This is a genomic window from Acinetobacter sp. 12966 (assembly GCF_031196995.1).
In the GTDB taxonomy this organism is placed as follows: Bacteria; Pseudomonadota; Gammaproteobacteria; order Pseudomonadales; family Moraxellaceae; genus Acinetobacter; species Acinetobacter geminorum.
The window spans coordinates 1-115,343 of sequence record NZ_JAVIMC010000135.1 but is presented as its reverse complement, the minus strand read 5'-3'; the positions used below and the strand labels follow the sequence as shown (position 1 = coordinate 115,343).

Genomic DNA, 115,343 nt, shown 5'->3' with positions numbered 1-115,343 from the left:
TCGTAGCTTGACTTAGATTGATTTTCAGCAGGGGTATCCTGCCATTGCCACTGACCATTATGACGTAATTGCCAACCACCTAAATTCAACCCAGCAGTCACTCCCATAAACGCATTTGATGTTTCGCGTATATCGCCAGATTGATTAAAAGTCTTATAAGCACTACCGTTATAAGATAAAAATCCAGCATTAATACCACGATCCCATACACTTGGGTCGACATAGCCTTGCGCATTTTTTTGCAAAGCAACTTGCGGAATAGAAATATCTACACGTAAACGAGAGGTATCAAACTCATAAAATGCATTTTCAACCCACTCTTCAATTTTATAACAACTATTATTTTCTTTTTGAAGGGTAGTGTGTTTAGACAAAACATCTTGTTTAACGCCGTACTCAAGCAGGTTTGTTCCTGTGAAACAGGTTACAGCATTTTTATTTGGATCTAATGCTTTAAAGAACATACGACGTTTGCCAAACCATTGGCCATTTACATAAACGTCAACATTATATTCACCTGGTAAAACAGGATTACCATATTTAAAACGTGAAATATCAACTTTTTGAGCATCACCAATTAAAAAAGCAGAATCAAATTCAGCTTCCACTGGTGCACTCGCGGTTGTTTCTTCAGCATGCACGAATACGGGCATTGTCATTGTGACAACACCAGAAGCCAAGTAGTAACAAATATGGCGTTTTAATAATTTATAAGATTCTTGCCTTTTTTTTGGCATAACTAAGTCCGCCTACTCACATAATAGGTGCTTAAATTTATTAAAAAGATAAATCTGATTACTGAAGTTTTATTTGGTGTTCGACTCGACCACCATAGTCATTGACATTCATAAAACTCATATCTTGAAGATTGCCATTCTTAAGCTGAACAGACTCTTCAGAAAAAGGTTTAATCATTAAACCTTGAGGTAATAAATCAACTTTTTTATCACCTGCCTTTTGGTAAACAGAAGTCATCGTAATGTGGAAAGGAGTTGGATTTTTTACCGTTAAATTCTGACCAGATTTAACCCATTGAAGCTTATCTGCTGCTAAATTCGCATCTTCTTTAATTGAAGCCGGACGATAGAAGAATTTGATCCGGGAACGAATTGCAAGTTGTAAGAAGTTATCAGGTGTCGTATCTGCATTTTTTGAGGTAGGTCTTGGTGGAATATCCAAAACGTTTAACCACAAAACAGTTTCTTGCTTCTGGTTAAATTGAGAAGCATTTGGAAGGGCAGTAATACGAAGCGTCTGACTTTTTGTCGCTTCAACACGAGAAATTGGAGGAGCAATCATAAAAGGAACTTTTGATTGATCCGGAGTACTTTTTGGATCACCTTCATCAATCCAAGCTTGGACAAGTGCTGGTTTTGAACCGTTATTGCTAACTTGTAGCGTAACTTCTCTAGCATCCGACGGATAAATTACACGGGTGCCATGAATTACAATTTCTGCTTGAGCGGCAGGAGCAGCAACAGATGAAGCAAACGCCAAACCTAACAAAAAATTATAACTGTTCAATTTCATTTTTCGAGTTCTCAACCAAGAAAGATTCAGGAAAGTGCTACACAAAACAGGGTTTCCATGCGGACATAGAAACCCCGCTATCAATTAATTATTGATAGATAATTGTGTATTGAACAGAAGTAGTTACTTTACCAGCAGTAGAAGCACCAGTTGCATAGTATTCAGCATAGTAGTTAAGGTCAGCACTTGCACCTTCAGCTACGTCAACCCATTGAGAGTTAGCTTGAGCACCGTTTGCACCAGCAGCAAGTACTGGGATGAAGTTGTTGTTGCTACCTAAAAGTTGAACGTTAACGTTTTTAGCACCAGTAGCGTCTGTGTTAAGTAAACGACCAGTATTAAAGTCAACGTTAGCACCTGGTTCGAAGTAAGTAGCTACTTTACCTTCAGAACAGTTAGCTAATTTAATTTGGAAAGGAGTACGACCAGCAACATCCCCAGCAACAGCTAAAGTTTGTTTAGAAACAGTTGGAAGAGTAACTGTCAAGTCTTTACCACCGTTATTAACGATGTCACAAGTTTTGTCTGTAACTAAACCATTAATTGTAATTGTACCATCAGCAGCTTGAGCATTCGCAATCCCTACAACCGAAAGAGCAGCGATCAAAGCAAGTTTTTTCATAGTGTTTTCTCAAAGGTCTGGATAAAAGTTTAATTCCTTACTTTTCCAGTGTTTGACATCTTGAAAAGTAATGCCGCAATATTAACACTTCTTAAACAAAATGCAAACTACATCACATTATTTTTTCATATTTTTAATTTTAACACACAATTTATTTGGAATGTAGAGCTAGTATTTACAACTTATGCAGCTGTTTATAAAAGTTTTTTTGTTTTCTGAAAGAAAGATGCTATGTAAAAAAGTAAGTTACATAAGAACACTATGAAAATTGAAAAGAATTAAACAATTTATGTGAAAAATAAGCTTAAACTCTTAGAATACAATTATATAGAATAAACTGTGTATATGTATACAAAAAAATAGACAAATAGTCATTTTTGATGAAAAAGAGCTAACAAATCATCAATTCATAAAAATGTGCGATGAATTCGACAAATCACTCTTTTATCCAAGCTTACTAATGAAATAAGCTCAAATATTCTAGTTATAAGTTAGTGATAATTGATAAGTACAACCTTGTGATTAGAACCTATACTTTCAATACTAGTGTCCATTTTCTCAGTGTGTTGAGCTAATTTAAAAAGACTATCTTTATTTAAATATTCATTATCAAGTTTAATATTTAAATTATTTACATCAACACATTCTATCTCACTATGTTCTCTTGAACACGTATCTTCAACAATATTTCCTCTTATCATTATTGTGTTATTTGCATAACAAAATAGTGGGGAAGCGGAAAGCACCATCAAAACAAGAAGTTTAAATATATTATTTTTCATTTTATATACCTATTTATAAAATAGCTTATATATAGTTGATACATTATTTTTAATTTAAAAACAATCATTAAGCTTAAAATAATAAAAATTATTAATTTTCACGTGATATAAATCACATTAACCATTTTAAATAATGTAATAGTTAAAATTCTTAAACCATATTAATCCATGTAATTAGTTAAAAATTAAATAATTAATATAAATTATTGATATTTAATTAATTTTTAAAAAATAGATTAATAAATCAACTAAATGATATATGATTAAACATATAATTTACTTATTTGATTTATAATTTATGTTTCAAAATTATTACCGAGAAATAAAATATGGATTTTAATAAAAATGTGACCAAATATACATTATCGAAGCAATGTGTAATTAAATTTGCTTTATATTGTAGATCCTGAGTATATAAGATCTAATGAATTAGAATTTAGCATACACTTTAAATATTTTAGGAAAATGAACTAACGAAATATAATTCGTAGATTCCTTTGGATTTAGGTAGGAGAAAAGTTCAATAAAAATCAAACAAGCGATTATTAGCCGAACCTAATCATAATTTCTATTTAATTAGATTTATGAATACTATTTATTATGCATCAATAGCAACTTCAGAAGATGCTAGTGCTGAATTTAATTAGAATAAAGATTCATTCCACATAGCTAAAACGTACCACAATAGCTAGAAAGAGAAATAAGTACTACAAACAAATGAAGGATAGCTACCAAGCTATGGGTCAATATTGAATTATATGACTGTTCGTATAATGTATATTATGTTAAATAGGATATCTAAAGACTGTAGCCTACACAACACTGTTTGTAGCTACAGCTCAGCAACGTGAATTTCTACGATCATAATTCACGTTGCTGAGTATCCTAAGTAACATAATATAAGTTATGCAGAAATCAGACCGCTACTCGACTTGCGTATCAGTCGAGCTTACGCAAGTCTGCGTGGCTATGACTTCAATGTCTGGGTACATGAGGAAAATATCACCTATCGCTTCCCGCATAATTTCATCATCTAAAGCAAAAAATAAGCTGATTGGGAAACCTCCAGCAGCTTATTTTTTAAGATCGAAATGAAATTATATTAGCCTTTAGATATTCCTCCCCCTAAAGCTTTATAGAGTTCAATCAGGTTATTTAGTTTCATTTGCTCAAGTGCAAGTAAACCCTGCTGTGCTGCATAAGCAGAACGTTGGGCATCTAAAACCGTAAAATAACTATCAACGCCCGCTCTGTAATGTGCCATCGATAGTTTATATGTTGCAGATGTGGCTGAAACTAAACGACGTTGAGCACCTAATCGTTCACCAATATGTGCATGTGTAGCAAGCGCATCATTAACTTCACGGAAAGCTGATTGAATGGCTTTTTCATATTTAGCTAAAGCAATTTTCTGGTCAGTTTCTGCAATTTTAATATTCGTTTTTCTTGTTCCCAAATCAAAAATTGGTAGATCGATACTAGGTCCAATTGACCATGCAAAATTACCAGTTTTAAATAAATCTTTAAGTTCAGTCGATGCATAGCCTGTAGAACCAGTAAGGCTTATGGTCGGAAACATACGTGCTTTCGCAGCCCCAATACTGGCCCCAGCTGCACGCAACTCATATTCGGCAACTTTAAGATCTGGTCGATGATTTAATAAATCACTTGGCAAACCTGCTGCAAAGTTTTTCTCAATGGTAATATTTTGAATAGAATGATCCGGAAGTAAATTCTGCGGAATAGAATAACCTGCTAACAAATCCAGTAAATTTTTTGCCTGTTGGATTTGAGTTTTATAAGTTGCAACATCATTTCGAGCAGTCTCTACCGAAATTTGCGCTTGTTTTAATGGAACTTCACTATCAATACCGACATCAAAGCGCTTTTTATTAAGATGATAAGAATCAAGTTGAGCTTTTAAAGTCTGCTCTGCAAGGTTTAAATTAGCTTGAGCAAAGGCATAATTTAACCAAACTTGTGTGATATTGCTGATTAAACTAATTTGAACTGCTTCGCTCGCACTTTGTGTTGCCAGATAATTATTTAATGCCACATCTTTTAAATTTTTTACACGGCCCCAAAAGTCTAATTCATATGCAGTCATTCCTAAACCCACCTGAAATGTTGAAGCTGGGTTATTAGGATTAATAGATGGATTCACTTGCCGTACTGCACTCCCCATTACACCGATAGTAGGTAACTGGTTATTTTTAGTGATTTGGTATTCTTGCTGTACACGTTCAATATTGAGCGTAGCAGTACGCAAATCACGATTATTATTTAAACTGATTTCAATCACCTGTAATAATTTCGGATCAGAAATAAACTCTTTATAACTTTTTTCTGCAATCGTTTTTCCAGAATGATTTTGACTAAAATTTTGAGGAATATGAGATGTGATTGCAGGCTGTGGCGCTTGCATATTGACACATGCAACTAAAGTGACTGAGAGTGTAGAAAGAATGAGTCCACGAGATACGATTGCCGATTTAGACATAGTATTCTCCAAATAAAGTAAATTTTGTGCATATGAAGCATCAGAGGAAATTAAGTATTCCCCTGATGCATTGAACTTAGGATGAGATTTTTTTCTTAGAGGAAAATAGCTTTTCTACTGCACCCAAAATGAAGATAAAAAACACGGGAACAAAGAAAATAGCCAGTATGGTTGCTGAAATCATGCCACCAAAAACCCCTGTACCTAAAGCATGTTGAGTTTCTGAACTTGCACCTGTTGCAATAACCAAAGGAATTACACCACACGTAAATGCAAGAGAAGTCATTAGAATTGGCCGTAAGCGAAGTTTGGCTGCGGCAACAGTGGCTTCAATCAAACTCATGCCTTCCTCTTTTAGCATTTTCGCAAATTCAACAATCAAAATTGCATTCTTTGCCGATAGACCAATAATGGTAATTAGCCCGATTTTGAAGAACACATCATTCATTAAACCTCTAGACATAATGGCAATGATTGCTCCAAAAATACCGAGTGGCACAACCAACATCACAGAAAGTGGAATTGCCCAGCTTTCATAGAGTGCAGCCAATACGAGGAAAACAACGAGCATTGATAAACCAAGTAAAAAGGCCATTTGTGATTCAGACTGTTTTTCCTGTAAGGAAATACCAGTCCACTCGTAGCCAATACCTTTCGGTAATTTAGCAATCAGTTGTTCCATTTCACGCATTGCTTCACCTGATGACGTATCGAAGTTAGGAATACCAGCAATACTCAAAGATGGTCGTCCGTTGTAACGATTATATTGTTGTGGTGCTTTATTCCATTGAGGTGTTACTACTTCTGATAACGAAACTAATTGACCACTCGAACCCATCACTTTTAAGTTCAAGATATCTTTGAGTTGCATACGTGATTTAGCCTCAACTTGTACAATCACTTGTTGCATACGCCCTTGATTAGGGAAGTCATTGATATACATTGAACCCATCGATGTAGAAATGATGTCTGAAACATCAGAAAACTTAACACCGAGCGCACTAAGCTTTTCGCGGTCAATTTTTAAAGAAATATTGTCACCTTGTGGTAGCCCTTCATTCCAAACCATATAGAACTTCTTATTTTTGGCTGCCATTGCCATAAGTTCATCTTGAGCAGCCAGTAAAGCAGGCATACCTAAGTTAGCACGGTCTTGTAAACGTAAACTGAAGCCTGAAAAAGTACCCAACTCATCAATAGAAGGTGGTAATACGGCCATAGTTTCACCTTCCGTACTGTTTGCCATTGAGGTATTAACGGCGCTTGTCATCTTAGATGCAGAGCTAGTCCGCTCTTTGAAGTCTTTAAGTGTCGTAAAAGCCACAGCTACGTTTTGTCCTGCGCCACTAAAACCCCATCCCAAAATGGTGGTATTACTTTTTACATCGGGATTATCTTTCAAATTATTTTCAAATTGATTGACTACATTCCGAGTACGCTCTGCGGTTGCATCTGAAGGTAGCTGGAACGAAGTCATGAACCAACCTTGATCTTCCTCTGGCATAAATGCTGTTGGCCAATATTTCATTCCGGCAAAGGTAATACCGGTAATTACTAAAAAGATCACCATCATTGGAACTGTATGTTTGATGATTTTAAGCAGCATCAATTCATACTTTTTAGTGACTTTATCGAAACTACGGTCAAACCATGCAAAGAAGCCCTTCTTCTGATGATGCCCATCGATTGGCTTTAAAATCGTGGCACAAAGTGCCGGTGTTAAAATAAGTGCCAATAACGCTGAAAATAAAATAGATACCGACATGGTCAAGGTAAACTGTTTATAGATTACCCCTACAGAACCACTCGCAAATGCCATAGGTAAAAATACTGCAGCCAAGACCAGCGTAATACCAATAATCGGGCTGGTAATCTCTTTCATTGCTTTAGAGGTTGCATCTTTAGGACTTAATCCTTCAGTCGCCATAATCCTTTCTACGTTTTCAACAACGACAATCGCATCGTCGACAATAATCCCGATGGCAAGCACCATACCGAACATGGTGAGTACGTTAATTGAAAAGCCGGCAAGCAACATCACGGTAAAAGTACCGAGTAAGGCAATAGGCGCCACAATTGCTGGAATAAGCGTATAGCGGACATTGTGTAAAAATAGATACATCACAATGAAAACCAGAACCATGGCTTCAAGTAATGTATGAATTACCTTTTCAATTGAAATTTTGACAAACGGCGCGGTGTCGTAAGGAATACTAAACTCCATGCCTTCCGGTAAATTTAGCTTCAATTCTTCAATTTTTGCTCGAACACCTTCGGCAGTTTTCACGGCGTTAGCTCCCGGGCTTAATTGAATTGCAGCCGCGGTAGCAGGCTTACCATTTTCCAAAATGGCAAAGTTATATGCTTGTGAACCTATTTCTACATTGGCAACATCAGATAATTTAATTACGCTACCGTTAGTTTTACTTTTTAAGCTGATATTTTTAAATTGCTCAAGACTAGACAATTGCCCTTGAGCCGACAACGGAATAGTAATGAGCTGGCCTTTTTCAGCTGGTAAATCACCAAGTCTGCCGGGTGCAATTTCGACATTATTTTCACGAATGGCATTATTCACATCACTAATCGATAAACCGTAAGAAACAAGCTTATTCGGGTCGACCCAAATACGCATAGCTTTCTCGGCACCGAAAGATTGAACCTTCCCTACACCTTCGACACGTTTTAGCTCTTCTATAACATTTCGAACCAAATAATCACTCAAATCAACTTCGGAATATTGATTATTTGGAGAGTTAATCCCGACCAGCATTAAAAATCCGGACGATGAAGCCTCAACCTGTAAACCTTGCTGACGTACAACTTGCGGTAAGCGAGCTTCTACAGCCTTGATTTTATTTTGAACGTCAACCTGAGCCATTTCCACATCTGTGCCTGGTTTAAACGTAGCCGTAATCTCTGCTGTACCGGAGGTATCTGTTGTCGCACTATAGTAGAGTAGATTTTTTACACCCGATAATTCGCGCTCAATTAAGGTTACAACGCTATCGTTAATGGTTTTAGCTGTAGCACCAGGATAAGTCGCACTAATATTCACCTGTGGCGGGGCCACACTTGGAAAACGTGCAATTGGCAGTTTAGGAATACTCAGCAATCCAAATATAATAATAAAGATCGCGATAACCCAAGCAAAAACGGGGCGACGAATAAAAAATTGTGACATCATGGTTGCGCCCCCTCAGTTATAGAAGCTTTCTTTTCTATACTTGAAGCATGACTGACCACTGCTGAAGCTTTCCATGCTGCCAATGCCAATTTTTGATTTGGCTTAATACGATCAATACCCTCAACAACGACTTTGTCACCCACCTTCAAGCCTTTATTGGCAATATAGTACTGTTCATACTGCTGTCCGATTTCAATAGGACGAACATCAGCTGACCCTTTAGCGTTGATGACATATACCTGAGGCTCACCATTAATATTGCGTTGAATGGCTTGAGCTGGAACTAATAAAGCTTGTGGGATAGAAGCTCGATCAATATTAACTCGTACATACATACCCGGGAGTAGTTTTCTCTCGGTATTGTTTACTTCAATACGGAACGTGACATCACCTGTTTCCGGGTCAACATTAATATCTTCAAACAACATTTTTGCTGTGACGTTATAAGGTTGCCCGTGACTATTGGTAATACGAACGGTTTTGTCACTATTTGCTGATAATTCTCCGCTTTGTAGCGCAGCTTGTAAGCGCTCATACTCACTAACTGATTGCTTTACATCGACATAGACTTTATCAATCTGTTGGATTGTGGCCATGGTATTGGTATCGCCTTGACCAACCAATGCACCTTCAGTGACAAAAGACTGCCCAATACGCCCTGAGATTGGTGCCCGAACAGTTGCATATTGCAAATTCAAATTTTGTCTAGCAAGCAATGCTTTCATTTGAGCAACATCAGCTTGGGCCTGACGATATTGAGCTTGAGCATTACTTACTTCCTGCTTGCTAATCGCATTACTTGGTAAAAGCTGCTCATAACGCTCTAATTGCACTTTTAATCGTGTCACCTCAGCTTCAGCTTTATTGAGTGAGGCTCTATTGCTATTTACATCTGCCTCAAAAGTTTCTGAGTTAATTTTATATAGAGCTTGCCCTGCTCTAACTTCACTACCTTGCTTAAATAGAACTCTTTCAATAATCCCTCCGACTTGCGGACGTATTTCAGCCGTACGGAACGCCTGTACCCGTGCAGGAAGATTTTCACTGAAATTAACCGATTGCGGTTGAATACTTAATACACTGACTTTAGCTGGTGGTGGTTCAGCTTGAGCCGCTTCTTTTGAACCACACCCCTGTAATACCAGCCCAATAGATAAAAATAAAGGAAGTAAAAGATGCTTTTGCATACTGTCCAAACCTAGTGAGTTTTTGATGCTGACATTATTTTTGATGAGTGTGTAGGGATAATCACTAAAGTGTGGAGTAAGTGTGGAGAAATACCGATAATTTAGCGTATGATGAGTTGAAGCACTTTGTATAGCCAGATTTTCTATGTTTGATCATTCTTTTTCTTTTGATTACCAACATAAAGTTATCCTCGTTGTGGAAGATGACTACGACATTGGCGACATTATTGAAAATTATTTAAAACGTGAAGGAATGACGGTTATTCGTGCCATGAATGGAAAGCAAGCAATTGAATTGCACGCTAGCCAACCTATCGATTTAATCTTACTTGATATTAAATTACCCGAGCTCAACGGCTGGGACGTGTTAAATAAAATACGTCAGAAAGCTCAAACTCCCGTGATTATGCTGACGGCGCTAGATCAAGATATTGATAAGGTTATGGCATTACGCATAGGTGCAGATGACTTTGTGGTTAAGCCTTTTAACCCAAATGAAGTCGTTGCTAGAGTTCAGGCAGTGCTAAGAAGAACTCAATTTGCAAACAAAACATCCACTAAAAATAAAATCTACAAAAACATTGAAATTGATACAGACACTCATAGTGTTTATCTTCACTCCGAAAATAAAAAAATATTGCTTAATCTGACGCTGACTGAATATAAAATTATTTCCTTCATGATTGACCAGCCCCACAAGGTATTTACACGTGGTGAGCTCATGAATCATTGTATGAATGATAGTGATGCATTAGAACGAACCGTAGATAGCCATGTGAGTAAGCTGAGAAAAAAACTAGAAGAACAAGGCATATTTCAAATGTTAGTTAATGTGCGTGGCGTGGGATATAGGCTAGATAATCCCCTAGCTATAAAAGATGATGCCTAAATAATATTAAAAATAGCTAGGGAATATTTTATGAAAAGTAAGTTAGGAATTAGTAAGCAACTTTTTATTGCCTTAACTATTGTAAATTTAAGCGTTACGCTATTTTCTGTAGTACTGGGTTATGTCATTTATAACTATGCGATTGAAAAAGGCTGGATTTCTTTAAGCTCACTTCAAGAAGATTGGACCACTTTTCATTTTGTAGATTGGATTTGGTTGGCTACTGTTATTTTCAGTGGCTGTATGATTTCATTAGTGATCGGCATGCACCTCGCAAAGCGTTTTATTGTGCCAATTAACTTCTTAGCCGAAGCAGCAAAAAAAATTAGTCAAGGCGACCTCTCTGCTAGAGCTTACGATAACCGAATTCACTCGGCTGAAATGTCGGAGCTTTTATATAATTTTAATGATATGGCTCAAAAGCTAGAGGTTTCTGTTCAAAATGCACAAGTATGGAATGCTGCCATCGCTCATGAGTTAAGAACTCCAATCACAATTTTACAAGGCCGCCTGCAAGGCATAATTGATGGCGTTTTTAAACCTGATGAAGCTCTATTTAAAAGCCTTCTAAGTCAGGTTGAAGGCTTATCTCATTTGGTTGAGGACTTACGAACATTAAGTTTAGTAGAGAACCAGCAACTCAGATTAAATTATGAGTTATTTGACTCTAAGCCCGTAGTTGAAAAGGTTCTTAAAGCATTTGAAGATCGCTTGGAACAAGCTAACCTCGTACCAGAACTTAATCTTACTACGACTCCTGTTTTGAGTGACCGCCGTCGTATTAAGCAAGTTTTGATTGCTTTAATTGATAATGCTATTCGTTATTCAAATGCGGGCAAACTTAAAATTTCATCGGAATTGGTATCACAAAACTGGATATTAAAAATTGAGGACGAAGGTCCCGGCATTGCAACCGAGTTTCAAGATGATTTATTTAAACCCTTTTTTAGATTAGAAGAATCAAGAAATAAAGAATTTGGTGGCACAGGTTTAGGACTTGCTGTTGTACATGCAATTATTGTGGCACTGAAAGGTACTATTCAATATAGCAATCAAGGCTCAAGAAGTATTTTCACCATAAAAATTCCAATGGAGAATTAAGAATAATTTTACTTTTGAAATTTTTCTTCCTCCTCTTTTATCCTTCTACGAATTTCTTCTCGCCATTTTGTGGCATTTTCTTGTTGTTTATTTAATAGGACACCTAACATATAAGCTGTAACCGCTGCGCCAATTAAAGCAATACCCGTTTCATAAATAATATCTATAACAAACTCTAGCATTCCCTCCGACAAGAAATCTAATGAGCCTGAAAATTTAAGGAATAATGCATTAGCTACTATAGATTGATCATTGAAGCGAATAAGAATGTGAACAATGAGCCTGCTTTAAAAAACTCTTTGTTTAATAATTCCTATGTTAAGTTAGAAACAGCACGGAGCCTTTTAAATGAAGAATATCCAGACTGGATTCAAGGCTTAGATAAAAACGGTTATGACTATGGTGACCTCAATACAATATGTTGGATGACCGTATTTATGGAAAACTACGTAAATAAAGTTGAAGGTCAATACAAAAGCCAACTTAAGGATGAAACCGTAAATGATGTTCATAGCCTGTACGGTGAAAAACAAAAAATTATTAAGTTACGCGACAGTAAAGATAAAACTGCTCGAAACTTTGTAGAAGTATGTGAATAGATCATTGTTATAAAAGCCCTGAATGTTCAGGGCTTTTTTAATTTTTTTACGTAAAAAGAAATATCTACTTTGTACCTCAACCCATCCCACTAAAAAATACCTCCAAAACCATCTCATCAACTTCACCCGAGCTTATGGGCCACATTCTATATTTCACGGTAGTTGTATATGCATTTGGATAGTTATTTCTAATTTTAAACAAGCTTTTTATAATAAATCGCCGTGCCGTCATAGTTCCCGTTTGAACTTAATGCAAAGCCTGAGACCGTCTCCAATCGGGTGCATTCAATTTAGACACAAACAATTAAGCTAATAATATATTGATTTCCAATTTCAATAGTTAGAGAATCACGCTTAATTATAAGTTACTACAATAGAGTTCTATATGCTCGTTAAGAAGAATAAGGCTTTGTTTTACATCTTCCCTTTGGTTTTAGTTATCGGTTTCTATGTCCTTTTTCGTGTATCTATTCTTCCTTATATTTATACCAAGCAAGCACAGCATCAACTTTTAACAACAAACAATCAAACAACTGAAATTTATTGGAAAGAGCCAGACCTCTTAGCTAATAAAAAGTATCCAGCAATTATCTTTTTACATGGCATTCAAAAAGATAAACAAGGTGCAAAAGCCTTTGTACGCTCTGGCTTGTTAAATGAATATAGTAAAAAGAACATTTTCAGTGTTGCTGTATCTATGAGTGGATATGGTGAGTCCTCTGGGAAATCAGATTTTTGTGGTAAAGCCTCACAATATAATCTTGTAAAAGCCATTAATTTTGCTCGTTCACAACCTCATGTTGACCCAAATAAAGTTGCGGTGATTGGTATTAGTTGTGGTGCGTCTATAGCAAATGTTGTAGCTAACTCTGGAAAGATAAATGCTTTGGTTCTGGTATCTGGGTTTTATGATTTTAAAGGTATGTATACTCAGTGGAGTTCTAACACTAGAACGCTACCGTCAAATGTAATGGAAGAAATAAATGAATCTATTGCTGCATCAAAAAATATAGAAAATGCGTCGGCATCTAGATCATCGCTACCAATTTCGTCTCACTATCCATCTACTCTTATATTAGTTGGTACTAAAGACCCAATTGTTGACCCGAAGCAAAGTACTCAGCTACATCAATTACTTGATAGTAAAGGTATTCCGAATACCTTAGCACTGATTCAAGATGCTAAGCATCCTGTGCCTGCTAATGTGTGGAAAACTAAAAGTGATTCATTTTTAGAAAATACTTTGAATATAAAAAATTAAGAGATAAATGGGCTGCTCTGTAGATACCTTATATCAACCCTATGGCGGTACTGTTCGACCAAACCCACCTCATACTAAATTTTCTTTTACCTTAAATTCAGCAGCAAGACGTAAATCATGAATAGAAAATTTATCAGCACTATTGTTCTCATTTCTGTGTTTGGAGTTGCTGCTTGTGGTAAAGCTTAAAATGAACAGATGGATACTTCAAAAAACAGTTCTAAAAACGTAAAAACTGAACTATCAGCAAGTGATAAAGCGATTTTAGATAGATATGACTCTATCACAAATGAAGTTGTGACCTCAGGTGAAAATGAAAAGATAAAGCAAACTTTAGAGCCTTTAATTCCTGAAATAAAGAAAGTTACTGCTAAGAAACAAAGAGAAATGGCATTAATGAATATTTATATGTTGTCAGGAATGTACAAAAAAGCTTATGAGCTAAATGAGCAACAGATCAAAGATAAACCCTTGCCTCAACGGATAATGTTTAGATGTACATTGCTTAAAAAACTAAATGAGGCCAAAGTAAAAATTCAACAGTGTCACGAAGCTTCAGCGCAACTCATACAAACCGAATTAAGTAAATCATCTAACAAAAATGATCCTCATTACAGAGACGCCGAATTTGTATATTTAACTGAAATGTATAAAGCTGGTCACACTGAATATAAAGCTAAAATACAGAAATTTATTGATGAGACTAAAGATGTCGCATCAAAAGATAGATATAAGTCTTTGTATGATGTAGATATTGAGTCATTTTATGGTACTGATTCACCAAATTATGTACCAGAATCATTAAAGTAAAACTTAAATAAAAAGCCCTGAATACTCAGGGCTTTTTAAATTGCTTTACACAGATCGAGATATTCACATTCGTATTGAACGTATATGCTGTACATCCTGATAAATAAAACTATACAGCACTGTCTACCCCTCTTTGCTATCATTCCGGCACTTCATGAAAATAAGAAGGAAGAGTTTTGGCGACACCATATATAACTATAGGCTGCCCAACTTCAGGTGGTGGTCAAGTAATTTCTGGGAACAGTATGTTTCTAGTTGACGGTATTCCCGTTGCCTGTGTCGGTGATAAAGCAACCTGCCCAACTCATAAAGTTGTTGCGACAATTGTCTCAGGTGATCCATACATGCAAATTTTTGGTAAATCAGCTGCGCGTGTGAATGATTCACTTTCATGCGGTTGCAAATTATTGCCTCAACAAAATTTAGTTGTGCAGGATAATGGCGGTGGTTCGTCTCAAAGTGCCACTACTACTAATACAGCTGCTCAAGATAGCTTTGTAGAAGATAAGTCAAAAGAATATGGAATTCAGTTCCAGTTAAAGGATGAGAAGACACAAAAGATCTTTAGTGAAATTCCTTATTCAATTATTTATAAGAAGGATGGAAAGGTGGAAACCGGTTGGACCGATAAAGAAGGTAAAACGCATGTTATCAATGCTGCCACACCTGATGAGGTGGAGTTTCAGACGATTGATGCTTCTAAACCGCTACCACCGCTTTAAGGATTGAAAATGGCACAAGATAAAGTATTTTCTCCGACACTCATTCCATCTTTGGATAACGAGGTAAAAGTCTGTCATGCAGATGAGTTACTGGACCCTCTCTTATGTAATAGCATTGTTAAAATCCTAAACTACCATACAACAGTACCCTACACTTTCATGATGAATCAGGCACAATGGGATTGGGTAAAACAGCATTATCCATTTGAGCATGATCTAGCAATCCGTTTTGGTCTTGAATTTGATTTACGTCAATTTTCAGATGAAGTGTTAGAACGCTATTCATTCCATACGATGATGTATTTGAAGTTCACCCTTTATGCTCAAAAACACTCTAGGAATAAAGGCGCCGAGATGATTACAGAGCTTGCAAAAGATACTTTTAAAGCTCGTATGGCAATTGCAAAACAAAACTTTGGTGAAATAATAGATTTGGCATTATCTAATGCGAGTAAGCCTGTTCTTGCAGCTAATGCATTAGCTACGTATACCAACAATGGACCATATGGTATTAACGAATATATGTATAAAAACGTCTTTGGTCGTACTTACGATCAAGCCACTGTTTCATTATATATTCAGAAATACCACTACACTCCACCTAATAACCGCTTCTCACTATGAAAATTACATTAATATCAATATTGATACTTTCCAGCTTATTCCTAACTTCTTGTAAGGCTTCGACAGATAAAGAAGACATTGATAACTATGTGAAAGTAGATCTGAAAAATTATGCTACTGACAATTATAGATTGATCATTGAAGCAAATAAGAATGTGAACAATGAGCCTGCTTTAAAAAACTCGTTGTTTAATAATTCCTATGTTAAGTTAGAAACAGCACGGAGCCTTTTAAATGATGAATATCCAGACTGGATTCAAGGCTTAGATAAAAACGGTTATGACTATGGTGACCTCAACACAATATGTTGGATGACGGTATTCATGGAAAACTACGTAAATAAAGTTGAAGATCCATACAAAAGCCAACTTAAGGATGAAACCTTAAATGATGTTCACAGCCTATACGGTGAAAGACAAAAAATTATTAAGTTACGCGACAGTAAAGATAAAACTGCTCGAAACTTTGTAGAAGTATGTGAATAGATCATTGTTATAAAAGCCCTGAATGTTCAGGGCTTTTTAAATTGCTTTAACATAAATAGAAGCATCTCACTTAAACACTCTAAGTTGGCTATATATTTCGTTAGTAAACCATGACCTTCAGCAACATCACTGGCATCGTAGACTTGATTTTTCCCAAACCCTTGTACCATACTGTTCACTGTTAGTACTCCTTGTGTTAGCAATCCAAAGCCCTTTGATTCCGCCAAGAACTGAGAGGGCTTTTTTATTGCCTAAATTATGCATTGTTGTTTCCTAGAAGCTTTGAAAGCTTGGTTAATCCCTTTGGTGTTACTCTCACCTGCTCTGTGATTTTGATCGTTCCATCAGGCAACTGGATATCCGTTACTTTATGTTCTAAATATCCCGCTTTAATTTTCTCTTGATAGGCAACCCAATGTTTGCTGCCATTACGTTTATAAATCCAGTCATTCATGTGAAGCCACTTATTAAATTTTTGCGGCTCTTGTTGTAGAGCTTTAGCAGCATCAGTTAGGCACATACTTCCCTCGGCTGTGGCAATACGGTCAAATGCTTCCATTGTAGGTTGCATAACTTCAACTTTGTGCTCTAGCTCAATCACTTTTTCTGAATAAGTCAGTAAAGCATTACGTAAAAGATTTGGATCTGCTAGTAATTGCATTGGATCGGTCAGTTGAATTTGCCCTGTTGCTACCGCGTCATCAGAAAAGTAATTTATTAATGAATCATTTTTTAAAACTGTAATACTCATAAAAAAGCCTCATCATGGGGATGAGGCTAGTATGATTTCAGTTTTTGAAACTTTAAAACAGCTACTACGTTGTAGTGAAAAATACGGCGCACTTTGTACAAAATGCGGCGCACTTGTAAAATTATTTTTTCTTTTTTGCTGCTTTTGAGACCAAATCATATATTTTTCTATAATTTTCTTCTTCTATTAGTTGATTACGATGAATTTCATTTGCACACTCCGTATAACTTTTCCAATTTGATCCGTCCCATATTTTTTTAACTTCTTGTAAATTTTTATTATCTTTTTTCCTTTTTTCAGCATGTCTCTTATTTGCTAGATCTATCATTTTATCCTTTAGCTCTTGCTTGCCAGTCATTTTATCTGCATGACTAGCAACTAATAAACCTCTAAAATAATTTGCCTCATTTAAAAAATATAAATAACCCATATCATAAGGCTTATCACAATAATGAAGATAGGCATCACATGCATATTTACAGATAATTTCAATAACATGCATTAAGCAAAAATCTAAAGTTTCTTGCGTATTTTCATTCTGTCCTAATGCATCGTGGAAAAACTGCTCTCTCTTTTGATCACCAAGATATTCATCTCCTAATAAATGTGAATGTACACTGTCCCAAAAGAGTTTAATTAAAAGCTTTTTTATTTCATCTTCATTAATTTTCTTTTCTTTGTTCTCCATATAAAGTTGAAAATAAAAAATTTCTACAAACTTTTCCCAAGCCCCCCACAAAGATTGAAAAACTGATAGTTCTACAGTTATGTTTTCAGAATTAATTTTGTAACTTTCATAATCTTCATCGAAAGCAATTTCGTAAAAATCCATCATTTATCTTAGCTACTACTTAATTTTACACATATACAAAATATACCCCAACATGTGGCATCGTTGTATATAAAAGAAGAAAATCAATCTGTAACTATTACAAAGTAGATTTATAGACTCTAAAAACCAATTTAGAGAAAAAGAAATGGCTTTAATCAACTGTAAAGAATGGGAAAAAAAATTATGTTTATTATTAAAGAAATTTGTTACCCATACACTAATAAGACTTGTTATCGACACTATAATACCAACAAAAAATGGTACATATTTATCATTAAAATCAATTGTAATATTGAATTTGATCAAACATAAGATTATTAAAGTTGTAATCAATATGCCTATAATAATTTTTGATCTACTCAACTTCATTTTTCTTTCCAACTATTACTCCACTCGTAAACTATACCCCATTTTGATGCAGATATAGGGTATCTTTTCTATTATATATTCCTGTATTATTTGGCCACTTAAGTAGGACTTGATAATCAGAGAAATTAATCTATCTACTGTTTTAAGTTTTATACAGTGTTTTATCAAAAATATCTAAAACTGCTCTACAGCATAAATCTTAATTACCTAAATACCCTCACCCCATCCCCCTCAAAAACACCTCAACCACTCTCTCATCAACCTCACCTAAACTTAAACGCTGAATAATGGCACCTTCGATTAGATATAAAAACAGTTTGGCATCAGTAAAAGAAACATCGGCGTTAAGTGCTCTAAGCAAGCTATATATTTCGTTGGTGAGCCATGTTCTATATCGCACGGCGGTTATGTACGCTTTTGGATGGGTTAGGTTTGTTTCAAAAATGGCTTTAAATAATAAGTAGTAAAGCCCGTCTAAATCTGCATGTAAAAGATAGAGTTTTTTGAGTTTATCGATTGCGTTTGTGTCGCGGTCGTATTCAACCACTGAAACTACTTTTTCTTTTAAGCGCTCTTTTTGCACAATTAGGCAGATTTCAATCAACCGCTCTTTTGAGTGAAAGTAGTTATAAAAGGTCGATTTGGTAACTTCACACTCTTTCACAATTCTGTCGATGCCGACCAGATGAAACCCGTTGTAGTGAAATAACTCAATTGATTTATTTACGACTTGTACTGCACGTGTTGGGAGAACTATTTTTGGCATATTTTTACCGTTATAAAATTATTGTTGTATATAAATGAGATATAAAAACCGCTGCCTTTTGGGAGAAAAAAAGGCATAGCAAAGCCGTAAAGACTGTGCGCAGCACATCTCAAGGTTTAATTGTCTAAGTTTTAAGTAATAACGAGCTAAAGCCTGAAAAAGCCTTACGGCAATCAAGCTGCGTTAATTGTTTTAAGCTGTGTTGTTATAGCTTTTGGCAATGGCTGCCATGAAATGATGAATGTACAAAGCCAACTCCTTATATATGGAGTTCTGCCAAGACATTAGAATTATGGTGGCAGAACGAGCAAGGGTTCGCAGACTGATAGTAAAGAATCAGCACACCCGAAGGTGTCCCTCACTCGTCCTACCGCAACAAGCGAGGGACGATCGATATACACAAGAATACTCCTCAGAAGGAATAATCTGATGCACTTTACTAAACGGTCTGCGACAACCGACTGGCAATGTAGGCCAGCCCGCAAATGGTAATCTTCAATATTTAAGGTGTCAATGTGAAATTGGCTAGAAAATATTTAAATAATTATTGTTTTTCATTTAATTACATAATTAAGGAAATTCTTAAGTAATATTTTTAATCTACCCTTATATCATCAAGTTAAAGTTTAAAATTTCAAAAACTTAAGGGCTGGATTGGCCCACCTCAACTAAACATGAATAAATAAAAAGAGACACTACTGTTATTAAGAGATGTTTTTAAGAGTCGCTATCCAGTATAAAATTATGACTTAAGCGACCCATCTCACACATTAGGCCGCGTCATATACTTAAAGTGATAAGAGCAAAAAATGACTCAAAATAAAGTTGAACTCGCAGAGAAATTATCAAAAGAATCGCATCAAGGTCAAAAGTATGGTCCTCATGATTACTTTGATTACCATATTAAAGGCGTGGTCAACTCATTAATTGAGCACCGATTTTCAGAAGTCTATATCATTACAGCCCTTCTACACGATAGCGTTGAAGACACACCTCTTACCCTAGACAAAATCGAAAGCATATTCGGAAAAGAAGTCCGTGATGCCGTTGATGCATTAACTAAACGGGAAAGTGAAACACGTGAAGAATATTTAATTCGTTGTAGTTTGAATCCGATCGCTCGAATCGTGAAACTTCATGATGCAGCCTTTAATGCGCATAACTCACATAAGGACAATAATCACTCACGTGTAGATTATTATCTTCAAACTATGTTAATTGTTTCAACAGCCCAAGATAGGTTGGAATGAAAAGGTCGAATTAGCTAGGTTTATAAAATATAATACGATCAATTTGATTTTGTAACGTAATCAAAATTTATCATTTAAAAAAAAGATTTTTGCTCAATCCTATTTAACTGACTTAAGAATTGAGCAATTTTTTGCGCATTTATGATCTACGGCGAACCTATCTTAGAGTTAAATACGCCCGACTTCTAAATATGGAATTAAGTTTTTATCAAAATGGGGTTGTGGGTCGCCTTCATAACTAATAAAACCGTGCATTCCCGTTAAGCGTTCACCTTTATAAAACTGGTTTAACTGATAGCGCGGATCTTTATGTGAAAGTGTAAAGCTCACCACACCAACGCCCTGTTGTTTTGACTTGTTATAGGCATCTTCGAGCATTTTATGGTGCAAAGCCAAATCTTCTGGATGGCACATTAAGGTGTGTAACACGTGATACTTAATAGAGTCGCCAAGTTTAGGCAAACGCATGCATTTAGTTAGCGGAGTCAATAAATTATAAACGGGTCTAAGCACACCAATGGCTGAACTATAATGCAAGATTTTGGTTTGCTTAATACTATGCTGATCCCACAAGCCAAACATGCCGACCAGCTTTTCACCTTTAAAATAAAGTGAAAAGTCTGAAAGTTTTATCCCTGAAAAATACTGATGCCCTTGGGCGAGTTCTTCAAAGTTATAAGCTGGAATAAAGTTATAAAACTCTGCCATGTCGCTAATAAACTGATTCATGGCTTTCACGTGCTGAGCTTCAGCAACACATGTACGAATCTCTTGAAGATCAATCTGTTTATCAACTTGCTTTAAAAAAGCCGTGATTTTTCTTTTTGCGCCTAAGTCAGTCAGGCTTAATGTTTCGATAAGTCCTTCATCATAATAATCAGGCATTCCCGTTTTGCCTGTTTGTATAGCGGCGCGTGCGGCATGGTTATCATCAAAAATAATCATTTGGCTATAGTTCGGTTCATGCATGGTTTGTTTTACATGCTTTGCCAAAACCTTAACCAGTGATTTCCCCCGATAGTTGTGGTCTACTCGCAAATCCCCAGCGTATCGTAAGTCTTGAATGTTCCGATCAACATAACATGGACGATGACCATTGCTATAACAAGCGACATTCTTTTGGCTTTCGGTGTCTTCAATCACAACATGCAGCTTATGTCGATAGACAATGTCAGACGCTCTAAAATAACTTGGTTCGCGCTGAAAGCTAATTTGTATGCCTTTGGTGGTCATGGGTACTGCGATTAACTCTCGCAAAGCCTGATCATCTGCCAGAGTTGCTTCACGGGTAATGAGGGTATTGTCAGCAAGTGGTGTATTTGTTTTATTCATTATTCACCTGTTGTGCAGTCTGTGGGGGAACCAAACTATTTAAACGTCCCATTTGGTCGAGTAGCTGATAGACAAACATCACTTCATCTTGGTCATTCACTGTTTTTTGGGTTTGTACATCAAGTAACTTTTGCTCTGTATTCAGCAAATCAAATGTCGTTTTGGTGCCAACATCAAACTCTTTACGTGTGTAGACAAAGGCAATAGATGCTGCCTCTATGGCATTTGCCAATGCCTCTTTATTTTGTCGAATGGTTTGAAGCTGCGCATAGGTGGTACGTGTACGCTTATTTAAGTCTAGTTCAAGACTTCGTATTTTCTGGTGAGCCAAATCAATATCGGCCTGTGCTTTTTTAACATTGGCCCGATTTAAGCCATCGTCATAGAGCGGTACATTAAGTTGTACCCCAACCATATAGTTATTACTTTCCGAACCGATATAGCTTGCCTCATCTTGCTTTCCGGCACGGCTGGTGAGCATGACCGTTGGCCAGAGTTCGCGTTTGGTGAGAGCATATTGTTTTTCGGCGGCCTGCTTTTCATATTTGGCCCGCATTAAAGCCGGATGATTCTTCGTTTGCGCCAAAATTTCATCTAGGTTAGCGGGAATAGCGGGTAGTTGTTTAATGGCAACAAGATTTTCAGGCGTTACACCCGTTACTTGGTAAAACTGAGCTTCACTTACGGTCAAGTTAGATTGCGCCTGTGTAATATCGGCTTGACCTTGCGCGACTTGTGCCAACACCTGAGCTAAGTCTGCACGGGTAATCATTCCCACGTCGAAACGGCGCTTTGACTCATATAAAGATCGTTGTAGATTTGCCATGGTCTTTTGTCTAAGCTCTAAAATCGCTTTCTTTTTTAATACGTCGGTATAGACCATTACGGTATTTAAAATGGTTTCTGATCGTTGATCTGATAAACCTTGGTTTTGGGCTGAAAGCTGACTTTCGGCAACATCTATTCCTAAAAGGTGTCGCCCAGAAGTATAGATCGGATAATCTGCCTGCAATTGCAAACTTCGTCCTTTACGGTTTCCTTCGGTTGGAAACAAGACGTGTGAAGGCGTATTTATTCTTTCATAGTCAAGTTGCCCGACTAAATTAACTTTGAGTCCATCACGTTGCTTGGCCTGTTCAAGCATAGCGGTGGACTGGTTCACACTTAAACGGCTCACTTCAAGCTGGCTTTCATGCCTTAAACTAGCTGACAAAGCCTCATCTAAAGTCATGGCATGTGTATTCGACACCAACAACACGCCTAGATATAAGGCGTGTCGAAGTGTTAAAAACCGCGTATTAAATGGCTTCATCCCTTTCATAGTTGTTCCAAACTATTCAGGGTGACTTTCTTGAGTGGCTCAGGCTTGATATTGCCTTCGATAATGCCATCAAACATGACCAGTTTTTTGTACGCATTCCAGCCATTATTGGCTTGGCGAATTTGAGGCTGGTCAAGCTGCCCCAAGTTTCGAGCAAGTTCATAATGGAAGTTTTGACGTAAGATATTGTCGATATATTCATTGCTAATGCTGTGATGAATGTCGCCTTCAAAAAGCACGCAATAAAATGGTTTAACCTGTTGCTCGGTATCAATCGCCAGTAAAGAAATCGCTTTCGATTCCGTTTCATTTAATTGAGACAACAACTGTTGAGCAGTTTCAGGTGCAAGTTTCTCACCGACCAGATCTACACCAAAACGGCGGCCTTGGAACTCAAAACACGGAATTTGCTCGATAAAGCCAGTCACGCGTAAGCAATCATCCAAACAGTAGCGAAGTAAGCCATTACCAGAAGTAATCAGTGGGCTGACCACATCACCTTGTTTAAGTTCCCACGATGGAATAATTTGACCTTGTTTATCGCCTTCTAAATATTCAAATTCATAGAAGTGACTTTGATACGCCAGTGGGTATTGATCGTTATAGGGAATGGTGACTACACCTTCCGTCGCCCATAGGCCTTTGCCTTCAAACTGAACACTGGGTAATTTTTCTTTTAATTTTTCGGCCCAAGCTTTTGAACCTGCGGTGTCCCAACTCGACACCAGACTTAACTTTGGCCAGAGTTTTTTAAAGTCAATCTGTGCGCCGTTTGAAGCATTACTTAAAGCTTGAGCACTTTCAGAGCTACGCGGTGCAGTGACTTCTTTTAATGAAGCCTGACGGTTACCCCATGAACCACTTTGTAAAACCTCAATCACGTCTTGCTGTAGTAACTCCAAACGTTCAAGTAATTGCAGCGCAAAAGTTGGACTCCATACCGAAATCATGGCTAAGTTACGGTTTGCGACCAAATAACAAATGGTGGCAAACAGTGCATCGTCAGCATTGGCGGCAAAGGCAACATTACTTGGAACGGCTTGGGTAAACTTTGACAAAATTCGCTTACCTACACCAAGTAGCGCACTATCATCATTTAGGTTTTTGTCTTTTAAAACTTCACGCTGACTTTCAGGCAACCATGACACCGACCAATAATGCGTACCCGAACTGAGCTGTGGACATTTACGGTATAAACTTGCCATCCACGGCGCAATTGCATGGTCAAGTTCATCTAAAAACAGCTTGGTATATGGAATAAACTTGATTTGCTCACTCGAACCACTGGTCGGCTGGAAACGAACCAGTTTACTGCTCGAGAGTGAAAGCTTTTGTTCACGGTAAAGCTGAATGTCTTCTCGCCATGCGCCGTAACGTGTTGCAGGAAATACTTTTACAAACTGCTCATAGTTTTGAACTTTCTTCTCTTGGGCAAAGGTAGAGGTTTGTAATATCGAATGCAAAATTTGACGTTGCGTGGTCTCTAAGGCATTAAATTGTTTTTGAAAATTACGGTCAGATGCATCACACCATTTTTTTAGAATCAGATGTGAACCCAAAGTTAGCCATTCATTAGATTTCATTGGATGGCCTCTCTACGTTTTGTTTTATGGGTTACGCATGCTTCAAACTTTCCTTTACTGGTCGGTTTAGTCATTAGTTTCACAGGGAAACGGGCAATATCTTTCCAACCAAGACGGCCAATACACGGCAGTTCAGTACCTGCTTTCCATGTCGGATTTTTTTGTTCAAAGAAATGAATATTTGGGTTCTTTTCTCTCATTTCGGCAGTAATCGGTGCGACTTCACCTTTTAATGGTTGATAGTCATCACCAAAATTTAAAAGGCCCGCTTCACGGTCGTAGTATTCACCAAAGAATTTTTCACAGTAGTGCTCAACGACTTCGGAAAGATGCTGGTTTTCGTCTTTAATATTTGGGTAATAGACATAGTAGTTATTGGCGAGCAGTAAGTAGGTTTTATAACCTTTAGAAATGAGGAGCCAATAGAGTTCGTTAAATGGATATTTGATTCGAAGCTTAATCATCAGTTTGAGCATGGTACTTTGCAGACTACGCGTACCCCAAAACTTCTTCAAAATGACCGTATCTCCGCTAAATAACACGGTGTAGTCTTTACCATTTAAATAGAAATGCTGCACCACCACAGTCGAAAAACCGACAATCTCATCTGTTTCCGAATCAAAAATTAAGATCGCACCGCTTTTATTTTGGAAATCATCTACGAAAATAGAAAATCTCGTATTTTCATAATACTGTTCGTAAATGGAATACATCACTTTTAATCGCTCAGTATCGATTTGCTCTTTTTCAAAATATTGACCATAAGTCGTGTTTTTCAGGTTCAATTTTGAAATTAGTTTATACGTTGTATTAATCATAATCCTTTAACCTTCCACCTCTAATTTGTGAGTTCCCCGATCTCATCAACCGATTTTAGAAAACTCAGATCAATGTTCTTTTTCTATGAAGGGATACGTTTTGATATGCCCTATTGTTTTTCATTCTTTGAAAGCTGCCTTTATTTTTTAATATCTACATATTCATTTTCTTCCCCCGATCCATAAAGATGGTTAAAAATGCGGTCACAAACATGATGATTGCGAGCATCCGTAATAAATCATTGAAGCTAGAGGTCAGTGCCTGAAAATGAATGTCGCGGTAAATCACACTCAGCGCGATTTGCTGAGCATTTGCACCGACTTCCTGATATTGCGCCGTGAGTTGATCGAGTCTTTCTGTAAAAATCCAGTTTTGCGGTGTCATCCCCTGATTAATCTGGGTGACATGAAGCGCAGTGAGCCAATCTAAAGATGAGTTAATGAGAGCTAGTCCAACCGCGCCGCCAATATTACGCATCAGGTTATAAATACCGCTGGCATCGGCTACTTTACTCAGCGGCAAAGTGCTCATGGCTAAATGCGAAACCACAATCAGGCAGATCATGAGACCAATACCACGGTAAATTTGCGGCCAAAACATAAAGTCGTAATCGCTATGAATGCTGAGGTGTGAATTAAGCCAAACACCAAAGCCCGCCAGAATCATTCCAACAAATACCGTTTTTCGGGTATCAAAATTGGGAATGAGCCATGCAAGAAACGGCGCAAAGCAGAACATGACAATACCTGTCACCATCATGACGTGACCAATTTGGCTACTGTTCATTTCACGGACTTGCCCAAGAAACACGGGAATCATGTAACCCAAGCCATAGAGTGCCATGCCAATCACAAAAGTCGTGATGGCACTTAAGGTAAAATTTTTGTTTTTAAATACGGACAAATCGAGCAAAGGCTTTGGCTGGGTAAAACTTCTAGAGAAGAAAATCATGCCACCCACAACACAGATCATAAACGCAATCCGAACACCTGTGTCTGCAAGCCAGTCATGCCGTGCGCCTTCATCAAGGAAATATTCAAGTCCACCCAAAAACATCGCCATACCAATCAGGCTAAACCAGTCCATGCTTTTAATGAGTGAGTAGTTGGCACGGTCGATATTAGGGCCTGAGTAAATGACCGTAGCAATGATGATGCCTGGAATAATATTGATCAGGAACATCCAGTGCCACGAAAAGTTATTTGTGAGCCAACCGCCAATGGTTGGGCCGATGGCCGGCCCCAAAGTGCTGATCATCCCAAACATCACCAAAGGCAATGAGCGCTTTGGTTCTGGAAAAAGTAAGTACAACGCCGTCATGGAGGTCGGAATCATGCCGCCGCCCATAAAACCTTGAATGCCACGGAAAACCAATAAACTTTCTAAATTCCATGCCAAAGCACAAAGTAAAGAACTGACGGTAAAACCAATTGCACAGATGGTGTAATACACCCGTGTTGAAAGCACCCGCGAGACAATACTCGACATTGGAATTGCAATAATTTCGGCAATTAAATAAACCGTTTGCACCCAAGTAACTTCATAACGACTTGCACTCATACCAGCTTGAACTTCGTTTAGAGAACTCGCCACAATCTGAATATCAAGAATCGCCATGAAGTTGCCAAAAATCATGGCAGCAAAAATTGCCCATGCAGTTTTTGCTGGGAATCTCCACTCGGCCTCAAGGTGCTTATTCATTTGTTATTACCTAAAATTTTATTATTAAGTTCTTAGGTCAACGGTGGCACTCACCGACATTCCGGGTTTTATCAAATCAATATGTGGGCTTGAATCTATGGCAATACGCACAGGAATACGCTGAACAACCTTGTTAAAGTTGCCTGTGGCATTGTCTGGTGGCATAAGTGAAAAAGTTGCGCCTGAAGCTGGTGAAAAGCTTTCAATTTTTCCGGTATAGGTCAGGCTTGGGTAGGCATCAAGTTTTAATTTAACTTTCTGACCAATATGCATTTTTTCAATTTGAGTTTCTTTGAAGTTGGCTTGTACATACAAACTATTTTCAGGAATGATCGCCATTAAGCGGGTTTGCGGAGAAACACGTGAGCCTTTCTGGATTGCAAGGCTACCGATCTTACCGTTTACAGGACTGACCACTTTTGATGAAGCCAAATCGACCTGATACAGGTTTAAGTTTGCATTGGCACTTTGAATATCTGCTAGAAGCTGCGCTCGACTCGCTTGTAAACTCCCCAACTGAGCTTCTGCCGCATTTACGGCGGCTTGCGCTTTGCTGAGTTGAGCTTGGGCCGTTAAATATTGAGACTGAACCCCTTCAAAGTTTTGTCGGGTAATCACCCCATCTTTTAATAAATCTTGATAACGCTCAAACTCTTTTCTTAAACGAGTTAAATCAGCTTGTGCTGCCACTACGCCACTATGAGCTTCAATAATTGAAGATTTGGCAGACTTTTCATTTTGCTGCTGTACACCCAGTGCAGCTTCTTTCAAGCTGACTACTGAACGAGCTTGGTCATAACGAGCTTGATAATCGCGGTGATCTAATACTGCTAAAGTTTCCCCCTTTTTTACTACCTGATTATCGTTAATTAATAACTCCATCACTTCGCCTGAAATCTTTGGCATCACCCAAGTGACATCGGCTTGCACATAAGCATTATCCGTAGATTGATAGAATCGATATACAAAAAAATAATATAAGATACCAGCAACTAAAAATAACAGTAGGACACTAAAAACACCCCAAGTTATTTTCTTTCGACTTTGGAAATTAGTATCAGTTTCTAGCTGAGCTACGTTATCCATATTCATTCCGCTTATTTGTAATATTCGATTTTTTATTTAAGTCAATAAAACTATTGATTTCTTTTTTACGTAACTTTTCACTTGGTTTTATTCAATGAATCGTGACATCGTAAAATTTGGTGCAAATTATGGTTCTTAAGTGAATTAAATATCATTGACTTCTTTGCCAGATATTTTTTCTATTTATGTCAATAAAGCAAGTTATATAAACTATGTTTAAAAATTATGTAATTTTATATTTTTTCAAATAACCGCTTACAAAAACAGCTTAAATAAATAAAAATTATTATTAAAAATCAATTAATTACTAAAATTAAATTTATTTAAAAAAAGCTAACACATAAAGAGATTTATTTCACTAACATTAAAGATTAACCTTCTATTTGTATTAATTAAGTAGAATTATTTAAAGATCTATGTAATCACTAAATAGTTGTAGAGAAATTTTATAATATTAATAGAAGGATAAAATATAAATATTCTGACTTAGTCAAAATAGTAAAAAGCACTTATCAAAAGACTATTTCGACAACTTTTGATTAATTATATTAAGTAAAATAATATAGAATCCCACAATCCAAACCCAACATACGCCTAAGAAGCCAATATTATAAAAAAATAAAATTAATGTTAAAAAAGAGTTACTTTTAACTCTTTTTTATTTAGAAATTAGACAATTTACGGATCATTTTTTACTGATTTAAATCACTAAAAATTTCTTCTAGAGTTACTCCATTAGCAATTATTAAATCTTAAAATTATCACAGCAACTTCTTATAATTCTGCTTGCCACACTCGTAATGTTTCGGATTGCTCAAAATTGTCATTAAAGAATTTTCTAATCTTCTTTATAGTGGCAAGATCACAAAGTGACATTAAATTTCTTATTCCATATTTGCGTAAAACTCACTATAGATAGCTCAAAAATCAAAAATTTATATCGATGTTATCAAAAATAGAAGATGCAAAATCTACTACATCTTTCCCGATCTCAATAATTAAGTCTGTTACATCAACTGGATCAGGATTTACAGAATTAAGCACCGAGTTTTCTTGCTTTTGCTCATTTTCAGCATCTAATTGCTCTATATTATGAATTGGATCATTTTGATTTTGCATTAATTTAAGTCAATAAAATTCTGTTGAGCATATTTTAACTGAAACAAGTATGGTTTTTAAATCTTAAACCTCTGTCGCTAAATACCAATTTTTCCAAGAGCTGGTTCCTCTCGTTTCAATCGCTACTGTAGGAATGAGTTTTTCTTTTAAGACATCGGTTTGTTCAACCGCTTTGGCAAGTCTTGCTTTGACTGAATGAATACACTCACGGTCACCAAATTCACAGCGGTCTAAAGTTGTTCCGCCACACGGCCCGTTGGCTAAACCTTTTGGACACGTTTCAGGGCATATATATAAAGTGTCACTTAGGCGACACTGACCACAGCTTTCACAACCGACTAGGCTATGTTTACTCAACACTTCTGCTTTAAGTAGTACTTTGGCTACTAAAGCATTTTCCCAAAAAGATGCTTTAAAAATAAAGCGTCCAACGCCTTTAGCAATTTTTGATCCAAACATTGCTTCATGCATAACATGTAGCTGGCGATATTTAATTAATTGTTTAGATGATGGCTGACGCGAAAAATGAGAAATTTCAGGTGAAAACTCTTTGCCTGTCGTGACTTGCCAAAGTGAATTCCAAAGCTCTTCTAAGGCTTCAATCTCCAGATGTCTGTATTGCTCAATGTAGCTTTCAAGCAGCATTTGCTCTTCTGGCTTATGACAAGCAGATAAGTGAATGCCTGAAAACCCCAAGTGTTTACACATCAAAATCTGTAAAGCACAGCGTAAATAAACGCGGTCTGTATGCCCTGCCTGTTTTTCATCTGCCAAGACTTTTAACATGTGTGGCGTAATCACAATACCCGCGACTTTATGCTTCACCATAAAATTGGCACGGCCCAAAGTCAGTGGCATCACACAAGCCAATATTTGCTGCGAATAATTGTTCTTGGTTAAAAATGATTTGGCTTGTTTTAAGGCTTCAATGTCATAGCCCAATTGCGTAATGATAAAGTCTGCACCTGCTTTAATCTTCTTATGCAGTTTTAAATACTGTGCATCACGCTCAGCTTCAACATATTTAAATGGGTTAAAAGCAACCCCAATACGAAACCCGCCATGTTGCTTGGCAGCCATTACGGCGTTTACCGACTCTAGGTAACGGCTACGAGGCTGTCCATCTCGACCATTATGGTGTTCTTTGAGTTTATCGCCTGTAAGCAATAACAAGTTTTGAATATTAGCTGCTTGAGCTTGTTCTAAAAACTGCTCAAAGTCTTGTATGTCTCGGGCCTTACCTGAAAAGTGTAAGACTTTATCGATTGAGTCAGGATAACTTTTGCTGGCCTCAAGCGGCGCAATATCATGATCTGAATGTACACGATCTGCCAATGTCATTGCAGCCGGATACCCTGCAAACTCATGTTTCACAGGATAAATTTCATGCAGTGAAGTGAGATATTCCACCAACACAAAAAACTGGTTTTGCTGGAAGCAGGGAGAAACGTGTGACATAGGCAAAGCGCTTATCAAAACATGACATCAATCATAAGCGCGGCATTATAAATCAAAGTGCATCAAGATGCGCTAGTCAGAAAGCTCATTGTTTTGCTTATCTTCACCCTCTTTATTTCTAGGTAATTCGAGTGAACGTGGGAATATAAAATCGAAAGAATCGAGTGCATAGCGGTAAAGCTGAGCTGGTCGTTTGCCTACAATTTTACTGTGGTTGGTTTCTTCAACTGCACCTGCTTCTATCATACGGCGTCTAAACGCTTTTTTATCTAAGGATTGCCCAAGAATAATTTCATAAATAGTCTGTAGCTCGGTCAGTGTAAATAACTCGGGCATGAGACTAGCTGGCAAAGCGGTATAGCGAGTTTTATTGGTTAAACGCTCTAATGCCAAGTTAAGCAATTCATTATGATCAAACGCCAATGCCAAATCTTTTGCTTTTGCTACAGGCACCCATTCGCTGTATTCAGCTAATGCTTGATGTTGATATGCATTAAAATCAATTAATGCAAAATACAAAATGGTTACGGCCCAACCACGCGGGTCACGTTTGGCATTACCCACAGAGGCAACTTGTTCCAAGTAAGGTGAAGCAATCCCTGTTTTTTCGACCAGCTTACGATAAGCCGTGGCCATCAAATCTTGATCATGGGTTAAATCGGCAAAACCACCCGGTAAAGCCCATTGGTCTTTGGCTGGAAAGTTTGGTCGCTTAATAAGTAATACTTGCAACTGACCATTAAAAACCGAGAAAATAGCCATATCGACCGTGAGTAAAGGTGCGTCATAATCTCGGCGATCATAACTGGCAAGGAACTCTTGTTCAGTTTGAATAGTCACGTTCAGCCTCTCAATAAAAATGATGAGCCGATACACATCAACGGCTCATCTAAACTCAGTTATACGATGGATAAACGCTCACGTATTTGATCCAAAGTACACTCATATTGAAGTTTACCATTTTCAAAGACTGTTTTAAGTGCTCCACCTTGTTCTTGTTCGGCTGTTTGCTCATCAAACAAGGTAAAACTATTTTCACTTTGCTCTATACGTAATAGACCTTTCGCAGATTTTTTTACACCTGAGTCAGTAATTGGGTCTTTAAACAGCTCACGGCCTACACCATTCACTTGTCCCCAAGTCGCTTTCACAGCAAACCCAAAGGTATCGCGAGTTAAATAGTTATAGGTAAAACTGCCTATACCAAACACCAAGTTGTTTGAAGCAAAGCCTTTAACTTCAAGGCCTTCTAAAATACGCTGTGCACGGTCTAGAGTAATTGAGTCACCGTAAATTAAACCAACACGTTCATTCAGTACTTTATAGCCTTGGTCAGTTTTTGTACCGCCAAACACTTCCCATAAACATTCAACTGCGCCTTTATATGCTGGGCTACCGACTTCGGCATCTGGGTCACCGCAAATAATTTTAACTGGGTCACCAGAGTCTGGACGGAAAACTAATTTAGCCAAACCTAAAGCATTCGGTTGTCTTGCCAAAATTTCAGGTTTTAAAGCCACCGTAAATTCTGTAATGACTCGCCAAAAGTCCCAAGTATCAGACACAATACTGACAACACCCGCCGGATAAAGTTCGCAAATTAAACGCTTAAATGTTTCTAGCTCACTGTCTTCTGTGCCCATACACATCACACTGTGTTCGGTCGCTGGTACAGATATCCCAATCACCCCTGTGGCATTGTAATATTCTTCTGCGTAGTCAATTGAAGCAACCGAGTCTGTTCCAATAAAACTGGTTAAGTGACCCACACCTGATTGCGCAGCATCATAAATTCCACTCATACCACGGCTACTAAAATCGTGTCCTTGTACAGGCACGAAATCGAGCGGTGCGCCAGTTTTTACAGCATATTGAGTTAATAAGCGTTTGTATTCATAGGCAATAGTGGCCGTAGTACAGCTTTTCCAAAGCTCAGCACTTAATACGGTTTCAATATAGTTAGTTAACCAAAAGAAACGCGGGTCAGTGTTAATCACGGTGAGCACAGGTACACGCATATTGACGCGGCTACCTTCTGGCAATGCTTTAATGCGCAATGGTAAATAACCCAAGTCGTGTAACGCTTCAATGTGATCAACAGGTACAGCACCTTCACCTAATGAACTATCCATACGGCGTTTATATGCAGCTACCACTTTTTCTTTAGGTTGTTTGAAAAAGCCTTCATTCCAAGTATCGATTAAAAAGTGTTTGATAAAACCCTGAAGACCAAAGAACACAACTTTATCGTCAAAGTCAGGCAACATTTTAGCGAGTCGAGATGAACGCGGCGTAAAGTTGGCATACACGTACTCTGTACCTGCTGGATACTGACGTCTGTGATCAGCTTTATAAAAATCGATAGCGTTTAATGGATTAAGTTTAATCGTCATCTTTGTTCTCTATTTTGCTGCAAAAGCAATTACTGAAATTTTGTCTGATGGTTGTTGTGGAAAGCTGTCTGAGGTAAATAGTTGATCTAGCAGTCCATCAAAAACCTCTATACCTTTACTAAAAATACCGTGGGTCACATATAGAACGACCTTATGGCAATTGAGGCGACGGAGTTCTTTAGCAATACCAATAAAGGTTGCACCGCCATCACAAATGTCATCGGTAATGACCGCTGTTAGGCCTGATAAATCCGTTGCATGTACATGTGTACCTAAAATTTTGCCAGTCACTGGGTCACGTTTTTTATCACACTGAACAATAGTGATGGGTTGTTTGCGCTCGCCATTAGAAGCATCTGCAACCATTTGTGTACGTGCTTTCGCGCCTTTGTCTGGGCAAACCAGCACTGTTTTTTCATCTTTTAACAATGTGCTTAGCGCTGCACTCTTTGCGATGATGTCGACTGAACTGATGTTTACAACTTCGCTAAAAGAAGTATTGGCAGCGAGTAAGGCTGTCGTTACTTCACTATGACAGTCCCAAACAGTGATCTTGCCTTGTTTGCCCGCTTTTTTATCTGCATTGATGGTGAGTAACTTGGTCATCACATCAAGCGAGAACGCTTGGCCTACTGCACAAATACGGTCCTGACGTGCATATGGAAAATATGGAACTTCTAGGTCAATGGTTAAACCCTGAGTCAGCAATATATTTTCAAGTAACAAATAGTCCATCACATCGTGACTTGAGGCCATCTTTGCACGGATCAATACCTTGCCAGATAGTGAATTCAATGTTTTCTCATCAATTTGAACATGACGCTCGCCACCAGAAAACTGCGTGAATTTCACTGGAATTTCATTTCTTGCCGCATCTAAAAGCTGGATAGCCATATCATCCTCTTTTTGTCTGATGACCTTCGATGAATATATAGTGGCATAAAGCCACTATATATTTCAAGTCTATTTTTCAAACTTTTTTCAAAGCCATTTAAGACATAAAATTTACAGTTTTTAGAGCATTTAGAGATTTGTTATTTAAGAAAAATTATTCTTCAAACAATTGAAATTAAAAATTAATTTACTAAAAGCATGACTAGTAGAACCATTATTAAAAGTAGCGGATACAACTTTGCCCGCCATAAATCAGGTAGTTTTGAAATAAATTTTTCTGAAAAATATAGCCCGATCCATGTCCCTGCAACCAAAAATAATGCAGCTTCAAACCAGATTAAACCGATAAATCCGTTGGGTGTAGATTGCCAAAGTGATAACACACAATAGGTCAGTGTTGCAGTTAAAGACAAAGGCAGCGTGAGAATGTTTGCAATAGCCGCAGCCTCTGCCATAGAACTACCCCGCCGCCGTAATAAAGGAACCGTCATTACACTGCCACCCACACCTAAAAGTGCCGCAACCCAACCAATAATTCCCCCTTTAATGAGTTCGCTGTTCTGACCATAGTTTTGCTTTTGCCTTGATGTCACCATAAACCCTGGTCGGTAATAACAATCAATAATCGTTACGAACACATAGCTCATAAATATCCAGCGAAGCCAATTTCCATTAAATAATGAGGCCATTACTGCACCGACAATTCCACCAAATGCGATACCACCCCATAAAAAGCGGATTTTTTGCCAATCTATATGTCCAGACTGATAGTGCCGAAAGGTTGCAAAACTTGCCGAACACAGCATGACAAAAGCTGATGTAGCTACGGCGATTTGCATGGCATATATGCCGATATTACTTTCATTACTCCACTTTTGGATAATGATTGTATAAAGCAAAGGTACAGCAACAAAACCGCCGCCAAAACCAAATAACCAAGTGGTTATGCCTGAAAGTAATCCAAATAGAAATACCTCATATAGCATGATTATCTTCCTCACGTTTATAGAGGCATGATATAAAATAGCTCTATGGCAAACTAACGTAGAAAAGCCATCTTTTTATTTTTTTCAGCCAAAAAAATATGCGTAATACTCCAATTAATGATGTAGACCATCTACCGCAAGCGGTTTTAGCGTTAGGATCAGATTATCCTGCTGATACCTTGTTAGATACGCATAGCCATCGCCGTGCACAGTTCTTATATGCATCCGAAGGCCTCATGAAAGTTGAAACTGAAGATGGACAGTGGCTCGTGTTACCGTACAGCGGTGTATGGATACCTGCAGGTAAACCACATCGGGTATGGCTATCTAAAGTCAGTACTTATAGTTTGTATATAGAAGCGGGCCATGCACCAAGACAAGCAAACTATTGCGAGGTTATACAAGTCTCGCCTTTGTTACATCAACTGCTCATTCAGGCTAATCAGCTACCTATTGACTACCAGCATTCAGGACGTGACGGCGCTCTTATCGATTTATTGTTATATGAGTTAGAAGCTGCACCAGCCCTGCCTCTGTTTATTCCATTGCCTCACAACACCTTACTATCTAAACAATGTGCCGAGTTTATGCAGCATCCCGATATTCATAGCAGCCCTAAGGATTGGGCACATGAACACAATAAAAGTGAACGGACTTTTCACCGCTGGTTTAAGTCTGAAACTGGCATGTCCTTTCAGGCTTGGCGTAATCGAGTCTGCATCATCTATGCTTTAAATGCGTTAAAAGCAAATATCTCAATTACTGAAATTGCTTTTAGTTTGGGCTATGAACACTCGACAGCTTTTACCGCAATGTTCAGTAAAATTATGGGTTATCCGCCTACCCATTTTCAAAAAAGATTTCATGCGCATGATAAAGCGCTATAAAGATTTACTCATGTGAATGGTGTCATAGGTCTCGATCCACTCACGTTTAATCACATCAAAGCCTTGGAGCCGCCAAAATTCTTCAGCCGCTGGCAAAAATGGATGAGTGTGCAAATACAAAGTGGTAATTTCATTCTTTTGTGCATGGCTAAACAACATGTTACATAGCATGGTTGCAATGCCATTACGTCGGTATTCAGGCAATACAAATAACTTAACGACCTCAACCGTATTAAGCGGCAAATTTAAATCAAAACGATGGTCATAAGCTCGATATGCAATGGTGCCAATAATGCGATTTTGATCTTTTACCGTAATGAAGCAGCCCAATGGATCATGGACATAATGTTGCTCAAATTTTTTTAAATCTTTGGGAACTTGCCCATGATAAATTTCTGGGAATAACAACTGTCTTGTATAAAGTGCAAACTCTACCGCAGACTCATAGTCTACTTTGCCCACTAACTGATAATTCAACATATTCATAGCCAAGAATGATCAGGTATCACAATCGTTTTGTCTTGAATCATAGCTTCATGGAACTCAACATCGTAGACACTTTTTAAAAACTTTGGATCAGTTATTCGTGTTTTTGACTCAGGCTTAACCACTTCGTGTTGGCGCATAAAAAACAAATGGTCTGCAAATAAAAAAGCTAAATTGGGATCATGCATAATCGCAATCACCGTAAAATTTTGCCGCGATAACTGACGCAACTTTTTCATTAAATAAGACTGGTAATAAACATCGAGATGATTGGTTGGCTCATCGAGCAAAATGACTTTCGGTGCTTGCACTAAAATGCGGGCAATCATAACCAATTGTCTTTCGCCACCCGATAACTCGGTATAAGAACGGTCACGCAAATGCTCGATGTCTAAATCAAGTAAAGCTTGGTCTACACATTCCCAGTCTGATTTTGAAGGACGATATCGGCTAAAAGCTGCACGTCCCGTAATCACCACATCTTTAACCAAAAATGGAAATACGGTTTTATGAAACTGCGGTAAAAAGCCGAGCAATGCAGCCCGATCTTTACCTTTAAAGTCCGACAATGGTTTTCCTGAGTAACGGATTAATCCATCTTTTACGGGTTCTAGACCCGCCATCAGCTTAAAAAGTGTCGATTTTCCGCAGCCATTACGTCCTAAAATGACGGAAAACTGATTTTCAGGAAACTCCAGATGAATATTTTTAAGAACCTGTTTATGCCCATAGGCATAATTTAACTGATCAATTTGAATCATGCCCAATGAGTCCTCTGAGTTTTCATTAATAATAAGAAAAATGGCGCGCCAAGTAGCATGGTAAAAATACCAATCGGTATTTCAAACGTAAGTAAAACCCGAGAAAAGTTATCAATCAACAGTAAAAAACTACCGCCCAACACCATATTGGCAGGAATACTATAGCGGTGATCTGGCCCAACCAACATTCTCACAATATGCGGCATAAAGAGCCCATATAGACTAATAATGCCTGCAGCGGCTACAGAAGTTGACGTACATACTGTGACTAGAGCAATTAAAAGCAGTTGTTCCCATCTTGGGTTAACACCCACAGCCTGCGCTTCTTCAGCACCAAGTGCCATTAAGTTTAATCGCCAACGCATCGCAAATAATCCGGCAAGGCCAATACAGATCGGTAGCACGGCATATTGGACCTTTTGCCAAGACGCCTGATGTAAGTTGCCCATGGTCCATTGCACGATCGCTTGTAATTTAAATGGATCACTTAAGTATTGAATAACTGTAAGTCCTGCCAAAAACAGCCCCGAAACAATCATGCCTGATAAAATCACCATCACTAAAGACGTCTGGCTTTCATGTTTTTGATGCGCAAATAAATACGTTAAGCCAACAGCACAAACGCCAAAAATAAAGGCTGATAGATTGGGTGAAAGCCAACTTAAAGAAAGTGCCAAGGCTGCACCGAACGCAGCGCCAGATGAAATACCAAGTACATAAGAATCGACCAATGGATTACGAAACAATGCCTGCAAACCATTACCCGCGGTTGCTAATGCAGCTCCCACCATAAAGGTCAGTAAAATTCTGGGCAATCTGACATTCACAATAATGTTCTGCATCAGTCTAAATTGTTCTGCATCAAAATAAGGTGTACCAAAAACTGCTTGTACACCCCACAGCGTATAGTCCCATGCACTCAAGGTCTGAGTTGGCCCAATAAGCAGCGAGATAAAAATCATGAGGAAAGGTAAAGGGTAAAACCAATAATATTTCAGTTTTTCCATATTTATTGCACCAACGCTTTTGCAAGGTGCTCACTATACAACTTAGTTAAAATGCGCTGTTGTAATGCACTTACAGGTAAATCTGAGTTTTCGGGATAAATACTATGATTCAAATAAATCGCCGTAATAATAATTTTGATGGTGTGTGGGTTATATATAAATGCAGGACTCAAATTAAATACCTTTCGGTTTTGCACAGCGCTTAAACCCTGTAATTCTTTTCGTTCATAAATCAGTTGGGGGTTGGTATTCCAAAGCACAATATTGTCGGGGTTCCATTCAATTAAAGTCTCGGGATTTACATTGGGTTGATTCGTATTGGTCTGAACAATGTTGTACGCACCCGCCAGCTCAATAAAATCATTGGTAATCGACTGACGTCCCGAGGTAGAAAAAATTCGGCCACCAGACCAAGCATAGTAAATCGATTGTTTATTTGGCTGACGTGCCGTTTTGGCTGCGACCTCCGCCACAATTTCATCAGAGAAATTTAAAATTTCTTGAGCTCGCTTTTGGGTACCGCTCAGAATAGCAATTTCAGAAAGTTCTTCTTTCACTTGCTGGTAAGTGCCAGACTCCATCACATATACAGCAATACCAAGCTGCCTCAACAGCTCAATTGTTTGGGTTTGTCCGCTCCCCACAATAACCAAATCTGGTTTTAACAGCACGAGACTTTCAATATTGGTGGCATTTGCACCTTGTGAAGGCGTCGCAAGCTGCTTATTGGCGATACGCTTATCTATTTTTGAGTAGGCATTAAATAATAAAGGCTGGATGTATACTTCGGCTGGTATGCCAATCACTTTATGACCTTGCCCTAGCATATATAAGCCATCTAAACCCGACTCAAATAGAGAAGCTATTCTTTGGGCGGGTTTGGCTACACAGACTTTTGTATTTGTATTATCGAAGACACATATAGAATGGGCTGCTAACTTTTCCTGCGCATTACCACTTTGTTCAGATGAAGAACATCCACATAGAATGAGTAAAGTGAGTAATAAAGCTAATAACTTCATTACGGCACCCAACGCACAAATACAGTGCAAAATAAAAAGATGTGTCTATTTGGTGCATTTTTCATGTGAAAAACACACCATAACTGATCAAGAATATTTGAAGCATAAGTAATACGGCAGTCAAATCAAGTGTTGTACTGAAGATAAGAGTAATTAAGCAATAAAAATGCCAGAATTACAAAATAAACTTAATAATCATGTGATTGTGATTTTTAAAACTCGAAAAATGAATAGCCATTTCCAAAATATTTAAAATTTTCTTTAAACCATTCAACTGAAATCACTTACTTTTCAATATTTAAATTTAATCAGAAAGTTTTAGCTTTAATATTTAAAAAATTTAATCCAGAAAAATAATGAGACTTCATAACTACAAAATTAAAAAAACAGGACACATTACATAAAAATATAATTAAATTTTTATTTTAATCCTCAATAGAACCACATTAAACATATATTAAATAATTAAGTTTTTCTAAAAAATTACACGATTTAAAATTAAGTTTTTTCATTATTAATATTAAACATAAAACTTTAATAAAAACTATTATATATGCTAGATTAGGTTAAGAATTATCCAAAACAAGGGTAAATTCATACATTACAAATAATCAAATATAAGAACATTAAACATGACAAGGATTTAAAAACATGAAGAGAAATTATTATATTTTAGGCACTCTATTATTTAGCATGAGCTTAACAACCCATGCTGACTCACTACGAATGAGTGCGACGGAGTTTGCAAAAGATCCAGCCAAAGTAAGTGCATTACAAAAAGGTTTGGAAAAAATGCGGGCAAATAATAATGCTCCCCCCTTATCACCCGAGTTTCGTACAAGCTTTAATTACTGGGCCAATACGCATGGCTATTTTGGTACAGGTACACATGCAACAGACAAAGATTACTATGTTAATCAATACCGTATGCCCCAGTGTTTACAGGTATATAGTAAAGCAGTATGTGACAGTTACTATAAACATATTCAAAATTCACCAGTCCCAAATGATGGCTTTACCGATGAAGTTTGGGGTACATGCCAACATGGCAATCTAAATTTCTTACCATGGCACCGTATGATGCTTTATTTTTATGAGCGAACGGTACGTAAATATGTTGGACAAGATTATTCACTTCCTTATTGGGACTATTACGAAGAAAAAGCTGCTAATGGTCAAGGCTTAGCACTGCCTAAATTGGTCCGCGGTAAACAGGCTGGTACTTTATATGATCAGTTCCGTACCCCGGGTTTAAATACCAACATCAGCGCCATAGATCCAGATAATGCCAGCGCTGCTCAAGCCTTTAAGTGGGATAACTTCAAAGACTTCTCTAACCAATTACAGTCTCAACCCCATGGTGTAATGCACTGTGCAGTCGGTAAAAACTGTGTGCTACCAGATATGGGATTTGTACCTATTGCAGGCTTAGACCCTGTATTTTATATGCACCATGCCAATATCGACCGCTTATGGCAATGCTGGTTAAATAAAAAAGCCAATGGACAACCGATTACGCTTGAATGGGCAAAGAAAAATTTAGGTATGCCAGATAGCTGGTATAAGACCCGATATACTTTTGCAGATGAAAACGGCAATAAAGTTACTATGACAATTGCTGATGTATTCACCCCCGGTAAAATTCCAGTGCGATATACCAATGAAAATGCTTGTAAAGTTGAAGCTACGGTCATGAGTAGTAAAGGTGCTGAAAAAGCAAACCTATTTAAAATGAATCATAAACCAGTTAGCAGTAATAAAAGCATTAAGCTTATGGGTGTAACTCAAAAAGTAGCTTTAGCCCCTCAAACTGCAAGTTTCTTAGAGAACTCAAGTCAACTTACTCAAACAACGCTTTCATCAGGACAAACCTATTTAATATTAGATAATGTCCAAATGATTGGTAATCCAAATCTAACCTATAAGATTTATCTATCTCCAAAAAATAAACCTGACCAAAAAATTTATGTTGCCACAATTAACTACTTCGGTGTGTTAGATCATGACCACGGCGGGCACCCAGGTCATATTGGTCAATTGGTTTATCAAGTTAGTGATCAGGTTAAGCAATTAGGCATGCCTGCTGAAGACTTAGAGGTTCAGTTTGTTGCTACTGATTTAACGCTTGATCAAGTGAAAGAAAAATTAAGCTCTCAAGGCTTGAGTATTTCTCAGGTTCGCTTAGAAACTTCAAAATAATAATTTAAGGGAGAGGCCTGATTTTTTCAGGCCTATATTCATTATGAAAATAGCTCATTTAATATTATGCATACCTCTAACCTTAGTGAGTTGGTGTGTATCAGCAAATGATACTTCTGAACGTATATTAGAAGACCCACCCGATATGGCTGTTGCGCGTAATCATGTCGCATTAATTGCCAAACCTAAATCTACTACGTCACCAACAAACGCTCCACAAATGCAATCTTCAAATGAAGCATTGTTTACATGGGAAGTTAAAAAAACGAGGAACAGACTTTGGAACCCAGCGACAAATCGTTATGACGAAGTCCTTTTACGTAGTTATCAAGGTACAAATACACAGCCCAATACGCCTTATATTGCTCCGACGATTGAAATATTTCCGGGAGAAACTGTACGAGCAAACTTAGATAATCAACTTGATACAGACCCGATTACTCACAAAAAATTTCCTAAAGACCCAAGTTGTACTGGCGATCATTTTGATGTGAATAAACCACATTGTTTTGATGGCACTAACATGCACACTCACGGTTTATGGATTAACCCAGCAGGAAATAGTGATAACGTTTTAATTTCGATTAATCCGGGTGTTAATTTCCAATATGAATACAACATTCCATCCGATCATCCAGCCGGAACATTTTGGTACCATCCACATCGACATGGTTCAACCGCGATTCAAGTTGCAAGTGGTATGGCGGGTGCGTTAATTATTCGTGGATATCGCCAGCCTACCCCAAATAAGTCAGGTGATTTAGATTTACTCACTTATGGTTTTAAAGAAAGAACTCTGGTTTTTCAGCAAATCCAATATGCTTGCTACGATGCTAACGGAAAAATCGAAACCGATCAAAATGGCAACTATATTTGCCAAAACAATCAAATTGGTGAAATTAGAGATTATCAGGGTTTTGGCCCCGGCGATTGGGGAAAATCAGGACGATATACGAGCATCAATGGAGAAGTTCAACCCTTCATCACTCAAGCGGTTGCAGGACAAGTTGAGCGTTGGCGGATGGTACATGCAGGTGTTCGCGATAGTATCAACTTAAGCGTTCGTCAAATGCAAAATATTCCATCCAAACTCAATTTAACACCAATGGGTGAAAAGAAATTATTAAGTGAAAGTTGTACAGGACCTATTGTGAGTCAACACATCATCGCAGCCGACGGTCTAACTCTCAAACAAGTTATGGACAAAACAGTAACAGTCTTTCAACCAGGTTATCGTTATGACGCATTAATTCAATTCCCTCAAGAAGGTCGTTATTGTTTAATTGATGAAGCGGCTTCGGCTTCTGCTAACGTGGACCGTACACTTTCACAGAAGCACTTACTCGGTATAGTTCAAGTCAATAAAGCCAGCTCTGCTACGCAGTCTTTAACAACGGCTTTAAGCAATAATGCATACCGAAATATTGCCCCAGATATGCGTCCCGCAGTTCTTCAAGATTTACAACAAAATCTGAAGCTTAGTCATTTTGTTCCTCATCAGGACTTACCAACTACACCGTATAAACAATTTTTAGAATTTAATATTGATACAAATGCTGATCCAGTTCAGTTTCTGGTGAATGGAAAACCGTATCAACCAGATCGAATTGACCGTACGCTCGAGTTAGGCAAAACCGATGAATGGATACTCACCTCTAAATTAGCTAGCCATCCTTTTCATATTCATGTAAACCCATTTCAAGTCGTAGCAGTGTATGACCCTAACGGTAAAGATGTCAGTGATATAAATGCCGTGGATGACTATGACAAAACGGCTGCACCTGATCCACAATATCGTGGTCTAAAAGGGACATGGAAAGATACAATCTGGGTTAAAAACGTACAAGGAGCCAGTTATAAAGTCATTGTGAGAACCAAGTACCAACGCTACATCGGTGACTTTGTATTGCACTGCCATATTTTGGATCATGAAGATCAAGGCATGATGCAAAATATTCGAATTACTCTTCCTGATGGAAATGGTGGAGTTTCACAAGGCCATCACTAGTTCTGGACTGCAGTAAAACTTTATTCTAATAAAACCGCTTATATTAAAATAAGCGGTTTTTTAATACTAATAAGGAAGCAAAACAGTTTGAATTATAAGTTGTAGAGTTATCAAATAAAGTCTTAAATAGTAAATAGAAAAAGGTATAAAATTTACCAAGCAATAAAAACCATTTAATTATTGGCTTAAAAAGTGCACATCAGAGCTACTCAAATAATTTAATAGTGGTTACTGCACAATCAACATTAAAATAAATAACTCGTTATAATCCAGCCCAAAATCTGATAGACATTAACTTCCGATGCTGACCCAATCATCTTTCTGGCGTAGTCTTTACCGTTTAATTCATATTTATGCCGGTTTTTTTATTGCACCATTTATATTGGTCGCAGCATTCACCGGCTTACTCTATGCGATTACACCTCAACTTGAACAAGCGATTTATAAAGATGTTCTATACGTTGAGCCATTGAAGCAACCACCACATAAGCTGAGCCAGCAAATTGAAGCTGCAAAGCAAGTAATGCCAAAGTCTGCACAGGTGATTGAAGTTAGGCCAGCTCCTAGCTCTGATCAGACAACACGTGTAATTTTTTCAGACCCTATCCACGCTTTTACAAGTGAAGCCGTTTTTATTGATCCTTTTACACTTAAAGCCAAAGGTCATCTAGCGGTTTATGGTACCAGTGGGGTTCTGCCATTTCGAACTACGCTCGACCAGTTACATAGCAATTTATTACTAGGAAAATGGGGGCGCTTTTATAGTGAACTGGCTGCAAGCTGGTTAGCAATTTTGACTTTAACCGGACTTTATAATTGGTGGAAACGCCGTCAAAATCTTAAAATTAGACAGACACAAAAAAATAGATTATTAAGATGGCATAGCACATTGGGTTTAGGTCTATTTCCTCTCTTATTAATAATCGCCATTACGGGGCTTACATGGTCCCAGTGGGCTGGAGATAATATTCGAGTTGCTCGTCAGTGGCTTAACTGGCAAACGCCAACATTAGCAACTTCCCTTCAAACAGATAATTTACCTACAGTGATGCACCATGAACATCACGAGATGCCTCATAGTGAAAATCTTAATTTAAATATTGTTTCGACTGAGTACGATACTGCTCTTTCAATCGCTAGAGCACATGGTATTGATGCAGCACAAATACAAATCAAACCACCGACTAGTGGAAATCAAGCTTGGACTGTAGCCGAAATTCAGCGCAAATGGCCAACTCAAGCAGACAGTATCGCCATTGATATGGAACAACACAAAGTCATCGATCAACTTGCGTTTAAAGACTACTCGTTAGTGGCAAAACTCACTCGTTGGGGAGTTGATGCCCATATCGGGGTTTTATTTGGTTGGATAAATCAATTGATACTGGCACTTTATGCTTCCGCACTGTGTATTATGATTATTTACGGATATAGAGCTGCGTTTAAAAACTCGAATTTAAAACTCATGACAACTCACTTTGTTGGTCAAAGCTTATTGATTTGGAATCGTGCAACTGGTTCACAAAAAATATGGTTAATATTGGTGGGAATCGTGTTAGGGCTTAGCTTACCTGTTTTTGGTTTTAGTATTTTATTTACGCTATTTATCTTTGCTATGCGTAAATACATCCCGTCTAAATCATAAACTCACATTGGTATTAAACTTTTGAGCTGTGCACACTACGCATAGTATGCACAGCCGAAAATAACTACTAAATTAATCTTCAGACAGTGTTTTCATATCAATCACAAAACGATACTTCACATCGCTCTTTAACATACGCTCAAAAGCTCCGTTAATATTTTTCATATCAATCATCTCAACTTCAGAAACAATATTATGCTCACCACAAAAATCGAGTAGCTCTTGTGTTTCTTTAATTCCACCAATGACCGACCCTGCAATTGATTTTCTCCCTAAAATCATAGGTACTGAATTTGCGCTAATTTCACCTAAATATCCAACCAACACAATGGTTCCATTTAAAGCTAAAGTTGGAATATAAGGCTTTAAATCATGGTCATAAGGCACAGTATCAACAATTAGATCAAATTGATTTAATACTGATTTCATTTGAGTGTCATCTGTTGATAACACAACATGATGTGCGCCAAGTTGTTTTGCATCCTGTTCTTTGTTTGCTGAGCGGGTAAATAATGTCACTTCAGCGCCTAGAGCATTGGCAAGTTTAATTGCCATGTGCCCTAAACCACCTAACCCCACTACAGCGACTTTACTACCTTTGCCAACATTCCAGTGACGTAGTGGCGACCAAGTGGTAATGCCAGCACAAAGCAGTGGTGGCACAGCTTGAGCATCCAGATTTTCAGGTACTTTTAATACAAAATCTTGGCTACAGGTAATGCTTTGTGAATATCCACCATAAGTTGGGCGTTGGTCATGGCGATCTACGCCGCCATAAGTCTGGATGTTACCTTCTTCACAATATTGCTCTAACCCTGAATGACAAGCAGAACAAGTACGGCATGAGTCGACCATACAGCCAATGCCCACTAAATCACCAACTTTATACTTTGTGACTTTAGGGCCAATTGAGGTGACACGCCCGACAATTTCATGACCCGGAACTAAAGGATAAGCACTAAATCCCCAATCATTTTTAGCTTGGTGTAGATCGGAATGGCAAACACCACAGTATTCAATTTGAATAACAACATCATCTTCACGTGGGGTTCTACGTTCAAATTTAAACGGAACTAAAGGAGTTTCTGATGACAGCGCGGCATAACCTAAAACTTCAGTTGTCATATTTTTTCTCTCGTGTTTAATGTTTAAATAGAAATGATTCCTTCACTGGATATTCATTAATGGCTATTGATTTTGAAAACCCATGAATACGTTTTGGGAACGGTGATCCAGCAAAATTGAATCAATCAGTTTTTTGCCATGTTCCTCAGTATAAAAATGAAAGTTGTAGAGTGTTGTTCTATTCCTCTCACAGATTTGCCTAATCCTCCGAATTGTTGTACTTCTCACTATTTTTCTTATTTGAAATGCCTACAATAAAAACACAGAGGGTAATCGGTAGAATCTGAATGGCGAATAGGTCTCTAGACAGTAATCAAGAATTAGCTCAACTTGTCAATCAATGGACCCGAGAAAAAGGTACATTCGAAACAGCTATTATGGGACTGACTTTATATCGTGCAGAGACATTGACCCAACCAAGTAGCAGCATGATGGATGCCAGTCTATGTATGATTGCTCAAGGAAAAAAACAGGTGATTCTTAGCGAAGAAACCTATACGTACGACTCTAACCATTTCCTTTTTACTGCAATTGATTTGCCTGTAATTGCTCAGGTTCTTGAAGCTTCAGTTGAACGACCTTATCTTTCAATCGTGTTACGCCTAGACCCGTATGTACTCGCCCAAATCATGCTTGAGGCGCATATTCCTTTTAAAGATGTAAATACTGAGAAAAAAGGAATGGCGGTTGGAGTAGTCAATTCAGAGCTGAATGATGCGTTTATACGGTTAATAAAACTACTAGATACGCCACAAGACATTCCCATCTTGTCTCCTCTTATTATTAAGGAAATTTTTTATCGTTTATTGATGAGCCCACAAGGCGATCGACTTAAACGTATTGTAGCGGCAGGCACTACAGGGCATCGAATTGTGAAAGCGATTGAATGGCTGAAAACAAATTTTGCAAAATCATTTAGTGTTGAAGAACTGGCAAGCACAATGGGGATGAGTGCATCAAGTTTTCATCAACATTTTAGGGATATAACTTCCATGAGTCCCTTACAATATCAAAAGAGAATGAGGTTGACCGAAGCACGGCGTTTATTAATGACCGAAGAATATGACATTTCATCTACCAGCATGCAAGTCGGTTATGAAAGTTTGTCGCAATTTTCTAGAGAATATAAACGTTTTTTTGGGGTTTCTCCGTCAGTAGATATTAAGAATATATAAGAAACATCCTGAATATTGAGGGCTTTTCTATTTATCAGTTTTAACTGAGTAATAATATTCACAGCACTTGGATCTTTTTGTCCTAGAGTGATTTTAAATACTTTTTTTAATATTGATATTTTTTAAAAACAAATCAACCGCATACTCAACCCAAGTACTAATTTCATTCTCTGATATTAAATAATCAGGATGCGTCAAACATTTTAGATGAGCATCACTTCTTAATAACGATAAAAATATATTCGCAGCAACTTCTGAAGAAGAGCTTAATTCAATTTCGCCCTGTCTAACGGATTTTTCTAGATATCCTGCAATGATATTTGCTAGACGCTGTGGACCTAATTCAAAGAATTTTTCAGATAACTCAGGGAATCTTACAGCTTCTGCAATACAGACCCTAAAAAAAGCCAAACCTGAATGCGATAATATAAAACACAAATAGGTCTTTCCAATTTCAGTTAGAGCTGAGCGTAAATTGTCGGCTTTTGTCTCAACTAAAATAATTTGTTTTTGCATGTTGGTACATTGACGTTCGATCACCGCTGCAAACATCGCTTCTTTATTCTTATAGCAACCATACATAGTAGCTTTTGAAACCCCCGCTTCCTTTTGAATCATGTCGGTCGTTGTTCCACTAAAGCCGTGGATCAAAAAAAACTTTGTTGCTGCATCCAGAATTTTTTGATCTTTTTCATGAGCTTTCGTTAAACTAGACATATTGACCTTATAAAAATTTTAGCAATTTCGTTCTAAGTGTAACTCATCGAAAAGTTCAAAATCGAGAATTGACGGAAATTTAATTAAAGAGTAGAGTACCGATCGGTACAGTACAGTAAATATCTACTCCGTGCAATGAATTGATGTTTAAGATTTAAGGTAAAAGATGAATACAAAGCCACTCATCGGTTTAGCAGGTGTAATATTTGCTGCAATGACTGTTGAATTTAATAACCGAATTACCAGCATTACTTTAGTCGACATTCGAGGTGCAATGGGCATTAGTGTCGACTCGGGTTATTGGGTTAACAGTATTTACGCAAGTGCAATGATTATTGGAATGATCCTGTCTACGAGTTGGGCAGTCATTTTTTCTATGCGCAGAGTTCTTCTTTTTGCCATAGGACTTTGCCTTTTTTCTAGCGTTTTAATTCCTTTTAGTCCAAATATCGAAATCTTTTATCTATTACGTGGCTTACAAGGCCTCGCTAATGGTTTAACCATTCCTTTACTCATGGCCTGTGCGCTTAGATTTTTAGGACCTGACATTCGGCTATGGGGATTAGCCTGCTATGCATTAACTGCGACGTTCTTTCCCAACTTAAGTACTGCACTCTCAGCTTTTTATTTAGATGTAATTGGCTGGAAAATGATATTTTTTCAAACCATTCCTTTTTGTGCGCTAAGTGCTGCTCTGGTGTATTTTGGGATTCCCCAAGATCCTCTTAATTATTCAAGAATAAAAACTTACGATTGGATGGGTGCCATTTTAGCAATTATTAGCTTAGCGAGCCTGAGCACCATGTTGTTGCATGGAAATCATTTAGATTGGTTCCACTCTAAATTCATTTGTGTTTTAGCTTTAATTAGTGCCATCACTTTACCTTGGTTTTTCATACATGAATGGCGCTATCCTTCACCACTCATTAAACCGCAAATGCTCGAAATCAGAAATTTTGCTTATGCTGTTTTCGCACTCTTTTGCTTTGTCATTATTGGTATGTCCACCAGCACATTACCACTCAATTACTTAAGTGCTGTGCATGGCTATAAACCCACTCAGACCATGTGGATTGGCTTACAAATTGCGGCATTGCAATTTATCTATATTCCTATTGTTGTGAAGCTTTTAAACCAAGCGTGGGTGGATAGCCGATATGTGCACGGGTTTGGCTTACTTCTGGTCATTGCGGGTTGCATAGGTGCAAGTCAACTTGATACTACATGGAATCAAGAACAGTTTTATTTTTGGCATGCAATCTCATGTTTGGGACAAACCTGTGTCGTGCTCTCGCTCTTAATGATGGGAACAAACAGCGTTCACCCAACCATGGCAATTTATGCATCCCCTATGATTAATACCCCGCGTGCTATTAGCGGTGTACTGGGTGTTTGTATTTTGGACTGGGTCAATCGAGTTCGCGGTGAATACCATTCAACACGACTGATTGAAAATACTGCTCAACATGTTTTCCAAAATATTCAAGGCCCTGTTATTAACCCACTTACTCCACCTGTGCTCACCGCAAATGGTGCAGATCGTGTTTCAGGTGGTTTATCTGCTCTCAACTCTGCGATTCAAGCGCAACAATCAGTTTTAGTTATTAGCGATCAATATCTCATCTTAGCTGGCCTTACCGCTATTTTGTTCATCGTGATGTTGATTTTGCCAGTTCGAACTTATCCGCCACGTATTGCTCTCATTAAGTTAATGAATAGTCATAACTCAGGAAAATCTTTATGAGTACTCTCGAAGCCCAAGACACCACCCATACCGAACCACCCAAGTTAACCAAGGTGCAATTTCTCAAAAAGCATTGGGTTATGGCTATTGCGTTTATTATTGTCTTAGCATCTATTTTGTGGGTTTTAAAACTTATATTTTTACCCTCTTCGGTTGTTGAAACAGACGATGCACGTGTAGATGTAGAGTACTCAACCATTGCCCCTAAAGTGTCGGGCAATATTGAGGAAATTTACATTAAAGATCACCAGACCGTACAAAAAGGCCAACTTTTAGCGCGGATTGATGCACGTGATTATCAAGCTGCTTTCGCTGAGGCTGAATCTAATTATGCCAAAGCGCAAGCTGACCTGAGTGAAGCAATGCTCGCAGTGGATAGACAACCCACTGTTATTCGAGAAACTGAAGCACAGCTGAGAAAAGTAGAAGCCGGAATTAAACTCACAAAAGATAATACGGCGCGTTATGAGCAACTACAGGCACTTGGAGCGGAATCTAGATTAATTACCCAGCAGTCTAAGACTACATTGACTGAACAATATGCTGACTTAGACAGCAGTAAAGAAAAAGTGATTGATGCACAGTATCAGCTCAACCAATACAAGATTCAGGTACAAGCCAAACAAGCAGCCCTTAAACAAGCCCAAGCGGCGCTTGATAAAGCAAAACTGAATTTGAGCTATACAGAGGTTCGTGCACCTATTGATGGAATGATTGGTCAAAAGTCAGCTAATGTAGGTAACTTTGTGAGTGCTGGTAATCCACTCATGGTGGTTGTTCCTTTAGATCAGGTTTATGTAGAAGCCAACTTCCGTGAAATTGAATTAAAAAAGATCAAGATTGGACAACCAGTTAATGTCTATGTAGATGCTTATAACGTTGAATTAAAAGGTGTGGTAGACAGCTTTTCTCCTTCTACTGGCGCATTTTTTTCTCCGATCTCGGCGACTAACGCGACTGGTAACTTTACCAAGATTGTTCAGCGCCTTCCTTTACGAATTAAGCTTATTGAAAATCAAAAAGATGTTGAATTATTACGTCCTGGTTTATCTGTTTTAGTCTCTATTGATACGACTAAATAATTAGTCTAAACCTTGGAATATAAATTAAAAAAGAGACCTTTTACGGTCTCTTTTTTAATTTATATTCAATTTAATTTTATTGAATGATTAATCTAAGTTCATAGCAACCGATCTGGTTGCTTTACGCTTTCGCGTGACAAACAACCCGCAAATGACCACCACCAAAGTTACACCTAAAGATAAGGTAGTTTCATAACTATAGGCTGGTGATAAGAACATATAACCTAAAACGGTCATAATGACTAAAATCACAAACCAAGTTAACCATGGGAACAACCACATTTTAAAAGATACAGCTGTACCCTCTTTTTCCCATTTATGTCTTAAACGCAATTGTGAAAATGCAATCACCAAATACACCAGTAATGCAATTGAGCCTGTGGTTGAGAGCAAGAACCCAAAGACTTGTCCCGGGAACATATAGTTGACAGCACAGCAGACCACACCAATCAACGTAGATAAAAATACAGCTGAGGTTGGTACGCCTGCTCCATTAATTTTTGTCACAACTCTCGGTGCTTCCTGACGCGTACCTAAAGCAAATAACATGCGAGATGAAGTGTAAACTGCGGCATTCATACAGCTTGCAACTGCAATAAAAACGACAGCATCCATAATCAGTTTAGTTTCAGGAACATTCAGGCTCATTAACACAAACTGGAAGGTACCAAATTTTTGTAAGTCTGGTGAACGCCAATCGACCAAAGCAACTGCAAGAAAAATAGAAACAACAAAGAATAAAATAATTCGGTATAGCACCAAATTGGTTGCACGTTTAATTTTTTCTTCGGGATTTTTAGATTCTGCCGCAGCAATAGAAAGAATTTCTATTCCAAAAAATGAAAATGCCGAGATTAAAATTGCTGATAAAACCCCGCCCATTCCATGTGGCATAAATCCACCATTTGAAAATAGATTGCCGACACCACTGACATTTGTTGCTAAAGGCCAAATTCCAAAGACAGCCATTGCTCCAATGATAATAAACACTACAATCGCAATAACTTTAATGAGTGCAAACCAGAACTCAAACTCACCAAAACTTTTGGTACTAAAAAAATTCGCCAGACTAAGTAAAATAATAAAAGCAAGCGCATAGACAGCACTTGAGATTTGCGGGAACCATGCGTGTAAAATTTCAGCCCCTGCAATAGCTTCAATTGGAATCACCAGCACCCAAAACCACCAATATAGCCATCCGATGGTAAACCCTGCCCAAGGGCCAATTGCTTTACGGGCATATGTAGAAAATGAACCAGTGTCTGGTTGCGCGACCGCCATTTCACCGAGCATGCGCATGACCAGAAAAACTAAAATACTTGTAATTATATAAGCGAGTACAGCGGCTGGGCCTGCTTTTGCAATCGCAGCAGAAGAGCCTACAAATAAACCTGCACCAATAACACCACCTATGCTAATCATGGTGATATGTCGATTAGAAAGTCCTTCACCTAATTTTGTTGTTTTATCATTGTTCATATTCGATTCCTTCAAATTGACAAACTGATTTTAAAACCGTTTTAAAATGTACTTCTCCAACTTGTACGAAACAAAAAAGGGAAAATCAGAGTTTTCCCTTTTATTCATCAATTTAATGTAGGCATAGCAAATTGTTTTGCTTCACGGACCTGTGTTGAAGGCCAGCGCTGGGTAATGGTTTTACGGCGTGTATAAAAACGGACACCATCTGGACCGTAGGCATATAGATCACCGAATAATGAACGCTTCCAACCACCAAAGCTATGATAAGCAACAGGTACCGGTAAAGGCACGTTAATCCCCACCATACCGACTTGAATGTGACTGCTAAAATAGCGTGCTGCTTCACCGTCACGAGTATAGATACAAGTACCATTACCATATTCATGATCATTAATGAGTTGCATGGCTTCTCGCATATTATTCACACGCATAACTTGCAAAACGGGACCAAAAATCTCTTGCTGGTAACTGGTCATGTTTGGTGTGACTTGATCAATTAAAGTTGGTCCAACAAAGAAACCTTTTTCATAGCCTGCCGGTCTTGCATCACGGCCATCTATCACAATTTTTGCGCCTTGCTGTTCTGCACTTTGAATATAGGCTTGTACTTTGTCTTTATGTGCTTGGGTAATCAGTGGGCCAAAGTCGTTGCTTGCATCTGCATAGTTGCCGAACTTCAATTTTTTCATTTCTTGAGTTAGCTTATCAATGACTACATCGGCAACTTCATCACCAATGGCAACTGCTACTGACAATGCCATACAACGTTCACCAGAAGAACCAAAAGCTGCGCCTAACAATGACGTTACTACGTTATCAATATCGGCATCAGGCATGATAATCGCATGATTTTTTGCTCCACCTAAAGCTTGGCAACGCTTACCACTCGCCGTTGCCATACGATATATGTACTCTGCAATAGGCGTAGAACCAACAAAACTAACCGCTTGAATTTTAGGATGATGTAGCAACGTATCAACTGCCTCTTTATCGCCATTTACAACGCTAAAAACACCATCAGGCAATCCAGCCTGTTTTAATAGCTCCGCTAAAAATAAAGCGGCAGAAGGCGCTTTTTCAGAAGGTTTTAAAATAAAGCAGTTACCGCAGACCAGTGCCATTGGGAACATCCATAAAGCTACCATAGCTGGGAAGTTAAACGGTGTGATCCCTGCAACCACACCTAGCGGTTGGAACTCGCTCCATGAGTCGATATCTGGACCGACATTTTTTGAATATTCCCCTTTTAAAAGCTCTGGTGCACCGCAAGCATATTCAACATTTTCAATACCACGTTGCAATTCACCTTGAGCATCATGAGAAATTTTACCGTGCTCTTGCCCAATCAAAGCACAAATCTTTTCGGCATTTTGTTCTAATAATTGTTTGAACTTAAACATGACACGCGCACGTTTAATGACTGGTGTATCGCGCCATGCAGGAAATGCTTGCTCGGCTACCTGAACTGCTTCATTTACCGTTTGAGCATCTGCAATTTCGACTTCTTTACTAATTTCACCCATCGCAGGATTGTAAACTGGCTGTTTTCTTGCCGTTTTAGATACAATTCTTCCTTGAATGAAATGCCCTAGCACTTTTTTGGCTTGTTCACTATGCGTACTATTTTCAGTTGAAACTTCTTCATAGCTAAAATCTTCTAGGCCATTTGTCATTGTTGTTACTCCTTACTACAATTAGTTTTCAGATCAAACTGTATTTTTCATTTGGTTTTTAAAGAACATCTATAACGCTACCAATGCTCTTAAATGTCTATAAGCCTTAATTCACTTGATAAAGCGCATCGCCCACGGCGTTCATTAAGCGGTCAATATCAGCCTCTGTACTGTTAAACATTGGGCCGAACTGAAGCGTGTCGCCTCCAAAGCGAACATAGAACCCTTCTTTCCAGAGTTTCATACCAAGCTCAAAGCCTCGGATTGTGGCATCGCCATCACGCGGAGCTAACTGCAACGCACCAATCAAACCACAATTACGAATATCTAAAATGTGCGGTGCGCCTTTTAAGCCATGCAGCATTTTTTCAAAACTTGGAGCCAATGCAGCCGATTGATGGATTAAATTTTTCTTTTCTAAAACATCGAGTGTTGCTAAAGCAGCCGCACAAGCCACCGGATGCGCCGAATAGGTATAGCCATGGGTAAACTCGACTGCATGTTCTGGTAAGTCTTGCTGCATAAAGGCATCATAAATTTCGTGGCTTGCCACCACGCCACCCAGTGGAATAGCGCCGTTGGTAATTTGTTTGGCAAAATTTAAAATATCTGGTGTTACACCAAAGTATTCTGCCCCTGTCCATGTCCCTAAACGCCCAAAACCTGTAATCACCTCATCAAAAATTAACAAGATGTTATGCTGATCACAGATCTCTCTTAAACGTTGTAAATAGCCCGTTGGCGGTACAATACAGCCCGCTGAACCAGAAATAGGTTCAACAATTACGGCTGCAATATTTGAAGCATCATGTAGTTCAATTAACTTAAGCATTTCATTGGCAAGCTCGACCCCACCTGTTTCTGCACAGCCTTTGGTAAAAGTTAAATTCGGCTGCAAGGTATGCGGTAAATGGTCTACATCCATAAGCTGACCAAACATTTTACGATTGCCACCAATGCCGCCTAAGCTTGTTCCCGCAACGTTTACACCATGATAGCCACGTGCACGACCAATCAATTTGGTTTTGCTTGGTTTACCTTTAATGCGCCAATACGCACGTGCCATTTTGATCGCCGTATCTGCAGACTCTGAGCCCGAGTTGGTAAAGAAAACATGTTGTAGTTTTTCAGGCATATGCTGAACAATTTTATCTGCCAACTTAAAAGACAACGGATGGCCAAACTGAAAAGCTGGTGAGTAATCAAGCTGACCTAATTGTGCACTTACCGCCTGTTGAATTTCAGGAAGCGTATGACCAGCACCACAAGTCCATAGGCCTGAGAGTGAATCGTAAATTTCACGGCCAGAATCATCAATTAGGTATGATCCTTTTGCGCCCACAATCATGCGCGGATCTTTAGCAAAGTTTCGATTTGCTGAGAAAGGCATCCAGTGTGCTTGATAATTTATGTGCATATTATTATTAGGTTGAGCCGCATCCAAAGTATGCTCAGAGTCGCTGAATTTATCCGTATCAAACATAACCATTCCTGTTTATTTTCAAATTATGGTTTTGAGTGTACATAGCGAGATAAGTTTGATAAATTCAAATTATCTTGAGTTTAGATTTAAAAAAACAAAACTAAATGAAACCCAAAAAATTAAATCAAGTCACTGATTTTGATATTAAATTACTTAAAATATTTAAAACGGTTTGCGACTGTCATAGTTTTACATCTGCAGAAAGCATTCTTGGCATTAGCCGTTCTGCAATCAGTTTGCATATGAGTGATTTAGAAAATCGTCTGGGCATTCGACTATGCCAACGTGGTCGCGCAGGTTTTGCCCTGACCGATGAAGGACGAGAAATTTTAGAATATATCGAAGTACTTACGGCAGCGATTGAAGACTTCCGCTCCAAAGTTAACCAAATGCATAATCGTCTTAAGGGTGAGTTTAATATCGGAATTATTAACAACCTTGTGACGATGCCAAGAGGCTATATCACCAATACGTTGACCCAACTTGCAGAGGAACATGCCGAGGTTATTATTAATATCAGTATGAGTACTCTGTCAGATATTGAATGCCGTGTACTCGATAACCGTTTGCACGCAGGCGTTATTCCACTTGTTACGCCTTTGTCTGGCCTAGACTATTTCGATTTATATAGCGAGAGTTCATTTTTATATTGCGGCAAAAATCATCCGTTGTTCAGCCAGTGCAGCAACATGAATCTAGATGAGTTAAAAACATGGCAAGCAATCCTTCCTAATTATGCCATCACACCAGAAGCGGCAAAGTTGCATCAGCTTTTAGACTGTAAGGCGACAGCAAGTGACCGTGAAGGCATCGCATTTCTGATTTTAACTGGAAAATTCTTGGGTTTTTTACCCGATCACTATGCAAAAAAATGGGTTGAAGATGGTTTTATGCAAGCTGTTTCAAAGGAGAAAATGCATTACAGCACACCTATTTGTTTAATTACTCACAAGGGCAAAAATCACAATATTATTTTAAAAACCTTTATGGAGATGCTTGAGAAGCGGATTGTTGCGGGTTAGAAATATTTTATATTCTTCAATCTGAGAGATTTTTACTTATTTATGCTTTTGCAAAAATGATAACTATTATTCAACTGATCTAAATAATCTAGCTATATTCATTAATTTAAAAAATAAGCCAATTCTATTTTCATGATAGAATTGGCTTAATCACTATATATATTTATACATTAACTCTATTTAAATTTTTATTTTTAATATTTTTGATGCTTCGTGTCTAGTTTTCTGCATATATCTTTTAGGCATACCTATTATTTCCTTAAGCATTGATGTTATTTCATCAGAAATATACTCTGGTTTTTTTCTCAAAAAGTTTAAAGCTAATATTGTCCAATACTCTGAAACACTATTAGATAAGGCAAAAGTAAGAATTTCTCTAATTTCATCATAAGTGTATAATTGTTCGATATTTTCGAATTCGTTGCTTTCAAGAATTAATAATCCTTCTCGTATGTCCTGCATTGATAATCCCCTTTACTTCACCCAGTTCTCATGATCTACAGTTATGCCTTTACTTTTTAGAAAAGCTTTAAATTGTACTCTAATTTCAGGAGTCCAATTAGTTCCATAATGTCCACTTGCTTCTGTTGTATGAAACTCACCATTCTTGCCTCTCGTTAGCATCCCCCCTACAATTTCTTTCGTCTTTGGATTTAAACCAATAGATTGTACAAGTTGTTCATGTGGTGATCCATTTTTAAATACATCGACTTTCCCTGTTACAAAAGTTTTAGATTTAGGATCATAGATAAACTCAACACCTCCACTTTTAGGGTAATAGTTTTTCAAAGCAGATGTATTACTTGATGGATTGACAGCTATTGCACCTGATACTGGCCCACTTCCATGCCATTTCGTTATTATTTGATCATTAGTTGGAGATGGTAATTTATGTGCTACTGAAGACACTATATTAATAAAAGACTTTCTTCCCTGTCCAGCGGGAGTGTACTCAACAAGTACTAAGGCTGCATTAATGAAAGGATCTTTAATAATTTTATCTATTGCTTGCTGCTTTGTAATAGGCTGTCCCACGCAATGTGAGATATTATTGCTCACACACAAATAAACCGAACCATTTACGCCCTCTCTAAATTGAACATTATTTCCAATTTTATTAAATAGTTCATTAAGATTTTCAGGCTGTCCATGAACATTGGTTTCATTAAAAAAAGCTGATGGATCTAATACTGCTAGATTATTATTTTTTACAGCTATCTCTGCACTATTTGAAGCTGTATTTACATCATAGCCTGCATATGCTGCTACAGCACCTGCAATTAATTTACTTGTATCTAAAACCCGTTGCTGTTCGGCTAAGGTTAAAACTTTCGTATGATCATTTAAATAACTCGCGACAACTTCTCCAACGCCAGCACCAATTGCACCAGCTTCACAACTTGCTTTTGTAGCTGCCGCTGCTGCACATCCCACCGCAGCATGAGCAATTTTATGAATCGTATATTCCCAAAACTTAGGATCTACCTTATCCAAGTTATCGCCAATTTGGCTTGCTAATTCACCTTGTAATGCTCCAGCTAAACCTGCTAGTAATGCAGCCTGTAAATTATCTCCGAGATCTCCCCCTTTAATCGCAGTTTGTACTAAAGTTGATCCTACTGACGATGCAAAATTATTAGCCAATCGGTCTGGTAAAAGTGTGCTATCTGGTTTTAAATTTAATGCAGAACCCACTTGGCTCATTAAACCAGCAGTAACAACAGATGCCGCTAAATTCTTAATAGAATCTTTACTTCCTAAATCTTTAAGTGTTTTACCAATATTTCCACCATTATTAATTAAGCTAACACCTGCTTGAGTTGCTAAACTTGTAATAGCAGCATTTGCCATAGCACCAAGGGTAGATGGAACAATTGCTCCAGCCGCAGTTGTAGTTATACCAGCAGAGCCAATCATACTTGCGCCTAAACCTACAGTTGTTCCACTTGCTGCTGTTCCTCCAGCCGCACCTGCTGCTGCTGCCGTTCCTGTGCCCATAGTCACAATTGTTATAATAATCACAATAATTGCAGCGCCAGCTGCTGTAAGACCTTGCTGTTTATAGTCCCAATCTTTTTGAGTTAATAAAACTTTTTGCCAATCTACATCTTTTCGGTTTACTAATTCTTTTAAATATTCATTTCCTGGTTTTTTAGATAAATCAAGAATCGCATCACGCAGCTCTACCTTATTAGTATCTTTTTCACTAATTGGAACTTGCACGCTTAAACCACCAGCGGCTTTAAAGGTAGGTAAAACTGGACCGTTAAAACTTGGTAATTGAGCAGTTTCAGTAATTGAGCCTTTATCCTGCATAGCTTGCCAAGCTAATGAGCTTTTTTCTTTTTTTAAGAGCTCTGTAATAGATGTCTTAGCGGCTATTAACTCAAGTGTTCCTCCAGTTTCAATCGTTGCCCCTTTTAAATATTCAAACTCAGTTCCCACAAGTTTCGTCTTATCAACCGCTTGCGTATTAATATAATCTGCTTTTAAATTTGCAGGTAATTCACTAATCTGAGTTCGTGTTGTATTAGTAGTAGTTTTTGATGAACCTAAAAGTGAGATAAGTTTAGAATATGAAGTTTTCTTTGTAACATCTACTGTACTGCTAGAAGATTCTTCCACAGTGTAAAAGTTAAGATTTCCCCCAGATTTAATCGAAATTGTTCCACCCTCAGCAGTAAAACGCCCAGAATAAATATCAATATTATTATCTGGAGTTTTAGCATTCACTGACTTATCTAGTTTCTTCGTTTCAATCGAAATATTCTTTCCAGAAATATCGACTGAAGCAGCATTTGTGTCATTATTTTCAGAAACAGTCGTAATATACTTTTTCTTTAAACCACCCCATGATTTTTTCTTTTCAGTCGTAGTGGTCAGGTCATAGCTTTGCTCAATAGCTGCATCAAATAAAATACTTTTATTTGATTCTATTTTTACGTCACCATTTTTTGAAGTAATACCAGTAGCTTGTAAAACTAAATTATCATCTTTGGTTTTACCTACAGTTCTTATATTAACGCCTTTATCCCCATTAATAATGGTAGGGCTGACTAATGTTCTGAAACTATAATTCCCTTCACCTTCAGTACCATTCTCATAAAAATCAGTATGGCCATCAATAATAATACTTGCATTTAATGATTTTGGAGGCTGATTAGCCCCAGTACTAATTGAAGATTTATACTGTTCAGCTACAACACCACTTGCTTCTAAATTCACCTGTCCCATTTGAGCAGAAATATTTCCTCCACTAATAGATAAACCTTTAACAGAAGTAATATTTATATTCCCTGATTTTGAAGTTAATTTAGTTTCAGTATGTTCTGAGCCATTTACTCCTTTAGTTAATAATTCTTTTGATTTTATTTCTGATTGCTTATCAGACTCAAGTTTAGAAATTAATTTTTCTAACTCTTTAACTTTTTCACTTTCGTTTAAACTCTTATATTTTTTAATTTCTGCTTTATAAGAATCTAGTAAAGGTATTACTTTATAATTTTCTGAAGAAATAAAACCACGTATACTATCATCATCATGTAACCAAGGCGTTCTAGGAATAACTATAAATGTAGAACTTCCAGAATCTCCTTCTGATGCTGAATATGTTTTTATATAAGCATTTTCATAGAAAAAAATATCACTTACATCTACATTAGATAAAGCCCCAGCACTATATTCTCCATTTGCCCCATCAAACAAATATGACATAGCTGCTTCAAGACTATTTTTGGTTTTTTTTATGTTATCAAGGAGTGTTTTTCTTTCTTGAAATTCTTTACTATTAGATAAAATATTTATACTTTTATCAATTTCCTTAATATTGTTTTCGATATTAAGTATATTCTTTGAATCAGCAGAACTATTTTTTAATGTATTTTTTATCCCATCAATCAGCACATCATCTTTACTTGAAACGATCTTAATATCTTTTTGTGCTGTTAACTGTGAACCTTGAATATCAACTTTAGCACCCTCTAAATTGATACCGCCATTCGCTGCATTCAAATTAACGACTTGTTCCGATCCATTTCCCGCAGTACCGCCATAGCCTTTTAAAATTAAAGTGCCAGTTTTAGAAACAAGTTCAATATCACCTACCGCCTTTAAGCTATAAACTTTAGGATCAATGGTTAAGTTAGAATTGGTTTGAATTGTTAGGTCACCATTTAAACTATTTAACTTTGTATCATTCTTAAGTAAATCACTTCCAACCGCATTCAAGTTCAATCCAGTCTGGCCTGTAATAAAACCACCCGCTTCTAATAGAACAGCTCCGCCGGTTAAATTTGTATTTTGTAATACTTGGTTTCCTGTAGCCGTTACAGAGGTGACACCCTTAGATGTTAAGTTTGTTACTTTATTCGCAATCCATTTGGTCGCTGGCGTATACTCAGCATTGCTATAAACCGTACGGCCAGAGCTTACTGCCAGATGCTGGTCTGAAGTAGCATTCACGCCCTGTAAAGTCAGTAAATCTTTTGCATAGAGTTCAGTATTACCTTTTGACGTTAATACGCTGTCAATAATTGTACTCATGCCCGCTCTACTATTGATCGCAAGTTTACCAACCGTAGAGCTGAGGTCCGTATTTTGGATTTTAATATCGGATTTGCTATTTTCTATCGAAACCGTTTGTCCCTTTAGAACATTATTTACCGTTTTAAATTGGCCCTTGTTTGCAGTAACAACTACATCATTATTAGCTTTTAAATTTATTCCATTATTACTTGAAACTAATATATCACCCTGACTCGCATTAACTTGTACCGATTGCAAGTTAACGGTGCCATCACCAATCGAGCCAAGCGTTACCCCTTTTAAACCACTAATAACGGACTGATCAGTTGTTAATTCATCTTTATCAGCTGAAGGCATCGCCTTGGTTATTTGAGTCGAGTTTAAATTTATATTTTTATTCGCGAGTATAGAAATCTTTCCAGCCGAAGATGTGGCCTTTAAGCTATTTGCAGTAACTCCACCAGCAAGTGCGGTTAGATTAATATCACCTTGAGCCTTGAGTGCCTGACTTAAAACAAGATCAGCAATTTCAGAACTCACATCAATATTCTTTTGTGAAGTCAGTGCACTATTGAGTGCTATTTGATTGGCATGTAGTTGAATGCTGTCTTTGTTAGAAATTTCTTTTGCTGTAACGGTTAAATTATTGGCTGCATCAAGCTGAACTATACCTGTAATAAGTGGAAGCGCCTTGTCAGCATTATTCCAGACCAGATCACGTCCACTGTAGGCTTTAATGTTTTTGACACGTGTTGCAGCATTTTCAAGTGAAAATCCAAGATTCTTTAGATTTAGATCTCCGGAACTATAGAGATTTAAATCTTTACCCGCATAAATCGTCCCGCCTTGAAGGTCAATGATATTTTGGGTATTAGCTGAATTTGCTTGTAAGTTGATTGAACCTAATGATGCCTGTATATGGTTCTCAGTAAGTGATAACTTACCGTTACTTAAAACATTTAAATCTTTGGCAGCAATCAGTTTTGCGCCTTTGGCTGCAACCAAGTCTTTTTGTACTTGTATGGTTGCTGTACCACGGTTACTTTTGAGTTCCGATCCCGCTGCAAGATTGATATTTGCTGCATCAATATAGACATCCCCACCTTGTGAGTCATCCATAATGCGGGTATCAGCAGCCAGATTGATATTCCCTTTGGCATTAACGATTAAAGGTGAAGATGCTAGGCTGCCGTTATTAATAATAATTTCTTTAGCATTTACATTCAGGTTATTACCTGAATCGATATTTAGCATGCTATTACTATTAATACTGCCTGATGAGTTGATGTCGGCAGCTGCACCAGTACCCGTTGTTTGTATATTCACTAAACCTTGGGTTTTACTGGTCGAACTGATTGTGCCACTGTGTTCAATCTTTCCGGCACTGGTAATCACCAGATTATTTACTGCCTGAATCGTCCCTGCGTTAGTCACGCCCAAACCTTTTTCAGTTCCCATTAAATAGATGTTGTTGGCATACATTCCACCCAGCGCTTTAACATCTACCGCCAATGTCGGTGCAGTTCCTGTGCCTGTTTTAGCAGTAACATCCTGTAAATCTGCACTGACATTATTCGCCCCGGCAATCACCTGAATATCATTTTTGGCACGTAGTTCAGCACTAAGCTCTAATGCACGCGCATAGAGGTCTACATAATTTGCATCATTATTATTTCCCCCCAAACCAAATTTAGAATTAGGGTTCGCTGAAACCGTAATTTTTCCTTGGTCAATCGTAAACTGCTTGATACTGCCATCAGCATTTAACTGAGGTTTACCCGTGGTAAAAATTGCCTTGTTGGCATTAATAAAGCCACCACCTTTAATGCTAATACCAGACGGATTGGCAATAATCACATCTGCCATTTGCCCTGCAACTTCCAAGTTCCCCTCAAAGCGTGAAGCTGCTGATGAATTTACTTCATTTAAAATAACTCGCGCTTCGCCTGTGGCTAAAAATGGGTTAGCTGCAACGTTTCCTACTGTTTTTGTCGTAGCACCCTGACGGCTGTTATTCAGGACTGCCCCTTCAGCCAATACATCAAACTGTTTATAAATATTATGGGATATCCCATTTTTTGGAGTTTGAATATTGACTACCGGAACAACTGTACCTGCCGAGTTCTTACCGGCACCAATCACTGCTCTATTCGCAGCATTTGCGGCACTGTCCGCTACAATACCCGCATAGACAGGTGCTAAAGGCATCCACAGACTTATACTGGCAACTAATGCTTTCACTTGCCAGAGTTGATGAAATGCCTGTGATTCAGTGTTATCAATATTGTTCTGGGTACTTGCTTCACTTTGGCCTGATGCCTTGGTTTGGCTTCGTACATTTTCAGCCACAGCCACAAACATTTGACGTGCTTTGCTATAAATAATGCGATAACTATTCTTGTTCATGAATTAAGTCTTTTCTAAAGTAAATTAATAAGAAAGGTTGATACTAAAACCGGTAACCCAGTCTTTTTTTATGCTGTCAGGTGCAATCAGCCCCCGACCTGTAAAGGCATCCAGATAAAAACTATTTTGATAAGTGCGTAGCCCTAAAACACTGCCGAGTAAATAACGCTGACCCGGTATGCTATTGCGACCATTGACCCAGCCCTGATCTACTGCCATATAAAACTGGGTATTAGGAATTGGTGCATTTAAACTGATTTCTTGTTGTAGATACTGCCCGTTATCTCCAGAAAGCATGAGTTCCCCATCAAAACCACGCACGCTATAGCGCCCGCCAATATAAAAGCGGTCATTCGGTACTAAAATTTTCGGTGCATATTGTCCACGCCAGTTAAGACGGTATTGAGCTGGTTTTTCAAGCAAAAGGAATGGTGCACTAAAACGTAAATCGGCACTTAAAAGTGGAGCACGGGAGTAACCTTCAACAGGAAGATGATTCCCGTTATTATCAGTAATGTTTTCTTCTGCTGCAGTTCGGGCACCTACCCCTGCCCCACGACGATAATCGATGCTGCCGTCTAATACCGCATTTCCTAAATATTGACGGTGCTGAAACCCTAAATTCCAGCCTGAGGTTTTACGATGTAATACTTCAACCTCAATATCATTCATAAAGCTTTGGCTTTCTTTATAATAAATCTTTCCGTAAATACTGGTTTTATGCTGCCCGCTACGGCTAATCACACGAGATAGGTTTAGATTGGCTTGTTGGCTATTACCATGATAAATAATAGGATAATCTTTAGATACTATCCTTCTTTGACTATATTGATAATCATTGTAGCTAAGACCTAAATCATAGTAGCCAACAGGTAACTGATAATTAATAAAGTAACTTCGGTTTAAGTCTTCATTAAAGTCATCTAAAGAATGACCCACGTTTAGCGATAAAATATCATTTAAATGAAATGGATTATTGACACCTAACCCCATATTTCCCATATAGGTACCAGTGTCCTGATTACCCGAATCATCTACGCTTAAATTGAAATTAACTTTTTGTAGTGGTTGAAGTTTGAGTATTAAATCACTATAGCCCGTTAATTCTTTATCTTGAGCAGTTGCGGGAATAATTTGCATATCTACCGCGTAGACACGTTTGAGATTTTCCAGCCCCTGATCGAGCCTTTTTAGATTCACAATGTCGCCCGCTTTAAAGGGCAAGCCTGTCTTAAGCTGTAATGAAGAAATTTTACCTTCTTGTATAACAATCTTATTCAGGCGTCCAATTTGCACACTCAGGTTTAAATTACCCTGGTTTAAGTCTTGCGGACTCACAACAATTTGACTGGTAATAAAACCCTTTTTTAAAAGTTCGTTTTGGGCATAGTTGACAATGTTATGTAAACTTTGGGTTCCAATACATCTACCCCAAATATTTTGTGGGTGTTTTTTTATGGCCTTAACCACAAAATTAAATTGCTGTAGTTCAGAGTACGACTGAGCATTTAAAGGGATAAGGCTAATTTCTTTAACCACTACGCATGGGCTTTCTTCAATAACCAGATGCTTAAAGTCTTGTAATGGCTTGGTGTTTTGGTAAGGAGTTTGCTGGGCAAGCTGGTCTTGTAATTGCTGGTTAAGCTCTTTTAAACGTTGATCTTGTAGCACCTGACTGGGCAAAGAAACGTCTTCGATGGCATAAACATATTGGTGAAAACCCGCAAAAAGAATAAGGGAAGAAGTTATAAAATTTCTAGTTAACATCTTATAGACAGAATTGTACGTATAATCACATTATTTTACATAAAAAAACATATTATTCAATTTTTCTTTATCTTTTGATAAAATTAAATTTATCAAGATGAAGTAACTACCGACCACCATCTTATTAATTTCAATAAAAAGATATTGTTTTAAAAACTTTTATGGAGATGCTTGAGAAGCGGATTGTTGCGGGGTAAAAATCTTTGCTTTTTAATTTATTGAGCTCAAACATTGTATTCTTATATTCAAGGTATGCCTTTTCGCTGATTAGAACTAAAGAGTCTTTCTCTCTCGACAGCAACTTCATTCATTTATCAACGTACTTAAAATATGAAGTATAGCCTCATTATTAGTAGGCTTTACGACCAACAATGAGACCTATATTAATTTCAATCTTAAGCTTATATTACGCTTCTATCTTTTTGTCTTTACTACTTGAATAGATAAAATATAAAGCAATCCCTAAGCAAATTAGCGCTCCTAATCGATACGGTGAAAAAGGGAGCATTTCATTACCAAACCAGCCAAAGTTATCAATCAAGATACTCATCAAAAGTTGCCCAAAAATTACAGCTACCGTAGCTACGGCAGCTCCAATTCTTTGCACGGCCAGTACCATAATGACAATATAAGGTACGCCACACATGGCGCCTAATAACTGCCATTTAGGAACATCTAATAGCGTTAAGGTGTGTTTTGGTTCAAAGTAAAAAATAAGGAGTGCCGTAATTAAAGCACCGACTGAGAAAGTCAAAAAAGCACTACGAAATACACCAACTTTTGCTCCAAGTTGACCATTAATTGCGGCCTGTACACTCAATAAAGCACCACCAATGACGGCGAGAAAAATCATTAAAATTGTCATGCGCGTCTCCTATGCTTTTGCGACAAGTACAAGTGCAGCAATAATAAAGATGAGTGCCAATATTCGTTTACGGTCTACCTTTCGGTGCGGAGTCCCCAACAAACCATAGTGGTCGATGATCAGACTTTTAGACACCTGACCCGCTAAAATGCCTATCATCGTCATGGCAATACCGATAATTGGAGTGGTAATGGTCAAAATAATGACGTAAGCAGGGCCAAGAACACCACCGAGTAATTGCCAAGAAGGAAGCGTAAAAAATGAATGACTATTACGTGGACTAAAAAACAACATGAGTAAAAAGGTAAGTGCTGCACCCACGCCAAAAATACTAAACGTGGCCCACAACTCACCTACTTCCTTTCCTAACGGCCCTAAAAGCCCAGCTTCGACCGATAGCCCCATTCCCCCTAAAATGGTTAGGAGTAGTAATAGAATTTGCATCTACATTGCCTCTTCTGTATCTAGGCAACGAATACTAAGGTAGCCAATTCATCAGAAAAACAGCATAATTTATGAATCACTTTTGCAGAAATTGCACAAATGGATTTAACAAATTCGATTGATATCCGCACGCTTCGGTTCTTTATTAGCGTTTACAATGCTCAAAACTTCTCGAATGTAGCGCGTAAAGAAGACGTATCTGCATCTATGATTTCTCGAACCATCCAACAGCTTGAAGATGCGTTGGGGCAACAACTTTTCTACCGTAATACGCGAGCAATCACACCGACCGAATCGGGCAAATTATTTTTTGAATATGCAAAAAGAATTACCGAACAATTTGATGAAGCACAAAAGGCATTACAAGATAAAACTATAGAGCCATCGGGACTCGTCCGCATTAATGCTCCTGTATTTTTTGGTCAACGGCATATTGCGCCGTGGTTGGCGGGTTTATCAGAGCGTTATCCAAGACTTTTAATAGAGCTAATTCAAACCGACGAATTTATAGATCCGTTACGCGAAAGCACAGATTTAATATTTCGGATTGGAACGCTAACTGATTCATCATTTCATGCACGTATTTTTGCTACACAAAAATATCATTTGGCCGCCTCTCCTCAGTATGTTGCCAAATATGGTGTACTTGATCAGCCTAAAGATCTCAATCAACACAAATGCTTAGTCTATAAAGGTTTTGAAGGTCCTAACCGCTGGTTAGTGAGAAAGCCTGATAAAGAATGGGTACATTATCCAATTACCCCCTTACTTTCTTCAAACAATGCCGAGAGCTTAATGACAGCTGCGCTTCATGGTATGGGTATTGTTCTATTTCCTGACTGGTTGATTGGCGAAGCTTTAAAACAAGGACACTTAATCAAGCTTTTACCTGAATATGAAGTCGCGATTAAATCCCAGCCACAACATATCGCAGCCATTTATCCAAATGTCCGCCATCCTCCCTTAAATATTCGAGTGGTAATAGATTATTTTGCTGAAATCTATGGAGACACACCGTATTGGCAGAATTAATTTTTTATTTATAACAAATCTATAAAGACTCAGCCGCACATACTAGCAACTATTCTTTTAGTTTCTGGGTTGAGTACTATAGTTACTCTGTCTGGGCGAAATTCTTCTGTAACTGGCTCCCCAACATAAGCACTTCGATAGACTCTTGCATTAGTCATCGATAGGATCTGCTTTTCTGTTAAATCAGTTTTACCTATGAGATTCTTAGCTTTAACTGGATCACAATCAAAAGACGGATCCCATTCTTTACTTTTGCTAGGTACTAGAGGCTTAGATTCTATCTTTTGTTGCTGTTCTTGAGCTTGTTTAGGAGCTTCAGCATTTAATACATTATTTGAGCAAGCTGAAAGTAGGCTTATCACAAGCCCCCAAAGAATATACTTTTTCATATTTATAAATACTAATTATCTATTTAGAACCAATATATCATAAATTAGAAAGGTAACCCCCGCCCACAGCCCATATAGCATAGGGCTTACTGTATTGTGATAATCTATTAATTTTTAAAATAAAATCAGTCAATTTCTTTTTAGCGTAAAGAATTGAAAGACAAATATCATACATCACAAAACTTGCTTAAGCGTGAACACTTCATCCATATTTCTAGAATATTTTTCCACTTTTTTCCCGCTCTATGTTGAAAATATTTTTCCAAAACCCCCTCTACTCACCACAATTTAGTAATTTTTCTGTAGCCTTAATAAGAATATCAGTTGGTCTATTCTTTTTAACAACTGGATACAACAAGCTTTTTGTAGAAAAGAATCGGCAAATTATGTTGGATACCATAATTCATGCAGGAATACCATTTCCTGAATTCATGGCTGTCTTTGTGTCTCTTTGTGAGTTTGTACTAGGACTAATGCTTATCATCGGGCTTTTTACTCAACTTTCTTGTTTGATCTTAATCTTTATTTGTTTTATTGCATTCATCACAGTAGGCATCTATACAATTCCATCAGGACTAGATCTAATAACTTGGACAAGTTGGTTTTTTTATATTCATGATCTGCTTTATATATTTATTCTAACTTTTATTCTTTCCAAAAAGCCTGATCCTTTAACTCTTGATCATTTGTTATTTAAAAAGTATATGTAAATAAAAGTTCTGCTAATAATAAATCTTTAGCAGGACTTCCTATAGCTAAACATGTTCGACTAATAGAGACCAATTAACTGGTCTTTTTATATATAGATCACTCATAAAAAACCCACCGAAGTAGGTCATTTATATTCTATATAATAGCTGTTGCCATCAGAACTGTTGAAAACCATATTTAAAGTAGGGTAAATAAATTCACCTCTTAACAAAATATATTCAACTTTAGTTCTCTGAACTCTAGATGAATGATTGATTCTATTAGTATTTTCCTCTGTATAGTTTGCCTGTGCCCTTGTTTCTTTTCCTTGGTAATCAATAATTGTAATGTCTTTTAGCATTTATATGCTCCAATTTAATTAGACATATTATGCTTAACAAAATTTTTATACTATCAATATTTTGTAGGCAACTAATTTAAATTAATTTTTAAAATTTAATTATCTGTACATTGAGAAAATTTATATATGTGTGCTTTATGTACCCCTACTTGAAATTGAGATAGGATAATTTCAAGTTTTAAAGGATAAGACTCAACAGGTTACATATAATTGATTTTATTTACGAAATATACAGTCGAAATAAAGTCCATTTCTATGACATATCAACACATATCAGTCTTAAAACAACCGTAATGTAAAGTGATTTAAAGCGTAGTATGAACTTTCCCTAGTGAAGATAAGAAGATAAAAATGTCAGGTTTTAAAAGTTTTTCTCAAAATACAACTAACAACGCTAATGTCATTAAAGCCCAAATGAATAAGCATTCTGCAACACAACCATCAGAAGTTCCTGGCACCGTAAAAGATTTGCCTGAGAATAATGATCAACCTGATCCAAATAACAAATAATTTCTTATTAACAGTGCCTTGGAAGTTATTTTGAGGTCCTGCTACTATTAAGAATAAATTAGTGCACTGATTTATTATACTATTAACTACTTTTATCAATTTGATTTGTTTAGTTATTTTAAGAAATTGCAGCCATTCATTCCAGAAAATTGATATGACTAGTCTCTCAGATATGAGGGGCTTTTTTAATTGTATTTCTACTTAACCAGTACTTACCCACTCATTAAAAAGAGCACCTAAGTGCTCTCTCATCCTTATTGATTTTTGTATAAGGCAAAATTTATTGCCCTTTCATATGCCTGTTCCTGTAACTCCGTATATACATAAAAGTGCTGTTCTGCTTTGGTAACAGGGTTAATAAGTTTCATTGGTTCATAACTATGAGTATTTAAATCATTAGGATCAACATCAAAAGCTTCTAATTGCTGCTCTCTCCATTCTCCACTTAGTACACCACCTACACAAAGCCATTTCGTTGTATTGTCTGACATATCTAATCCATATTTTTGGAGGTGTTTACATACCATATCACGCCGTTCTTTGAGCTGTATTATTTTTTTCAGACTAAAAAATCGATCATCTAATTAAATGACTTCTTTAGTAAAGTAATTTTAGGATCCATCAAAACAAAAAAGCCCTCCACTAGAGGGCTAGATTCAAAGCTACTTAAGTAAACTTACAATATTGGTCCACCCCATCTTATAAGCCAAATCTAAAGGAGCCATTGATTGATTATTTACCTCCAACTTATTCGTATTCAACCTTAAAAGCTCTTGAACAAATAAATAATTACCCGCTATAACTTCACGATGTAATAATTGATTACCACTTTCATCTTTTTCAGTAATGATTGCAGGGTCTGTCTTTATAATATTTATGAACTGATCCAAAATATTCTTACACATGGGGTGTTCATCTAGGTTTTCGGGACAATTTTTCTGCTCATAAACTAGAAAAATTTCATCAGGATTACCAAAATCAATCCCCCATGCCTCATCATATTCTTTACGATCTGATGCATTTAAAGTCTTACGATATTGTTGAATCGTAAACCCACCATGAACAGTGCCATTAGATAAAAACATCCAATCAACGATAGACTCAAATTGAAGCTTTACAGTTTCACCAGCTTGCACATTATCAATAATATAAGGTTCGTTTAATAAAGTTCCTGAAATTGTACTACCATCAAAATCAATTTGATCAATCCACATATACTCGATTAAAGGGTCATTTTTATCTTCAAGGTTTTCTTGGATGAATGCACATTTCACATAAGCCAGTTCTAAAGCAGGAACAATTCGTCGATATTCCCAATAAAGTTCACGCCAAAAATATTTAAATGTACCTATAGCATTCTCAAAAGCTAGAATCATTTCTGGAGATTCATTCTTATACAATTTATTCATATAATCCATATTACAGTTAATTAATATTAAAATTTCTTATAATAACACTATGATAAATTTAAATATCTTTAAATTTCTTAACTATGACACTAATATTCATAAAAAAATAACGGCCAAGGCTAAGACGAAGCCAAATTAAGGTTCTTGAGCAAAAACCTCTAGCAAAGCCAATTCAAACAGGTTACCTTTTATATAAATTAAACTTTCCAATTAATTTCCTAAAATTTAGGTTTAGTTCAGTTATATTTATTATGATCAAAAAATTAAGTGCATTATTAATATTATTGTCTACATCACTACATGGATTAGCTGCAATACATATGAGTCCAAGAATTGGAAGCTCCTCTTATAGTGGCCCCCTCGACACACTTATATTAATGATTGTCGGGATTGGAGCTTTATATTTTTATTATAAGTCATTCTTAAAATGGATTAAACGAAAATCAACTGGTGAAAAACCAGAACGTAAACTTGGTCTTGATGACTGGGGCATTACACTTGCAGGATATGTAATGGTATCAATATTTGCATGTGGACCTATATTTGAAATACTACAAAGTATAGGCGACTATCAACTTGTAAGAGACACTTGGTATATTGTATTTATATTTTGTTTTGGATTATTGTTTTTTTTAAGAAGAACCTAAGAAGCTATCTAATATATAAATTAAAAATCCCACTAATAATCAATATTTAGTGGGATTTCTATAGCGAAACATGTTCGACTAACTTAGATACTTCAGTACTGATACTTATAATTAAGATATAGAAAATAAACGACGTAGAATAATATTGAGACAAAGAGAGTAAGTAAAAATGAAACCAAAGAGACTATGCTCATTTCAAATGATATATTCGCTTTAATTCCTGTCTCTTGCTCTCTTCTTTTTATAGAAAGATAACCTTTCATATTGCAAAAAGTGAAAAATATAATCGTAATAATTATGAGACAAAGCAAAAGATAGTATTCTGATGTGAAAGGATTATTGATAGCATCATTGCATTTTTGCTTTTCTATTATTTCTGCTTGAGTTAATTCAGTTTTCACTGAAACACCCCATTTCTGACTATCAGGTAGAAAATACTTATATTCACAATAATCTATAAATTTTTCTTTCTGATCACGTCCATCTCCTTTACTGCTAGAAGATGAGGTGTGATTAAGCCTTACTGTAGTAGTTGTCATTTGCCATTTGTATTTAAAAATTTGGTGCAATTATAAATACCGACTAGCTCTAAACTCAATAAACACCACTCAATAAAAAAGCCCATCTTCCGATGAGCTTCTTATTTAATTGGGATTATTAATATGCATTAGGCTTTAAATTCTGCTAATACAAAGTTTTTTACTATTTCATCAAAATTTGGTTTTAGTAGAGTTGGCTTGCTATCTTTTATAGTTTTATACCAATAACTCGCTGCAACTCCCACACTAATCAAAGCTAACAATTTCATTGCTCACCTCACTTATTGGGAAGAGTGAAACTTAAAGTATCATTCGCGTTTGTAGCGTTCCAACTCGTTTCAGGGAGTTTTCTGTATATTTTTTAAGCAATGTGTAATAAAAAAGCTCCCTATGCTATGTGAGCTTTCTCTAATGCCAAAAGTGCAATTTACTTACACTTAGCCCACTATAATGCAAAAATAGATTTATTCTTCGATTTTAACTTTGTCTGTAGCAAGTGTAATTATAAATGGTTGACTGAAGTAAACTGGGTAATCCAAATTCTTATATCTAAGATTTAACTTTTCCTGAAATCTCTTAAAGTTTGAAGCTCTAATCATTTTTAAAATTTTTTCATCTTGCTCTGGATCACCACTACTCTTAGTAAGAACTACTTCAAATGAACCATTTTTATAAAGTTTTATGCGTGCCTCTGCTGTTAGATGTTTTGGTGCTGATTTAGAAATATTGGTACTTGGAACTTCATCATTTGCATAGACAGACATGCCAAGAGTTAAAAAAAATAGCCCTCTTACTAAATATCTTTTTATCATATTTTACCTATAGTTACGTTTACTCATATTTTTATAAATGCTAGGATTAAATAAATCATTGAATAACCTAAATAATATGAGCTTTAGTATTTATTTACCAGCTACATCTTTTAAAGGCACACACAACACACCATTATCGAAGGTAGTTTCAAATCTGGCTCATTTGAAAGCCATCTTTTCTTTAATGGAAATTATTTACTATTACCATCTTAAATCCAAAGCGCCAACTTTTCCCAGTTAGCGCTTTTTTTGTTTACAATTTTCTGATTATTTTTATAAAATTCTCTAGCGGTGTATTAAGCCAAAGATCAATTTACAGCTTATTCTCAGCTAAAAAGAACTGATTAATGTACCCGAACAAAAAACCTCTCCACCACCACATCCCTTTCTTCCAAACTTTTTGAGCTTAAAATCTGGAACATCAAGCCATCAATTAAGTTTAAAACCAAGTCGGCACTTGGTTTTAGTGCATGAGTTTCCAAACTAAAAACCAGATCAAAAAGTTCTTAAAGTAGCTATTTTCTATACTCAATTGCCATGTGGTAGGCCTGCGAGTAAATCTGTTTAGTTTCAAAAATGACTTTAAGTATGCTGTGCCGCCTAATTATGCCACCATACCTCAAGCAGTAAAACTAAGAAATAAGAGACCTTTTATGGCCTCTTTTTCTAAAAAATAGAACTTGGTAAAAGCTTTTAAATTTATTTTTTCATTAGTTTAAAAGCAACTACATAGTCACCGGGCGGTGTTTGCATAAAGTAATGGCCACCTGCAACAATGACAACATACTGCTCTCCATCAATAGAATAAGTCATAGGTGTTGCTTGTCCACCCGCAGGTAATTTGGCACTCCAGATCGACTTACCAGTTTTACTGTCAAAGGCATGCAAACGGTTATCAGTTGCAGCAGCAACGAATACAACTCCACCATCTGTAATAATAGGCCCACCATTATTAGGTGTACCAATATTAATAGGTAAATATGTTGGCAATCCAAATGGACCATTGTGCTCTGCAGTTCCCAAAGGTTTTTGCCAAATCACTTTCTTGGTGTTCATATTAATAGCAGTAATCATTCCATATGGTGGTTCATTGCATAATACGTTGGTAATTGGAGCATAGAATGGTTGAACATTTACTGCATAAGGAGATTCAGCCATTGCCGCAATTGAGCCATTTTTCTTAGCACTAAATTTCGGATCATCCATCGGTAAAATACCTTCTTGATCTGCTTTAGCTCTTGCAACCAACTGGTTATACATTGGGGTATTACTCCAGTTAGCGATCAAAATGCCATTTTTAGGGTTATAAGCTATGCTTCCCCAATCACTACCACCATTAAATCCAGGATATTGAATCCATGGCTTATTAACCGTAGGAGGAGTAAATTCACCAACATAATATGCCTGTCTATATTTAATACGACAAAGCATTTGATCAATTGGTGATATGCCCCACATTTTTGATTCTGTTAGATCTGAAAACCCTAATCGAGGAATATCTACAGACCATGGTTGTGTAGGTGAACGCACATCATCTGGAATAACAGATTCAGGAGCTTGGCGCTCGACAACTTTTGAAATGGGTTTGCCTGTAATTCGGTTTAATACAAATGTTTGTCCTCTTTTTGTTGGCATAATGAGCGCTGGAACAATCTTTCCTGATTGATCTTTATAATCAAGTAGAGTTGCTTGTGATCCTAAATCATAATCCCATGCGTCCTTATGAACAGTTTGAAAACTCCATTTTTTTACACCTGTTTGAGCATCTAATGCGACAACTGCGGTAGAAACTTGATTTTCTTCTTCTGTACGTAAAGCACTATAGTAGTCAGGTGCTGAACTTCCTGTTGGAACATAGACTGTATTTAATTTTTCATCAACAGTCATAACTGTCCAAGAGTTAGGCGTACCACGGCTATAAGTTTCACCTTTGGGAGGTAATCCATGTCGATTTGGTTGTCTTACATCCCAAGCCCATTTAAGAGAGCCAGTATCAACATCATATGCACGTATTACACCAGAAGGAGCTGTACGCCGTTGGTTATCTTGAACTTTATGGTTGACTACAATTACTCCATTTACTACAGGGGGTGGCGATGTAACAGCCATGAATCCTGGAACTGTATGACCAATCCCTTCTAGCAAGTTCACATGTCCGTTTGTACCAAATTGGGGACATGCCTTTCCTGTTTTTGCATCTACCGCTATAAGTTGCATATCTAGCGTGCCTTCAATCACCTTTTCATGACATATTTCATTCTCAGGAATTACTTTTGAAGTATAGAACGTGACACCACGACACACTGCAGTCGACGGTAATTTCTCGTAAGCTAAATTGTGTTTATATTCCCAAATTTTCTTACCAGTACGCGCATCTAATTTCAGCATGTTATTGGTAGCAGTACACAAGTAAAGAGCATCATTGACTTTAATTGGTGTTGTTTGGGCAGCCCACTTATTTTTTTTATCTACAGGAGGCATATCTCCTGTACGCGTTACCCAGACTTGTTTTAATTGATTAATATTTTCAGGGTTAATTTGATCAGTGGGTGAAAAACGGGTTGCCTGCACATCTCTTCCATAATACCGCCAATCACTATCTGGTTGAGTACTATCCGCATGGTATACATTTGAAGTATTTTGAGGAATTTGGCTTGTATCGAGAGAAGTGAAATAGGGATACCATGCTAATGCACCTGCTATAACAAAACATGTAACAATTAAGCCGGTAAAACTATAAGCAACTCTTTTTCGTATACCATGCGCAATATATGGCAGGAGTAAAGATAAAAAAAATGCGAATACAGCTATGGTCGCTACACGAGGTATCCAGCCCCAAAATCTTGTACCAGACTCCCAAATTGTCCAAATGAGTGTGTACACAAAAACTATGCCAAAGATTTTAGCGCCTATAATCTTGTTTAGATACAGATATATACTTGATATTATGAGTAATAATCCAGTAATGCAGTAATACCAAGATCCATTTAATATTATTAAATATGCTCCACCACCAAACAAAGTCAGAGCAAACAATAACTGTATCACTGCATAAGCTTTTATAAAAAAGCTTGCACTCCCTATAGATTTAGAGCCCATTATTACCTCTTTTTAAATTATTTTTAAACATAATTCCAAGCCATATCTTTAAAATCACCGTATATAATTTCTATTCACAGTCACAGTATCTAGATTTAAAAATTTTGCGAAAGGTTAGGTGAATTTTAAAGGAATAGAGAGTGTGAATAATGCTTAAAAACAGTAGAAGATAGATTTTTCTACACACAAATACTTTTACAAAGACACTATTAATTATAATTTTTTTAAAAAGCTAAACTATCGCTAAAAATGAAATTATATGTTGCATTTTTTGCAACATAAAAAAATAAATAAAAAATAACAATAGTTTATATTAATATTTTTATAAAAATGTATTTAAAAAATATCTTTCACTCTCTCAAAATACATGGTAAAAATCATATATAAAAAACAAATAGATACACAAAAATTTCTTAAAAAATACTCTACTAAAATATACATTTATTTTTCTAGCTATTATTTATTTTCAGTAAAATTACAAAAAATAAGCATATTATAGAAAAATAAAAATCTTAATTTTTGATGCAGCCCCTATGAAAGACCTAAACGATTTATACATTTTTTCCCTAATTGTAGAGCATGGTGGATTAAGCAAAGTTGAAGAAAAAACTGGTATAAGCAAATCCAAATTAAGCCGTAGATTATCTACATTAGAAAAAAATCTAAATATTAAATTACTACAAAGGGACTCTCGACAAGTCAAAATGACGGCTATTGGCGAACAAATTTATCAATATGTTCAATCTATGCTTAAAGAGGCTCAAAATGTTTATGATTTAATTGATCAATGTCAAGAGGAGCCAATAGGTACTATTAATGTGAGTGTTCCAATTGGAGTTGCAGAAAGACAATTACCTTTGATTGTTCCAGAATTTATGGAGAAATACCCTAAAGTTGCAATAAACTTTATAGTGACTAATAAAAAAATTGATATATTAAAAGAATCAATAGATATTTGTATTAGGGTCGGCTCTAGCAAAGAAGTTGATAACAATTTAGTAATGAGACATTTAGGCTATCTTGAATCCGTTTTAGTCGCTAGCCCTGAATATATTCAACGGTATGGAATACCTAAACATCCAAACGAATTAAATAATCACAAATTATTAAGCAACAACCTAGATAATGAAAATCAGACTTGGTTTTTTGAAAATTTAGAACAAAAGTTAAATACAAGTATAAAGCCATTTATTAAAGCTTCAAGCCTAACATTACTCATGTCATTAGCACAAGATAACCAAGGTATTGCTTTACTCCCTCTTATCAGATGCCGAGATTTAATAAATGAAAATAAACTTATAGTTATTTTACCTGAATGGAAACTTCCTAAAGGAAATTTTCATATAATATTTCCACCTAGAAGTGGAGCACTTCCAGCATCTAAAGTTTTTCTCGATTTTTTAATTGAAAAAATGCCAAATTTAATCAATAAAATGCAGGATATCTAATTAAAATCAATATATAAAAAGTCTATACCCGATTTTAGGTATAGACTTTTTATATATTGATAGGCGTACATTAATAAAGCTGTGATTTCACCATTCTTTGGAACTGAAGTTTCAAACCCATAATATTGTCCATATTTTGGTCGCAAATATTCAGTTGCCTGATTACCTATTGCATCAAGATATGCTGGTAGCTGGGCCATATGTGAATTTGTTTTCTGAGGATCAGGAGCTCCTACTCCCCACTGCACCACGCCATATGATTGGCCCACTGCTTGTTTCATATCTTTTAGAAACTCTAAATAGAAATCTACATCAGCTTTAGATCCAACATTTCCATGGCCACCACTCAGAAATACCCAATTTAAACTTTTTAATTCTTTTAAATTTTCTTCAAAATAAAGAGGAACTTCAGCACCAGCAAAACCCCAATAAGGTAATTGATCGGCATTTATTAGATCGGGAATATGTGCAACTTTCTCACTTGGAATTAACCAAACACCTGTATCGGCAGTGTGTGCTGCATATTTGAAACCATGTACTTGAACATTCACCCCTTCAAAATTAAAACTACCATTTTTAAAAGGAATTGTTTCAGTAGGTTTTGGTAATTTACTTTTAATTCGGTTTAAAAGCTCTGCTGTAGCATCAGATGAAATAATACGTACTTTGACACCTGCCTTTTTAGATGCTTCAACAATTACTGGAGCTGAGCTGATATGGTCAGCGTGCGCATGAGAATAGACAATTGTTGTAACAGGTAGTTTTGTTACTTCTGAGATCGCTTTTAAAATCTTTTCTCCAGCATTTTCAACTGGGTCAAATAACAGTACTCCTTTTTCACCTACATAAAACATCGTTCCATAAAATTGAGATTGAAAAAAATAAGTATGTTCTGTCATACGTTGCAGTACATACTCTTGCTGAAGATTTCGGTTATATAGCCGGTCAATTTTTTCCGATGGATTTAAAGCTTTTTTACTCGATTGGGAAACATAAACCGCATTTACAGTAGAGGGAGCTTCTGGAATATCTATCGTACTTTGAGCATTGGCTCCATGACTTATGTTCAAATACATTAAGCTTAGGAGTGTGGTATTTAAAAAGATCTTTTTCATTCGAAACCTCAGATATACAATTAAATTAAATGTTCTATACTTGATAAAAACATTCTTATATTTCTGATTTCGAAAGATTAAAACAAGCTACTAAAATAAGAACTTAAGTTGCAAAAATAAGAACAGTCAGCAGTTATTTTTTAACTTAATATTCTCGTATTAATAAATTTTTTTTTAAATATAAATGCTCAACGCTATTTTCTAGATTCGTAACAAGCTTTTTTTAAGTTTTCCATTGCCTGTGCTGGCATAGGCGCTGTCATCATTGCATGATAATTCATACATTCTGGGGTTTCTTCCTTTTGCATATTCTGATTAGTAACACAGGCAGAGATAATAAAAGGGATAGATAATATTCCTAACAATTTCATAAGCAAATTCCCAAATTATGATGAAATAATTCTAAATAATTTTATTTTAATATATGTTTGATTTTGTTACATATACTCAAAAATCAAACAATTAAAACTATGTTCAATTCATAGTAAAAAACCTCTCCACCACCATATCCCTTTCATCCAAACTCTTTGAGCTTAAAATCTGGAACATCAAGCCATCAATTAGGTTTAAAACCAAATTGGCATCGGGTTTTAATGCATGAGCTTCTAAACTAAAAACTAAATCAAAAAGTTCTTTAAGCAGCCATTTTCTATATTCAAGCGCTATACGGTAGGCCTGCGGGTAAATCTGTTTAGTTTCAAAAATGGCTTTAAGTAATAGATAGTACAGGCTATTAAAATTGACATGTAAAACAATAATCTCTTTGAGTTTATCGCTTGAGGTTCGGTAACGGCTTGAGTAGATAATTGCCAGCACTTCTTCTTTGAGTTTGCTTTTTTGAAAGGATACGCACATTTCAATAAGCCGCTGTTTTGAGTGAAAGTAATTATAAAAAGTGGTTTTAGGAATTTTGGATTTTTTGACGATTAAGTCCACACCCGCATTGTGAAATCCATAGAGATTAAACAGCTCAATTGCTGTATGAAGAACCTGTAATTTTTTGGAAGATCTTTCTAAGGTTGGCATCGTTTTACCGTTATAAGTTCTTGTTGTTGCTAAAAGAGATAAAAAAGCCTGTGCCTTTTCTGGGAGAAAAAAAGGCACAGCAAAGCCGTAAAGACTGTGCTTGGCACATCTCAAGTTTTATTGTTGCTAAGTTTTAGACGTAATGATTTAAAGCCTGAAAAGCTTATAGGCAATCAAGTTTCTTTAAATTGATTTAAGTTGTGTCGAGATAGATTTTGACAGTGACTGCCAATAATTTATGAATGTGCATAGCCAACTCCTTCTTTTGGGAGTTCTGCCAAAGCATTATAAATTATGGTGGCAGAACGGAAGCAGGTTGACGGACTGGTTTGAACTCCAGCACACCCGAAGGTGTCCCACTCCCGCCCTACCGCTACGGGAGGGAACGAGGTGTGCACACAAGACTACTCCTCAGAAGAAATAATCCTGATGTGGTTCAAATAGCGGTCCGTCAAAACCGGCTGGCAATGTAGGCCAGCCCGCAAATGGTAATCTTCAATATTTGAGCTGTCAATGTGAAATTGGCTAGAAATTATTTAATTAATTATTGTTTTTCATAGTATTAGATACTTTAACTAAACAACTTATACAGTAATACTGAACAGCGCTTTGCAAAATGGGGCCTGTCAATATACCCCATTTTGGTTAAACCTTTCTATTTACTAATTTTTTATTTAAAAATTCCAAGTCATAGATAAAGTTGCCTTTAAAGGTTCACCGGGTTGTACCCATTCATCTGTATAACTTGAAACGTAATAATCTTTATCAAAGACATTATCAACATTCAACTGTACCCTTAAATCTGGGCGTACTTGCATATATCCACCGACATTAACCACTGTAAACTCAGGCAAACTTGTTCCATTATCGATATAGTTGGCACTACGTTTACCAAAGTAATTGATGTTGCCTACTAAGCCAGCAGCCCTTCCAAATAATTCAAACTGATAATCTGCGTTTAAGTTTGCAGTGTGCTTAGGAATATTTTTTAGGCGAGCGCCTTTGGCATCGACTTCACTTTCTAAAACAGAAGCTTTCGTTAAAGTATAATTCGCGCCCACATTCAAATGATCGCTAAACTTGTGCTTTAACTCAATTTCAACACCATGACTTTGGACGCGACCACTATCTACATAACTGTCGGTTATACCTTCAGTCAGTAAGTGTTGTTTATCTAAATCAAAATAAGTTAGACCAAACCAGCTTTGCGGTAAAAATTGGTATTTTGTCCCAATTTCCCAGCTCTTGGTTTTCTCTGGGTCATACAGTCGATTCTCTTTATTAAGACCTGTATTTAACTCAAAAGATTTTCCCCAATTACTATAGAAAGAAAGCTTTGTTGTAGGTTGATAGTTCACTCCAACACGTGGACTCAAAGGTGTAAATTTTTGCTGAGCCGATATTCCTGTTCTGTAGTCATCAATTTGTTGCTCAAGGCGATTAAAACGCCCTCCAAGCAACAAATTCCATTGATCATTCAAAAAAATCTGGTCTTGTAAGTTCAGTCCCAGCATATTTTGAATTTCTTTGGTATTTTTGGTTATTCTGCTCAGCACTAAAATATTTTGTCCGTAAACTGGATTATAAATATTAATCGGACTAGATGTACCGACTGCATTACGAAGCTGAATTTGGTCAATGGTATAGTGCCCAGCTTCAATGTTTGCGACTACTTCGTGCCTAATTGTTCCTGTATTTAGTTTCCCGCGTAAAATCGACTGGAACTGAAATGTATCAGTTTCAAATTGTCGGTAACGTCTAAATCGGTTTGCAGTTTGACCATCTGCTGAAATACTCGAAATTTCAGTAGAGGTTCCTTCCCGTTCGCCATGACCATAGCTTAAAGCTGTTGTGTTATTCCAATTTTCATTAAATTGATGATTTAACCTTAACTGGTACAGTTGGTCTTTAACCTTAATGTCTCCATCTGAAGGCTCACCCAAAAAGGTCTTTTTGTTGACAACAAATGCCCCGTTTACCATTGGAACACCACGATCAAACACGCCTTGATGTTCAGAAAATTCTGTATCTAAATTAAGCTGCGTCTGATCCGAAATTTTCCATGCAAGTTGTGGGGCAATAAAATAATGCTGACTGTCGACATGGTCTCTGAAACTCTGATTATTTTCATAAGCCAGTCCAAGCCTATAGGCGACAGCATCATTTAATGCGCCTGTGCTATCTAATGAAGCTCGATATTCTTCTAATGTACTACCACTTAAGCTTACTTCATTTTTTGGCATCCATTCTGGTTGTTTGGTGGTAATGTTCATAATGCCACCTATAGCTCCTTGCCCATACATGGCTGCCATAGGTCCTTTTAAAAAATCAATTGCCTGAACATTCACCATATCTCTTGCAGTATGAATACCACTTAAAGAACTCAAACCATTACGTAAATAGTTTGTTCCCATGTTGGGGTCAGTACTAAAACCACGAAAAGAATAGTTATCCCAAAAACCACCACCATAACTGTCTTGATACACCACACCATTAACTAAAGCTAATGCATCACTCACACGTTGAATATTATTATTTTTAATATCTTGAGCCGATACATGAGACTTAGTAAATGGAACATCTAACAAACTATGGTCAAATTGGGTTAATGCTATTGAAGAATTAGAATTTTCGCTGCTATCTTGGGCCTTAACCGTAATTTTTTCTAGCTCGGCAATCTGGTTTTCAAGTTGGCTTTGTGCCATGACTGACATAGAAAATTGAGCAAATAAAATGCTCCACGCGAGTGGATGAAATAAAAATTTAGACATGACAAACTCTGTTTAGTAATTAAATAGGAACAGATACGTACCTAGTAATGAATTAAGCAAAACAAAGTTGTTTAGGAGGAGCTCGCCCTTGCGGTGAAAGAAATAAGCGTCTTAAATAAAATAATATATAACTTAGCGTTGCCAGCATAATGAAGCGAACAACGACACCAATTGCAAACAAGGTTAACTTGAAGCCATCAATAGTCGCAATGTGGCTATAGAGATAACAAAAATGACAGCTTAAGCTTGAGTCGTGCTGAACGTTTTTGTTTAAGAGCTTTTTATGAGAATCATTTTTTATATGGTGAGATAAATGTGGTTCAGACTGCATACTTGAATGATTCATCATTTCACTAATTTGTTCACATACCATTTGCTGATGCATTTCGCTGGGCAATAGGCTTTGCCAGAACACGAGGTTCTGTAGCAATATTGCTAGTAAGCCGATTAAAAGCCCAAACCGATACATGAAAATTAGTCTCACCAAAGTGCTGTGAAAAATAGCATATTTTTTTTAATATATTCAGCAATCTTCGACTCTCATCTTCATTGTTTTTAAAAATTGTGAATAATTTTTTACTTCTACACAAAAGATAACTTGCTCTCTTTCATTTTTCATATATGATTGAGTAATCACTCAATTAATATGTTTGTATATGGCTCGTCCTCGTAGTGAAGATAAACGTAATGCAATTTTAAGTGCTGCTATTGAAACATTAGCAGAGCTTGGCGAGCGTGCGTCTACCTCAAAAATTGCCAAAGTTGCTGGCGTGGCAGAAGGTACTTTATTTACCTATTTTAGTAATAAAGAGGAACTGCTGAACCAGTTATATCTTTCGTTAAAGGCTGAGTTACGTCAGGTCATGATGCTTAGTTACCCTGCCGATTCTGACTTACAAATACAAATGTCGCATATCTGGCAAAGCTATTTGGACTGGAGTTTAGAAGCTCCCCTTAAGCGTAAAGTCATGGCACAGCTTTCGACTTCGGAACAAATTACTGAGCAAAGCAAACAAATTGGCATGCAAACCTTTTGTGACCTCACTCAAAACATTCAAGAACGTATTAACGATGGCAGATTAAGAGACTATCCACCGTTATTTATTGCTTCAATTTTAGGTGCGCTTGCCGAAGTTACACTCAATTTTATTGCCCAAGACCCTTCTCAAGCCGAGCGTTATCGCAAATCTGGTTTTGAAGCCTTTTGGCATGCAGTTTCAATATAGATAAAAGTAAGGATGCACGGCGTCCTTATTTTTGAATGAATTAATGAGTGAGTAAATACTCATTTAAATAAATCACAATAAGTACTTAGCCCAAGTTCTTATTTGTACATATAGGTTTGTTCCAATAAGGAAAAACAAAATGACTATTTCAAACACAACAGACTTGCCTACTCCCTTAATGCCATCACAGCAACACAATGGCAAATTTAGAAATACGCGTCCGAACCAACACAAGCCTTCTTTTGGCAAAACGCTTCAACTTATGTGGAAGTTTCTATTTAATAAACCAAAAGACACTGTTCCAAACAAAGCAATTCCTGTTTTAAGTTTGTCAAAAGAACAGCTTTTAAGTGCGCCTGACCGCTCTCTATTTCGTTTGGGCCACTCAACTATCTTGTTAAAACTTCAAAATGAGTTTTGGTTAACCGACCCTGTTTTTTTAGAGCGTGCATCACCTTTTCAATGGCTTGGACCAAAACGTTTCCATCAGCCCCCAATTAGCATTGCCGAATTACCACCCATTAAAGGCGTGATTTTGTCGCATAACCACTACGACCATCTCGACTACCATGCAGTAATGCAGCTTAACGATAAAGTTGAGCACTTCTTAACTCCGCTTGGTGTGGGTGACACACTCATTAAATGGGGAATTCCAGCAGAAAAGGTTCAACAACTTGATTGGTGGGATACCACACAGGTAGATGGACTAAAATTAGTGGCTACCCCTGCCCATCATTTTTCAGGCCGTGGTATGGGTGATAGCAATGCGACACTTTGGGCATCGTGGGTGATTATTGATAATGATTTACGTGTATTTTTTAGCGGTGACACGGGATATTTTGATGGGTTTAAAGAGATTGGACATCGTTATGGACCTTTCGATCTGACCATGTTAGAAACTGGCGCTTACGACCCCGAATGGCCCGATGTTCACATGCAACCAGAGCAAACTTTACAAGCACATATCGATCTAAAAGGACGTCATTTGTTACCCGTGCATAATGGTACTTTTGATTTGGCGCTTCATGCTTGGGATGATCCATTTGAACGTATCATGGCTTTGGCTCAACAAAATAAGTTAGCGATTAGCACACCGCAAATGGGTGAACTATTGAACTTAAATGAACCAAATGTCGAAAATTATTGGTGGCGTTCGTAAGTTTGAAGAAATTATTTGGAGAGTAAAAGAATGCTTTTACTCTCCAATTTTAAAATTTTAACTTGTGTGATGTGCCTTCCACGGAAACTTAATTGTGCACAAAACAAAAACCAGAAATAAAAATTGAGAAATATACATATAGTTGAGCAAGTCTCGCCCTACTTTTAATGTAATCCAAGTGTTGTGAATGACATCACTAAATATAATAAGAAAAGTTAGAATTAAGCCGATACGAGGTCTATAAAATAGAAGAATTGCTGCAAGTGGATCAATAAACGTTAAAGATGTCCAATAAATACAAGTAAATAAAGGCGCATTGTTATAGTCCCAAAACAAACCATGCATCAAAACTGTTTGTAAATGGTTGAACCCTGCACCAATAAGGCAAAGTGCATAAATACATCTAATAGTAAATTCAGTTTTCAAAAACAACTCTCTTATTCATTCATCGTGCTATGTAAAAAATATTTTTATTCAGATAAAGCTATGCAATATTTTAATTGAAACAATCTACATAAATATAATTTAAAAGACTCTATAAATAAATGATAAATGTCTAGCCCCTTCCTCTATCTTACTTATAAGTTGTGAACTATTTGATTAAACATCTATTAGACATCCGTACGATTAAAAGAAATCAATAAAATATTTTTATTTATTAAAATTTAAATTATTCAATTAGATATATTCATAATTAACACGTTGATAGCGTTTATTTAAAACTAGAACCAACTTTGTCTTAGTTTTATTATTGACTTAAAACACAGACTACATTGGTCTGCGTTTTTAATTGATCAATTATGAAATTAAATGGCTTATATCACTAGTAGCGTCGAGTATGCGATTCACTGTCTTCTTTTTCTTGTGAACAATGAAGACACACCTTTGAGTAGTAAGGATCTTGCTGAATTACAAGGAGTCTCTCCAAGTTTTATGGCCAAGATTTTTCCTAAACTTGAAAAGGCAGGTCTCGTTATTGCTCAAGAAGGTGTTCGTGGTGGGTATTTACTCGCTCGATCCGCTCATGAAATCAGTTTTTTAGATATCGTGAATGCAATAGAAGGTGAAAAACCGCTTTTTGAGTGTCAAGAAGTTCGTGGTAAATGTGCGGTCTTTAATCATGCTCCGCCAGATTGGGCAACCAGTGGTGTGTGTGCAGTGCATGCCGTCATGCTACAGGCCGAAAAAGCCATGCGAGACGCTTTAGGTGCTCATACACTTGGCGATATTGCAGACCGTTTTGGCCGTTATGCACCTGACGTGTTTTTTAGTGATGTAAATGGCTGGATCAATGAACGCATCGAAGGAAGAACAGCAAAAATGCGTAAAAGTAAAATATCGCGGGATACCCCCGACTAATGAACTGATAGGGTTCGTACCCTAACATAAAATTCTCTTAATTCTTTTTAAACGCCTTCTCAGATTTTTCGGACAATCAGGGAAAGGATTCGCTCACCCAAAATTTTGTGATGAGCTGGAATTTGTTGTCCGAAAAATCTATCAAAAGGATAATCAAATGAGTAAGCGTATTATTATTGCTGGTTCTGGCTTTGCTGGTTTATGGGCGGCATTCGCTGCCCAAAGAGCAATTCACTTGGCTTCACAAGAACAAAACATTGAGGTGCTGATGGTTTCCCCTAGCCCAAATGTTGGGATCCGTCCTCGCCTTTATGAAGCTGTGCTTGAAAACATGAACCCTGATATTTCATAGTTATTAAGCGTGGTTGGGGTTAAATTTCTGGCAGGTTGGGTAAATAAAATTGACTCAAACCAACAGACAATCGAAGTTTCAACCACTGATGGCAACAATCAAACCTTAAGCTATGATCGTTTTATTCTGGCAACCGGTAGTACGACTTTTATGCCCCCGATATCAGGCCTTACCGAATATGGATTTAACGTAAGCACCCTAGAAGATGCTGAAAAATTAGATCAACATCTTAAAAATTTAGCCAACAAACCTGCAAATGCAGCGCGTAACACTGTAGTTGTTGCTGGTGGTGGACTGACTGGGTTAGAAACCGTGACCGAAATGCCTGAACGTCTGCGTAGTATTTTAGGCGAAACTGATATTCGTGTGGTTTTAGTTGATTCTTCAACAGAAATTGGTGCAGCAATGGGCGACCAAGCTGCTACGGTTATTCGAGAAGCCCTAAACGAGCTAGGTGTTGAAGGTAAAGCTGGGCTACGAGTTACGGCGTTAGATGCCACTGGCGTAACGCTTTCTAATGGCGAAAAAATTGAAACAGAAACTGTAATCTGGACTGCGGGCATGCGGGCCAACCCACTCGCCTCTCAAATTGCAGGTGAAAAAGATAATTTAGGCCGTTTGATTGGGGATGCTTATTTACATGCACCTGAAGCAAAAAACATTTTTGTGACTGGCGATACGGTAAAAGTTCCTACCGATGATTTAGGGAATTTTAACGTGATGTCGTGTCAGCACGCCATGAGCCTAGGTCGTGTAGCAGGTTACAATGCAGCAGCAGAATTAGTTGATTTGCCACTTCATCCATACAGCCAAACGAAGTATGTCACTTGCGTTGACTTGGGTCCTTGGGGTGCACTTTATACTGAAGGTTGGGATCGACAAGTTCAATTTGTACGTGAGGAAGCGAAAAAAATTAAACAGGAAATTAATACTGTCTGGATTTATCCACCAGTTGCAGACCGTGAAGCTGTTTTTGCAATAGCCAATCCTGATTTTGTGATTGTTCCTTAAATTTAACCTGGCAGGATCAATCCATTTATTTAAAAACCCTAAAAGTAAGCCCATCTCTGGTTCTACTTTTAGGGTTTATATTTGAATTATTAAATTATGACTTTTCAAGCGTTTCTATAATCGCTAAAGCCGTCTTCTTAGCTGAAAACGGGTTTTGGCCAGTAATCAAGTTGCCATCCTGAACCACGTGTGGTGCAAATGGAATAAAGGCCTTATCATAATGTGCACCATATTCTTTAGCTAATTCTTCAGCATTGTATGGCACCTTTTTTGCCACTCCTGCCAAAACCTCTTCACTCCATGCAAAGCCTGTTAATTTTTTGCCTGTTATAAGTCGTTCACCATTTGAAAGTCTGACATTCAGCAAGCCACAATAGCCATGACAAACACTCGAAACAATGCCGCCTTTTTCATAAATATTTTTGGTGATTTCTTGAAGTTCGGGATTATCTAAAAAATCCCACATCACCCCATGACCACCTGTGTAATAGATCACGTCATAATCTTGCCAATTAATATCAGAAGGCTTAAAGGTATTTGCCAGCAGCGTAATAAAAGCCTGATCTTTTTCTCGGTCTTTAACTGACTTATCAGCAACGAGAGGCACAAGCGATTTTGGTTCAATTGGAGTTTTTCCGCCATTTGGACTCACGATATCTTGCACATAACCTTGTTTTTCAAACTCATCATAAGCATGGGTGAGTTCGCCTAACCACAGCCCTGTTGGTTCATCAACATCTTTATAGCGTGAAATATTGGTCACGACATGTAATATGCGTTTAGACATTTCATCACCTCATTTTTCATACTTATAATTCTATCTTTCATCTATCAAAACATAGAAAGCTGTTACTGAAAGTGTGCGCTTGGTAAAGTTATGAACCTTGCTTTTACATTACTATAAGTCTAAAGTTAACTTTAATGTCAATAGAGTATGTGGCTATGAATATTAGCGAGTTATCGAAACTAAGCGGCTTAAGCACCCCTACAATTCGTTATTACGAGCAAATCAAACTCTTACCTAAAGCAAAAAGAAAATCGAATGGCTATCGTGAATATACCGATAACGATTTAAAGCAGCTTTCCCTCATTCAGCAAGCCCAGCAAGTCGGGTTTTCTTTAGCAGAAATTAAAGCTTTTTTGCCATCAAAAGTTGCTACTTGGAACCATGATGCACTCATCCAAACGCTTGAATCCAAAATTCAGGAAATAGAACTTTTAGAAGAAAAGTTAAAAGTAAGTAAGCAAAATTTACGAACCATGGTTGAAGCTATTAATAACAAACCAGATGAAATTACTTGCGAAGAAAATGCAGAACGACTTATGAATCTCTATTTCGACAAAGTAAACACTCAGTAGTTTTTAACTTCAAATAGAAGTTTTTTTATATAAATAATATAGAAAAAACTAGACTATCTTTTGATAGTGAAGACCTATTGCTCCAGAAGCAAAAGTTTTATTTTCAATGAGTTTAAGATTAGTCTTTTCCTGAATACCTTGAAATAGTCGCAAGCCTTCACCAATCAATACAGGCGAAATCGTAATTTTGTATTCATCAATTAAACCAAGTTGCATGAAATAGTGTGCAAATCGAGGGCTCCCCAAAATAATCATATCCTTGCCAGATTGCTGTTTGAGCTTATTAATTTCATCTTCAACATGATCTTTTACAAGTCTGGAATGATTCCACTCAACTTTATCTAAGGTTGTTGAAAAAACGATTTTCTCAGTCTTTTCAATCCATTCAGCATGATTTCGCTCATGTTCCGAAGCTTCTGGATTTGAAAGCATGGTTGGCCAATAATTATGCATCATCTGGTAAGTCGCACGTCCCCAAATCACCGTATCGACAGTGCTCAAAATTTCTCTTGCATGTTTTGCCAAATCGGCATCATAAGCAATCCATCCTATGTCCATTGCCCCATTTGGACCTTCAACAAAACCGTCAAGCGATGCGTGTAAAAACAGAATTAATTTTCTCATTATTCTCATTCCTCTATTAAATAACGATCAACGAACCAGAATCTGGCAGCTCAGTCACTAGCTTATAACCCATCAATTTTGCTGGTGTATATGTACCACCTTTAACGGTATTTTTGAGTAAATAATTCACTACTGTCAGTGAGCCATTTACGGTACTGTGACAATTCAAATACAGCGATTTCACCCGTAATATCTAAATGGTGAGCGCCTGCTTTAATGCTCGCTTCCATCATAGGTTTTGATGATGCTGAAAATGGCCCTGCACAGTGCATGACCAGTTTAAAACCTTGGAGTTGCCCACTTACCGCATCTACGTTATCCACCCCAAAAGCTTTAGTCGAGTCCCAACTCTTGAGCAAGTACAGCAACTTTTGCTTTATAACGACCAGCCAAAGTTGGTTTTAGCGCTTGGCGTACAGCTACACGAGCGATTAACTCGCCCGTGTAGCCATTTGCTCCATAAATTATCCAGTTTGAATCGTTAATTTGTCATAACACAACTCACTTATTAAGAAGCAAATGAATAGTCACGCATGCCTTTTTTGTATTGGCGGGTACGGCATGACATCGCTGATTGTTGCAAAATTAAAGCCCAAGCTGGTGAAACATTTGGTTTTGTTTTTTTACCAGAGCTTAAATTACGTAACTGGAATTTAACCACCGCCATATTGGCAAGCGAAGCAAGTGTTTTGTTCTTCCAAGTAATCGGTTTTAATTCAGGAGTAAGATTCTGGCCTTGTTTCCAAGCATTTGGCAAATTAGGTTCAATTGCTAAAGCTGTGGCAATACCGACCATATCTACACCGCTTTCAATTACTTTCTCTGCCACTTGTTTACGGCGTATGCCACCTGTCACCATAACAGGCATTTTGGCAACTTTACGAATCTCTTGCGCAAATTCTAAAAAATAAGCTTCACGAGCAAGAGTACGGCCATCACGAGCTTGACCTTGCATGGCAGGTGCTTCATAGCTACCGCCTGAAAGTTCAACCAAATCTACAGCGTGTTCATTTAGCATTTTAACTACTTGTTGAGCATCTTCAGCACTAAATCCACCGCGTTGGAAGTCGGCTGAGTTCAGTTTTACTGCAACAGTAAACTGAGGCGAAACTACTTTACGAACTGCTTCCACAATCTCAATTAAAATGCGAGCGCGGTTTTCTAAAGAACCACCCCACTGATCTTGGCGTTTATTGCTGAGAGGAGAAAGAAACTGGCTTAATAAGTAACCATGTGCTGCATGAATTTCTACACCTGTAAATCCTGCTTTTTCACCTAAACGCGCCGTGTTTGCAAAACGCTGAATCACCTCTGCAATCATAGATTCAGTCATTTCAATTGGCGTATTAAAGCGATTTGACATTTTGCCAAGATCAAGTGAAATAGCCGATGGCGCCCAAGTCTGCTGACCAAGGTTCGCTTGCATTTGACGCCCCGGATGGTTAATTTGAAGCCAAACCTGAGTACCTTTTGAACGACCAATTTGTGCCCATTTTTTAAAAGTATCTAGATGCTGCTCATCTTCTAATACTACACCACCCGGTCCAGTCATCGCTCGGCGGTCTACCATCACATTTCCAGTAATAATTAGACCTACGCCACCATTTGCCCAAGCTTGATATAAACGTATTAATTCTTCTGATGGTGCATGGTTTAAATCAGCCATGTTTTCTTCCATTGCCGCTTTAGCAATACGGTTAGAAACATATGAGCCATTTGGGAATACTAATTTTTCGAACACTTTCATTGGAATGACCTCATTCAGTATGGCTTTACTTTAAGGTTAAAGCTAGCTTTAATGTCAATACCTTTTAGTATTTCTATATTTAGACATTTGAATTCATTAATTTTTATATAAAAAAAAGAGGCACTTAATAGGCCTCTTTTTTAAAGTTTAAATCTTTAAATTATTCACGAATAAACGCCAACAAATCAGCATTAATCACTTCATGGTTTACAGTTAACATACCGTGAGAAAAACCTGGGTAGATTTTGAGTTGGCTATTTTGAAGTAACTCTGCAGATTTTACGCCAGACGTTTTATAAGGCACGATCTGGTCACCGTCACCATGTAACACTAAAACAGGAATGGTGATTTTCTTTAAATCTTCGGTAAAGTCAGTTTGTGAGAACGCCACAATACCATCGTAATGCGCTTTTGCACTACCCGTCATACCCTGACGCCACCAGTTAGAGATGATGCCTTCAGAGGGTTTCGCATCTGGTCGGTTAAAACCATAGAACGGGCCAGATGGCAAGTCGCGGAAAAATTGCGCACGGTTTGTAAGGACTTGGTTTTGAAGGTCATCAAAAACTTCTTTTGGTAAACCTTCAGGATTATTTTCAGTTTTAACCATTAGTGGGGGTACTGCACTGACAAGTACAGCTTTTTTAACATTGTCTTGGCCATGACGTGCAATATAGTGAACCACTTCACCGCCACCCGTTGAATGGCCAATGTGAATTGCATTTTTAATATTTAGATGTTTAACCACTTCTGCAACGTCATCTGCATAATGGTCCATATCGTGACCATCCCACACCTGACTCGAACGCCCATGTCCACGGCGGTCATGAGCAACTACACGAAAACCTTCTTTAAGGAAAAAAAGCAATTGCGTGTCCCAATCATCTGAACTTAAAGGCCAACCGTGATGAAAAAATAAAACTTGGGCATCGCGTGGTCCCCAATCTTTATAGAAAATTTCTACGCCATCTTTTGTGGTTACATATCCCATCTTTGTTCTCCTAATGAAAAACTGCTTGTTGATTCGTTATAAAGATTTGAATATTTATACTCAGTTAAAATGAGCTTTGATGTTCTAATAACAATGTTGCACATAAATTAACATGCTCTGATATGAGCAACAGTAATTACTCAGTCAATTAATGTAAAAGTAATTTTTTTCGGTTGATATCTATTCTAGTACTGAATTTTTTACTTTCGTGAAAATAGCTAAGAAAATAATGGCGAATGAAAAGGTTGATTAAACGTCGTTCCAACCTCCATACAATTATATATAATTTAAAACAATGATTGGATTAAAAAAACCTATTACAAAATATTTAAAAATCATTTAAATACAATATATTAAAATCAATAAGGCATACATTACCTTTCAAAAAGTCGTCTTATTAAACTATTGATTAAATTTAGCTTTGTTTCAATTTTGATATTAATAAGAAAACTTGATAGTAAGGGATATTTACTGTGAATCAGACTCAACATTACACCACGGAAGTTGCAATTTTAGGTGCAGGCCCAGTTGGGTTAACAATTGCAAATTATTTAAGTAAACAAGGTGTACAAGTTACTGTTATTGAACAACTAGACCAACTCATTGATTATCCAAGAGCGATTGGTATTGATGATGAATCATTACGCACGATTCAGTCAGTAGGTTTAATCAAACAAGTTTTACCGCACACTACCCCTAATCATGCTATGCGGTTTTTAACACCTAAAGGTCGCTGTTTTGCGGATATTCAGCCTATGACTCGCGAATTTGGCTGGCCACGTCGTAATGCATTTATCCAACCCCAAGTTGACCGTGTTTTACTGGAAGGTTTAGCAGCCTATCCAACCACAGAGGTGCGTTTTTCACGTCAATTAAATAGCTTCACTCAAGACAAAGACCATGTAACGTTAAATTTAACGACTAAAGATCAAAAGCAGGAAATTGTTCAAGCGCAGTATTTAATTGCTTGCGATGGTGGAAATTCATTTGTACGCCGTACACTTAACATTAATTTTGAGGGTGAAACTGCTCCAAACCAATGGATTGTTATTGATCTTGCCAACGATCCACTAGCGACGCCTCATGTATATTTATGCTGTGATCCTGTACGTCCTTATGTATCGGCAGCTTTGCCACATGGTATTCGTCGTTTTGAGTTTATGGTAATGCCTGGAGAAACTCAGGAAGAATTGAGTAAACCCGAAAATATTAATCGTTTATTGAGTAAAGTTTTACCTCATACGGACAATATCGAAGTGATACGTCAACGTGTTTATACACACAATGCACGGATTGCAGACCGTTTTCGTGTAGACCGTATTTTATTAGCTGGAGATGCAGCACATATTATGCCTGTATGGCAAGGTCAAGGTTACAATAGTGGCATGCGTGATGCTTTTAATCTTGCTTGGAAAATGGCATTAGTCATTAAAAAAATTGCAAAACCAGAGATTCTAGACAGTTACCAACTAGAAAGAAAAGACCACGCTCAAGCCATGATTAATTTATCTGTTTTAGCAGGACATGTTCTTGCTCCACCAAAGAAATGGCAAGGTGTTCTTCGTGACGGTATTGCTTATGTATTAAATTACATACAACCGATAAAACGTTATTTGTTAGAAATGCGTTTTAAACCCATGCCGAAATATCATCAAGGCATATTGGCACCTTTTCCAGAAAAGAATACACCTGTCGGCAAGATGTTCATCCAGCCTCATGTCCAGCTTGAAAATAAAGACAAAGTTTTACTCGACGAAGTGATTGGTAATAACTTTGCCATTCTTGCTTGGGGAGTTAATCCTACTTGGGGAATCTCACCAAATAGTATGAAAAAATGGGCTAAATTAGGTATTAAATTTATTCAAGTCATACCTGCGATTCAGTTAGACGCTCCGAATCGACCTTCTGACGAACATGTAATTACTATTGGTGATCTAGACACTGAAATTCGCTCTTGGTTTAGCCAAACAAATCAATCTATGGTGATTTTAAGACCTGACCGTTTTATTGCAGGTCTCGCCATTCCTCAAACTGTAAATAGTATAAGTGAAGAACTGTTCCAAAAAATGCATTTGATCAACTAAGTATAATTAAGCCATTCTTTAGAATGGCTTTTTTAAAATGCAAAATTTAGATGAAACTGTTTTTTAAGTACATCCAAAATTAAATCTATAGCTTTGTTTACATGGTCTTTGCGATAAGAAACGTGTAGACCTATCATTGGTAAAGGTTCTACCGTCTTTTTAACTACAATTTTATCCCCTAACAATGGAATAACATACTGAGGAACGAGACTCCAACCAATTTCCATTCCCACTAAATTAACATTGAGTAAAATGTTGGTTGAATGCTGCACAATATTAACATTCAGTTTAGATTTTTTAAAAAAACCATCAATAATTCGATAAAGCTCAGGTGAAGCTTCTTCATTACACATCACAAAATTATGATGCTCAAAACTTTTTATACTAATGCGTTCTTGCTGTGCTTCTGGCGAGTTTTTAGGAATAATTAAAGTGAGTGGCTCTTGGAAGATTTGAATAGAAACCAGTTCACCTGTATTTGCCCCATAACGCGTAAAAGCAATATCTATTTCCCCCTTTTTAAGCGCCTGTAGTTGAGCATCATCAGTTAAACTTTGAAAATCAATTTTAAGCTCTGGGAAATGCGCTCTAATATTCGGCATGATATAAGAAAAAACTTTCATTTCAGCGACTGGAACAAAGCCAATATTTAATTGTTCTTGTTCAACTTTTGCAGTTTGTCTAGCCAAGCTAATGGCTTTCTCGGTGTGTTCTAAAATAATAAGCGCTTCTTTAAAAAAAACTTCCCCTGCTTTTGTAAGCTCGACTTTTCGTTTGCTGCGTATAAAAAGCTGAACACCAACTTCATCTTCTAAGTCTTTAATCTGTTGACTGAGCGAAGGCTGTACCGTATGCATTCGTAATGCTGCTTTCGTAAAATTTAGCTCTTCAGCGACCGCAACAAAATAGCGTAAGTGACGTAATTCCATGTCATATCCCAATTTTTGTGTTTGTATCTCGATTACATAGCCAACGATATAAAAATAAAGTCATTATCGTTAGCCATGCACATAACTGGTAAGTTTTCTCATAGCCTATATGGGCAATAATAAATCCTACCATAAGCGAACCAATCGCCATCCCTAAATCAAATAAAGTAAAAAAGGTTGAAACCGCATACCCAATTCTGTTTTTCTCGACCGTTTGTATAGCCATGGTTTGAAAAACAGGAAAAAGTGAGCCATACCCCGCACCGATTAAAGCAGCAGCAAACCAATATTCCCACTGGGTTTGCATTTGACTCACCAAGAACAATCCTACCGAAAAAAGAATAAACGAAGGATAAACAACTGAGTTAGCCCCTCTTTTATCGTATGAATAGCCAACCCAAGGACGCGCCATAATCATTGATATTGCAAAAACAATAAAAAATACACTTGTTGCAGGGAGTAAGTTTTTAGTTTCACTATAGATACTTATAAAGCTCATGATGCTTGAATAAGCCATTGCAACGAATAATGCAATCAAACCAATAGGAATTACTTTCCTTTCAATAATATCGTTTAAACTAATTTTCTTCTTTGCTTGTACCCACTGCCTATCTTTTAACGATGTCACCGGTATAAGAAAGCAAAAAAATAAACCCATACATACAATTAAAGTGAGAAGAATAAATAGGTTATAAAAACTAGTGTAACGTAGAGTAGCTAGTGCAATCATTGGCCCAAATACAACCGCTAAATTTGTAGACATGACGAAATACCCCATGCCTTCGCCTTTCCTCTGCTCTGGAATGAATTCATTCACAATAGGTACGGTGACCGTAGTTAAAATACTAAACCAGATTCCATGCACGAATCGGATCATCAGTAATATCCATAGTTGATTTACACATAAATAACCAAGCGCCAAAAATGCAAACAGTAATGCTGAACCTCGCAACACTGTTTTTTCGCCGAAACGTTCAATGATCAAACCAGCAAAAGGACGAATGGCAATCGATGAAATCAAAAATAAAGTTAATGCCAAACCTGCCTGACTAATTGAACCTGATAATTCTTTTAAAATATAAAGGGGTAATATGGTGAGCAAAGCATAGTAATAAATGAATAAAAAAAGGTTGTTTAATACACAAAGGATAAATGAACGATTCCAAAGCTTTTGCTGGGCAGCTGGGTACATTTCTCTTACTCAATTAAGGTTCTTTTTTAGAACAAGAAATAAATTCATCTGACATTTACAATGAGTGATTTGTTTTTAAGCTTGCAGTGAATAAGGTTTGAGGTTTCTTGAATAGTTTCATAAATGAAAAAAGCTCCGAAAATCTGAGCTTTTTTCATTGTTTTATTTGAGCTATTTAGTCTGATGTAATCGACGAATCACCAAAAGCATCAGTAATGCTGAAATGACAATTCCAGGAATAGCAGCGGAAATAACACCTGTAGCACCACTTCCCATGGCAAGTAACTGACCAGCAATTGCGGGACCCAACATTGCACCAATACGTCCAACTGCTGCTGCACTACCTACTCCAGTTGCCCGGATTTCAGTCGGGTACACAATACTTCCAAAAGCATATAAAACGCCTTGACCACCAATGGTAAATGTTCCCATTAAGGCTGCGGCTGCATACATTGCAGTTAAATTTCCAGCTCCATTTAAACTAAATAAACCAGCTAAAATACCTATATACATAAGTATAATCACATAAGCTTTATTCCAACGGTCAATCAAAATACCCAATACAACTGTACCAATGGCAGCTCCCATTTGAAAAAATACTTGAGCTAAGCTGCCCTGTTGACGAGAGAATCCTAACTCCATAAATAGAGACGGTAACCAACTCAACATGATGTAAACAACCATCAAGGTAAAGAAATAGCTTGCCCACAGTAATAAGGTCTGCGAAGCATAATTATTTTGAAAAAGGTTTTTAAAAGAGCTTTGTATATACGTAATCGATTTATCTTGAAATCTCGTTTGTAAAAACTCTCGAGATTCTGGTAAAAATTTGACCATAAGAGGAATCACAAGCAATGGAACAATTCCTCCTACATAGAAAATCGTTTGCCAGTGACCGCTTACATCGTAGGCTGCTAGTAAAGATACTAAGATGGCTCCTATTGGCATACCACAATACATTAGGCCAACGGCACGACCACGATTTTCGTTAGAAACAGCTTCTGAAACAAGAGCAATCAAATTCGGCATTGCAGCCCCTAAACCTGCTCCAGCAAGAAAGCGTACCAATAGCAAAGTATAGAAAGTATTTACCCAGACTGTAAAAAGGGTAAATACAGCAAAAATAGCCACAGCTCCGATCAACACCATCTTACGGCCAATGCGGTCTGCATAACGTCCACCAATTAATGCACCGGGTAATAACCCCAATATTCCTGCACTAAAAAAATACCTAGTTGAGAGCTATTTAAACCAAAGGATTCTCGAATACCAACAGCCGCAATACCAGCTGCCTGTATATCAATTCCCTCAATCACAGCGATTAGAAAACAAATGGCGATCGTAATAATAGAGTGCTTATTTCCTGCACGGTTCATAGAAAAATCCTTTTCTATCAGTTTGAAAAATCACAGCACATCATTTATTAATCACTTTGATTTCGACATTAGCCTTAAGTTTTATTTATCCGTAAAAACAAAAAAGAAAAAAATTTCATTTTCTTTAATATATTTTATTCTTAGACAAATCACTTATAATTAAGTATGAAAATTAAATTAAATTTCAGTTAGTTAGAGATAAATTAGCAAGCTTTTTAAATTTATATATCTAAAAAACAGATTAATCTCGATGAAACAAAACTGCTTTTTCAATAGTTAAAAGTTATTATACAGTTCAAATTAAGTATTAATGCTTTCAATTTTTATGTGATATCTATAATCAGGCATAAAAAAACCGTCATATAATCATGACGGTTTTTCTTTTCAACGTTAAATAGGTCTTTAGTATAACGACTTTATTTAAATTAATTTTCGCAATTCAATTGAGACATCTAGCATTTTTTCTTTATCAAAGGCGATAGAACTAGAAACCAATTTTTTTAAATGCCTCACATCTTTAGCTTGATTAACAGCAATACCAGCAACAACAATGCCTTGATCTAATCCAAATAAGGTAAATCCCACTTTTTGATTTTCTTGCGGATTCATATTGCCTCGAATATGCCACTCTTTTGCCGACATATCTCCAACAAATTGAAAGTTCAGGTCATATTGGTCGGTCCAAAACCATGATGGATTTACTTTAGGATGCTCTACCTGCATAACATGACGAGCAAAAGTACCCGCTTGGTTATTGGCATTTTCCCAAGTTTCTATACGAATATAATGACCATTAGTACTTAGTTGTGTTGCTACATCACCAGCAGCATAAATATCTGGATGGGAAGTCTGACAATTTTCATTCACTTTAATAGCAAAATCTACGTCTAAACCAGCGTCTACGGCCAATTGGGCATTTGGCACAATTCCAACCCCATAAACAATAGCATCGGCAATGATCTCTTCACCACTTTCCAATAGAATGACAATTTCTTCGCCGCGCAGTTCGGTATCAGCAATTTTCACATTGAGTCGAATATCAACACCTCGACTACGGTGCTGATCAAGTAAAAAGTCACTAATTATGGCTGGCGAACGTCCCATGATCATTGCACTTTGTTCTAGAACAGTTACATGACAACCTTTAAATCGAGCACTAGACGCTAACTCTAGACCAATGACACCACCACCAACCAATACAATCCGATTCTTTGGCTGAAAAACCGGAATTAAAGCTTGTGAATCGTCTAGATTCCGTAGGGTATAAACCTTTTTACCCACCCCATCCAAAACCGGAAGACGGCGAGGTGAACCACCAGTTGCCAATAATAACTTGTCATAATAGACATGTTCACCATTTTCCAAAATCACTTGATATTGTTCAGGTACAATCTTTACAACGGCATTACCTTTAATGAACTCAACACCTAGGTCTTCTAGTTTCTGTTGAGACAGAATCTCAATTTTAGTCTGTTCAGGTCTGAGAATCATATCTTTAGACAAAGGCGGACGCTCATAAGGTAAATGGGGTTCATCACCTATTAAAATAATTCGACCTTCATATTTGTTAGCACGTAATTCTAAAATAGCACTTGCACCAGCTTGCCCGGCACCAATAATGACAATAGTTTGAATATTCATTGCTTACCCTTTATTTCAGCTCGGCAGAGACTATGCCAAAGCCAGCAATCCATTCACTGATTGGTTCATAGCAATGTAAGGTCATTTCATAATCACCCACTGTGTGTAGTGCAGCAAAAGCAGCCATCCAAGTTCGGACTTCTTGTCCCCCGCGCCCACCTTCACGTCGTATTTCGTCTTCAGTCATCGCTTCAAGCGCAATAAAGTCTGCATTTTTGAATTTTTCCAATAACCGCTCATCCCACTCCGGATTAAGCGGTACAGATACACTCTTGTCACCTGCTGCTAAACGTTGTCCAACTGAAATGATTTTGGCCTGACGTGCATTTCTAGCTTCACTTGTAGGGTTTCGTCCAGCAATCAGAAATTCTTCAACTTCTGGTGGTACCGAACCCATCTGAGGTGTTGGAGGATCATGTGAAAGACCGCCTGTACCTAAAATCAATATACGTTCATTGTCCAGATTGATTGACTTAATAAAGGTACCAATTGCACGACCTAATGCAATAGTCCGCTTTGTGGTCGGCATTGGTGCGGCAGCACCATTAATAAATATTGGAATGGTTGGATAGCGATTAAGTTGGCCGTTACATAAAAAATGCAGCGGCTGTGTTACCCCATGATCCGCTTGCATACGATATGAATATGAAACATCTACACCTTCATCAAGGACTTTTCGAATTAAATTTAATGCTGTGTTTTCAGGCACATTAAGCTCACCAGGACCATAATTCCAGTCACCTGCTGCTGTTGCACGGACACCCACACAGAAACTCGGCATTAGATCATAAAAGAAGCCGTTAAAATGATCTGGTCCAAAGGCAATTATTAAAGTTGGGTCGTATGCTTTGACCTCTGAAGCGAGCTTTTCAAACGTCTTACGCACCGTTTGTTCTTGGTGTTGTTCTGCTGGAGACGCAAATTCCATTAGCGGGCTATGAGAAGCGCAAATAAGTTTAACAGTCATGATTTAGCTCCGAAATAAGACAGTTTTAGCTGTCTTATTAGTCCATTAATATCGGATTAAAATTAAGCATCAAAAAAGCCAGCATTCGCTTGGCGTAAGCCACGAATGCCCAAACCACAGTCAGCGTTAATGAAAACACCCGATAATGGCCGGTTATTTTGACGAGATGCGAGTAATACATAAGAGCCCGTCATATCTTCAGGTTCTGGTAAAAATTTCAGTGGCATGCCTTGCCCAATTTTTTGGGGATCGCGTGCATCAAGGAGTCCTAGATTTTCTTGCCCAAGCGAAGCAGCGCCCTTTACATTGACATTCATACCAGAGGGAGAAACCGCATTCACGCGGATTTTAGGTGCTAATTCATAAGCAAGTTCACGCACTAAACCTACACCAGCATGTTTTGAGGCAGTATAAATTGGCCCACCACCAGATGAATAAAAAGCCGAGTTAGATAAGGTAAAAATCATCGAACCTTCGGTTTTAAGTAGCTCGTCTAAAGCAGCTTTGGCACCTAACAAATAGCCTTTAGTATTAATACTCATGATTTCATCAAAGGCTTTATCTAACTGTTCGCCACTCATGTTAACGATGTCGGCATAATGATCCCAAATACCAGCGTTACCAATAAAACAGTCCAGTTTTCCAAAACGTTCTACTGTAGCCTGCACAGCACGAACGTTATCCTGAAAACTCGCCACATCTCCATTAATCGCCACAATTTTGTCACCATAGCGTGCAATCAATTCATCTATTTTTGATTGAGACCGTTGCAACACACCAACATGCGCACCCTCTTGCAAAAAGCGCTCAACCAACGCAAGCCCTAGTCCCGAACCACCACCAGTAATTAGTGCAACTTCATCCTCTAGCCAGCCCATCATTACGCTCCAATAATTTCAACATAAAGTGCGCCGTCTTCAATTACCACTGGAAATGTCTGAATTGGATCAGTTGCTGGTACACATTGTGGTACGCCAGTTTTCAAACAAAAACGTGATGCATGAAGTGGACATTCAACCGTGCCATCATCCTCTAGGTAGCCTTCTGACATAGAAGCATTACCATGACTGCATTTATCATTCATGGCAAAAAATTCACCATTGAAATTAAATACAGCGAGTGCAGCAATATCACCTACATTACAATCTACTTTCAGCGCTTCGCCTTCATCCAACTCATCAATCTGACAAACGAAAATCTTATTCATTAGAAAAACACCGTAATATTGTGAGAAATCAAAGTCGCTTGATCGAGGGTGATATCGCGTTTAGCAATTTTCCAACCTAAACTACTGCTATCATCTTTTCGAATCAGATCAACTCGTTTACCAACATAGGTCAATACGTCTTTTTCTTTTTGCGAGCGATAAAGCAAATAATTACTAAAAACTTGATATTCATTTGCTTGCGCAGTTGCTTCGACCCGAATATTAGTAATCAAGTGACGAGTACGTGATGGTGGTTCTTCGGACCACGACATCCCTGTTTCTAATTTTGCTACGCGACGCTCTAGTACAAATTTGTCGTCGTGATAAATCCATGTTGATGGTGGGGCAATACATTTACGACGATCACGTGTTTGCGCATTTGTCGTCGTTTTGAGCGTATATAAAATGTCTTCGCTTAAAATATCCAACCAATCTCGAAACTTCCAATCATCTAACAATTGTGCTTCTGCATACAGAAACTGACTAATGTCGTGGTGAAGTTCCAATCCAATAGAACGCCATATTGGCTGTGGTTTTAATGAGTCAATGATCTGGTTCATTTCACAAGCTCCTTCTCATCCTTTTTAGCCGCTTTTTTCAAAAGCTCTTGCTCATAAGCCTCATCTGCCCGTTGTACGTCTTCCCATTTTTCATGCATCAACAGGTTTGCCCAATGACGATACATGCCACGTGCAGCAGTTTCAGAGAAAACATGGTTAGTAATACCTGGAATACCATCTTCACGGTATTTTTCATTGCCAAGACCCATTTCCATAATGAGTTTGCTTTTTCGCGCTTTATAACCACGTAACACTTTCTGGATCTCAATCCAGTTTTCACCATCGTCTGCTTCAGCAAAACCAGCTGGGCCAAATGCTCGACAAGCATTCAACTCCATCGCTTCTTTGATGTGCTGCGGTGCTACTTTATCCGTGATACAGAAAGCCCAAACTTCAGTTTTATCTGGTCCACGTGGATGCCAAATACGCATCGTCGTCATACCATTCAGCCAAGACAAAGTTGGGAACATGGTGTTATGTCCTGCCAAACGCAAAGCACGAGTATCACCCAAACGCTCTTTGGTTTCTTCATAGGTTTCGCGGAAGTAATCTGCTACTTGACCATCAACCCAGAAATTGGCATCTGGTTTTTCGGTCAGAAAGAAACCTGAACCATGGCCACGTTGACCATATTGCACACAGCTTTCTGCTGTTTCCCAAACTGGACGTGCCGTTTGTGCTGTACCTAATGCTTTAGAAGCATCATCATTTGGTTTACCACCTAAAACTTGTACTGCAGAGGCATGCGAGTACGGCGCGTGGTATTGATCAGAAGCAAACTGTTCTGCTGCAAATTTCCAGTTACAGTTAATTTCCCATTTATGAATGCCACCAATGACTTCCGAACCACCTTCACGGCGGTCAATCATTGCATCGAGATACCAAGCAATATCACCCATATAGTCGAGTAATTCGGGTGTGTCATCTGCCCAACAACCAAAGACCAAACCTTTATAGCTTGCAACACGAGGAACCTCTTGCAATCCCCATTGTTCTTTACAAGCACCATGTGGGAAGGCAACACCTTCCAATGGAATATCTTTAAGAGAACCGTCAATGCCATAGGACCAGCCATGATATGGGCAGGTAAACGCACGCGTATTACCACAGTCAGCATAGCTAACCCGCATAGAACGGTGACGACATTGATTTAATAATGCTTTAATAGAACCGTCTTTTTGACGCGTAACAATAATTGGGTCCTCACCCATATACGTATTGAAAAAGTCGCCTGATTTTGGAATCTGGCTTTCGTGACAAAGAAATAACCAACAACGTCCAAAAACACGCTCTAACTCTAGTTCGTATAATTGTGGATCTGTATAGATAGTTGGCGAGATACGTCCATTTTGTGCATCGACTAAAGCATCGATTTCACACACTTCAATTTTTCCATTCATGAGAAGCACTCCTGCTGCCGCCAAAAACGCACAACATAAAATTCAATTTGAATGGATAATGATTTTTTAACTGTTTTAAGTGAAATATTTTATTTGTTTCAAATTAGACTTTTTATGAATTATTCATTATAGATTTTAAATATTAAAATTAAGTTCGACTGATACTGATCAGTGGTTTTATAAACGGATTTATGGTTTTCAAGCATTTAGCATATTTTATTAACTATCCAACGTTAATAATAGGATTTTGGGATCACAACTGATATGGAATTACGTCATTTACGCTACTTTGTAATGGTGGCTGAAGAACTCAACTTTAGTAAAGCTGCACTTCGCCTCTACACAGCTCAACCATCATTAAGTCAACAAATTAAAGACCTTGAGGATGAGGTTGGTGTTACATTACTACATCGCACTAAACGTAAAGTCGAACTCACTGAAGAAGGTAGTGTATTTCTTGAACAAGCCCGTCTGACTTTAGCTCAGGCGGACAAAGCAATTGCAATGGCTCGTCAAGTTTCAAAATTTAAAAAACAACAACTGACGATTGGTTTTGTTCCAGTAGTAGAAATGAAAGTTTTTCCATCTGTTCTTCCAAGTTTACGGGTACAAAATCCAAACCTCAAAATTGAATTACGCAGTATGAATAATACCGAACAAATGGAGGCTTTAAAGAATGGAGTCATTGATATTGCATTTATGAGAGATAACTTAAATAATGATGAAATTCAGAGTCAGTTTGTATTACGTGAACCTCTAATGCTATTGCTTCCTCGAGATCACCCTCTTGCTCAGTACGAGCGTATTCCAGTGAAGCTTTTAAATAATATTGATTTTATTATTCCATCTTCAGAACAGTCTTCAATTTTACATCATACAATTCTTAATTTTGCCGAAATCCACAATATTAGATTTAATATTGTTCAAACTGCACATAATATTTTATTTAATATTAACTCAATAGGAATGGGGTTGGGCTGTGGCATTTTACCTAGTTATATAGAACCATTAACTTTAAATAATATTGTCACTCGCCCCTTAGATGTTGATCTACCTTTTTTAGATTTATATGTCAGCTATAGAAAAGATGCTGAGTCTTCGGGTGTTAAAGAGTTTATCGATTTATTGAGTAAAGTTTTTTACTTAAATATTAATCGGTCTTAAAATCCTTTAGTTAATACAAAAGTCTAAGATGATTTAAAAATATTTAACAAAAACAAATTTATAATTTAAGAGGAGGAGAAATCTGTTAGTTCTCCTACTCTTCTTTCTATCTTTTATTTAACATCATGCAATGCTAAATATTGTTTAATGATCTGGTTAAACTCATCAGCTTTTTCAACTTGCGACCAATGCCCACATTGACTAAATATATGAGCATCAGCATTCGGTACAATATTCAAAATATCCCAAGTACGTGATACAGGAATAACTACATCTTGCACACCATGAATGAGTAGTACAGGAACTTGAATCTCTTTCATCTTTTCAAAATCAAGCGGGAACTCAAAACGGTCACGGTCTCGTGCACCAACAACATCCATCAATCGATCTGACGCGTAGTCATTTTTTGCTGAGTCAAAACGAACTTTAACCAATTCATCAGTAACTAAAGACTTATCCACTACAAACATTTCTAAAGTTTTACGGATACCAGCTTCTGTTAATTCAGGATTAGCATGTGCTTTAAGTGCTGCTGTCTGCTTAGCACCACCCGTTCCCATTGATACAATACCCAGTACACGCTCTGGATAATCTAATACAAACTGGAATGCTAACCATCCCCCTAAAGAATTGCCAACCAACCAAGTTTTTTCAATACCCAGTGCATCTAGTACTCGAACCGCGTGATCTACCCACTCACGAATACCATAAACAGTTCCTTCTGCAACAACAGTTTGGCCATAACCAATTGAATCAATTGCGATACAACGTCCTTGCTCAGCAATTTGTGGTAAATTTAACCACCAGTTAGCTGCTGCTGACACGCCCGTACCAGAACCATGTAAAAATAAAATTGGAGTACCTTTTCCAAGTTCATGATAATGAGTAAGCTCGCCTGCTGCTGTTTCAATCCATTTATCTTCCAAACCAAAAAATGGATCTGTTTTATATTCGGGGATTTGTACGGTTCCCATGTTATTCCTCTTACAATCTGTACAGCCCAACCCAAGATTAGGCCGATTTAATACGCCAAATTTCAAATGTTTTACTCACCTATATTACCCGTTCAGCAAGCCCAAAATTATAGTTGTTTATGATGAGGTGATATAAAATAAGTATTAATAAACCAATGTTATTTAAAGAAATTTTTAAAACCTATAGCTATAGGTTGTCGCAATACGATTTTCTTGCAAATCACTCTTTTGGCCAGCAATATTGTCAAAATTGACATCTATATACATCCACTGGAATCCCAAACCTTTTAACTTCCCTTCTGGCAATACGTAATTCAGAATAAAGTTGAATTCATCTTCTTTGCCTTTGCCTGTTAATGCACTTGATTCATATGCTGAATCGACACCCCAGCCATGCCAATATTTGGCAGTAGTTTTCAATCCTTTAATACCTAGTTCACTAAAATCGTAGCTATAGGTTATACCAACGGATTTCTCATCTTTACGGATAAAACTCGCAACTGACCAGTTATCTAAATAAGGCTGTGGTACCCAACCTGCAAGTGTTGGAAAATACGGAGCGCCTGTTGCTGCACTCGGATTACTATCATAGTCGCCAAACATTTGCTGATAAGACAAACCTACGCTGTGCGAGCCATAAGTTAAGGTTGAGCCTACAGACAATGCCTGATTATCAATATCACCATACAAGGCATCTCCCGACTCTGCATTGTCGAAAAAACGTATGTGTGAATCGACTTTTAACTTGTCATAATTATTTTTATAGTTCACACCCAAGTAATTTTGACGATAGATATTCGTCACATCGCCATAAAAGTAACTTGCAGACCAGTTTTTATTTAATTGATAATCTATGCCCGCAACATACATCCCATCAGTTTTACCATCATTATTTAATGCTTTAGGCCATAGACCAAAATCCATTGGCTGATTTTCATAACGGGCATTGATACTATCCAAATAACCTAACGTTAATTTAGTGTTTTTAATATCTTTTGACTCTAGCCATACCCCATTATAAGTGGTCAATAATTGACGAGATGGGTCAAAATGAATTACTGGTGTTACAGGTAAAATTTCACCAATTCGTAATTCAGTTTGGCTGATTTTCGCTTTAAGAGTTGCTCCTATTTTTCCAAACTGACGCTCTTGTTTTCCTATGCCTGTACCAGAAATTCCACTATACGGCAGAACCCAATCGGCATTACGGTCACGACCATCCAGACGTACAGCATACTGTGCCAACACATCAACACCAAGTTCTAATGCCCCAAACTCTGCATAACCCGATTTTGCATCCAGTGTCGCAGCTTGTGACCAACTACCCCAGTTTTTTGCAGGGGTGTCATCATACTGGCGGTCTAAATAGAAGTTTTTAAATTTCAGCTGAACCTGACTATCTTCAACAAAGCCTGCATATGTGCCAGTAGCCCCTATTGTTGCTATTGCGCAAGCCATTGCGATCCATAACGTTTGACGACGCATTGCGTACTTCCTTTCAATCAATCCATGAAAACAAGCCCTATCATGCTCAACTCTATTTTTATGAAAAATTCGACTAGAGTATTAAGATACTTTTCTTTTTAAACTCAATGCTTTAAAAAAATGTTACTTTTCCAGTAATGAGGATTTTTAACAGATCATTAAAAACAATTAATCATTACCTAAAAACCAGAATAAACATTTGTTATATATCTATTTTTTATTAAAATATCTTTATTTAAATTTGCTATTTTTAATTTTCTAATCGTTTTTTTATTTAAATAGAAACTCATCCAATCAAAAATGATATCCATCCATTTATAGAAAATAACACTTATATTCAAGTTATTTCATCTAGATCAAATCATTAGATATAAAAAAGCACTCTCGTGGAGTGCTCTTTTTCATTTGTAAAAAACTTATGCGCTCATTACTTTCGCTTTTGACATGGTCAAGGCAAGATCTTCAATCATATCCTCCTGTCCCCCAACCGTACCACGGCGACCAAGCTCTAATAAAATTTCACGTGCAGAAACACCATATTTAGCTTCAGCACGTTTTGCAAACAACAAGAAAGAAGAATATACACCTGCATAACCTAATGTTGCTGCATCACGATCGGCACGAATTGGATTTAGCATCATTGGTATCACAAGATCTTCTGCAATATCTTGCACTTTAAACAAGTCTATGCCTGTTTCTATTTGCATACGATTTGCAACCGCAATAAATAATTCAAGCGGCGTATTGCCTGCTCCTGCTCCTAGACCAGCTGCCGCCAAGTCGACTCGAATTGCACCAGCTTCAACCGCAGCAACAGTATTGGCAACGCCCATACCCAAGTTATGGTGACCATGGAAACCTAACTCAATATTGCTATCAAGTTCTTGGCGGAGTAACCCAATCCGATCGCTTACATCTGTAGGCAACATATAACCAGCAGAGTCTGTAACATAAATACAGTTAGCCCCATAAGACACCATCTTTTTTGCTTCTTGTAGCAAATGTTCTGGTGTAGCCATATGAGCTAACATTAAAAAGCCTACCGTATCCATTCCCAATTTACGGGCAGCAGTAATATGCTGTTCAGATACATATGCTTCTGTACAGTGTGTTGCAACACGAATGGTTGAAACACCAATTTCATGTGCCATTTTTAAATGATCAACTGTTCCAATGCCAGGCAATAACAACGCTGACACTTTGGCATTTTTCATGCGTGGCACAACGGCAGACAAATATTCTTCATCTGTTGCGGCAGCGAAACCATAGTTAACAGAACTTCCCCCCAATCCATCACCATGAGTGACTTCAATTAATGGCACACCCGCTTCGTCTAACGCGGTTGAAATGGCAATCATTTGCTCAACTGTAGTTTGATGGCGTTGAGGATGCATACCATCACGTAACGTCATATCATGCACAATAATCTTAGACATACGGTTTCTCCTTAAACAGCTTCTACTTTTTGGTTAGATAAAACGCGTTCTGCAAACATTTCTGCAGTACGTGCAGCTGCCGCAGTCATAATGTCAAGATTACCTGCATATTTCGGTAAATAATCGCCTAGGCCTTCTACTTCAAGAAATATAGAAACACGATTACCATCAAATACAGGGCCATTAACTAACTGATAGCCCGGAACATATTTTTGGACTTCTTGAATCATCGTATTGACTGATTCCGTAATTGCAACTTGGTCAGGCTCTCCTTCAACTAAACAATGAACCGTGTCGCGCATCATTAATGGTGGTTCAGCCGGGTTAATAATAATGATGGCTTTACCTTGTTTAGCTCCCCCAACCTTTTCAATTGCACCAGCCGTAGTACGAGTAAATTCATCAATGTTCTTACGAGTACCTGGGCCAACCGATTTTGTTGATACAGTCGCAATGATTTCAGCATAGTTAACTGTCTGTACTCTTGAAATCGCTGCGACCATAGGAATAGTTGCTTGCCCACCGCAAGTCACCATATTGACGTTAGGGACTTCACCTGCGTCTAGCAGAGCTTCTAAGTTCACTGGCGGCACACAAAATGGACCAATTGCCGCAGGCGTTAAATCAATCATTAACACGCCAAGCTCATTAAGCTTACGGCTATTCTCTGCATGCACATACGCTGAAGTCGCATCAAAAGCAATTTTGATATCATCTTCAAGTACATGAGGTAATAAACCATCAACTCCATCAGATGTAGTCTTTAAACCCATTTTTGCAGCACGGGCCAAGCCTTCAGAAGTAGGATCAATCCCTATCATCCATACAGGTTCTAGCACTTCACTACGCTGTAATTTATACAATAAATCTGTTCCAATATTTCCCGGACCGATTAAGGCACATTTGATCTTATTCATTTCCCTATCCTTTATTCAGTAGCAAAGCATGCGGTAACTGAGTCGAAGCCTTCAATTTTTACTACGAACTCATCTCCGGCTTGAGCTACAACCATTGGACCCAATGCCCCTGTTAAAACAATATCTCCAGCCTGTAACGGACGCCCACGTCGTACCATTTCATCGGCCAACCAAATAGCTGCATTCAACGGGTTGGCCAAACAAGCTTTACCCACGCCCTCTGAGACAATTTCACTACTACGAGTCATGACCATTTTGCAGTTCACTAAATCAAGTTGATCAAGCTGTACTGGACGCGAACCTAAAACAAAAGCTGCACTAGAAGCGTTGTCAGCAACAGTGTCAATTAATGAGATTTTCCAGTTCTCAATACGGCTATCGACGACTTCAATAGCAGGCAAGGCATAGTCTGTAGCGCTAATAATGTCTGCATATGTATGTCTGATTTGGGTTAAATCATGTTTGAGTACAAGCGCAATTTCAGCTTCAACTTTTGGCTGAATTAATTTACTTATTGGAATTACATCACCATCACCGTATGCCATATCGGCAAATAGCATTCCAAAATCAGGCTGATCCACCCCAAGCTGAGCTTGTACGGCTTTTGAAGTCAACCCAATTTTACGACCTACTAAACGGCGTCCTTCCGATAATGCACGTACAGTATTGATTTCCTGTACTGCATAAGCGATATCCACACTTGCCTGTTCACCACCGAGTTCAGCACGTATTGGAACAATCGCAGTTTGTGATAGTTCAGCCTGCCTTAAAGCCAAAGCAACTGAATCGACAACAGCAGAATTTGACATCAATATTTCCTTAAACTGCAAAATTGAATGTTTACTGCGTACGAAAGGTATAGAACGGAATACGAAGTTCAGGCAAAGTTAGAAACAACAAATCCCTTGTATTTTCCGAGACAGCTACCTACGGGAACGTACATATAAAACACAGCTTAAGAATGGGAAAATCCCTAATTAAATGCCAATACTTATTTTGTTTCATATAATAGTTTTTATTTATAATCAGCCCCAAAATGCTGTTAAAAAATTTAATGCTAAGTAACTATAATAATTTTATTAATCAATATATTTTTTTAGAGGTTAGAAAAATACTAATTTTCAAATTTTATATATTACACTAGATAGTCTTACGTTTAGTTATTGTTGAAGATGCTTAAGTAACTCTTAATTTACACCTACTGCAATTCATTTTAAAACATAAAAAAGCCCATCTTAACTACGTTTGAAAGTTTACAGATATCTTTCAAACGTAGTTAATCAGACCACTATTAATAAGTTTAACTTAAAACACTTTTTTTACAGACACTGTAAAAGTCGAGTCAATCGGATTTGAAATTGGCGCATCTGGTTCACCATTACTATACTTTTTATAATATCCATGCTTATCCCAAGCTTTGGTATAGGCTAACCCTGTAGTCCAACCATCGCCTAAATCTTTAATCAGCTCGACTTTCATATCTTGAAAGTTAGCTTCCGAGAAATTTTTAATTCTTTCATAGCCATAGTGAGCACCAAAAGTCCAAGACTCATTAATAGGCTGAGTAAAAGTTAAATCTAAATAAGTTGTTCCTCGTGAACGTTTACCTCAGGGCCGCCCATCGTATTTGAGTTATAGCCTGCATAATCTGGGGTATAGGTAATAAAATATTTAAGAGTCAAAGGCCCATAACCAATTTGAGGCACAATTTCGCCATAGTTATAGCTGGTACTCCCCGTTTCAGGTGTACTTTTGGCTCCTGGATAATAGTAATAAAAAACCGTCATTCCAGCTGAAAACTTATCAAAAGTTTTTATATAACCTGTATAAAAATCCCACTCAACTGAAGCATCACGAATATATTTGGAACTTACATTCGAGGCCCAAGTGCCCACAAATAATCCATTCGGATTTGCATAGTCTAAACCGATCTGTAATGCTGGCTTACCCCAAGTTTGTTGAAAACCACGTGATATATATTGACTTGCGAAGGTTACATTAGCACTGTATGGAGAAATTTGTTCTTGTTCATTTAATTGTTTAGCATGTACAACACCAGTAGACATAATAAGAGAAGCTATCCCTAAAATTTTTCTCATCTATTAATTCCTATTAAATATTACCTATAATCTTAAAGTTTTAAAATAACATGATAATTCAATTTAAAACGTATTAAAAAGTTATAAATTCAAATTTCTGGACACTTCTTCTTCGCTATAAATTTCTTCAATACAATCTAAAATTTTAGGAATATACGAACTTTGGTCCATATTGCGCATAGAAAGAGAAATGGGACTATAGGCTTCTAAGTCTAAGATATTTAAATAAGTTAGATTCTTCATTCCAATATCACAGGCGCTTTCTGGAATAATACATATACCCTCTCCAGATGCCACCAAGCCAAGCGCCATGTGAATTTCTCGTACTTCAGTCAGCTTGGCCGGCACAAGACCTAATTTAGTAAATAAAGCTTGAATAGTGGTCGAAAAATTGGGTTTAGGTGTTGTTGGATAAGAAAAAATTGTCTCATTAATAATTTGAGATAAATAAATTCCCGATTCTTGAAATTCACTTAATGGATGCTTTTTATGAATCGCGAGTTTTAATTTTTCTTTTCGAAGTAAAAGTCGTTTAATCGCTGGATCGCTAATGGGTAAACGACCAAAACCTAAATCAATTTTACCTAGTTTTAATGCTTCGACCTGATCACGTGTACCACATTCAATAAGCTCGACATGAATGTCAGGATTTTTTTGTCTAAATAGATAAATGACCTGCGGTAATCGCCCGTAAAGAAGCGAACTCACATAGCCAACTTTAACAACATTCTCGACTAGCTTCAGTTTCTTTGCCATAGAAGCAGCTTGAGCTGTATGGGTCAAAATCTGTACCGCATGTTGGTAAAAAAACAGCCCTGCTTCAGTCACTTTTAATGGACGTGAGCCTTTCACAAATAGATCAATGCCTAACTCCTCCTCTAGTTTTTTGATTTGGCGCGTGAGTGGTGGCTGAGCAATAAAAAGCTTTTCTGCGGCCTTAGTCAGACTTTGTTCTTCAACAACGGTAACAAAATAACGTAGATGTCTTAATTCCATTAATATACCTTTTTAGTATCTTAAAATACCGTTCTATATCTATTTTAGGCTATTACATTCTTCTATGGTATGTAAACAAGTTTGAAATAGTTGAAACTTCATGTATAGAACCATAGAAACCATACTTGTGGATATTCCAACTATCCGTCCTCACCAGTTGTCTGTGACTACCATGCGTACTCAGACTTTGGTGCTCGTTAAAATTACGACCATGGATGGTATTGTCGGTTGGGGTGAAGCGACCACCATTGGTGGACTGAACTATGGTGAAGAAAGTCCTGAAAGTGTCAAAGCCAATATTGATACTTACTTTGCACCATTACTCGCATCAGTTAAAGATTTAAATGTTGCTCAAACACTAAAACTGATTCGTAAGAATATTAATGGTAACCGTTTCGCGAAATGTGCCATTCAGACTGCTTTACTGGATATTCAGGCAAAACGTTTAGGCGTGCCGTTAAGCGAAGTTTTAGGCGGACGTCTGCGTAATAGTTTACCTGTACTTTGGACGCTCGCGTCTGGTGACACAGAAAAAGATATTGCTGAAGCTCGAAAAATGATTGAGTTAAAACGTCATAACACGTTCAAACTCAAAATTGGTTCACGCCCTTTGCAACACGATGTTGATCATGTGATTGCAATTAAAAAAGCACTCGGTGCTGATATTAGTGTACGCGTTGACGTAAATCGTGCATGGTCAGAGCTGGAATGTATTCAAGGTATTCAACAGCTACAAGATGGCGGGATTGATTTAATTGAACAGCCTTGTGCTATTCAAAATACTGAAGCACTTGCTCGTTTAACACGTCGTTTTGATGTCGCAATTATGGCAGATGAAGCTTTAACTGGTCCCGACAGCGCATACCGTATTGCAAAAAGCCATGGTGCTGATGTATTTGCCGTAAAAATTGAACAATCTGGTGGTCTGATCGAAGCGTGTGAAGTTGCCAAGGTTGCAGGTTTGGCTGGAATTGATCTTTATGGCGGTACCATGCTTGAAGGCCCTGTAGGTAGCATTGCTTCTGCTCATGCATTTGCAACTTTTGAAACATTAGCATTCGGTACTGAATTATTTGGTCCGTTATTACTTACCGAAGAAATTTTGAAGGAACCGCTACGTTACGAAAACTTTGAATTGCACTTGCCAACAGCTCCGGGCTTAGGCATTGAAATTGATGAAGATAAAGTCGAGAAGTTACGTCGTTAAGGCAACAGGATAAGGAGTTTCCCATGTTATTTCATGTACGTATGGATGTGCATATTCCACTTGATATGCCAGCCGACAAAGCAAATGAAATTAAGGCCGTTGAAAAGGCTTATTCGCAAGATCTGCAACGCCAAGGTAAATGGCGTCACATCTGGCGAGTTACAGGCCAGTACTCAAACATCAGTATTTTTGATGTCGAGAGTAATGAAGAATTGCACAATATTTTACAGGGTTTACCTCTCTATCCCTACATGAACATCGAAGTGATGGCACTTAATCGCCACCCTTCTTCTGTTCGTGATGATGATTCGTAAACCAAAAGAATTTTTTAAATGTGATCTCTGAAGTCCATTTAAAAACCAAGCAGATTATTCAGAAGGTAACAAGGAACGTGGCGGCAATTATTCGCTAGCAAGACAAAATGCCCGCAGCGCTGCCACCCAAAACCGTATTGCATACTTAAGGAGTTTTAGTATGAACCGTCAACAAATTGATGCGCTTGTAAAACAAATGAATGTCGACACTGCAAAAGGCGAAGTTGATGCACGTGTTCAACAAATTGTAGTGCGCCTTCTCGGGGATTTATTTCAAGCCATTGAAGATTTAGACATCCAACCATCAGAAGTATGGAAAGGTTTGGAATATTTCACAGACGCAGGTCAAGCAAACGAACTTGGTCTTTTGGCAGCTGGCTTAGGTTTAGAGCATTATCTTGATTTACGTGCAGATGAAGCTGATGCCAAAGCTGGTGTTACGGGTGGCACACCACGTACCATCGAAGGCCCACTTTATGTAGCTGGTGCGCCTGAATCTGTTGGTTTTGCGCGTATGGATGATGGTACAGAATCTGGCAAAATCGACACCTTAATTATTGAAGGTACTGTAACTGATACTGATGGCAATATCATTGAAAATGCCAAAGTTGAAGTATGGCATGCCAACAGTTTGGGTAACTATTCATTCTTTGATAAGTCTCAATCTGACTTCAACTTACGTCGTACCATCTTGACTGATGCTGATGGTAAGTATGTTGCATTAACAACTATGCCTGTAGGTTATGGTTGCCCGCCAGAAGGTACAACTCAGGCCCTTCTTAACAAATTAGGCCGTCATGGTAACCGTCCATCTCACGTTCATTACTTCGTTTCTGCACCGGGTTATCGCAAGCTGACTACTCAATTCAACATTGAGGGTGATGAGTACTTATGGGATGACTTTGCTTTCGCAACCCGTGACGGCTTAGTTGCAACAGCAGTTGATGTAACTGACCCAGCTGAAATTCAACGCCGTGGTTTAGATCACGCTTTCAAACACATCACATTTAACATTGAACTTGTTAAAGATGCCGCTGCTGCTCCTTCAACTGAAGTTGAACGTCGTCGCGCTAGTGCTTAATTGAAAGTATATGTGAGTTAAAAGTTCGCTTTTGACTCACAAAATTTATTCCATTTATTACTACCATTAAGAATTTAAGTAAATTTTTAGCGGTAGTAATACATCACGTTACCTCATGCTCTAGGGTTTCTCACATGATTGACAAAAGTAAGTCC

100 protein-coding genes and 9 pseudogenes (1 of these 109 running past the window's edge) are annotated in these 115,343 nt (G+C 37.4%); 32 read left to right on the top strand and 77 right to left on the bottom strand.

What is annotated here, in order from left to right; translation table 11 throughout:
- The 7 genes from RFW85_RS18735 to adeA form a co-directional block, all read right to left on the bottom strand.
- On the bottom strand, positions 1-737 hold the 5' end (the start) of the coding sequence (locus RFW85_RS18735; RefSeq protein ID WP_125518585.1) for a fimbria/pilus outer membrane usher protein. Its footprint begins 1,822 nt before the window's first position; 737 of the gene's 2,559 nt are visible here — the first part of the coding sequence; the start codon lies at positions 735-737; its stop codon lies beyond the left edge, outside the window.
- A gap of 58 nt (positions 738-795) precedes the next feature.
- A complete protein-coding gene (locus RFW85_RS18730) occupies positions 796-1,530 on the bottom strand; it encodes a molecular chaperone (RefSeq protein ID WP_144618939.1) in 735 nt (244 codons plus the stop codon).
- An 88-nt stretch (positions 1,531-1,618) separates the two neighbouring features.
- The gene (locus RFW85_RS18725) at positions 1,619-2,152 is read right to left on the bottom strand and encodes a fimbrial protein (RefSeq protein WP_170248583.1); all 534 of its coding nucleotides are present in this window, start codon (positions 2,150-2,152) and stop codon (positions 1,619-1,621) included.
- Positions 2,153-2,643: 491 nt separating this feature from the next.
- The gene (locus RFW85_RS18720; RefSeq protein WP_170248584.1) at positions 2,644-2,934 is read right to left on the bottom strand and encodes a hypothetical protein; all 291 of its coding nucleotides are present in this window, start codon (positions 2,932-2,934) and stop codon (positions 2,644-2,646) included.
- Between the two features lie 1,102 nt (positions 2,935-4,036).
- Positions 4,037-5,434 carry a multidrug efflux RND transporter AdeABC outer membrane channel subunit AdeC gene (gene adeC, locus RFW85_RS18715; protein ID WP_170248595.1) on the bottom strand — a complete coding sequence of 466 codons (1,398 nt, stop codon included), beginning with the start codon at positions 5,432-5,434 and terminating at the stop codon, positions 4,037-4,039.
- Between the two features lie 76 nt (positions 5,435-5,510).
- Positions 5,511-8,621 carry a multidrug efflux RND transporter permease subunit AdeB gene (gene adeB, locus RFW85_RS18710; protein WP_170248596.1) on the bottom strand — a complete coding sequence of 1,037 codons (3,111 nt, stop codon included), beginning with the start codon at positions 8,619-8,621 and terminating at the stop codon, positions 5,511-5,513.
- Positions 8,618-9,808 (bottom strand): multidrug efflux RND transporter periplasmic adaptor subunit AdeA, encoded by a 1,191-nt coding sequence (adeA, locus tag RFW85_RS18705; RefSeq protein ID WP_170248597.1) that lies wholly within the window; start codon positions 9,806-9,808, stop codon positions 8,618-8,620. The genes adeB and adeA overlap by 4 nt, the downstream gene beginning before the upstream one ends.
- A 145-nt stretch (positions 9,809-9,953) precedes the next feature.
- Here adeA and adeR point away from each other — a divergent pair, with 145 nt between their 5' ends.
- Positions 9,954-10,697: an efflux system response regulator transcription factor AdeR gene (gene adeR / locus RFW85_RS18700; RefSeq protein WP_170248598.1), complete on the top strand. Its 744-nt coding sequence runs from the start codon at positions 9,954-9,956 to the stop codon at positions 10,695-10,697.
- Positions 10,698-10,727: 30 nt separating this feature from the next.
- Positions 10,728-11,798: a two-component sensor histidine kinase AdeS gene (gene adeS, locus RFW85_RS18695; RefSeq protein WP_170248599.1), complete on the top strand. Its 1,071-nt coding sequence runs from the start codon at positions 10,728-10,730 to the stop codon at positions 11,796-11,798.
- Between the two features lie 8 nt (positions 11,799-11,806).
- On the opposite strand, the pseudogene RFW85_RS18690 reads toward adeS, so the two are convergent.
- Positions 11,807-12,040, bottom strand: a pseudogene (locus RFW85_RS18690) (hypothetical protein); the annotation flags it as partial.
- Between RFW85_RS18690 and RFW85_RS18685 the strand changes: the two are divergent.
- The 6 genes and pseudogenes from RFW85_RS18685 to RFW85_RS18660 all read left to right on the top strand — a co-directional run.
- Positions 12,038-12,397, top strand: a pseudogene (locus RFW85_RS18685) (hypothetical protein); the annotation flags it as partial. The pseudogenes RFW85_RS18690 and RFW85_RS18685 sit on opposite strands and share 3 nt — an antisense overlap.
- Before the next feature lie 385 nt (positions 12,398-12,782).
- Positions 12,783-13,658, top strand: a complete 876-nt coding sequence (locus tag RFW85_RS18680) for a S9 family peptidase (protein WP_170248600.1) — start codon at positions 12,783-12,785, stop codon at positions 13,656-13,658.
- 117 nt (positions 13,659-13,775) lie between these two features.
- Positions 13,776-14,468 (top strand): annotated as a pseudogene (locus RFW85_RS18675) (hypothetical protein).
- Positions 14,469-14,644: 176 nt separating this feature from the next.
- A complete protein-coding gene (locus RFW85_RS18670; protein WP_170248601.1) occupies positions 14,645-15,190 on the top strand; it encodes a PAAR domain-containing protein in 546 nt (181 codons plus the stop codon).
- 9 nt (positions 15,191-15,199) lie between these two features.
- On the top strand, positions 15,200-15,814 hold the full coding sequence (locus RFW85_RS18665; RefSeq protein ID WP_170248602.1) for a hypothetical protein: 615 nt from the start codon (positions 15,200-15,202) through the stop codon (positions 15,812-15,814).
- Positions 15,811-16,299: a hypothetical protein gene (locus RFW85_RS18660; RefSeq protein WP_170248603.1), complete on the top strand. Its 489-nt coding sequence runs from the start codon at positions 15,811-15,813 to the stop codon at positions 16,297-16,299. The genes RFW85_RS18665 and RFW85_RS18660 overlap by 4 nt, the downstream gene beginning before the upstream one ends.
- A 26-nt stretch (positions 16,300-16,325) precedes the next feature.
- Here RFW85_RS18660 and RFW85_RS18655 read toward each other — a convergent pair whose 3' ends face one another.
- The 4 genes from RFW85_RS18655 to RFW85_RS18640 all read right to left on the bottom strand — a co-directional run bounded on the left by RFW85_RS18655 (position 16,326) and on the right by RFW85_RS18640 (position 19,017).
- Positions 16,326-16,478 (bottom strand): hypothetical protein, encoded by a 153-nt coding sequence (locus tag RFW85_RS18655; protein WP_309171782.1) that lies wholly within the window; start codon positions 16,476-16,478, stop codon positions 16,326-16,328.
- A gap of 77 nt (positions 16,479-16,555) precedes the next feature.
- Positions 16,556-17,050, bottom strand: a complete 495-nt coding sequence (locus RFW85_RS18650) for a phage antirepressor KilAC domain-containing protein (RefSeq protein ID WP_170249797.1) — start codon at positions 17,048-17,050, stop codon at positions 16,556-16,558.
- A gap of 121 nt (positions 17,051-17,171) precedes the next feature.
- A complete protein-coding gene (locus tag RFW85_RS18645) occupies positions 17,172-17,885 on the bottom strand; it encodes a hypothetical protein (RefSeq protein WP_309171780.1) in 714 nt (237 codons plus the stop codon).
- A gap of 583 nt (positions 17,886-18,468) precedes the next feature.
- The gene (locus tag RFW85_RS18640; RefSeq protein WP_170248847.1) at positions 18,469-19,017 is read right to left on the bottom strand and encodes a TetR/AcrR family transcriptional regulator; all 549 of its coding nucleotides are present in this window, start codon (positions 19,015-19,017) and stop codon (positions 18,469-18,471) included.
- A gap of 809 nt (positions 19,018-19,826) precedes the next feature.
- Between RFW85_RS18640 and RFW85_RS18635 the strand changes: the two genes are divergently transcribed.
- Positions 19,827-20,267, top strand: a complete 441-nt coding sequence (locus RFW85_RS18635; RefSeq protein WP_170248846.1) for an HD domain-containing protein — start codon at positions 19,827-19,829, stop codon at positions 20,265-20,267.
- Between the two features lie 168 nt (positions 20,268-20,435).
- Here the strand turns inward: RFW85_RS18635 and RFW85_RS18630 are convergent, their stop codons facing one another.
- The 12 genes from RFW85_RS18630 to RFW85_RS18575 all read right to left on the bottom strand — a co-directional run bounded on the left by RFW85_RS18630 (position 20,436) and on the right by RFW85_RS18575 (position 34,959).
- The gene (locus RFW85_RS18630; protein ID WP_170248845.1) at positions 20,436-21,599 is read right to left on the bottom strand and encodes a hypothetical protein; all 1,164 of its coding nucleotides are present in this window, start codon (positions 21,597-21,599) and stop codon (positions 20,436-20,438) included.
- Positions 21,592-22,920, bottom strand: coding sequence for a TolC family protein (locus tag RFW85_RS18625; protein ID WP_216076557.1), 1,329 nt, complete (start codon positions 22,918-22,920; stop codon positions 21,592-21,594). Before RFW85_RS18625 ends, RFW85_RS18630 begins: the two co-directional genes overlap by 8 nt.
- Positions 22,917-24,503, bottom strand: coding sequence for a GH3 auxin-responsive promoter family protein (locus tag RFW85_RS18620; protein WP_170248844.1), 1,587 nt, complete (start codon positions 24,501-24,503; stop codon positions 22,917-22,919). The genes RFW85_RS18625 and RFW85_RS18620 overlap by 4 nt, the downstream gene beginning before the upstream one ends.
- Entirely contained in the window at positions 24,500-25,288 is a 789-nt protein-coding gene (locus RFW85_RS18615; RefSeq protein ID WP_170248859.1) for a hypothetical protein, read from the bottom strand. Before RFW85_RS18615 ends, RFW85_RS18620 begins: the two co-directional genes overlap by 4 nt.
- Positions 25,289-25,475: 187 nt before the next feature.
- Positions 25,476-27,023, bottom strand: coding sequence for a DHA2 family efflux MFS transporter permease subunit (locus RFW85_RS18610; RefSeq protein ID WP_057070849.1), 1,548 nt, complete (start codon positions 27,021-27,023; stop codon positions 25,476-25,478).
- Between the two features lie 24 nt (positions 27,024-27,047).
- Entirely contained in the window at positions 27,048-28,109 is a 1,062-nt protein-coding gene (locus RFW85_RS18605) for an HlyD family secretion protein (RefSeq protein WP_032062983.1), read from the bottom strand.
- 927 nt (positions 28,110-29,036) lie between these two features.
- Positions 29,037-29,228, bottom strand: coding sequence for a hypothetical protein (locus RFW85_RS18600; protein WP_108010603.1), 192 nt, complete (start codon positions 29,226-29,228; stop codon positions 29,037-29,039).
- A gap of 63 nt (positions 29,229-29,291) precedes the next feature.
- Entirely contained in the window at positions 29,292-30,686 is a 1,395-nt protein-coding gene (locus tag RFW85_RS18595) for a methylenetetrahydrofolate reductase C-terminal domain-containing protein (RefSeq protein WP_309171779.1), read from the bottom strand.
- A gap of 72 nt (positions 30,687-30,758) precedes the next feature.
- On the bottom strand, positions 30,759-31,526 hold the full coding sequence (locus RFW85_RS18590; protein ID WP_000155303.1) for an NUDIX domain-containing protein: 768 nt from the start codon (positions 31,524-31,526) through the stop codon (positions 30,759-30,761).
- Between the two features lie 59 nt (positions 31,527-31,585).
- Positions 31,586-33,079 (bottom strand): nicotinate phosphoribosyltransferase, encoded by a 1,494-nt coding sequence (locus RFW85_RS18585; RefSeq protein WP_262470655.1) that lies wholly within the window; start codon positions 33,077-33,079, stop codon positions 31,586-31,588.
- Positions 33,080-33,088: 9 nt separating this feature from the next.
- The gene (locus RFW85_RS18580) at positions 33,089-33,973 is read right to left on the bottom strand and encodes a phosphoribosyltransferase family protein (RefSeq protein WP_309171778.1); all 885 of its coding nucleotides are present in this window, start codon (positions 33,971-33,973) and stop codon (positions 33,089-33,091) included.
- 182 nt (positions 33,974-34,155) lie between these two features.
- The gene (locus RFW85_RS18575; protein ID WP_309171777.1) at positions 34,156-34,959 is read right to left on the bottom strand and encodes a sulfite exporter TauE/SafE family protein; all 804 of its coding nucleotides are present in this window, start codon (positions 34,957-34,959) and stop codon (positions 34,156-34,158) included.
- Positions 34,960-35,057: 98 nt separating this feature from the next.
- Here RFW85_RS18575 and RFW85_RS18570 point away from each other — a divergent pair, with 98 nt between their 5' ends.
- The gene (locus RFW85_RS18570) at positions 35,058-35,846 is read left to right on the top strand and encodes a helix-turn-helix transcriptional regulator (RefSeq protein WP_309171776.1); all 789 of its coding nucleotides are present in this window, start codon (positions 35,058-35,060) and stop codon (positions 35,844-35,846) included.
- Here RFW85_RS18570 and RFW85_RS18565 read toward each other — a convergent pair.
- Genes RFW85_RS18565 through RFW85_RS18550 form a run of 4 tightly spaced genes read right to left on the bottom strand, consistent with a single transcriptional unit; the run spans position 35,841 to position 39,122 of the window.
- Positions 35,841-36,332 (bottom strand): GNAT family N-acetyltransferase, encoded by a 492-nt coding sequence (locus tag RFW85_RS18565; protein ID WP_309171775.1) that lies wholly within the window; start codon positions 36,330-36,332, stop codon positions 35,841-35,843. The genes RFW85_RS18570 and RFW85_RS18565 overlap by 6 nt on opposite strands.
- Positions 36,329-37,093 carry an ABC transporter ATP-binding protein gene (locus RFW85_RS18560; protein ID WP_261482109.1) on the bottom strand — a complete coding sequence of 255 codons (765 nt, stop codon included), beginning with the start codon at positions 37,091-37,093 and terminating at the stop codon, positions 36,329-36,331. The genes RFW85_RS18565 and RFW85_RS18560 overlap by 4 nt, the downstream gene beginning before the upstream one ends.
- The gene (locus RFW85_RS18555) at positions 37,090-38,100 is read right to left on the bottom strand and encodes an iron ABC transporter permease (protein WP_199976936.1); all 1,011 of its coding nucleotides are present in this window, start codon (positions 38,098-38,100) and stop codon (positions 37,090-37,092) included. The genes RFW85_RS18560 and RFW85_RS18555 overlap by 4 nt, the downstream gene beginning before the upstream one ends.
- A gap of 2 nt (positions 38,101-38,102) precedes the next feature.
- Positions 38,103-39,122, bottom strand: a complete 1,020-nt coding sequence (locus RFW85_RS18550; RefSeq protein WP_309171774.1) for an ABC transporter substrate-binding protein — start codon at positions 39,120-39,122, stop codon at positions 38,103-38,105.
- A gap of 651 nt (positions 39,123-39,773) precedes the next feature.
- On the opposite strand from RFW85_RS18550, the gene RFW85_RS18545 reads away from it, so the two are divergent.
- The 3 genes from RFW85_RS18545 to RFW85_RS18535 all read left to right on the top strand — a co-directional run bounded on the left by RFW85_RS18545 (position 39,774) and on the right by RFW85_RS18535 (position 44,974).
- The gene (locus RFW85_RS18545; RefSeq protein WP_309171773.1) at positions 39,774-41,321 is read left to right on the top strand and encodes a tyrosinase family protein; all 1,548 of its coding nucleotides are present in this window, start codon (positions 39,774-39,776) and stop codon (positions 41,319-41,321) included.
- A 43-nt stretch (positions 41,322-41,364) separates the two neighbouring features.
- On the top strand, positions 41,365-43,329 hold the full coding sequence (locus RFW85_RS18540; protein WP_170248833.1) for a multicopper oxidase family protein: 1,965 nt from the start codon (positions 41,365-41,367) through the stop codon (positions 43,327-43,329).
- A 301-nt stretch (positions 43,330-43,630) separates the two neighbouring features.
- Positions 43,631-44,974: a PepSY-associated TM helix domain-containing protein gene (locus RFW85_RS18535; protein ID WP_309171772.1), complete on the top strand. Its 1,344-nt coding sequence runs from the start codon at positions 43,631-43,633 to the stop codon at positions 44,972-44,974.
- Positions 44,975-45,046: 72 nt separating this feature from the next.
- Here RFW85_RS18535 and RFW85_RS18530 read toward each other — a convergent pair whose 3' ends face one another.
- Positions 45,047-46,099, bottom strand: a complete 1,053-nt coding sequence (locus tag RFW85_RS18530; RefSeq protein WP_170248831.1) for an NAD(P)-dependent alcohol dehydrogenase — start codon at positions 46,097-46,099, stop codon at positions 45,047-45,049.
- 287 nt (positions 46,100-46,386) lie between these two features.
- On the opposite strand from RFW85_RS18530, the gene RFW85_RS18525 reads away from it, so the two are divergent.
- Entirely contained in the window at positions 46,387-47,274 is an 888-nt protein-coding gene (locus RFW85_RS18525; protein WP_170248830.1) for an AraC family transcriptional regulator, read from the top strand.
- Positions 47,275-47,367: 93 nt separating this feature from the next.
- On the opposite strand, the gene RFW85_RS18520 is transcribed toward RFW85_RS18525, so the two are convergent.
- Positions 47,368-47,991, bottom strand: coding sequence for a TetR/AcrR family transcriptional regulator (locus RFW85_RS18520; RefSeq protein WP_170248829.1), 624 nt, complete (start codon positions 47,989-47,991; stop codon positions 47,368-47,370).
- Positions 47,992-48,157: 166 nt separating this feature from the next.
- Between RFW85_RS18520 and RFW85_RS18515 the strand changes: the two genes are divergently transcribed.
- Positions 48,158-49,735: an MFS transporter gene (locus RFW85_RS18515; RefSeq protein WP_170248828.1), complete on the top strand. Its 1,578-nt coding sequence runs from the start codon at positions 48,158-48,160 to the stop codon at positions 49,733-49,735.
- Positions 49,732-50,817 carry an HlyD family secretion protein gene (locus RFW85_RS18510; RefSeq protein ID WP_170248827.1) on the top strand — a complete coding sequence of 362 codons (1,086 nt, stop codon included), beginning with the start codon at positions 49,732-49,734 and terminating at the stop codon, positions 50,815-50,817. The genes RFW85_RS18515 and RFW85_RS18510 overlap by 4 nt, the downstream gene beginning before the upstream one ends.
- Before the next feature lie 87 nt (positions 50,818-50,904).
- Here the strand turns inward: RFW85_RS18510 and RFW85_RS18505 are convergent, their stop codons facing one another.
- From RFW85_RS18505 to RFW85_RS18495, 3 genes are all read right to left on the bottom strand, one after another.
- Positions 50,905-52,296 (bottom strand): amino acid permease, encoded by a 1,392-nt coding sequence (locus RFW85_RS18505; RefSeq protein ID WP_170248826.1) that lies wholly within the window; start codon positions 52,294-52,296, stop codon positions 50,905-50,907.
- 107 nt (positions 52,297-52,403) lie between these two features.
- The gene (locus tag RFW85_RS18500; RefSeq protein ID WP_170248825.1) at positions 52,404-53,972 is read right to left on the bottom strand and encodes a CoA-acylating methylmalonate-semialdehyde dehydrogenase; all 1,569 of its coding nucleotides are present in this window, start codon (positions 53,970-53,972) and stop codon (positions 52,404-52,406) included.
- A 106-nt stretch (positions 53,973-54,078) separates the two neighbouring features.
- Positions 54,079-55,461 carry an aspartate aminotransferase family protein gene (locus tag RFW85_RS18495; protein WP_170248824.1) on the bottom strand — a complete coding sequence of 461 codons (1,383 nt, stop codon included), beginning with the start codon at positions 55,459-55,461 and terminating at the stop codon, positions 54,079-54,081.
- A gap of 98 nt (positions 55,462-55,559) precedes the next feature.
- On the opposite strand from RFW85_RS18495, the gene RFW85_RS18490 reads away from it, so the two are divergent.
- On the top strand, positions 55,560-56,477 hold the full coding sequence (locus RFW85_RS18490) for a LysR family transcriptional regulator (RefSeq protein ID WP_033850151.1): 918 nt from the start codon (positions 55,560-55,562) through the stop codon (positions 56,475-56,477).
- A 180-nt stretch (positions 56,478-56,657) separates the two neighbouring features.
- Here RFW85_RS18490 and RFW85_RS18485 read toward each other — a convergent pair whose 3' ends face one another.
- The 6 genes and pseudogenes from RFW85_RS18485 to RFW85_RS18460 all read right to left on the bottom strand — a co-directional run bounded on the left by RFW85_RS18485 (position 56,658) and on the right by RFW85_RS18460 (position 66,483).
- Positions 56,658-56,939 (bottom strand): hypothetical protein, encoded by a 282-nt coding sequence (locus RFW85_RS18485; RefSeq protein WP_309171771.1) that lies wholly within the window; start codon positions 56,937-56,939, stop codon positions 56,658-56,660.
- Between the two features lie 12 nt (positions 56,940-56,951).
- Positions 56,952-63,407: a DUF637 domain-containing protein gene (locus RFW85_RS18480; RefSeq protein WP_309171770.1), complete on the bottom strand. Its 6,456-nt coding sequence runs from the start codon at positions 63,405-63,407 to the stop codon at positions 56,952-56,954.
- Between the two features lie 24 nt (positions 63,408-63,431).
- Entirely contained in the window at positions 63,432-65,174 is a 1,743-nt protein-coding gene (locus RFW85_RS18475) for a ShlB/FhaC/HecB family hemolysin secretion/activation protein (protein WP_309171769.1), read from the bottom strand.
- 196 nt (positions 65,175-65,370) lie between these two features.
- Positions 65,371-65,481: pseudogene (locus RFW85_RS18470) on the bottom strand (hypothetical protein); the annotation flags it as partial.
- Positions 65,482-65,580: 99 nt separating this feature from the next.
- Positions 65,581-66,039 (bottom strand): DMT family transporter, encoded by a 459-nt coding sequence (locus tag RFW85_RS18465; protein ID WP_170248823.1) that lies wholly within the window; start codon positions 66,037-66,039, stop codon positions 65,581-65,583.
- A gap of 9 nt (positions 66,040-66,048) precedes the next feature.
- On the bottom strand, positions 66,049-66,483 hold the full coding sequence (locus tag RFW85_RS18460; protein WP_170248822.1) for a DMT family transporter: 435 nt from the start codon (positions 66,481-66,483) through the stop codon (positions 66,049-66,051).
- A 99-nt stretch (positions 66,484-66,582) separates the two neighbouring features.
- On the opposite strand from RFW85_RS18460, the gene RFW85_RS18455 reads away from it, so the two are divergent.
- Entirely contained in the window at positions 66,583-67,515 is a 933-nt protein-coding gene (locus RFW85_RS18455; protein ID WP_170248821.1) for a LysR family transcriptional regulator, read from the top strand.
- Between the two features lie 29 nt (positions 67,516-67,544).
- Here RFW85_RS18455 and RFW85_RS18450 read toward each other — a convergent pair whose 3' ends face one another.
- Entirely contained in the window at positions 67,545-67,904 is a 360-nt protein-coding gene (locus tag RFW85_RS18450) for a hypothetical protein (protein ID WP_170248820.1), read from the bottom strand.
- 245 nt (positions 67,905-68,149) lie between these two features.
- On the opposite strand from RFW85_RS18450, the gene RFW85_RS18445 reads away from it, so the two are divergent.
- Positions 68,150-68,614 carry a DoxX family protein gene (locus RFW85_RS18445; protein WP_170248819.1) on the top strand — a complete coding sequence of 155 codons (465 nt, stop codon included), beginning with the start codon at positions 68,150-68,152 and terminating at the stop codon, positions 68,612-68,614.
- A gap of 125 nt (positions 68,615-68,739) precedes the next feature.
- Here RFW85_RS18445 and RFW85_RS18440 read toward each other — a convergent pair whose 3' ends face one another.
- The gene (locus RFW85_RS18440) at positions 68,740-68,955 is read right to left on the bottom strand and encodes a hypothetical protein (RefSeq protein ID WP_017481069.1); all 216 of its coding nucleotides are present in this window, start codon (positions 68,953-68,955) and stop codon (positions 68,740-68,742) included.
- A gap of 351 nt (positions 68,956-69,306) precedes the next feature.
- Here RFW85_RS18440 and RFW85_RS18435 point away from each other — a divergent pair, with 351 nt between their 5' ends.
- The gene (locus RFW85_RS18435) at positions 69,307-69,465 is read left to right on the top strand and encodes a hypothetical protein (RefSeq protein ID WP_170248818.1); all 159 of its coding nucleotides are present in this window, start codon (positions 69,307-69,309) and stop codon (positions 69,463-69,465) included.
- Positions 69,466-69,719: 254 nt separating this feature from the next.
- Here RFW85_RS18435 and RFW85_RS18430 read toward each other — a convergent pair whose 3' ends face one another.
- The 3 genes from RFW85_RS18430 to RFW85_RS18420 all read right to left on the bottom strand — a co-directional run bounded on the left by RFW85_RS18430 (position 69,720) and on the right by RFW85_RS18420 (position 71,046).
- Positions 69,720-69,956: a hypothetical protein gene (locus RFW85_RS18430; protein WP_017481067.1), complete on the bottom strand. Its 237-nt coding sequence runs from the start codon at positions 69,954-69,956 to the stop codon at positions 69,720-69,722.
- Positions 69,957-70,127: 171 nt separating this feature from the next.
- Positions 70,128-70,841: a YegJ family protein gene (locus RFW85_RS18425; protein WP_170248857.1), complete on the bottom strand. Its 714-nt coding sequence runs from the start codon at positions 70,839-70,841 to the stop codon at positions 70,128-70,130.
- A gap of 91 nt (positions 70,842-70,932) precedes the next feature.
- Positions 70,933-71,046 carry a hypothetical protein gene (locus RFW85_RS18420; RefSeq protein ID WP_153887866.1) on the bottom strand — a complete coding sequence of 38 codons (114 nt, stop codon included), beginning with the start codon at positions 71,044-71,046 and terminating at the stop codon, positions 70,933-70,935.
- 79 nt (positions 71,047-71,125) lie between these two features.
- On the opposite strand from RFW85_RS18420, the gene RFW85_RS18415 reads away from it, so the two are divergent.
- Entirely contained in the window at positions 71,126-71,521 is a 396-nt protein-coding gene (locus RFW85_RS18415) for a putative four-helix membrane protein (RefSeq protein WP_328704629.1), read from the top strand.
- 92 nt (positions 71,522-71,613) lie between these two features.
- Here the strand turns inward: RFW85_RS18415 and RFW85_RS18410 are convergent, their stop codons facing one another.
- From RFW85_RS18410 to RFW85_RS18390, 5 genes and pseudogenes are all read right to left on the bottom strand, one after another.
- Positions 71,614-72,060 (bottom strand): hypothetical protein, encoded by a 447-nt coding sequence (locus RFW85_RS18410; protein WP_235944502.1) that lies wholly within the window; start codon positions 72,058-72,060, stop codon positions 71,614-71,616.
- 128 nt (positions 72,061-72,188) lie between these two features.
- Positions 72,189-72,329 carry a hypothetical protein gene (locus tag RFW85_RS18405; protein WP_170248816.1) on the bottom strand — a complete coding sequence of 47 codons (141 nt, stop codon included), beginning with the start codon at positions 72,327-72,329 and terminating at the stop codon, positions 72,189-72,191.
- 195 nt (positions 72,330-72,524) lie between these two features.
- Entirely contained in the window at positions 72,525-72,872 is a 348-nt protein-coding gene (locus tag RFW85_RS18400; RefSeq protein WP_170248815.1) for a TonB C-terminal domain-containing protein, read from the bottom strand.
- 344 nt (positions 72,873-73,216) lie between these two features.
- Positions 73,217-73,462 (bottom strand): annotated as a pseudogene (locus tag RFW85_RS18395) (TetR family transcriptional regulator); the annotation flags it as partial.
- A 109-nt stretch (positions 73,463-73,571) separates the two neighbouring features.
- A complete protein-coding gene (locus tag RFW85_RS18390; protein WP_170248814.1) occupies positions 73,572-75,971 on the bottom strand; it encodes a membrane-bound PQQ-dependent dehydrogenase, glucose/quinate/shikimate family in 2,400 nt (799 codons plus the stop codon).
- Between the two features lie 533 nt (positions 75,972-76,504).
- Here RFW85_RS18390 and RFW85_RS18385 point away from each other — a divergent pair.
- A complete protein-coding gene (locus RFW85_RS18385) occupies positions 76,505-77,419 on the top strand; it encodes a LysR family transcriptional regulator (protein ID WP_170248813.1) in 915 nt (304 codons plus the stop codon).
- Here RFW85_RS18385 and RFW85_RS18380 read toward each other — a convergent pair.
- The 6 genes from RFW85_RS18380 to RFW85_RS18355 form a co-directional block, all read right to left on the bottom strand.
- Positions 77,416-78,534 carry an MBL fold metallo-hydrolase gene (locus RFW85_RS18380; RefSeq protein ID WP_170248812.1) on the bottom strand — a complete coding sequence of 373 codons (1,119 nt, stop codon included), beginning with the start codon at positions 78,532-78,534 and terminating at the stop codon, positions 77,416-77,418. The two genes, RFW85_RS18385 and RFW85_RS18380, sit on opposite strands and share 4 nt — an antisense overlap.
- A 194-nt stretch (positions 78,535-78,728) precedes the next feature.
- Positions 78,729-78,905, bottom strand: a complete 177-nt coding sequence (locus RFW85_RS18375) for a hypothetical protein (protein WP_170248811.1) — start codon at positions 78,903-78,905, stop codon at positions 78,729-78,731.
- Positions 78,906-79,008: 103 nt separating this feature from the next.
- Positions 79,009-79,560, bottom strand: coding sequence for a TetR/AcrR family transcriptional regulator (locus RFW85_RS18370; RefSeq protein WP_216076558.1), 552 nt, complete (start codon positions 79,558-79,560; stop codon positions 79,009-79,011).
- A 236-nt stretch (positions 79,561-79,796) separates the two neighbouring features.
- Positions 79,797-79,958 carry a hypothetical protein gene (locus tag RFW85_RS18365; RefSeq protein ID WP_154020721.1) on the bottom strand — a complete coding sequence of 54 codons (162 nt, stop codon included), beginning with the start codon at positions 79,956-79,958 and terminating at the stop codon, positions 79,797-79,799.
- 276 nt (positions 79,959-80,234) lie between these two features.
- Positions 80,235-82,331 carry a TonB-dependent receptor gene (locus RFW85_RS18360; protein WP_309171768.1) on the bottom strand — a complete coding sequence of 699 codons (2,097 nt, stop codon included), beginning with the start codon at positions 82,329-82,331 and terminating at the stop codon, positions 80,235-80,237.
- Between the two features lie 52 nt (positions 82,332-82,383).
- Entirely contained in the window at positions 82,384-82,800 is a 417-nt protein-coding gene (locus RFW85_RS18355) for a DUF2946 domain-containing protein (protein ID WP_170248808.1), read from the bottom strand.
- A 187-nt stretch (positions 82,801-82,987) separates the two neighbouring features.
- On the opposite strand from RFW85_RS18355, the gene RFW85_RS18350 reads away from it, so the two are divergent.
- Positions 82,988-83,557 carry a TetR/AcrR family transcriptional regulator gene (locus RFW85_RS18350; protein WP_170248807.1) on the top strand — a complete coding sequence of 190 codons (570 nt, stop codon included), beginning with the start codon at positions 82,988-82,990 and terminating at the stop codon, positions 83,555-83,557.
- A 139-nt stretch (positions 83,558-83,696) separates the two neighbouring features.
- Positions 83,697-84,716: an MBL fold metallo-hydrolase gene (locus RFW85_RS18345; protein WP_170248806.1), complete on the top strand. Its 1,020-nt coding sequence runs from the start codon at positions 83,697-83,699 to the stop codon at positions 84,714-84,716.
- Positions 84,717-84,773: 57 nt separating this feature from the next.
- Here the strand turns inward: RFW85_RS18345 and RFW85_RS18340 are convergent, their stop codons facing one another.
- Complete coding sequence (locus RFW85_RS18340) at positions 84,774-85,142, bottom strand: hypothetical protein (protein WP_079381131.1); 369 nt, start codon at positions 85,140-85,142, stop codon at positions 84,774-84,776.
- Between the two features lie 384 nt (positions 85,143-85,526).
- Here RFW85_RS18340 and RFW85_RS18335 point away from each other — a divergent pair, with 384 nt between their 5' ends.
- Together RFW85_RS18335 and RFW85_RS18330 are read left to right on the top strand one after the other, a co-directional pair.
- Positions 85,527-86,075: an Rrf2 family transcriptional regulator gene (locus RFW85_RS18335; protein ID WP_170248805.1), complete on the top strand. Its 549-nt coding sequence runs from the start codon at positions 85,527-85,529 to the stop codon at positions 86,073-86,075.
- Between the two features lie 157 nt (positions 86,076-86,232).
- A pseudogene (locus RFW85_RS18330) lies at positions 86,233-87,438 on the top strand (NAD(P)/FAD-dependent oxidoreductase).
- Positions 87,439-87,532: 94 nt separating this feature from the next.
- On the opposite strand, the gene RFW85_RS18325 reads toward RFW85_RS18330, so the two are convergent.
- Positions 87,533-88,225 (bottom strand): type 1 glutamine amidotransferase domain-containing protein, encoded by a 693-nt coding sequence (locus tag RFW85_RS18325; RefSeq protein ID WP_170248804.1) that lies wholly within the window; start codon positions 88,223-88,225, stop codon positions 87,533-87,535.
- 155 nt (positions 88,226-88,380) lie between these two features.
- On the opposite strand from RFW85_RS18325, the gene RFW85_RS18320 reads away from it, so the two are divergent.
- Positions 88,381-88,797: a MerR family transcriptional regulator gene (locus RFW85_RS18320; RefSeq protein ID WP_170248803.1), complete on the top strand. Its 417-nt coding sequence runs from the start codon at positions 88,381-88,383 to the stop codon at positions 88,795-88,797.
- 48 nt (positions 88,798-88,845) lie between these two features.
- On the opposite strand, the gene RFW85_RS18315 is transcribed toward RFW85_RS18320, so the two are convergent.
- From RFW85_RS18315 to RFW85_RS18300, 4 genes and pseudogenes are all read right to left on the bottom strand, one after another.
- On the bottom strand, positions 88,846-89,421 hold the full coding sequence (locus tag RFW85_RS18315) for a dihydrofolate reductase family protein (protein WP_170248802.1): 576 nt from the start codon (positions 89,419-89,421) through the stop codon (positions 88,846-88,848).
- Positions 89,422-89,576: 155 nt separating this feature from the next.
- Positions 89,577-89,907 (bottom strand): annotated as a pseudogene (locus RFW85_RS18310) (saccharopine dehydrogenase NADP-binding domain-containing protein); the annotation flags it as partial.
- Positions 89,908-89,929: 22 nt separating this feature from the next.
- On the bottom strand, positions 89,930-91,168 hold the full coding sequence (locus tag RFW85_RS18305; RefSeq protein WP_170248801.1) for an NADH:flavin oxidoreductase/NADH oxidase family protein: 1,239 nt from the start codon (positions 91,166-91,168) through the stop codon (positions 89,930-89,932).
- Positions 91,169-91,328: 160 nt separating this feature from the next.
- Positions 91,329-92,159 carry an alpha/beta fold hydrolase gene (locus RFW85_RS18300; RefSeq protein ID WP_170248800.1) on the bottom strand — a complete coding sequence of 277 codons (831 nt, stop codon included), beginning with the start codon at positions 92,157-92,159 and terminating at the stop codon, positions 91,329-91,331.
- Between the two features lie 473 nt (positions 92,160-92,632).
- Here RFW85_RS18300 and RFW85_RS18295 point away from each other — a divergent pair, with 473 nt between their 5' ends.
- The gene (locus tag RFW85_RS18295) at positions 92,633-94,243 is read left to right on the top strand and encodes a bifunctional 3-(3-hydroxy-phenyl)propionate/3-hydroxycinnamic acid hydroxylase (RefSeq protein WP_170248799.1); all 1,611 of its coding nucleotides are present in this window, start codon (positions 92,633-92,635) and stop codon (positions 94,241-94,243) included.
- A gap of 32 nt (positions 94,244-94,275) precedes the next feature.
- Here RFW85_RS18295 and RFW85_RS18290 read toward each other — a convergent pair whose 3' ends face one another.
- From RFW85_RS18290 to hcaE, 9 genes and pseudogenes are all read right to left on the bottom strand, one after another.
- Complete coding sequence (locus tag RFW85_RS18290) at positions 94,276-95,172, bottom strand: LysR substrate-binding domain-containing protein (RefSeq protein ID WP_170248798.1); 897 nt, start codon at positions 95,170-95,172, stop codon at positions 94,276-94,278.
- 1 nt (position 95,173) lies between these two features.
- Positions 95,174-96,364 carry an MFS transporter gene (locus RFW85_RS18285; protein ID WP_170248797.1) on the bottom strand — a complete coding sequence of 397 codons (1,191 nt, stop codon included), beginning with the start codon at positions 96,362-96,364 and terminating at the stop codon, positions 95,174-95,176.
- A 171-nt stretch (positions 96,365-96,535) separates the two neighbouring features.
- Positions 96,536-97,740, bottom strand: a pseudogene (gene mhpT, locus RFW85_RS18280) (3-(3-hydroxy-phenyl)propionate transporter MhpT).
- 420 nt (positions 97,741-98,160) lie between these two features.
- The gene (gene hcaD, locus RFW85_RS18275) at positions 98,161-99,381 is read right to left on the bottom strand and encodes a 3-phenylpropionate/cinnamic acid dioxygenase ferredoxin--NAD(+) reductase subunit (RefSeq protein WP_170248795.1); all 1,221 of its coding nucleotides are present in this window, start codon (positions 99,379-99,381) and stop codon (positions 98,161-98,163) included.
- A gap of 10 nt (positions 99,382-99,391) precedes the next feature.
- Positions 99,392-100,348, bottom strand: a complete 957-nt coding sequence (locus tag RFW85_RS18270) for a 3-carboxyethylcatechol 2,3-dioxygenase (protein ID WP_170248794.1) — start codon at positions 100,346-100,348, stop codon at positions 99,392-99,394.
- Positions 100,349-100,410: 62 nt separating this feature from the next.
- Positions 100,411-101,226 (bottom strand): 3-phenylpropionate-dihydrodiol/cinnamic acid-dihydrodiol dehydrogenase, encoded by an 816-nt coding sequence (gene hcaB, locus RFW85_RS18265; RefSeq protein WP_170248793.1) that lies wholly within the window; start codon positions 101,224-101,226, stop codon positions 100,411-100,413.
- A gap of 2 nt (positions 101,227-101,228) precedes the next feature.
- Positions 101,229-101,555: a 3-phenylpropionate/cinnamic acid dioxygenase ferredoxin subunit gene (gene hcaC, locus RFW85_RS18260; RefSeq protein WP_170248792.1), complete on the bottom strand. Its 327-nt coding sequence runs from the start codon at positions 101,553-101,555 to the stop codon at positions 101,229-101,231.
- Positions 101,555-102,115 (bottom strand): 3-phenylpropionate/cinnamic acid dioxygenase subunit beta, encoded by a 561-nt coding sequence (gene hcaF, locus RFW85_RS18255; protein WP_170248791.1) that lies wholly within the window; start codon positions 102,113-102,115, stop codon positions 101,555-101,557. The genes hcaC and hcaF overlap by 1 nt, the downstream gene beginning before the upstream one ends.
- Positions 102,112-103,515, bottom strand: coding sequence for a 3-phenylpropionate/cinnamic acid dioxygenase subunit alpha (gene hcaE, locus RFW85_RS18250; RefSeq protein ID WP_170248790.1), 1,404 nt, complete (start codon positions 103,513-103,515; stop codon positions 102,112-102,114). The genes hcaF and hcaE overlap by 4 nt, the downstream gene beginning before the upstream one ends.
- A 264-nt stretch (positions 103,516-103,779) precedes the next feature.
- Here hcaE and hcaR point away from each other — a divergent pair, with 264 nt between their 5' ends.
- On the top strand, positions 103,780-104,679 hold the full coding sequence (gene hcaR / locus RFW85_RS18245) for a DNA-binding transcriptional regulator HcaR (RefSeq protein ID WP_309171767.1): 900 nt from the start codon (positions 103,780-103,782) through the stop codon (positions 104,677-104,679).
- 113 nt (positions 104,680-104,792) lie between these two features.
- Here the strand turns inward: hcaR and RFW85_RS18240 are convergent, their stop codons facing one another.
- The 7 genes and pseudogenes from RFW85_RS18240 to RFW85_RS18210 all read right to left on the bottom strand — a co-directional run bounded on the left by RFW85_RS18240 (position 104,793) and on the right by RFW85_RS18210 (position 112,586).
- Positions 104,793-105,653: an alpha/beta fold hydrolase gene (locus RFW85_RS18240; protein ID WP_309171766.1), complete on the bottom strand. Its 861-nt coding sequence runs from the start codon at positions 105,651-105,653 to the stop codon at positions 104,793-104,795.
- A 174-nt stretch (positions 105,654-105,827) separates the two neighbouring features.
- Entirely contained in the window at positions 105,828-107,138 is a 1,311-nt protein-coding gene (locus RFW85_RS18235) for an OprD family outer membrane porin (protein ID WP_309171764.1), read from the bottom strand.
- Between the two features lie 416 nt (positions 107,139-107,554).
- Complete coding sequence (dmpG, locus tag RFW85_RS18230) at positions 107,555-108,574, bottom strand: 4-hydroxy-2-oxovalerate aldolase (RefSeq protein WP_309171763.1); 1,020 nt, start codon at positions 108,572-108,574, stop codon at positions 107,555-107,557.
- Between the two features lie 11 nt (positions 108,575-108,585).
- Positions 108,586-109,491 carry an acetaldehyde dehydrogenase (acetylating) gene (locus RFW85_RS18225; protein WP_170248786.1) on the bottom strand — a complete coding sequence of 302 codons (906 nt, stop codon included), beginning with the start codon at positions 109,489-109,491 and terminating at the stop codon, positions 108,586-108,588.
- An 11-nt stretch (positions 109,492-109,502) separates the two neighbouring features.
- Complete coding sequence (locus RFW85_RS18220) at positions 109,503-110,300, bottom strand: 2-keto-4-pentenoate hydratase (RefSeq protein ID WP_170248785.1); 798 nt, start codon at positions 110,298-110,300, stop codon at positions 109,503-109,505.
- A gap of 496 nt (positions 110,301-110,796) precedes the next feature.
- Positions 110,797-111,590: pseudogene (locus RFW85_RS18215) on the bottom strand (TorF family putative porin).
- Positions 111,591-111,671: 81 nt separating this feature from the next.
- Positions 111,672-112,586: a LysR family transcriptional regulator gene (locus RFW85_RS18210; RefSeq protein WP_005074181.1), complete on the bottom strand. Its 915-nt coding sequence runs from the start codon at positions 112,584-112,586 to the stop codon at positions 111,672-111,674.
- Positions 112,587-112,686: 100 nt separating this feature from the next.
- Between RFW85_RS18210 and RFW85_RS18205 the strand changes: the two genes are divergently transcribed.
- The 3 genes from RFW85_RS18205 to catA all read left to right on the top strand — a co-directional run bounded on the left by RFW85_RS18205 (position 112,687) and on the right by catA (position 115,188).
- A complete protein-coding gene (locus tag RFW85_RS18205) occupies positions 112,687-113,793 on the top strand; it encodes a muconate/chloromuconate family cycloisomerase (RefSeq protein ID WP_170248784.1) in 1,107 nt (368 codons plus the stop codon).
- A 23-nt stretch (positions 113,794-113,816) separates the two neighbouring features.
- A complete protein-coding gene (gene catC / locus RFW85_RS18200; RefSeq protein ID WP_003651954.1) occupies positions 113,817-114,107 on the top strand; it encodes a muconolactone Delta-isomerase in 291 nt (96 codons plus the stop codon).
- A gap of 160 nt (positions 114,108-114,267) precedes the next feature.
- A complete protein-coding gene (catA, locus tag RFW85_RS18195) occupies positions 114,268-115,188 on the top strand; it encodes a catechol 1,2-dioxygenase (RefSeq protein WP_002113693.1) in 921 nt (306 codons plus the stop codon).
- Positions 115,189-115,343: the final 155 nt, after the last annotated feature.

Bases quoted from the DNA above. Each gene is read 5' to 3' on its own strand.
- RFW85_RS18730 (WP_144618939.1), bottom strand. From the start codon at position 1,530: ATGAAATTGAACAGTTATAATTTTTTGTTAGGTTTGGCGTTTGCTTCA.
- RFW85_RS18725 (WP_170248583.1), bottom strand. From the start codon at position 2,152: ATGAAAAAACTTGCTTTGATCGCTGCTCTTTCGGTTGTAGGGATTGCG.
- RFW85_RS18720 (WP_170248584.1), bottom strand. From the start codon at position 2,934: ATGAAAAATAATATATTTAAACTTCTTGTTTTGATGGTGCTTTCCGCT.
- adeC (WP_170248595.1), bottom strand. From the start codon at position 5,434: ATGTCTAAATCGGCAATCGTATCTCGTGGACTCATTCTTTCTACACTC.
- adeB (WP_170248596.1), bottom strand. From the start codon at position 8,621: ATGATGTCACAATTTTTTATTCGTCGCCCCGTTTTTGCTTGGGTTATC.
- adeA (WP_170248597.1), bottom strand. From the start codon at position 9,808: ATGCAAAAGCATCTTTTACTTCCTTTATTTTTATCTATTGGGCTGGTA.
- adeR (WP_170248598.1), top strand. From the start codon at position 9,954: ATGTTTGATCATTCTTTTTCTTTTGATTACCAACATAAAGTTATCCTC.
- adeS (WP_170248599.1), top strand. From the start codon at position 10,728: ATGAAAAGTAAGTTAGGAATTAGTAAGCAACTTTTTATTGCCTTAACT.
- RFW85_RS18680 (WP_170248600.1), top strand. From the start codon at position 12,783: ATGCTCGTTAAGAAGAATAAGGCTTTGTTTTACATCTTCCCTTTGGTT.
- RFW85_RS18665 (WP_170248602.1), top strand. From the start codon at position 15,200: ATGGCACAAGATAAAGTATTTTCTCCGACACTCATTCCATCTTTGGAT.
- RFW85_RS18660 (WP_170248603.1), top strand. From the start codon at position 15,811: ATGAAAATTACATTAATATCAATATTGATACTTTCCAGCTTATTCCTA.
- RFW85_RS18650 (WP_170249797.1), bottom strand. From the start codon at position 17,050: ATGAGTATTACAGTTTTAAAAAATGATTCATTAATAAATTACTTTTCT.
- RFW85_RS18645 (WP_309171780.1), bottom strand. From the start codon at position 17,885: ATGATGGATTTTTACGAAATTGCTTTCGATGAAGATTATGAAAGTTAC.
- RFW85_RS18640 (WP_170248847.1), bottom strand. From the start codon at position 19,017: ATGCCAAAAATAGTTCTCCCAACACGTGCAGTACAAGTCGTAAATAAA.
- RFW85_RS18635 (WP_170248846.1), top strand. From the start codon at position 19,827: ATGACTCAAAATAAAGTTGAACTCGCAGAGAAATTATCAAAAGAATCG.
- RFW85_RS18630 (WP_170248845.1), bottom strand. From the start codon at position 21,599: ATGAATAAAACAAATACACCACTTGCTGACAATACCCTCATTACCCGT.
- RFW85_RS18625 (WP_216076557.1), bottom strand. From the start codon at position 22,920: ATGAAAGGGATGAAGCCATTTAATACGCGGTTTTTAACACTTCGACAC.
- RFW85_RS18620 (WP_170248844.1), bottom strand. From the start codon at position 24,503: ATGAAATCTAATGAATGGCTAACTTTGGGTTCACATCTGATTCTAAAA.
- RFW85_RS18610 (WP_057070849.1), bottom strand. From the start codon at position 27,023: ATGAATAAGCACCTTGAGGCCGAGTGGAGATTCCCAGCAAAAACTGCA.
- RFW85_RS18605 (WP_032062983.1), bottom strand. From the start codon at position 28,109: ATGGATAACGTAGCTCAGCTAGAAACTGATACTAATTTCCAAAGTCGA.
- RFW85_RS18600 (WP_108010603.1), bottom strand. From the start codon at position 29,228: ATGCAAAATCAAAATGATCCAATTCATAATATAGAGCAATTAGATGCT.
- RFW85_RS18595 (WP_309171779.1), bottom strand. From the start codon at position 30,686: ATGTCACACGTTTCTCCCTGCTTCCAGCAAAACCAGTTTTTTGTGTTG.
- RFW85_RS18585 (WP_262470655.1), bottom strand. From the start codon at position 33,079: ATGACGATTAAACTTAATCCATTAAACGCTATCGATTTTTATAAAGCT.
- RFW85_RS18580 (WP_309171778.1), bottom strand. From the start codon at position 33,973: ATGGCTATCCAGCTTTTAGATGCGGCAAGAAATGAAATTCCAGTGAAA.
- RFW85_RS18575 (WP_309171777.1), bottom strand. From the start codon at position 34,959: ATGCTATATGAGGTATTTCTATTTGGATTACTTTCAGGCATAACCACT.
- RFW85_RS18570 (WP_309171776.1), top strand. From the start codon at position 35,058: ATGCGTAATACTCCAATTAATGATGTAGACCATCTACCGCAAGCGGTT.
- RFW85_RS18565 (WP_309171775.1), bottom strand. From the start codon at position 36,332: ATGAATATGTTGAATTATCAGTTAGTGGGCAAAGTAGACTATGAGTCT.
- RFW85_RS18560 (WP_261482109.1), bottom strand. From the start codon at position 37,093: ATGATTCAAATTGATCAGTTAAATTATGCCTATGGGCATAAACAGGTT.
- RFW85_RS18555 (WP_199976936.1), bottom strand. From the start codon at position 38,100: ATGGAAAAACTGAAATATTATTGGTTTTACCCTTTACCTTTCCTCATG.
- RFW85_RS18550 (WP_309171774.1), bottom strand. From the start codon at position 39,122: ATGAAGTTATTAGCTTTATTACTCACTTTACTCATTCTATGTGGATGT.
- RFW85_RS18545 (WP_309171773.1), top strand. From the start codon at position 39,774: ATGAAGAGAAATTATTATATTTTAGGCACTCTATTATTTAGCATGAGC.
- RFW85_RS18540 (WP_170248833.1), top strand. From the start codon at position 41,365: ATGAAAATAGCTCATTTAATATTATGCATACCTCTAACCTTAGTGAGT.
- RFW85_RS18535 (WP_309171772.1), top strand. From the start codon at position 43,631: ATGCTGACCCAATCATCTTTCTGGCGTAGTCTTTACCGTTTAATTCAT.
- RFW85_RS18530 (WP_170248831.1), bottom strand. From the start codon at position 46,099: ATGACAACTGAAGTTTTAGGTTATGCCGCGCTGTCATCAGAAACTCCT.
- RFW85_RS18525 (WP_170248830.1), top strand. From the start codon at position 46,387: ATGGCGAATAGGTCTCTAGACAGTAATCAAGAATTAGCTCAACTTGTC.
- RFW85_RS18520 (WP_170248829.1), bottom strand. From the start codon at position 47,991: ATGTCTAGTTTAACGAAAGCTCATGAAAAAGATCAAAAAATTCTGGAT.
- RFW85_RS18515 (WP_170248828.1), top strand. From the start codon at position 48,158: ATGAATACAAAGCCACTCATCGGTTTAGCAGGTGTAATATTTGCTGCA.
- RFW85_RS18510 (WP_170248827.1), top strand. From the start codon at position 49,732: ATGAGTACTCTCGAAGCCCAAGACACCACCCATACCGAACCACCCAAG.
- RFW85_RS18505 (WP_170248826.1), bottom strand. From the start codon at position 52,296: ATGAACAATGATAAAACAACAAAATTAGGTGAAGGACTTTCTAATCGA.
- RFW85_RS18500 (WP_170248825.1), bottom strand. From the start codon at position 53,972: ATGACAAATGGCCTAGAAGATTTTAGCTATGAAGAAGTTTCAACTGAA.
- RFW85_RS18495 (WP_170248824.1), bottom strand. From the start codon at position 55,461: ATGGTTATGTTTGATACGGATAAATTCAGCGACTCTGAGCATACTTTG.
- RFW85_RS18490 (WP_033850151.1), top strand. From the start codon at position 55,560: ATGAAACCCAAAAAATTAAATCAAGTCACTGATTTTGATATTAAATTA.
- RFW85_RS18485 (WP_309171771.1), bottom strand. From the start codon at position 56,939: ATGCAGGACATACGAGAAGGATTATTAATTCTTGAAAGCAACGAATTC.
- RFW85_RS18480 (WP_309171770.1), bottom strand. From the start codon at position 63,407: ATGAACAAGAATAGTTATCGCATTATTTATAGCAAAGCACGTCAAATG.
- RFW85_RS18475 (WP_309171769.1), bottom strand. From the start codon at position 65,174: ATGTTAACTAGAAATTTTATAACTTCTTCCCTTATTCTTTTTGCGGGT.
- RFW85_RS18465 (WP_170248823.1), bottom strand. From the start codon at position 66,039: ATGACAATTTTAATGATTTTTCTCGCCGTCATTGGTGGTGCTTTATTG.
- RFW85_RS18460 (WP_170248822.1), bottom strand. From the start codon at position 66,483: ATGCAAATTCTATTACTACTCCTAACCATTTTAGGGGGAATGGGGCTA.
- RFW85_RS18455 (WP_170248821.1), top strand. From the start codon at position 66,583: ATGGATTTAACAAATTCGATTGATATCCGCACGCTTCGGTTCTTTATT.
- RFW85_RS18450 (WP_170248820.1), bottom strand. From the start codon at position 67,904: ATGAAAAAGTATATTCTTTGGGGGCTTGTGATAAGCCTACTTTCAGCT.
- RFW85_RS18445 (WP_170248819.1), top strand. From the start codon at position 68,150: ATGTTGAAAATATTTTTCCAAAACCCCCTCTACTCACCACAATTTAGT.
- RFW85_RS18440 (WP_017481069.1), bottom strand. From the start codon at position 68,955: ATGCTAAAAGACATTACAATTATTGATTACCAAGGAAAAGAAACAAGG.
- RFW85_RS18435 (WP_170248818.1), top strand. From the start codon at position 69,307: ATGTCAGGTTTTAAAAGTTTTTCTCAAAATACAACTAACAACGCTAAT.
- RFW85_RS18430 (WP_017481067.1), bottom strand. From the start codon at position 69,956: ATGTCAGACAATACAACGAAATGGCTTTGTGTAGGTGGTGTACTAAGT.
- RFW85_RS18425 (WP_170248857.1), bottom strand. From the start codon at position 70,841: ATGATTCTAGCTTTTGAGAATGCTATAGGTACATTTAAATATTTTTGG.
- RFW85_RS18415 (WP_328704629.1), top strand. From the start codon at position 71,126: ATGATCAAAAAATTAAGTGCATTATTAATATTATTGTCTACATCACTA.
- RFW85_RS18410 (WP_235944502.1), bottom strand. From the start codon at position 72,060: ATGACAACTACTACAGTAAGGCTTAATCACACCTCATCTTCTAGCAGT.
- RFW85_RS18405 (WP_170248816.1), bottom strand. From the start codon at position 72,329: ATGAAATTGTTAGCTTTGATTAGTGTGGGAGTTGCAGCGAGTTATTGG.
- RFW85_RS18400 (WP_170248815.1), bottom strand. From the start codon at position 72,872: ATGATAAAAAGATATTTAGTAAGAGGGCTATTTTTTTTAACTCTTGGC.
- RFW85_RS18390 (WP_170248814.1), bottom strand. From the start codon at position 75,971: ATGGGCTCTAAATCTATAGGGAGTGCAAGCTTTTTTATAAAAGCTTAT.
- RFW85_RS18385 (WP_170248813.1), top strand. From the start codon at position 76,505: ATGAAAGACCTAAACGATTTATACATTTTTTCCCTAATTGTAGAGCAT.
- RFW85_RS18380 (WP_170248812.1), bottom strand. From the start codon at position 78,534: ATGAAAAAGATCTTTTTAAATACCACACTCCTAAGCTTAATGTATTTG.
- RFW85_RS18375 (WP_170248811.1), bottom strand. From the start codon at position 78,905: ATGAAATTGTTAGGAATATTATCTATCCCTTTTATTATCTCTGCCTGT.
- RFW85_RS18370 (WP_216076558.1), bottom strand. From the start codon at position 79,560: ATGCCAACCTTAGAAAGATCTTCCAAAAAATTACAGGTTCTTCATACA.
- RFW85_RS18360 (WP_309171768.1), bottom strand. From the start codon at position 82,331: ATGTCTAAATTTTTATTTCATCCACTCGCGTGGAGCATTTTATTTGCT.
- RFW85_RS18355 (WP_170248808.1), bottom strand. From the start codon at position 82,800: ATGTATCGGTTTGGGCTTTTAATCGGCTTACTAGCAATATTGCTACAG.
- RFW85_RS18350 (WP_170248807.1), top strand. From the start codon at position 82,988: ATGGCTCGTCCTCGTAGTGAAGATAAACGTAATGCAATTTTAAGTGCT.
- RFW85_RS18345 (WP_170248806.1), top strand. From the start codon at position 83,697: ATGACTATTTCAAACACAACAGACTTGCCTACTCCCTTAATGCCATCA.
- RFW85_RS18335 (WP_170248805.1), top strand. From the start codon at position 85,527: ATGGCTTATATCACTAGTAGCGTCGAGTATGCGATTCACTGTCTTCTT.
- RFW85_RS18325 (WP_170248804.1), bottom strand. From the start codon at position 88,225: ATGTCTAAACGCATATTACATGTCGTGACCAATATTTCACGCTATAAA.
- RFW85_RS18320 (WP_170248803.1), top strand. From the start codon at position 88,381: ATGAATATTAGCGAGTTATCGAAACTAAGCGGCTTAAGCACCCCTACA.
- RFW85_RS18315 (WP_170248802.1), bottom strand. From the start codon at position 89,421: ATGAGAAAATTAATTCTGTTTTTACACGCATCGCTTGACGGTTTTGTT.
- RFW85_RS18305 (WP_170248801.1), bottom strand. From the start codon at position 91,168: ATGAAAGTGTTCGAAAAATTAGTATTCCCAAATGGCTCATATGTTTCT.
- RFW85_RS18300 (WP_170248800.1), bottom strand. From the start codon at position 92,159: ATGGGATATGTAACCACAAAAGATGGCGTAGAAATTTTCTATAAAGAT.
- RFW85_RS18290 (WP_170248798.1), bottom strand. From the start codon at position 95,172: ATGGAATTACGTCACTTACGCTATTTTGTTGCGGTCGCTGAAGAGCTA.
- RFW85_RS18285 (WP_170248797.1), bottom strand. From the start codon at position 96,364: ATGTACCCAGCTGCCCAGCAAAAGCTTTGGAATCGTTCATTTATCCTT.
- hcaD (WP_170248795.1), bottom strand. From the start codon at position 99,381: ATGAATATTCAAACTATTGTCATTATTGGTGCCGGGCAAGCTGGTGCA.
- RFW85_RS18270 (WP_170248794.1), bottom strand. From the start codon at position 100,348: ATGACTGTTAAACTTATTTGCGCTTCTCATAGCCCGCTAATGGAATTT.
- hcaB (WP_170248793.1), bottom strand. From the start codon at position 101,226: ATGGGCTGGCTAGAGGATGAAGTTGCACTAATTACTGGTGGTGGTTCG.
- hcaC (WP_170248792.1), bottom strand. From the start codon at position 101,555: ATGAATAAGATTTTCGTTTGTCAGATTGATGAGTTGGATGAAGGCGAA.
- hcaF (WP_170248791.1), bottom strand. From the start codon at position 102,115: ATGAACCAGATCATTGACTCATTAAAACCACAGCCAATATGGCGTTCT.
- hcaE (WP_170248790.1), bottom strand. From the start codon at position 103,515: ATGAATGGAAAAATTGAAGTGTGTGAAATCGATGCTTTAGTCGATGCA.
- hcaR (WP_309171767.1), top strand. From the start codon at position 103,780: ATGGAATTACGTCATTTACGCTACTTTGTAATGGTGGCTGAAGAACTC.
- RFW85_RS18240 (WP_309171766.1), bottom strand. From the start codon at position 105,653: ATGGGAACCGTACAAATCCCCGAATATAAAACAGATCCATTTTTTGGT.
- RFW85_RS18235 (WP_309171764.1), bottom strand. From the start codon at position 107,138: ATGCGTCGTCAAACGTTATGGATCGCAATGGCTTGCGCAATAGCAACA.
- dmpG (WP_309171763.1), bottom strand. From the start codon at position 108,574: ATGTCTAAGATTATTGTGCATGATATGACGTTACGTGATGGTATGCAT.
- RFW85_RS18225 (WP_170248786.1), bottom strand. From the start codon at position 109,491: ATGAATAAGATCAAATGTGCCTTAATCGGTCCGGGAAATATTGGAACA.
- RFW85_RS18220 (WP_170248785.1), bottom strand. From the start codon at position 110,300: ATGTCAAATTCTGCTGTTGTCGATTCAGTTGCTTTGGCTTTAAGGCAG.
- RFW85_RS18210 (WP_005074181.1), bottom strand. From the start codon at position 112,586: ATGGAATTAAGACATCTACGTTATTTTGTTACCGTTGTTGAAGAACAA.
- RFW85_RS18205 (WP_170248784.1), top strand. From the start codon at position 112,687: ATGTATAGAACCATAGAAACCATACTTGTGGATATTCCAACTATCCGT.
- catC (WP_003651954.1), top strand. From the start codon at position 113,817: ATGTTATTTCATGTACGTATGGATGTGCATATTCCACTTGATATGCCA.
- catA (WP_002113693.1), top strand. From the start codon at position 114,268: ATGAACCGTCAACAAATTGATGCGCTTGTAAAACAAATGAATGTCGAC.